Source organism: Metabacillus malikii (genome assembly GCF_030813355.1).
Taxonomy (GTDB): Bacteria; Bacillota; Bacilli; order Bacillales; family Bacillaceae; genus Metabacillus; species Metabacillus malikii.
Genome location: NZ_JAUSUD010000002.1, coordinates 57,672 through 173,014 on the forward strand (window position 1 = coordinate 57,672; position 115,343 = coordinate 173,014).

General features: G+C 35.2%; 102 protein-coding genes, 2 pseudogenes and 1 riboswitch (2 of these 105 cut by a window edge). Of the genes and pseudogenes, 74 read left to right on the forward strand and 30 right to left on the reverse strand.

The annotated features are described in order from the left end of the window. The 6 genes from J2S19_RS02545 to J2S19_RS02570 form a co-directional block, all read left to right on the forward strand. Positions 1-304: the 3' portion of a zinc ribbon domain-containing protein gene (locus tag J2S19_RS02545; protein ID WP_307336759.1), read on the forward strand. Its footprint begins 1,637 nt before the window's first position; 304 of the gene's 1,941 nt are visible here — the last part of the coding sequence; the start codon falls outside the window, past its left edge; the stop codon is at positions 302-304. Between the two features lie 129 nt (positions 305-433). After that, entirely contained in the window at positions 434-1,660 is a 1,227-nt protein-coding gene (locus J2S19_RS02550) for an ABC transporter permease (RefSeq protein ID WP_307336762.1), read from the forward strand. Then, positions 1,660-2,820 (forward strand): ABC transporter permease, encoded by a 1,161-nt coding sequence (locus J2S19_RS02555; protein WP_307336765.1) that lies wholly within the window; start codon positions 1,660-1,662, stop codon positions 2,818-2,820. Before J2S19_RS02550 ends, J2S19_RS02555 begins: the two co-directional genes overlap by 1 nt. Next, entirely contained in the window at positions 2,807-3,535 is a 729-nt protein-coding gene (locus J2S19_RS02560) for an ABC transporter ATP-binding protein (protein ID WP_307336768.1), read from the forward strand. Before J2S19_RS02555 ends, J2S19_RS02560 begins: the two co-directional genes overlap by 14 nt. A 44-nt stretch (positions 3,536-3,579) precedes the next feature. Next, a complete protein-coding gene (locus J2S19_RS02565; RefSeq protein WP_307336771.1) occupies positions 3,580-5,442 on the forward strand; it encodes a zinc ribbon domain-containing protein YvbJ in 1,863 nt (620 codons plus the stop codon). Between the two features lie 191 nt (positions 5,443-5,633). Beyond that, positions 5,634-6,206 carry a DUF6434 domain-containing protein gene (locus tag J2S19_RS02570; protein ID WP_307336773.1) on the forward strand — a complete coding sequence of 191 codons (573 nt, stop codon included), beginning with the start codon at positions 5,634-5,636 and terminating at the stop codon, positions 6,204-6,206. A 61-nt stretch (positions 6,207-6,267) separates the two neighbouring features. Here J2S19_RS02570 and J2S19_RS02575 read toward each other — a convergent pair whose 3' ends face one another. The 3 genes from J2S19_RS02575 to gvpU form a co-directional block, all read right to left on the reverse strand. Continuing rightward, the gene (locus J2S19_RS02575) at positions 6,268-6,570 is read right to left on the reverse strand and encodes a YnaG family membrane protein (RefSeq protein ID WP_307337491.1); all 303 of its coding nucleotides are present in this window, start codon (positions 6,568-6,570) and stop codon (positions 6,268-6,270) included. A gap of 291 nt (positions 6,571-6,861) precedes the next feature. Further along, complete coding sequence (locus J2S19_RS02580) at positions 6,862-8,253, reverse strand: amino acid permease (RefSeq protein WP_307336776.1); 1,392 nt, start codon at positions 8,251-8,253, stop codon at positions 6,862-6,864. 419 nt (positions 8,254-8,672) lie between these two features. Beyond that, entirely contained in the window at positions 8,673-9,092 is a 420-nt protein-coding gene (gene gvpU, locus J2S19_RS02585; RefSeq protein ID WP_307336779.1) for a gas vesicle accessory protein GvpU, read from the reverse strand. A 213-nt stretch (positions 9,093-9,305) separates the two neighbouring features. Between gvpU and J2S19_RS02590 the strand changes: the two genes are divergently transcribed. Beyond that, positions 9,306-9,944, forward strand: coding sequence for a LysE family transporter (locus tag J2S19_RS02590; RefSeq protein WP_307336781.1), 639 nt, complete (start codon positions 9,306-9,308; stop codon positions 9,942-9,944). On the opposite strand, the gene J2S19_RS02595 is transcribed toward J2S19_RS02590, so the two are convergent. Beyond that, the gene (locus J2S19_RS02595) at positions 9,939-10,223 is read right to left on the reverse strand and encodes a hypothetical protein (RefSeq protein WP_307336784.1); all 285 of its coding nucleotides are present in this window, start codon (positions 10,221-10,223) and stop codon (positions 9,939-9,941) included. The two genes, J2S19_RS02590 and J2S19_RS02595, sit on opposite strands and share 6 nt — an antisense overlap. A 130-nt stretch (positions 10,224-10,353) precedes the next feature. On the opposite strand from J2S19_RS02595, the gene J2S19_RS02600 reads away from it, so the two are divergent. The 9 genes from J2S19_RS02600 to J2S19_RS02640 all read left to right on the forward strand — a co-directional run bounded on the left by J2S19_RS02600 (position 10,354) and on the right by J2S19_RS02640 (position 20,067). Next, on the forward strand, positions 10,354-11,136 hold the full coding sequence (locus J2S19_RS02600) for an ABC transporter ATP-binding protein (protein WP_307336788.1): 783 nt from the start codon (positions 10,354-10,356) through the stop codon (positions 11,134-11,136). 273 nt (positions 11,137-11,409) lie between these two features. Beyond that, a complete protein-coding gene (locus tag J2S19_RS02605) occupies positions 11,410-12,276 on the forward strand; it encodes a cation diffusion facilitator family transporter (protein WP_307336790.1) in 867 nt (288 codons plus the stop codon). A 76-nt stretch (positions 12,277-12,352) separates the two neighbouring features. Further along, the gene (locus J2S19_RS02610; protein ID WP_307336791.1) at positions 12,353-12,598 is read left to right on the forward strand and encodes a hypothetical protein; all 246 of its coding nucleotides are present in this window, start codon (positions 12,353-12,355) and stop codon (positions 12,596-12,598) included. An 879-nt stretch (positions 12,599-13,477) separates the two neighbouring features. Next, entirely contained in the window at positions 13,478-13,750 is a 273-nt protein-coding gene (locus J2S19_RS02615) for a YhdT family protein (protein WP_307336795.1), read from the forward strand. Further along, positions 13,747-15,171 carry a sodium/pantothenate symporter gene (gene panF / locus J2S19_RS02620; protein WP_307336799.1) on the forward strand — a complete coding sequence of 475 codons (1,425 nt, stop codon included), beginning with the start codon at positions 13,747-13,749 and terminating at the stop codon, positions 15,169-15,171. Before J2S19_RS02615 ends, panF begins: the two co-directional genes overlap by 4 nt. Before the next feature lie 241 nt (positions 15,172-15,412). Further along, positions 15,413-16,453, forward strand: a complete 1,041-nt coding sequence (locus tag J2S19_RS02625; RefSeq protein WP_307336802.1) for a flavin-containing monooxygenase — start codon at positions 15,413-15,415, stop codon at positions 16,451-16,453. A gap of 266 nt (positions 16,454-16,719) precedes the next feature. Continuing rightward, positions 16,720-17,025 (forward strand): heme exporter protein CcmD, encoded by a 306-nt coding sequence (locus J2S19_RS02630; protein ID WP_307336805.1) that lies wholly within the window; start codon positions 16,720-16,722, stop codon positions 17,023-17,025. Between the two features lie 113 nt (positions 17,026-17,138). Further along, the gene (locus tag J2S19_RS02635; protein WP_307336809.1) at positions 17,139-17,579 is read left to right on the forward strand and encodes a cell wall hydrolase; all 441 of its coding nucleotides are present in this window, start codon (positions 17,139-17,141) and stop codon (positions 17,577-17,579) included. A 376-nt stretch (positions 17,580-17,955) separates the two neighbouring features. Beyond that, positions 17,956-20,067 (forward strand): penicillin-binding protein, encoded by a 2,112-nt coding sequence (locus J2S19_RS02640; RefSeq protein ID WP_307336811.1) that lies wholly within the window; start codon positions 17,956-17,958, stop codon positions 20,065-20,067. Between the two features lie 94 nt (positions 20,068-20,161). Here the strand turns inward: J2S19_RS02640 and J2S19_RS02645 are convergent, their stop codons facing one another. Both J2S19_RS02645 and J2S19_RS02650 read right to left on the reverse strand, forming a co-directional pair. Continuing rightward, positions 20,162-20,344, reverse strand: a complete 183-nt coding sequence (locus J2S19_RS02645; RefSeq protein WP_307336814.1) for a hypothetical protein — start codon at positions 20,342-20,344, stop codon at positions 20,162-20,164. 166 nt (positions 20,345-20,510) lie between these two features. Continuing rightward, positions 20,511-21,107: a YczE/YyaS/YitT family protein gene (locus J2S19_RS02650; protein ID WP_307336817.1), complete on the reverse strand. Its 597-nt coding sequence runs from the start codon at positions 21,105-21,107 to the stop codon at positions 20,511-20,513. Positions 21,108-21,282: 175 nt separating this feature from the next. Between J2S19_RS02650 and J2S19_RS02655 the strand changes: the two genes are divergently transcribed. Continuing rightward, positions 21,283-21,768: a GNAT family N-acetyltransferase gene (locus tag J2S19_RS02655; protein WP_307336821.1), complete on the forward strand. Its 486-nt coding sequence runs from the start codon at positions 21,283-21,285 to the stop codon at positions 21,766-21,768. Positions 21,769-21,819: 51 nt separating this feature from the next. Here the strand turns inward: J2S19_RS02655 and J2S19_RS02660 are convergent, their stop codons facing one another. Next, positions 21,820-22,230: a GNAT family N-acetyltransferase gene (locus tag J2S19_RS02660; RefSeq protein ID WP_307336825.1), complete on the reverse strand. Its 411-nt coding sequence runs from the start codon at positions 22,228-22,230 to the stop codon at positions 21,820-21,822. 209 nt (positions 22,231-22,439) lie between these two features. Here J2S19_RS02660 and J2S19_RS02665 point away from each other — a divergent pair, with 209 nt between their 5' ends. Then, positions 22,440-22,601 (forward strand): hypothetical protein, encoded by a 162-nt coding sequence (locus J2S19_RS02665; protein ID WP_307336828.1) that lies wholly within the window; start codon positions 22,440-22,442, stop codon positions 22,599-22,601. Between the two features lie 908 nt (positions 22,602-23,509). Here J2S19_RS02665 and J2S19_RS02670 read toward each other — a convergent pair. The 3 genes from J2S19_RS02670 to J2S19_RS02680 all read right to left on the reverse strand — a co-directional run bounded on the left by J2S19_RS02670 (position 23,510) and on the right by J2S19_RS02680 (position 26,108). Then, positions 23,510-24,136 carry an FMN-dependent NADH-azoreductase gene (locus J2S19_RS02670; RefSeq protein ID WP_307336831.1) on the reverse strand — a complete coding sequence of 209 codons (627 nt, stop codon included), beginning with the start codon at positions 24,134-24,136 and terminating at the stop codon, positions 23,510-23,512. A gap of 97 nt (positions 24,137-24,233) precedes the next feature. Beyond that, positions 24,234-24,668: a MarR family winged helix-turn-helix transcriptional regulator gene (locus J2S19_RS02675; RefSeq protein WP_307336834.1), complete on the reverse strand. Its 435-nt coding sequence runs from the start codon at positions 24,666-24,668 to the stop codon at positions 24,234-24,236. A 285-nt stretch (positions 24,669-24,953) separates the two neighbouring features. Next, positions 24,954-26,108, reverse strand: a complete 1,155-nt coding sequence (locus J2S19_RS02680; RefSeq protein WP_307336836.1) for a S8 family peptidase — start codon at positions 26,106-26,108, stop codon at positions 24,954-24,956. A 322-nt stretch (positions 26,109-26,430) separates the two neighbouring features. On the opposite strand from J2S19_RS02680, the gene J2S19_RS02685 reads away from it, so the two are divergent. From J2S19_RS02685 to J2S19_RS02705, 6 genes are all read left to right on the forward strand, one after another. Beyond that, positions 26,431-26,952: a DinB family protein gene (locus J2S19_RS02685; protein ID WP_307336839.1), complete on the forward strand. Its 522-nt coding sequence runs from the start codon at positions 26,431-26,433 to the stop codon at positions 26,950-26,952. An 80-nt stretch (positions 26,953-27,032) separates the two neighbouring features. Further along, on the forward strand, positions 27,033-27,827 hold the full coding sequence (locus J2S19_RS02690) for a sporulation protein (protein WP_307336841.1): 795 nt from the start codon (positions 27,033-27,035) through the stop codon (positions 27,825-27,827). Between the two features lie 175 nt (positions 27,828-28,002). Next, a complete protein-coding gene (locus J2S19_RS23655) occupies positions 28,003-28,161 on the forward strand; it encodes an HAD hydrolase-like protein (RefSeq protein ID WP_370875039.1) in 159 nt (52 codons plus the stop codon). A gap of 185 nt (positions 28,162-28,346) precedes the next feature. Further along, a complete protein-coding gene (locus J2S19_RS02695) occupies positions 28,347-28,973 on the forward strand; it encodes a DUF421 domain-containing protein (RefSeq protein ID WP_307336846.1) in 627 nt (208 codons plus the stop codon). Between the two features lie 85 nt (positions 28,974-29,058). Beyond that, the gene (locus J2S19_RS02700; RefSeq protein ID WP_307336849.1) at positions 29,059-29,880 is read left to right on the forward strand and encodes a manganese catalase; all 822 of its coding nucleotides are present in this window, start codon (positions 29,059-29,061) and stop codon (positions 29,878-29,880) included. A 120-nt stretch (positions 29,881-30,000) separates the two neighbouring features. Next, on the forward strand, positions 30,001-30,363 hold the full coding sequence (locus J2S19_RS02705) for a VOC family protein (RefSeq protein WP_307336851.1): 363 nt from the start codon (positions 30,001-30,003) through the stop codon (positions 30,361-30,363). Positions 30,364-30,582: 219 nt separating this feature from the next. Here the strand turns inward: J2S19_RS02705 and J2S19_RS02710 are convergent, their stop codons facing one another. Further along, positions 30,583-31,563, reverse strand: coding sequence for a UCP032817 domain-containing protein (locus J2S19_RS02710; protein ID WP_307336853.1), 981 nt, complete (start codon positions 31,561-31,563; stop codon positions 30,583-30,585). A 246-nt stretch (positions 31,564-31,809) separates the two neighbouring features. Here J2S19_RS02710 and J2S19_RS02715 point away from each other — a divergent pair, with 246 nt between their 5' ends. After that, positions 31,810-32,496 carry a DNA alkylation repair protein gene (locus J2S19_RS02715; RefSeq protein WP_307336857.1) on the forward strand — a complete coding sequence of 229 codons (687 nt, stop codon included), beginning with the start codon at positions 31,810-31,812 and terminating at the stop codon, positions 32,494-32,496. A gap of 149 nt (positions 32,497-32,645) precedes the next feature. Here the strand turns inward: J2S19_RS02715 and J2S19_RS23660 are convergent, their stop codons facing one another. The 4 genes and pseudogenes from J2S19_RS23660 to ilvD form a co-directional block, all read right to left on the reverse strand. Then, on the reverse strand, positions 32,646-32,978 hold the full coding sequence (locus tag J2S19_RS23660) for an H-type small acid-soluble spore protein (protein WP_370875027.1): 333 nt from the start codon (positions 32,976-32,978) through the stop codon (positions 32,646-32,648). After that, on the reverse strand, positions 32,975-34,237 hold the full coding sequence (locus J2S19_RS02725) for an erythromycin esterase family protein (protein ID WP_307336860.1): 1,263 nt from the start codon (positions 34,235-34,237) through the stop codon (positions 32,975-32,977). Before J2S19_RS02725 ends, J2S19_RS23660 begins: the two co-directional genes overlap by 4 nt. Before the next feature lie 136 nt (positions 34,238-34,373). Beyond that, positions 34,374-34,683: pseudogene (locus J2S19_RS02730) on the reverse strand (hypothetical protein). A 498-nt stretch (positions 34,684-35,181) separates the two neighbouring features. Next, the gene (gene ilvD, locus J2S19_RS02735; protein ID WP_307336864.1) at positions 35,182-36,861 is read right to left on the reverse strand and encodes a dihydroxy-acid dehydratase; all 1,680 of its coding nucleotides are present in this window, start codon (positions 36,859-36,861) and stop codon (positions 35,182-35,184) included. 506 nt (positions 36,862-37,367) lie between these two features. Between ilvD and J2S19_RS02740 the strand changes: the two genes are divergently transcribed. Then, positions 37,368-38,435: a CapA family protein gene (locus J2S19_RS02740; protein ID WP_442405476.1), complete on the forward strand. Its 1,068-nt coding sequence runs from the start codon at positions 37,368-37,370 to the stop codon at positions 38,433-38,435. 190 nt (positions 38,436-38,625) lie between these two features. On the opposite strand, the gene J2S19_RS02745 is transcribed toward J2S19_RS02740, so the two are convergent. Then, a complete protein-coding gene (locus J2S19_RS02745; protein ID WP_307336874.1) occupies positions 38,626-38,766 on the reverse strand; it encodes a hypothetical protein in 141 nt (46 codons plus the stop codon). Positions 38,767-39,063: 297 nt separating this feature from the next. Between J2S19_RS02745 and J2S19_RS02750 the strand changes: the two genes are divergently transcribed. Beyond that, complete coding sequence (locus J2S19_RS02750; RefSeq protein ID WP_307336876.1) at positions 39,064-39,585, forward strand: DoxX family protein; 522 nt, start codon at positions 39,064-39,066, stop codon at positions 39,583-39,585. A gap of 45 nt (positions 39,586-39,630) precedes the next feature. Here J2S19_RS02750 and J2S19_RS02755 read toward each other — a convergent pair whose 3' ends face one another. Next, on the reverse strand, positions 39,631-40,476 hold the full coding sequence (locus tag J2S19_RS02755) for a DUF4097 family beta strand repeat-containing protein (protein WP_307336878.1): 846 nt from the start codon (positions 40,474-40,476) through the stop codon (positions 39,631-39,633). Positions 40,477-40,695: 219 nt separating this feature from the next. Here J2S19_RS02755 and J2S19_RS02760 point away from each other — a divergent pair, with 219 nt between their 5' ends. Both J2S19_RS02760 and J2S19_RS02765 read left to right on the forward strand, forming a co-directional pair. Further along, a complete protein-coding gene (locus J2S19_RS02760; RefSeq protein WP_307336881.1) occupies positions 40,696-41,247 on the forward strand; it encodes an N-acetylmuramoyl-L-alanine amidase family protein in 552 nt (183 codons plus the stop codon). A 23-nt stretch (positions 41,248-41,270) separates the two neighbouring features. Next, a complete protein-coding gene (locus tag J2S19_RS02765) occupies positions 41,271-41,486 on the forward strand; it encodes an SPOR domain-containing protein (RefSeq protein WP_307337497.1) in 216 nt (71 codons plus the stop codon). 125 nt (positions 41,487-41,611) lie between these two features. Here J2S19_RS02765 and J2S19_RS02770 read toward each other — a convergent pair whose 3' ends face one another. After that, on the reverse strand, positions 41,612-42,778 hold the full coding sequence (locus J2S19_RS02770; RefSeq protein WP_307336884.1) for a TraB/GumN family protein: 1,167 nt from the start codon (positions 42,776-42,778) through the stop codon (positions 41,612-41,614). 556 nt (positions 42,779-43,334) lie between these two features. Between J2S19_RS02770 and cyoE the strand changes: the two genes are divergently transcribed. The 5 genes from cyoE to J2S19_RS02795 all read left to right on the forward strand — a co-directional run bounded on the left by cyoE (position 43,335) and on the right by J2S19_RS02795 (position 50,039). Further along, entirely contained in the window at positions 43,335-44,252 is a 918-nt protein-coding gene (cyoE, locus tag J2S19_RS02775) for a heme o synthase (RefSeq protein WP_307337500.1), read from the forward strand. Positions 44,253-44,459: 207 nt separating this feature from the next. Continuing rightward, positions 44,460-45,176 carry a PadR family transcriptional regulator gene (locus J2S19_RS02780; protein WP_307336886.1) on the forward strand — a complete coding sequence of 239 codons (717 nt, stop codon included), beginning with the start codon at positions 44,460-44,462 and terminating at the stop codon, positions 45,174-45,176. Then, positions 45,173-46,915 (forward strand): ABC transporter ATP-binding protein, encoded by a 1,743-nt coding sequence (locus J2S19_RS02785; protein ID WP_307336889.1) that lies wholly within the window; start codon positions 45,173-45,175, stop codon positions 46,913-46,915. The genes J2S19_RS02780 and J2S19_RS02785 overlap by 4 nt, the downstream gene beginning before the upstream one ends. Positions 46,916-46,928: 13 nt before the next feature. Beyond that, complete coding sequence (locus J2S19_RS02790; RefSeq protein ID WP_370875040.1) at positions 46,929-48,725, forward strand: ABC transporter ATP-binding protein; 1,797 nt, start codon at positions 46,929-46,931, stop codon at positions 48,723-48,725. Positions 48,726-48,785: 60 nt separating this feature from the next. Beyond that, complete coding sequence (locus J2S19_RS02795) at positions 48,786-50,039, forward strand: MFS transporter (protein WP_307336890.1); 1,254 nt, start codon at positions 48,786-48,788, stop codon at positions 50,037-50,039. A gap of 415 nt (positions 50,040-50,454) precedes the next feature. Here J2S19_RS02795 and J2S19_RS02800 read toward each other — a convergent pair whose 3' ends face one another. Next, the gene (locus J2S19_RS02800; RefSeq protein WP_307336893.1) at positions 50,455-51,228 is read right to left on the reverse strand and encodes a class I SAM-dependent methyltransferase; all 774 of its coding nucleotides are present in this window, start codon (positions 51,226-51,228) and stop codon (positions 50,455-50,457) included. Positions 51,229-51,349: 121 nt separating this feature from the next. Here J2S19_RS02800 and J2S19_RS02805 point away from each other — a divergent pair, with 121 nt between their 5' ends. After that, positions 51,350-52,216, forward strand: a complete 867-nt coding sequence (locus tag J2S19_RS02805; RefSeq protein WP_307336897.1) for a LysR family transcriptional regulator — start codon at positions 51,350-51,352, stop codon at positions 52,214-52,216. 644 nt (positions 52,217-52,860) lie between these two features. Next, entirely contained in the window at positions 52,861-53,580 is a 720-nt protein-coding gene (locus J2S19_RS02810) for a YebC/PmpR family DNA-binding transcriptional regulator (protein WP_307336900.1), read from the forward strand. 97 nt (positions 53,581-53,677) lie between these two features. Here J2S19_RS02810 and J2S19_RS02815 read toward each other — a convergent pair whose 3' ends face one another. Then, complete coding sequence (locus J2S19_RS02815; RefSeq protein WP_307336903.1) at positions 53,678-54,151, reverse strand: YndM family protein; 474 nt, start codon at positions 54,149-54,151, stop codon at positions 53,678-53,680. A 189-nt stretch (positions 54,152-54,340) separates the two neighbouring features. On the opposite strand from J2S19_RS02815, the gene J2S19_RS02820 reads away from it, so the two are divergent. The 10 genes from J2S19_RS02820 to J2S19_RS02865 all read left to right on the forward strand — a co-directional run bounded on the left by J2S19_RS02820 (position 54,341) and on the right by J2S19_RS02865 (position 67,073). Continuing rightward, positions 54,341-54,733 (forward strand): VOC family protein, encoded by a 393-nt coding sequence (locus tag J2S19_RS02820; protein WP_307336906.1) that lies wholly within the window; start codon positions 54,341-54,343, stop codon positions 54,731-54,733. A 367-nt stretch (positions 54,734-55,100) separates the two neighbouring features. Then, positions 55,101-56,849: a cache domain-containing sensor histidine kinase gene (locus J2S19_RS02825; protein WP_307336909.1), complete on the forward strand. Its 1,749-nt coding sequence runs from the start codon at positions 55,101-55,103 to the stop codon at positions 56,847-56,849. A 30-nt stretch (positions 56,850-56,879) separates the two neighbouring features. After that, entirely contained in the window at positions 56,880-57,680 is an 801-nt protein-coding gene (locus J2S19_RS02830) for a response regulator transcription factor (protein WP_307336911.1), read from the forward strand. A 398-nt stretch (positions 57,681-58,078) separates the two neighbouring features. Continuing rightward, positions 58,079-60,160, forward strand: a complete 2,082-nt coding sequence (locus J2S19_RS02835; protein WP_307336914.1) for an alpha-glucuronidase family glycosyl hydrolase — start codon at positions 58,079-58,081, stop codon at positions 60,158-60,160. Between the two features lie 56 nt (positions 60,161-60,216). Continuing rightward, positions 60,217-61,326, forward strand: coding sequence for a mannonate dehydratase (gene uxuA / locus J2S19_RS02840; RefSeq protein WP_307336918.1), 1,110 nt, complete (start codon positions 60,217-60,219; stop codon positions 61,324-61,326). 134 nt (positions 61,327-61,460) lie between these two features. Beyond that, positions 61,461-62,144 (forward strand): GntR family transcriptional regulator, encoded by a 684-nt coding sequence (locus tag J2S19_RS02845; RefSeq protein WP_307336921.1) that lies wholly within the window; start codon positions 61,461-61,463, stop codon positions 62,142-62,144. A gap of 225 nt (positions 62,145-62,369) precedes the next feature. After that, positions 62,370-63,212 carry an SDR family oxidoreductase gene (locus J2S19_RS02850; RefSeq protein WP_307336924.1) on the forward strand — a complete coding sequence of 281 codons (843 nt, stop codon included), beginning with the start codon at positions 62,370-62,372 and terminating at the stop codon, positions 63,210-63,212. Positions 63,213-63,900: 688 nt separating this feature from the next. Further along, a complete protein-coding gene (locus tag J2S19_RS02855) occupies positions 63,901-65,217 on the forward strand; it encodes an extracellular solute-binding protein (RefSeq protein ID WP_307336928.1) in 1,317 nt (438 codons plus the stop codon). A gap of 71 nt (positions 65,218-65,288) precedes the next feature. Further along, on the forward strand, positions 65,289-66,167 hold the full coding sequence (locus J2S19_RS02860; RefSeq protein ID WP_307336931.1) for a carbohydrate ABC transporter permease: 879 nt from the start codon (positions 65,289-65,291) through the stop codon (positions 66,165-66,167). A 15-nt stretch (positions 66,168-66,182) separates the two neighbouring features. Then, entirely contained in the window at positions 66,183-67,073 is an 891-nt protein-coding gene (locus J2S19_RS02865; protein WP_307336934.1) for a carbohydrate ABC transporter permease, read from the forward strand. Between the two features lie 275 nt (positions 67,074-67,348). Here the strand turns inward: J2S19_RS02865 and J2S19_RS02870 are convergent, their stop codons facing one another. The 3 genes from J2S19_RS02870 to J2S19_RS02880 form a co-directional block, all read right to left on the reverse strand. Further along, positions 67,349-68,053: a polysaccharide deacetylase family protein gene (locus J2S19_RS02870; RefSeq protein WP_307336937.1), complete on the reverse strand. Its 705-nt coding sequence runs from the start codon at positions 68,051-68,053 to the stop codon at positions 67,349-67,351. 491 nt (positions 68,054-68,544) lie between these two features. Then, positions 68,545-69,183, reverse strand: coding sequence for a polysaccharide deacetylase family protein (locus J2S19_RS02875; RefSeq protein WP_307336939.1), 639 nt, complete (start codon positions 69,181-69,183; stop codon positions 68,545-68,547). A 50-nt stretch (positions 69,184-69,233) separates the two neighbouring features. Further along, positions 69,234-70,100 carry a GGDEF domain-containing protein gene (locus J2S19_RS02880; RefSeq protein ID WP_307336941.1) on the reverse strand — a complete coding sequence of 289 codons (867 nt, stop codon included), beginning with the start codon at positions 70,098-70,100 and terminating at the stop codon, positions 69,234-69,236. Between the two features lie 719 nt (positions 70,101-70,819). On the opposite strand from J2S19_RS02880, the gene wrbA reads away from it, so the two are divergent. Further along, a complete protein-coding gene (gene wrbA / locus J2S19_RS02885; RefSeq protein WP_307336944.1) occupies positions 70,820-71,425 on the forward strand; it encodes an NAD(P)H:quinone oxidoreductase in 606 nt (201 codons plus the stop codon). Positions 71,426-71,470: 45 nt separating this feature from the next. Here the strand turns inward: wrbA and J2S19_RS02890 are convergent, their stop codons facing one another. Then, a complete protein-coding gene (locus tag J2S19_RS02890; protein ID WP_307336947.1) occupies positions 71,471-72,517 on the reverse strand; it encodes a lactonase family protein in 1,047 nt (348 codons plus the stop codon). A 310-nt stretch (positions 72,518-72,827) separates the two neighbouring features. Here J2S19_RS02890 and J2S19_RS02895 point away from each other — a divergent pair. From J2S19_RS02895 to J2S19_RS02905, 3 genes and pseudogenes are all read left to right on the forward strand, one after another. Next, positions 72,828-74,544, forward strand: a pseudogene (locus J2S19_RS02895) (ABC transporter ATP-binding protein). A 985-nt stretch (positions 74,545-75,529) separates the two neighbouring features. Further along, on the forward strand, positions 75,530-76,285 hold the full coding sequence (locus J2S19_RS02900) for a DUF2087 domain-containing protein (protein ID WP_307336950.1): 756 nt from the start codon (positions 75,530-75,532) through the stop codon (positions 76,283-76,285). Between the two features lie 19 nt (positions 76,286-76,304). Next, complete coding sequence (locus J2S19_RS02905; protein WP_307336953.1) at positions 76,305-76,661, forward strand: GIY-YIG nuclease family protein; 357 nt, start codon at positions 76,305-76,307, stop codon at positions 76,659-76,661. An 80-nt stretch (positions 76,662-76,741) separates the two neighbouring features. Here the strand turns inward: J2S19_RS02905 and J2S19_RS02910 are convergent, their stop codons facing one another. Next, positions 76,742-77,524: a formate/nitrite transporter family protein gene (locus J2S19_RS02910; RefSeq protein ID WP_307336957.1), complete on the reverse strand. Its 783-nt coding sequence runs from the start codon at positions 77,522-77,524 to the stop codon at positions 76,742-76,744. A gap of 117 nt (positions 77,525-77,641) precedes the next feature. Continuing rightward, entirely contained in the window at positions 77,642-78,388 is a 747-nt protein-coding gene (locus J2S19_RS02915) for a MurR/RpiR family transcriptional regulator (RefSeq protein WP_307336959.1), read from the reverse strand. Positions 78,389-78,603: 215 nt separating this feature from the next. Here J2S19_RS02915 and J2S19_RS02920 point away from each other — a divergent pair, with 215 nt between their 5' ends. Beyond that, entirely contained in the window at positions 78,604-80,037 is a 1,434-nt protein-coding gene (locus J2S19_RS02920) for a glycoside hydrolase family 1 protein (protein ID WP_307336962.1), read from the forward strand. Positions 80,038-80,111: 74 nt separating this feature from the next. Here the strand turns inward: J2S19_RS02920 and J2S19_RS02925 are convergent, their stop codons facing one another. Both J2S19_RS02925 and J2S19_RS02930 read right to left on the reverse strand, forming a co-directional pair. Continuing rightward, entirely contained in the window at positions 80,112-81,026 is a 915-nt protein-coding gene (locus J2S19_RS02925) for a class I SAM-dependent methyltransferase (protein WP_307336965.1), read from the reverse strand. Positions 81,027-81,145: 119 nt separating this feature from the next. Next, on the reverse strand, positions 81,146-82,492 hold the full coding sequence (locus J2S19_RS02930; RefSeq protein WP_307337508.1) for a YjiH family protein: 1,347 nt from the start codon (positions 82,490-82,492) through the stop codon (positions 81,146-81,148). A gap of 437 nt (positions 82,493-82,929) precedes the next feature. Between J2S19_RS02930 and J2S19_RS02935 the strand changes: the two genes are divergently transcribed. Continuing rightward, positions 82,930-84,720 (forward strand): ABC transporter ATP-binding protein, encoded by a 1,791-nt coding sequence (locus tag J2S19_RS02935; protein WP_307336968.1) that lies wholly within the window; start codon positions 82,930-82,932, stop codon positions 84,718-84,720. A gap of 188 nt (positions 84,721-84,908) precedes the next feature. Further along, complete coding sequence (locus J2S19_RS02940; protein ID WP_307337511.1) at positions 84,909-85,502, forward strand: histidine phosphatase family protein; 594 nt, start codon at positions 84,909-84,911, stop codon at positions 85,500-85,502. 132 nt (positions 85,503-85,634) lie between these two features. Here J2S19_RS02940 and J2S19_RS02945 read toward each other — a convergent pair whose 3' ends face one another. Then, entirely contained in the window at positions 85,635-86,819 is a 1,185-nt protein-coding gene (locus tag J2S19_RS02945; RefSeq protein WP_307336971.1) for an MFS transporter, read from the reverse strand. Positions 86,820-87,023: 204 nt separating this feature from the next. After that, positions 87,024-87,123: riboswitch (purine riboswitch) on the reverse strand. Between the two features lie 276 nt (positions 87,124-87,399). Here J2S19_RS02945 and J2S19_RS02950 point away from each other — a divergent pair. From J2S19_RS02950 to J2S19_RS03020, 15 genes are all read left to right on the forward strand, one after another. Then, the gene (locus J2S19_RS02950; RefSeq protein WP_307336974.1) at positions 87,400-88,401 is read left to right on the forward strand and encodes a substrate-binding domain-containing protein; all 1,002 of its coding nucleotides are present in this window, start codon (positions 87,400-87,402) and stop codon (positions 88,399-88,401) included. A 27-nt stretch (positions 88,402-88,428) separates the two neighbouring features. Further along, positions 88,429-90,219 carry a cache domain-containing sensor histidine kinase gene (locus J2S19_RS02955; protein ID WP_307336977.1) on the forward strand — a complete coding sequence of 597 codons (1,791 nt, stop codon included), beginning with the start codon at positions 88,429-88,431 and terminating at the stop codon, positions 90,217-90,219. A gap of 12 nt (positions 90,220-90,231) precedes the next feature. Further along, positions 90,232-91,443, forward strand: a complete 1,212-nt coding sequence (locus tag J2S19_RS02960; protein WP_307336980.1) for a response regulator transcription factor — start codon at positions 90,232-90,234, stop codon at positions 91,441-91,443. A gap of 335 nt (positions 91,444-91,778) precedes the next feature. After that, entirely contained in the window at positions 91,779-92,825 is a 1,047-nt protein-coding gene (gene chvE, locus J2S19_RS02965; protein WP_370875041.1) for a multiple monosaccharide ABC transporter substrate-binding protein, read from the forward strand. Between the two features lie 29 nt (positions 92,826-92,854). Next, the gene (gene mmsA, locus J2S19_RS02970; protein WP_307336984.1) at positions 92,855-94,390 is read left to right on the forward strand and encodes a multiple monosaccharide ABC transporter ATP-binding protein; all 1,536 of its coding nucleotides are present in this window, start codon (positions 92,855-92,857) and stop codon (positions 94,388-94,390) included. 93 nt (positions 94,391-94,483) lie between these two features. Further along, the gene (gene mmsB, locus J2S19_RS02975) at positions 94,484-95,596 is read left to right on the forward strand and encodes a multiple monosaccharide ABC transporter permease (RefSeq protein WP_370875042.1); all 1,113 of its coding nucleotides are present in this window, start codon (positions 94,484-94,486) and stop codon (positions 95,594-95,596) included. 615 nt (positions 95,597-96,211) lie between these two features. Further along, positions 96,212-97,339 (forward strand): GntR family transcriptional regulator, encoded by a 1,128-nt coding sequence (locus J2S19_RS02980; RefSeq protein ID WP_307336988.1) that lies wholly within the window; start codon positions 96,212-96,214, stop codon positions 97,337-97,339. A 24-nt stretch (positions 97,340-97,363) separates the two neighbouring features. Next, a complete protein-coding gene (locus tag J2S19_RS02985) occupies positions 97,364-98,590 on the forward strand; it encodes a sn-glycerol-1-phosphate dehydrogenase (protein WP_307336991.1) in 1,227 nt (408 codons plus the stop codon). After that, positions 98,583-99,287 (forward strand): HAD family hydrolase, encoded by a 705-nt coding sequence (locus J2S19_RS02990; protein WP_307336994.1) that lies wholly within the window; start codon positions 98,583-98,585, stop codon positions 99,285-99,287. Before J2S19_RS02985 ends, J2S19_RS02990 begins: the two co-directional genes overlap by 8 nt. 19 nt (positions 99,288-99,306) lie before the next feature. Continuing rightward, positions 99,307-100,008, forward strand: a complete 702-nt coding sequence (locus J2S19_RS02995) for a YesL family protein (protein ID WP_307336997.1) — start codon at positions 99,307-99,309, stop codon at positions 100,006-100,008. Between the two features lie 453 nt (positions 100,009-100,461). Next, entirely contained in the window at positions 100,462-101,820 is a 1,359-nt protein-coding gene (locus J2S19_RS03000; RefSeq protein ID WP_370875029.1) for an ABC transporter substrate-binding protein, read from the forward strand. A gap of 116 nt (positions 101,821-101,936) precedes the next feature. Beyond that, positions 101,937-102,827: a carbohydrate ABC transporter permease gene (locus J2S19_RS03005; protein WP_307337000.1), complete on the forward strand. Its 891-nt coding sequence runs from the start codon at positions 101,937-101,939 to the stop codon at positions 102,825-102,827. A gap of 33 nt (positions 102,828-102,860) precedes the next feature. After that, the gene (locus J2S19_RS03010; protein WP_307337003.1) at positions 102,861-103,748 is read left to right on the forward strand and encodes a carbohydrate ABC transporter permease; all 888 of its coding nucleotides are present in this window, start codon (positions 102,861-102,863) and stop codon (positions 103,746-103,748) included. 160 nt (positions 103,749-103,908) lie between these two features. Beyond that, positions 103,909-104,868: a glycoside hydrolase family 43 protein gene (locus J2S19_RS03015; protein WP_307337006.1), complete on the forward strand. Its 960-nt coding sequence runs from the start codon at positions 103,909-103,911 to the stop codon at positions 104,866-104,868. A 190-nt stretch (positions 104,869-105,058) separates the two neighbouring features. Beyond that, positions 105,059-106,534: an arabinan endo-1,5-alpha-L-arabinosidase gene (locus tag J2S19_RS03020; RefSeq protein ID WP_307337010.1), complete on the forward strand. Its 1,476-nt coding sequence runs from the start codon at positions 105,059-105,061 to the stop codon at positions 106,532-106,534. A 641-nt stretch (positions 106,535-107,175) separates the two neighbouring features. Here the strand turns inward: J2S19_RS03020 and J2S19_RS03025 are convergent. Further along, entirely contained in the window at positions 107,176-108,078 is a 903-nt protein-coding gene (locus J2S19_RS03025; RefSeq protein WP_307337012.1) for an ArsR/SmtB family transcription factor, read from the reverse strand. Positions 108,079-108,396: 318 nt separating this feature from the next. On the opposite strand from J2S19_RS03025, the gene J2S19_RS03030 reads away from it, so the two are divergent. From J2S19_RS03030 to araB, 6 genes are all read left to right on the forward strand, one after another. Next, a complete protein-coding gene (locus J2S19_RS03030) occupies positions 108,397-109,623 on the forward strand; it encodes an extracellular solute-binding protein (RefSeq protein ID WP_307337016.1) in 1,227 nt (408 codons plus the stop codon). Between the two features lie 167 nt (positions 109,624-109,790). After that, positions 109,791-110,666 carry a carbohydrate ABC transporter permease gene (locus J2S19_RS03035; protein ID WP_307337018.1) on the forward strand — a complete coding sequence of 292 codons (876 nt, stop codon included), beginning with the start codon at positions 109,791-109,793 and terminating at the stop codon, positions 110,664-110,666. Positions 110,667-110,722: 56 nt separating this feature from the next. Further along, positions 110,723-111,565: a carbohydrate ABC transporter permease gene (locus J2S19_RS03040; protein ID WP_307337021.1), complete on the forward strand. Its 843-nt coding sequence runs from the start codon at positions 110,723-110,725 to the stop codon at positions 111,563-111,565. 45 nt (positions 111,566-111,610) lie between these two features. Then, positions 111,611-112,021, forward strand: coding sequence for a hypothetical protein (locus J2S19_RS03045; protein WP_307337026.1), 411 nt, complete (start codon positions 111,611-111,613; stop codon positions 112,019-112,021). Positions 112,022-112,379: 358 nt separating this feature from the next. After that, positions 112,380-113,339: a glycoside hydrolase family 43 protein gene (locus J2S19_RS03050; protein ID WP_307337029.1), complete on the forward strand. Its 960-nt coding sequence runs from the start codon at positions 112,380-112,382 to the stop codon at positions 113,337-113,339. Between the two features lie 429 nt (positions 113,340-113,768). After that, positions 113,769-115,343: the 5' portion of a ribulokinase gene (gene araB, locus J2S19_RS03055; protein ID WP_307337032.1), read on the forward strand. The gene runs 96 nt beyond the window's last position; 1,575 of the gene's 1,671 nt are visible here — the first part of the coding sequence; its start codon is at positions 113,769-113,771; the stop codon falls past the right edge of the window.

Sequence of the window (115,343 nt, forward strand, 5' to 3'; positions counted from 1 at the left end):
TGATTCTGGTTCAGTTATGTTAACAGTTGATACCAAAACACAGTTAAAGAAAAAGGCTGAGTTACCTGAATTAAGTAATGATTCTTCAGAAGGAATTAATGTTGCGAAAATTACTGAAGATGATATATATGAAATTCAAGAAAGTGTTTATACCAATATGATGGACCTTGCAGAAAAATTCGGTCTAAGCTATGAGGATATTTGGGGTTCTTCATACGAGGATGATTATTATTATGAAGAAGACTTCTTCGGAGAAGACTACGAGGATGCTTACTTTGATGAGGAATCGCTAGAAAGCTATTAAAAGAGAGCGGAAAAAATAAGAATAACTAACGAAATGTCTGACTCCTCAAGTGCGTTTATTTAATCGTATTAATAAGAGGAGCCAGACTTTATGTAAGTTATTATGATACATTTAAATTGGAGTCATGCTATGAAAAATGTCATTGTTTTTACAGGCTTTCAATTGAATATTTTATGGAAAAATAGGAAGTCAGCTATATTACTATGGCTAAGTCCTATTTTCTTTTTTTGCTTGCTTTTATTTATCGGGATGTCAGTGATAAATGATGAGCGTCGTGTCGATACGTTTCAAATTGCCATCGTGAATGATGACCCTACACTTGAAACAAAACTTGTAATCCAACAACTTACCGAGAATGAAGATTTTAATCAGATTATTCATACACTACAAATCGATGAAAAACAGGCATATGAATTACTAGAAAAAAATGAGATTGCAGCAATCATTTACATTCCTAAAGGGTTTAGTATGGATGTAACACAAGGCATTAACACACCTGTTCAAGTAGTAGGAAATAAACATCAGCCGTTACAAGCGCAAATGATCCGATACGTGATGGAAAGTGCTGCTAAATACACATCTGCCGCACAAAGTGGGATTAATACTGTTAATGACTTTATGAAGGAAGTTGATCGTGCAGAGGAAGACCGTTCTGATATCGTGAAACGGGCAATTATTTCTTACTCGTTACACGTTCTTGGAAGAAATGATGTTTTTTCGGAAACAGAGCAACAAAATCTCTATCAGGAAAGCATGGTTGAATATTATCTTGTTTCATTTACAGTCTTATTAGTGATGATATGGTCATTTATCGGTATTTTGCTGATGAATAAACAAATGAACCATTCCGTAAAACAACGATTACTTAGTCTCGGTGTTTCAAGCTTTCAAAGGTTGGTGTCAACATTTTTAGCAACATCTTTTATTGTGGTTGTCAGTATGATTTTAATCATTATTCCTTTAAATATGTTGGGTGAAGAGCAGTTAGTTTTCAACGCTTCTCTACTTTGCGCTATGATAAGCATTCCATTGTTGTTTACTGCAATATTTAGCTTGCTGCAATCGATTTTCGATCAAGAGCGCACGTTTCAATTATTCGGTATTGGCGTCATTTTATTTGGTGCACTGACAGGGGGACATTTCATTCCCATCATCTTTTATCCTGAATGGCTCCAGCACATTAGTCAATGGGTTATAAATACATGGGTGTTAAAACATATAATCACGATGTTTGAAGGGGATCCTTTGTTTGATCCCTCTTCCTATTTGTTATGCCTAGCTATCACAATTATTTTGCTCTTAGTATCGAAGATTATTTTGTACATACGATCAAAAGTGAAGGTTGGTGAAGGCTAATGAAATTGATGCTAATGAAGTTGTTGCAGTTAGTGAAAAAGCCAGCAATGCTCATTTTGTTAGTTGGACCGGTGCTATTAACACTACTATTCGGAACTGTTATTGAGTCACAGCAAGAGGAGTATGTCATTCCGATTGCAATCATTGATCATGACAAGTCAAGCATGAGCAAAACAATCACTAACAGAATAAAGGAACAAAAAAGATTAGTTATTCATGAAGTGACAAAGGAAGAGGCTGAGGAGCTCCTGGCTAAAAAGGAAATTGACAGTGCGTTTCACTTTAAGGAAGGCTTTCAACAAATGCTTCTCCAAGAAAAACGCGAAGGTCTAATTGAAATAAAAATAGTACCAGCCTCGATTGCTTATCCAATTGTACGGGAAGTTATTGCAAGTGAAGTGACAAGAATGACGAGTGCTGTAAAAGCAGCTAACCAAGTCGTGAATCTATATAATCAATATGAAACGGAAGTAAGCAATCCTAAAGTCATTTGGAATGAGGCATTTGCTTATACGGAAAGTCAATGGGATCCTGTGCCATTGATGACGATCGATTACCGAGAAGCAACCAAAATGGCTACAAACGACGTAACAATGTCAACAAGCTTTTCACCTTTTCTCGGGTTATGGGGATTTTTTACGATGATTACGAGTTTTCTCCTATCTGATTGGATAATCAAAGAACGGAGAAATGTTTTTTCACGTATTCGCACGAGCTATTATGGTATACCGAATTATCTACTGCAAACTGCAAGTGCAATGTTTATTTTCCAGATGATACAGTCAACGATAAGCTTCTTAATGATGACGCAATACAACTATATTGATTTTGACCCATCAATTATCTTATTGATGTTTATTTATTGCTTTATTAGCATTGGAATGGCAGTTTTTGCTGCAACATTTTTTCAACAAGTCGGTAGCTATTATGTTTCTTCCATTCTTATCAGTTTAGCAACATCTATCTTTAGCGGAAGCCTTTTTCCGATAGGAGAGTTTTTAGGGAAGGTTGAAATTATCACGACTTATTTCCCACAGGCTTTACTTATCGTATCGGAGGGTACCACAAGGCATGTTAGCGAAATCATCATACTAATTATCACAGGGGTATTCCTCTGGGGATGGTCAATTTGGAGGTTGCAGATAAATGATAAGCATTGAAAATGTTCACCGTCATTATGGTAAAAAGAGCATACTTAACGGAGTGACGCTACAAATTCAGGATGGGGAAATATTTGGCCTCTTAGGTCCTAACGGTGCTGGGAAGTCCACCTTATTGTCAATCCTAACAACAGTAATGAAACCTTCTGAGGGACAAGTATACATGAATGGATTTGATGTGACGAAGCAGCATAAGCAAATTAGACAAATGATTGGCTATGTTCCGCAAGACATCGCTTTATGGGAAGAACTAACCGTAAAAGAAAATATTAGGCTTTGGAGCAAATTTATCAAAACAAAGATTCCAAAAGAGAGAATGATTCAAGTCTGTGAGGAAGTTAATTTGCACAATAAGTGGCACGAGAAGGTTTCACAGTTATCAGGCGGAATGAAAAGGAAATTAAATATCGCGGTTGCCTTGCTACATGACCCAGACATCCTCTTAATGGATGAACCAACTGTTGGTATTGATATACAGTCAAAACTAGAAATAAATGAGTATATGAAAGTATTAGCAAAGCAAGGAAAGACAATCGTATATACAACACATGATATGAGTGAAATAAAAGGGCTATGTAGTCGTATCGGTGTATTGAAAAAAGGGAAATTGACGTTTATTGGGACAATTGAAACAGCTAAAGCATCTATTAATAATCAGCTAAATAAACCGATAATAAATGAGGAAGAGATTATTTTTCATTTATTGAAGGATTAAAAAAAGAGAGAAAAGTAGATTTATTCGTTTAGGGGGCAATATATATGTTATTTTGTAAGGAATGTGGTGCACAACTAAAGGAAGGGGCAGCCTTTTGTCCATCCTGTGGGACTAACGTTAAGACTCATGAAAGTGAAAGAATCGATCAAACTCGCCAACAAATCGCACCAGCTAAGAAGATGTCAAAAAAGAAAAAGCTTGTAATAGCAGGAATTAGTGCAGCTGTTGTTATACTATTTGGCGCATATAAAGTTGGCGAACATTTCACAGATAAAAATCGAAAAATAGAAAACTTTGAAATGGCCTTAATAGAGGGAAACACTGAAAATGTAGCAAAACTACTCAATACAAATGATCCACAATTAAAAATTTCAGAAACAACGGTTAAAGGATTTGTAGACTACTACAAAAAACATCCTAATGAAGTCAATGAATTAATCAATAATTTACAAGACCAATCGACGTATATCGATAATAATACGAATAAAAAGAGTACATCTTCATTTTTCAGTGAGGATGATTTGAAAAATGGTGTTGTTAATTTGAAGAAAGATGGGAAGACGTGGCTGTTCTACGACAACTATACTCTAGAAGTAGAAGAAGTATATGTTTCTATTTCTACGAATTATAAAAACACACAACTTTCCATTGCCGGAAAAGAAATTGGCAAAGCGGATAAAAAGAATTTTGAACAAACATATGGGCCATTCTTACCTGGTATTTATAAAGTCGAAGCTAAACTAAAAACTGATTTTGTTGATTTGAAGAAAAAGAGGGAAGTAACATTAATTGATGTTGGTTCAAAAGTGAACATTGATATGTATTTGGAAGGTGAAGAAGTAACGGTAGATATGGAGTCATTTGACCCAACAATTAAGGCAGAATTGTTCATTGACGGTAAAGATGTGAAGATAAATCCAAACGAAAATCCGACGTTTGGTCCTGTTTTAACAGATGGGTCAATGAAACTCAATGTTGAAGCAACATTACCATGGGGAAAAGTGAAAACAAATGAAATACCTATATCAAGCAGTGAAGTGGAAATTAATCTTGGACAAAGCAAAGACCTTCAAGAAACAATTTTTAATCAAGTAGTAAGCTATTCTAAGGAAGCACTAGAGGCGTATACTTCAGGAAGTGCGGATAAGGTAACAACGGCTACCAATCGCAACAAGGAAGATATTCTCGAAAGAATTGAATACCTCCAATACAGAGAAGAGTATTATAAAGGGCAATATTTAGGGACAACCTTTGCAATTGATTCACTTAATGTAGAGTATAACGGTGAACAATGGGAGGCTGAGGTAGAAGTTTTACAGACGTATAATGAAGCTGAGTATTATGAAGGTGAAACTCCTCAGCTAGAGAAAAATGAAGTAAATCGTGTTTATACACTAGTTTATAACGAAGAAAACAAGAAATGGCTTATCGAGACAATGGATTATTCTTATGGATATGGAACTGACAACGTCAAGGAAATAAACGAAAAAGAACCAAAAACATACCAAACGAGCTGGGGAAATAGCAAGATTACCGATGACAAATCACAACAGATTGCTTCCTTTGTTGAAGAGTATATGTATGCAAGCGTAGATGCGATAAATGCAGAAAATTTCTCAATTGTTGAGCCATATCTCGACTCCTCGGGCAAGAAATATAATGAACAAAAAGAATATACAGCTTATTTAAATGAAAAAGGAATCACAGAGGAATTACTAAATATAGAAATTAAAGAAGTGAAAAAGCTTGATGACACTACTTATCAAGTAACTTCTCTAGATGAGTACAAGCTTATGTACAGTGACGGAACAGATAAAACAACTAGCTTTAAAACAGTCCAAAAGGTGAAAATTCAATCTGATGGTTCATTTGCGATGAATGAGTTAATCAGCACAGATGAACAATAATTGGATGTGTAAGTTTAAGGCAAAATATTAGCAGACGTAAAGGTGGTATCAATTGGATACCACCTTTTTTATGCATTGACAAAGAAGGAGGGGATTGAAAACAAAAATAGTCTTGTTAAGAATTGGAATTGTTTTGAAAAATAGAAACAAATGTTCTATAATGTAATTAAAACAATGAAGGGGAGAATTAGTTGAGACCTATTCTATCGAAAGATATTCATGTCGATACATTTAAAGATTATTACTGGTTAAAAGAAGAATTACAAACCTTTTGCAGGGAAAATGGAATAAGTGCCTCAGGTTCTAAAAATGAGATATCGACTAGAGTGGAGATGTTTTTGCAGACAGGCAAAATAATTAAACCGAAAAGAATTACTAGAGATAAGCAAAAGGTAGCTGAAACTGATACGACTTTAAGCCTTGATACAGTCATTACAGAAGGACATCGTTGCAGTCAAAATGTAAGAGCCTTTTTTAAGTCAGTCATTCCGAAATTCCACTTTTCCACCTATATTCAAAATTACTTTAAAGACAATATCGGAAAAACTTATCAAGACGTAGTGAATGCTTGGTATATGGAAGAAGAACGCAAGAAAGATTCTGCATACAAAACAAATATTGGACCTCAATTTGAATACAATCAATTCATCCGTGACTTTTTTGCGGACCCAAATAATAAGGGGAAAAGTCGTGAACAAGCGATCAATGCATGGAATGAAATAAAAAAACGACCTGGAAGCAATAAATATACGGTTTCCAATTAGGTAACATAACGAAGTTGACTTTAATAGGAATAGCTAAAAAGACTAGAAATGATTGTGTTCATTAGACACCGAAATAAAATGTTCCTAAAACATGATAGATTATTGGAAACATGAACAGTAATATATTTATGATAATTCCAATCAATGATAGTTTACCTTTGTATAACCTATAGGAGATAAAGCCCAACATTGCTCCGATTGGACATAAAAAGATTGGCATAATCACTGGTAGACCTTGGAGCTTTTCTAACAGAATGAATGCTGAGAAGAAGTTAATAATCAGAATTGTTACAACTACAGGTATTAAAATTGAAATGATTCCTAGCACAAAATTATGATTACTTTTGTTACCTAACACATTCATGTTCACAATTAATGGATCCTTTTCAGTTGGTTGTTAAATGTTATAGTTTGTGACGAATTATTTATGAACCAACTAATTATACCATAAAGTTCCAAATGAATTATGAGAAAACATAATGATACTAAATTGAAATAGTCAATACATATTAATCTTAGATATAAAGCTAGAAAAGCATTCTTGTTGTGAATAAAACAGCTATAGGTTGATGAGAAATAAAAAACGCTTGTGCAAAATCTCAAGCGCTTTACTTGTTATATGAAAAATAGGAAACCATCAGGCAACTGTAATCATCTAATAATACTTAATAGGCTTGCTTGATTTCGTATCGTCACTATTTTTCCACTTCTTTCTCATAAATAAGCAAAAGATAAAAATAATCGAAACGAACAATATACTAACGAAGAAGCCTGGACGTATTGCTTTTTCTAGCAATGTCCCTGTAATTGCAGCGAAAATAAGTGTAATTCCTATATAGGCAAGTATTTTCCCCCAGCCTTTGCTTTTCAATATTCGCAAAGATGAAATGATGATAAAAAACCAGTTATACAAAATTAAAATCCCTGCAGCAGTTGTAATGTATTCGTAGATTTTACCTGGAAGTAATAATGCTGTAATAATTGAGGCAAGAAGCCCAATTGCTGCTAGTGTTAAGGATGGGAGGGGCAGGTTTTTAAATTTAAGCTTTTTTGAAAACATTTTAGGTGCATCACCATCCTTAGCCAGTGTAACAAGTAAGTTAGTCACTCCGAAAAGTGAAGCGGTCATTGTTGAGAAACCAGCAATAATAATAGCAGCATTAAAAACATGCGGGAAGAAAGATAAATTGTAATTTGTTAAAGCAGTAACAAAAGGGCTTTCTTTCTCATGAAATAGGTCAACTGATACTAACGAGACTGCTAAAATAAGTGAAAGTACATATACAGTTGCTAAGCCTATTAGCATAACTTTACCTGACTTCGGTGCATCAGACTTGTCCTTAAGTTGCATGGCCATTAATCCAATTACTTCAATCCCACCATACGCATAAAATGCATAAATTAATGATGCCCAGAAGCCTCTAAAACCATTATGGAATAATTCCTTCGGTGCTAATGAAAACCCATTTGGTTTAGCATCGCTTGGTATCCAACCGAAGAGGGCAACAATAGCAATGATGATGAACATAATAATCGCTGAAAATTTAATAATTGCTAGTAAATTCTCAATTCTATCAAATCCGCTTGTCCCTGTCAGGACGACAATGATTGCTAATATTGCATAAATAGAGGCAAATACCCATAAAGGTACATGTGGAAACCAAAAGCGTGAAAGGATTGATAGTGCGGTTAATTGGCTTCCCATAATAAGAATGTTTGAGCACCAATAATTCCAACCACAGCTAAAACCGGCCCATTTGCCGTAAGCTATTCTGGCATAGTAGCAAAATGAACCCTCTTGTGGGTCATCTGCTGTCATTTTAGCTAAAACATTGAAGACTGTATAAGTACCCAAGGCAGCAAGCAGGAAGGAAAACACTATCGATGGACCTGTAATACCAATCCCTATTGCTGAACCGAGAAAATATCCTGTCCCAATCGTGCACCCAACCCCAACAATGGACAATTGCCACCATTTTAATTTCCCTTCATCAGAAGCTTTTTTTGGTTTCTGATTTGAGCCAGGACTACAGCTTACCTTACTCATACAAACCCTCCTAGGTCAAATAATTCCAGTAACTTGTCTTAAAATGAACAGATAAAGACGAACCGTTTCAAAAGTCCATCACTCGAGAAGAACTATTGATTCAGTCGGTATATTATGTTAATAATAGTTTTTTAAAAAAAGTTGTTGTATTACAAAAGGATTATGATTGGTTCGTTAAAGTTGAAAGTAAAAACTAGTGTATACATAGGTTGTTCTGTCTTATGTAGTTGTTTACCGCGTGAAATTCACACTAAAAGAGCGGTGGTGGCTTGCATATCGGCGTACAAACTAGACGCAACTAGAAATTTACTTATTGTGACGCTGAAGCAAGGAAGCTCACCACCCCATCGCTACCGTGAATACTCTTGCAGTATTCATTTAAATCCAACTAAGTTAAGAGCAGCATCAATGTTAACAACCTATGTTAACGAATCAAATGAAAATCCATCAACTGAAGAAACTTTACCTCGCCACCATGTACCTTTAGATAAGTCATCGTTTGTTCCATTAAAATATCTTGCATCCTTCAAATGGATATATGAGGGAGAGAATTCTTCTGATTCTTCTTTCGAATCTTCATCTTTCTGCTTGGCATATGCTTCTTTTAAATCATTAAACTTTTTCGAAATGATTTTAGACATTGTATTATCGTATAATGATTTAGCGGATTCGGTAATGCCATCATAATAAGCAGTTGCACCAATAAGAGTACCTGATATGATTGCACCACTTACACTAACTGTCATTTTTACTTCTACTCCATCTTCCTCAACTAAACGTAAGAACATTAGAAGAACCGCATCATCAGTACTTAATTCTACAGGCTCTTTATCTGCCACAATCAATCACCTCTTTTAACTAGATATGGTTATCATGCCCGTTATTTCTATGGTCAAACAAAGAAAAATTACCAATTCACTTTAAAATTTTCACTCGTAACTGTCATAGCTCATAGCCCTTTTCATATAATGTACAAGTTGTCATTTTCTAATCAAAGATAATTTCTTGTAACATAGCTTCATTTCAAAACTAGATGAAAAGAGTGGTCCTCATTGAGCATAAGTATTATCATAAGCTACATTTTTTTAGGTATTTCGTTAGCCGCTCCTATTGGTCCAGTTAATTCAGTACGGTTAGATAAAGGGATAAAAAATGGATTTTGGCATGCATGGATTGTTGGAGCTGGGTCAATGATCGCTGATGGTCTCTTTATGCTATTTGTTTATTTAGGTATGGTCCAATTCATGGACATCCCTGTCGTACAAATTTTTCTATGGTTATTTGGTGGATTCATTCTCATTTATTCTGGATTTGAGAGTATTATTGGTGTAAACAAAGTAGCCTTGACCTACAGCAGAAAGAAAGAGTCATTAACGAAATGTTTTTTTACAGGGTTTATCATGTCAATTACAAGTCCATTATCAATTTTATTTTGGTTAGGGATTTATGGTTCTGTATTAGCAAAAACTGCACAAATGAATGGTACAGGCCAGTTGTTATTATATAGCTGCATGATATTTGTAGGACTGACGATCTGGGACGTATTCGTCGCTTCTTTAACTACCTTTTTTAGAAAGTATTTAAATGATACAAGCTTGAAAATCATTTCGATTATTTCGGGAGTATCATTGCTTGGTTTCGGTTTTTATTTTGGTTACCAAGGTATTATTGCGTTGATTAACGGTTTATGAGTCCTCATACCGTTTATCTGTTTTTTTACTTTTGTCATCGTGTGTTGGATGGGAATGAGGAAATTGTCTTTGTAAATCTTCATGTAATGTTCGATTTTCATATGCAAAATTACTATAGTACTGTTGCCCTTCTTGCCAAGGAGTACTTTTATTTTCTACTTTTTCATTTTTGCGAATCGGCGACCCGAACGGACCGTCTGGAAACTCTTCAGCAGTAAGAAAATCCCTACCAGTCTCTACATTTGAAAAATCACGATATTCTTCATCATTATTTAGCATCTTATACCTCCTAAGTCTCTAGCATTACAAGGTAGTGTTACCTGTTTTTCACAGAATATGATTTGATTGCTAGAGATTATGTAGATGATCTTGTAAGATGGAATAATAAACGTATTAGGGAGAGTATGGTATGGATACTGTCATAAAATTAACAGATGTATCACTAAAAAGGGATGGACACTGGCTATTACGAGATATTAATTGGCATATTAAAAAACATGAAAATTGGGTTTTATATGGATTAAATGGAGCAGGAAAAACAGCATTATTAAATATGCTTTGTGCTTACTATTTTCCTACTATAGGTAATGTCACAGTGCTAGGAAGTGTTTTTGGACGAGACTATTTAGCAGAGGAGCTACGAAAGAAAATTGGTATAGTATCAGCTAGATTGCAGCAAAAGCTTTATCCGGCAGATACAGCCTATGAAATTGTGCTAAGTGGTGCTTTTGCATCGATAGGTTTATATGATAAACCTACTGAAGCTATGAGGCAAAAAGCAATTGATTTATTAAAAGACTTACACTGTTTAGAATACGCAGATAGAGCTTATGAAACATTATCACAAGGTGAGAGGCAGAGAATATTAATTGCAAGAGCTTTAATGGCAAATCCGGAGCTGTTAATTCTCGATGAGCCGACGACAGGCCTTGATTTTCTTGCAAGAGAACGATTATTAGAAGCTCTAACTAGTATAAATAGGTGGGAAAACGCTCCAACTTTATTATATGTAACACATCATGTTGAAGAAATACTACCGATATTTACACATACGCTGCTATTGAAAAAAGGAAACGTGTTTGCGACAGGAAAAACAGAGGATGTCATACAAACTAAAAATCTTTCTGAACTTTTTGATTGTGAAGTAATTGTAAAATGGGAGAATGGAAGAGCAACTTTAAGGAAAAAATAAATAAGCTGGCAAAAGTGGGCGACAAGAAGGTCAGACCTAACCAACAAATCTGATATAGAAGTAATCTATCTTTTATTTCTATATATCAGGTTTGTGGGGTCTGACTTTTTAGTTTGAATAAACCTCTTTTCCTATGAGCGATGATGTTGCATATATGAAAATGTTTTTGCCATCTATTACTAGTATAGCGGAGTGAAACAAGATTGCTGTAGACCCACTCGCTTTTTGCTTGTTATGATGTTCAAGTAATTGGAAATGTGGAGGCTTAGTGATATGGAACAGAAAGTAAACGAATTAAAAATGGGTGAGCGTGGAGTTATCGTAAGCATTATTGCTTATATCGTCTTATCTGCTTTAAAGCTAATCGTCGGGTATATTGGACATTCTGAAGCATTAAAGGCTGATGGGTTAAATAATGCAACAGATATTATTGCATCAATTGCGGTATTAATTGGACTTAAAGTATCGCAAAAACCAGCTGATAAAGACCATCCATATGGACATTGGAAGGCAGAGACCGTTGCTTCAATGGTTGCCTCGTTTATTATGGCAGTTGTCGGGATACAAGTGTTATTTGATGCATTACGTTCAGTTTTTACTAAACATGACCAAGTGCCTGATATGATTTCAGCGTGGACAGGGCTTTTCTGCGCAATTGTTATGTTTCTAGTCTATCGGTATAATTCGAAATTAGGTCGGAAAATCAATAGCCAAGGCTTATTAGCAGCTGCAAAAGATAATTTATCAGATGCTTTAGTAAGCATAGGAACTGTGATTGGAATCATTGGTTCACAATTCGGCTTACCATGGCTCGACCCAATTACAGCAGTACTCGTCGGAATCATAATTTGTAAAACTGCCTGGGAAATATTCCGAGATGCCTCACATCATTTAACGGACGGCTATGATACAGAGAAAATGCATGCATACAAACAAACAGTATTAACAATTTACGGTGTAAAAGGTGTAAAGGATATAAGAGCAAGAAATTATGGAAACAATTCTGTCGTCGATATTGTCATCCTCGTTAATTCAACGCTAGGAATTAAGGATGCACATGATATCTCTACCGAGGTAGAAAATGAATTGAAGAAAAAGCATGGTGTATATGATGTAATTGTTCATGTTGAACCAAATTAACCATGAATAGATTCGAATTAAACGTACAAGATAAACATTGATAACGAGAGATTTCTGACTAATTGGAGGGTTGAAGATGGAAAAAGACCAACAAAAAACATTACAACAGGCTCAAGATGAGGTTCGTTCTGCCCATCAACAATTACAAACAGAAAATCAACAACTATTGCAAGCTAGTCAACAGGTTCAAACAGAAATCCATGAGCTAAAAGTAGCACAACAGCGTGTGAAGGATGAACAATTAGATGTATTAAATGCACAGCAAAATCTCCAAAGAGCACAGCAAACTGCAATGGAGCTTCAAAATAACCTAGAAAACTGAAAAAGCGAAGAGGCTGGGACAGCTGGGACATAACAAAAACCCTAGTAAAATTATACAAATAATCATAGTGTGAAAAAACATTATGAAAACAGTATATTTACTAAGGGTTTTATTGTATATGTCACATTAATCAGAAGGTTGAGTTGTTGTTTCTAGACTACTTTTGGATACGTGGGAGAGGTAGACGACACAGGTGTATACCCCGAGGGGCGTTCTTCGTAAGTCTAATAAAGACCAAAATAAGTAGAGGATATTTACTAAACCGTCTTTATAAGTTCAATGAAGGAGAAAATGAAACGAAGTCAGTTGCAAAATCGTCTTCATAAATTCGATGAAGGAGAAAATGAAACGAAGTTAGTAGCAAAATCGTCTTCATAAGCTCGATGAAGGAGAAAATGAAACGAAGTTAGTAGCAAAATCGTCTTCATAAGCTTGATGAAGGAGAAAATGAAACGAAGTTAGTAACAAAATCGTCTTCATAAGCTTGATGAAGGAGAAAATGAAACGAAGTTAGTAGCAAAATCGTCTTCATAAGCTTGATGAAGGAGAAAATAACTCGAAGTCAGTAGCAAAACCGTCTTCATAAACCCTAGAGCATAGTTAGCACCAAAAATGCTTACGTAAACTGATGAAGGCGAAAATTAACACTCCCCGCGGTAAGTGAGTACTGGAAGAGGAGACCAACCCAAAACGCCAGCCATGCATAAAGCAACATTGTCTACGAAAACAGCCTTGTAAAATGTTACATACAAGCAAACTCTACTAAAATCCATGCTTACAATCAATAGAGAGTTATGTTCATTTCTTTCCAAAATAATTAACTTCTGGTATTGTATGAGAAGAAAAAAATGAATAGATTGAACAGTAGGTGAATGTCTGATGAAAGATAATCGATTTAAAATTGCTCATAAGGAAGCGAAAATTGGCATCATACTCGTATTAATAAATTTTATTTGGTGGTTTAGTTTCGCTTATGGGTTTGGCTCAGGTGATCCCTTGGAATACCGGTACATACTTGGTTTTCCTGAATGGTTTTTTTATAGTTGTGTAATTGGCTTTCTATTAATGGTATTACTAGTATACATAGTTGTTACGTTTCTGTTTAAAGAGGTACCTTTTGAGCAGGATGAGGATGGGAGAGAAAACTCATGAATTGGTTTGTCATTCTCCCGTTACTCTTTTTTTTAGTTGTTATTTTTTATGTAGGCTTTTGGGCCAATAAATATGTGAAATCATCTAATTCATTTATACAAGAGTATTTTTTAGGTGGCCGACAGTTAGGCGGCTTTGTTTTAGCGATGACGATGATGGCCACGTATGGAAGTGCTAGCAGCTTTATAGGTGGACCCGGTGTTGCCTATGCAAGGGGCTTAGGCTGGGTACTATTATCAATGGCTCAATTAGCAACTGGCTATTTCGTCTTAATGGTATTAGGGAAAAAATTTGCGATTATGGCAAGGGAATACGAAGCGGTGACATTAACTGATTTTTTAAGGGCTCGTTATCAAAGTAAAACAGTAGTTATTTTATCCGCGTTAAGTATCATTGTATTTTTATTTTCTGCGATGGCTGCACAATGGGTTGGTGGTGCTAGACTTATCGAGTCGTTAACAGGGTTGCCCTATACAACTGCTTTGTTTATTTTTGCAATTTCTGTGCTCATTTATGTCATTATTGGTGGTTTCCGTGCGGTTGCTTTAACAGATGCTGTACAAGGAGTCATTATGTTTGCTGGAACAGCCATTTTATTAATTGCAACGATTATAGCTGGCGGTGGTATCCCGAACATTATGGCAGACCTCGTAGGTGAAAATCCGAACTTAGTTTCACCCTTTGGGGCAGAGCAGGATTTAACACCACTATACGTATCAAGCTTTTGGATACTTGTAGGTGTGGGGGTAATTGGACTTCCACAAATAACGGTGCGTGCAATGTCTTATAAAGACTCAAAATCAATGCATCGTGCCATTATTATTGGAACGATTGTCATCGGCTTTATTATGCTGGGCATGCATTTAATAGGAGTTTTTGCTAGACCAGTAATCCCGGGAATTGAAGTAGGAGATAGCGTAATGCCTACTTTAACACTTACCGTTTTACCACCTCTGATTGCAGGGGTTGTACTAGCTGCTCCAATGGCAGCAATAATGTCGACAGTCGATTCTCTTCTCATATTAGTTAGTTCAGCAATTACAAAAGATATTTATTTAAATTACCTTAATCCTAACGCGACACAATCTCAAATTAAAAAAGTAAGTCTATCGGTCACTTCAATTATTGGAATCTTAGTCATTTTGTTTGCGCTTAGTCCACCAGATTTTTTAATTTGGTTAAATCTCTTCTCATTTGGAGGACTCGAATCTGTTTTTATATGGCCGGTTGTGTTTGGTCTTTATTGGAGTAAAGGTAATAAATATGGTGCAATTACATCAATGCTCGTTGGGATGAGCTCGTATATCCTTTTTGATAGGCTTGCGCCAAATGCTTTAGGTATGCACACAGTTGTTTTACCTATTTTGTTATCACTTATCAGTTATGTTCTCGTTAGTTTTATGACGCAACAAAAAAGCTAAATAAATTGTTCGAGCATCTCTGCTGTTTGTTTTATAGCGACAGAGATGTTTTTTATGTGCTTCACACAAAAAATGAGAAGTCTTTAGAACTAATAAAAGGGATGATACTGCAAAATTTAAAAAGCTCGATCCTCATTTAGTTCGAGTCTAGTCACAATATTTAAAAAGTTTATTGAAATGTATTTCAATACCGTCTAAAATTCATTATATGAACACATATTCATATTAGGTGGTGTTAATTTTGTACGATGTAATGATTATCGGTGCAGGTCAAGCGGGGCTTACAATTGGATACTATTTAAAACAGTCTAAGAAATCATTTATTATCATAGATAAAGCTAATGAAATCGGAGAAAGCTGGAAAAACAGATATGATTCATTAGTATTATTTACACCAAGAATGTATAGCTCCTTACCTGGAATGAAACTTGAGGGGGATGCACATCAATTTCCTTCAAAAGATGAAATCGCACAGTATTTAAAAAAATATGTAAAAAGGTTTGAATTACCTGTGCAGCTACAAACAGAAGTGAGAAATGTGTCTAAGCGAGATGGCTGTTTTCACATACATACAAGTCAAGGATATTTCCAATCTCGCAATCTGATAGTAGCCATAGGTCCATTTCAAACAGCAAATATACCTTCATTCGTTAAAAATCTATCACATTCAGTATATCAAATTCATACGTCCGATTATAAAAATCCCTCGCAGTTGAAAGAAGGGAATGTTCTTGTAGTTGGTGGAGGGAATAGTGGTGCTCAAATTGCTGTCGAGTTATCTGAAGAAAAAAATACATATTTAGCACATCGTAAAAAGCTTAAATTTTTACCTGTAACGATTCGCAAGAAAAGTATTTTTTGGTGGTTTGATAAACTTGGAATTTTGAAAGCAACGAATTCATCAATGCTAGGAAGGGTCATTCAAAAGAAAGAAGATATCATTTTTGGATATGAATTAAAACAGGCAATAAAAAATAATAAAGTAAATGTAAAGAATATGGTAATAGATGCAAAAAGGAACCGTGTTTTTTTCTCAGATGGCTCGCATCTTGATGTAGAAAATATTATATGGGCAACAGGATATAAATCTAGTATACCTTGGTTGGAAATAGATGGAGTTTTTGATGATTTAGGTAGAATAGTTCACCATCGAGGCGTCACAAATATTGAGGGCTTATTTTTTATTGGTTTGCCTTGGCAATACCGTCGTGGCTCCGCACTACTCCAAGGGGTTGGTGCTGATGCAAAATATATAGCTGATAGGGTTATGGTAGATAGATAGTTGTTGTGGAGTGTATTTTCAAATATGATAGGTGTCGATTTTTCATCTTTGGAAATTCTTCTCCACTTATTCCTTTAGTTTTTTTATATATAAATAGATACATAAAGTATAATGAAAGTATAGTGTGAACTACCAGTTCCTCTCTTTCTGTTAGGTAAGGAATAAATTTAAAATTGTAGATTGAAAGAAACAAACGATTATTTTTTTGGTAACAACGAACAAAAATATTACGGTATAATGAAAACGTTTTAAAAAGGGGAGGGAAAATGGGTGCAATACTTATAATTGTCGGTATCATCGTTTTTATTATTAGTGTAGCTACAGGTCTAACAACTGGCTCATTTTACGGATTTTTTATTTGGACATCCGTTGGTGCAACAATAACTACCTTATTATTTTCGATGTTTCAAATCATGAGAAACCAAGAAAAGATATTACATTCTTTTGCTCAAAGCGGTGAAATTTTAAGGAACAATCATATCATAAATAAACAATGCCAGAATTGTAAATATGAATATGGACTTTTGTTAAACTTCTGTCCGAATTGTGGCTATAGGGATGGAAGGAAGTAACTTAGATTATTTACTTATTTTTAATAATCTCTTACTAAGAAACATAAATTCTAATTGTCCAATATCATTAATAAGGGCTTCACCTCATACTATAGGTTGGAGAGGTGAGAAAATTGGCAAGAGTGAAATATAGGGATTCTGATATTGACTTAATGGCAAGGATGATGAGAGCAGAGGCAGAAGGAGAAGGCAAGCAAGGAATGCTTTATGTTGGAAATGTCATTGTGAATCGGCTCGTGGCAAATTGTTTAGATTTTAAAGATTTACGAACTGTATCACAAGTGATTTATCAAGTACAAGGTGGAAATTATTCGTTTGAAGCTGTTCAAAAAGGTAATGTCTTTTATCAACGGGCTAGATCAGTTGAAAAGCGATTAGCAAAGCAAAATTTAGATTATTGGCGGCAGCATCCGGGAAAGTTTGCGCTTTGGTACTTTAACCCATATGCACCATGTCCTCCAACATGGTATGGGCAACCTTTTGCAGGACAATTTAAAAATCATTGTTATTATGAGCCAAAAGCTGGAACATGTGAGGGAGTATATAGTGGTTGATGGTCATTCGTTAAATGATAAAGACAACGGTAGTTGATTCAAACCAGATAATGTGAAAATTATTTCAAAGGCAACTTTATAAGTCGCCTTTTTTTATTGTAGCTGCTTACCACAAGCAATAGAAATTTTTAATATAACATTTGTTGAAGATTGCAATTTCAGTGAATAGCGGCTTTATGTTTCTCTACCATGTTGAAAAATATTAATCAACATGGTAGATGCTTTATGGTAAAATTTAGATAGTTGTTATTTGGTTTTAATTGGAGCTAAGAACCGAATGTAGATATAGTTACTTAATAACTTAATAACTAGTATATAAAAGTGAAAAAATACTAAGATTCCCTAATAATATGAAAAATAATTAGTGAGGTTTTCTATGAAACTTAAAAAATCACCATTTATGAACCGAGGAGCAGGTATCCTTTCTCTTCTTTTTCTCGGGTTTTTTATCGTTATTTTAGCAAGGTTTTTTTATATCATGGTAACTGGTAACATTCATGGTGTGAATCTAGTAGATACTCGAGAAAAACTAATCACAAACCAAGAATTACTTGAGGGGAAAAATGGAGATATTTTAACACGAGACGGCAGCGTAATCGCAACAGATTCACATGTGTATACAATTGCTGCAATTATTAACCAAAATAGTGATAATCATGTGAAAGATATTCCTAAAACGTCTGAAAAGTTAGCATCAGTTTTAGACGTTGACAAGGAGAAAATTGAGCAAATGTTAACTGAAAATAAAAATAAATACCAAGTAGAGTTAGGGAATATCGGTAGAAATGTGAGTTTTTCACAGATGAAAGAGATAAGTGAGATGGAGTTACCGGGAATAGTCTTTACACCTGATTTGAAACGGATTTACCCCTTTGGTGATTTCGCTTCACATGTTGTCGGAATTACAAACTTCGATGGTGAAGGAATTTCCGGAATCGAGAAACAGTTTTCGAAAGATTTGGCTGGCAAAGACGGATACATAAAGGTTAAAAATGATAAACAAGGTCTAAGATTACCTACAGAAGAAATCGAATCAAAGCCACCGGTAAATGGGCATAACATTGTCACTACATTGGATACAAATATTCAAACGTTATTAGATGATTCGATGAACCAGGTTATAGAGGAATATGCACCCGAGAAAATAATTGGAATCGTAATGAATGCAGAAACTGGTGAAATTGTCGCAATGAGTAATCGGCCTTCTATTTATCCTAATGAAAATGGCGAGGTCAATTACTTGAACTATGGCATTTCTTATCCGTTTGAACCAGGTTCAACAATGAAAATATTTACGCTTGCTGCGGCAATAAATGATGGTGTTTATAATGGGAAGGAAAAGTATAAATCTGGAGCTATCGAGATTTCTGGAGAGACGATACATGACCATAATGATGAAGGTTGGGGAACGATTACTTTTAACAAGGGAGTAGAACTCTCCTCGAATGTCGCCTTTACGATTATAGCAAAGGATAAATTAGGGTATGAACGGTTTTATGAATATTTACATGAATTTGGCTTTGATAGCAAAACGGGAATTGATTTAAGTAGTGAGGAAAACGGTAAGCTGTTAAACAATTATCCAATTGAAAAGGCAACTACTTCATTTGGACAAGGCTCAATCGTGACACCGATCCAATTAGTAACGGCAGCCTCTGCAATTGCCAATGATGGGAAAATGATGAAGCCTTATATTATCAAGGGCATAACCGATGAGAAAGGGAAAACGGTTAAGGAGTTTACACCGTCTGTAATTAATGCTCCGATTACTGCAGAAACAGCATTAGCTACTAGAAAGCTGCTAACCTCAGTTGTCAATGATGGTACGGGAACACTATTCCAGCTTAATGATTATCAGGTCGCTGGAAAAACCGGTACTGCGCAAATCCCTGATGGTAAAGGGAAATACCAAACTGGCCGGAATAATTATATCTTTTCCTTTTTAGGGATGGCGCCTGTCGATGACCCGAAGCTAGTGGTGTACGTCGCTGTCGAAAAGCCAAACTTAAAACCGGATCAAATCGGGGCACAGCCTGTTTCAGAAATATTTAATTCTGTAATGGATTATGGATTAAAAAAGATGGATGCAACAGCTGATAAAGGTAAAGTAATAGGTGAGAAACAAAAATCGGCTACGATAAAACTACCTAATTACGAAAGTCACCAAGTTTCAGAAACTACAAAAGCAATTAAAGAAAATGGCTTGACACCAATTATTATCGGTAGAGGTACAGAAGTTGTAGAAACATTTCCTGGAAAAGATACAGAATTAATGGAAGGCTCAAAAGTATTAATAAAAACAACTGGAGAACCAACAATGCCAAATCTTAATGGCTGGAGTTTAGCTGATGTTATGAAGCTTGGAAAAATAGCGAATTTAAAGGTTACTCATAAAGGTGAAGGGTTTGTTAACATGCAAAGTATTGCACCTGATGAAGTTATAAAAGACAAGACGTTGTCGATTTCACTAACCAAGTCAGTTAATTAAAATTAACAGACTTCAAAGAGCTGGTCCCTCCATCCAAAAGATATAAAGGAATGTTTGTTCCATGTCTGGTGAAGGGCTGAACTCTAATCAATAGTTAAGAGGCATTATTTTTCCATTTATGTCGTATGCCGGCCCACTTTGTAAATAGAACAATGAAGTAAATGAAGCCACATACGATAATATTGCGAAACCAATCAACATTGCCATGAAAAATGAACTGATAAACAACCGAGACAACAAAATAGATTAAAGGGAAATGGAAGGTTTTCTTAAACATATGCAGCTCCTTTTTTGGATTATTGCAACTGAGTTGTTAGTTTCCCATAATTTAACTATACAGTATAATGAAAATATATCCAATTGCAACTATAAAAAAGAGTACTAATCATGATGTAATAGTACTCTTTTTATTTAGTAATAATATTTAATTAAAAACTGTTTATCTAGATTAACACCTTTTTGGCATAAGTATGACAAGCCTGAATAAACATCCCCAGTAGTAGGACAAATATTAAACTGCCCAATCCTACTGGTCCTCCAACTAAATACGCAATGACAAGTCCAATACCCTCTAATATCGTTCTCGCTATATTCATATTAATACCAAACCGTTCAACAAGTGCTAGCATTGTCCCATCATAAGGCATAGCTGGAAAGCTTGAAACGAGATAGACTCCTATCCCAACACCGATTAAAATGACAGCAAATAGAAAAAAGGCCCAGCGCGATAATAAAGAATAATTAACTAGGTCAACATTTCTTAAAAAGATTTCATAACAAATATCAAGGATAATCCCCCATAAGACAAACGTAATAACGGATTCAAAAGCTGGCCGTTTTTTTAATAAAAGGCTATTAATAAATAATAATATGATTTGTCCAATAATCATGCATGTTCCGATGGAGAGATGGAGTTTATCAGCTGAACCTGCGTAAAAAGCATCCCATGGTCCTGCACCAACATCTGTTTTAATGACTAAGCCTACCCCAGTACATGCAATAAACATTCCAACAATATAAAAGATGCTTTTTTTCAGCATAAATATCCTCCAGTTTGCATTAGTAAAACGCTTAAATTTCATTATAGAAATAAAATGAGGTAAGGTAAATAGCTTTTTCAGTGTACTAATTTTTGTACCAGACTAAAAGTATAGTATTATGAACTATATAAAAATATGAAACGAGCAACAAATTTATACATCAGGAGTGTGTAACATGCCAAATATCGAAACAGAAAACCTACGAATGATTACATTTACAAAAGAAATGATGAAGGCAATACTAGATGGAAAGATTGAAAGACTTCCTTATCATGCAGCGGAAGAATGGCCATTACCTGTATATTTACATATGTTCCAATATAAAATTGACCGCTTTACTACTTATCCATATGAAGAAAAGTGGGAGGGGATTATTATTCATAAGAATAATAAGCGAATTATTGGTGATATGGGATTTAAGGGCGGACCAAACAATGAAGGAGACCTTGAAATTGGATATAGTATCGTTCCGAGCTATCAAGGCAACGGATATGCAACAGAGATGGGAAGGGCGATGATAGAATGGGGGATGAGACAAGAGGGGGTTAAACGTATTACTGCTACGTGTGATTCAGATAATCTAGCATCTAAAAGAGTACTTGAAAAGCTAGGCCTTCATCATATTAAGGAAGACAAGGACACAATTTATTGGTCCTTGTAATCTATCGCTATATAATTTTACATAACGCTAAGGGATTGACACATATAACCCTTAGCGTTTTCGTGAGATTTTAAACCCGTTATCTATTTTATCAAAACCGATTTTAGGATAGTACTCCATGGCAGTAGGTGATGACAGAAGTAAAAGTGCTACCTCTTCTCCTATTTCTTCCTGGAGAAGACGAACGAGCTGCTTGCCAATTCCTTTATACTGATAAGTCTTGTCAACAGCTAAATCTGACAGATAGCAGCAGTAACTATAATCAGTTATCGCTCTGGCGATCCCGATTAATTTATGCTCATCCCATGCCGTAAATGTTATATCAGCATGCTCAATCATACGCTGTATCCTTGGGAGGTCATCTATAGGCCGTTTAATACCTGAGGACTTATATACACGTGCCACATCCTCAGCTGTTAGTGGAGCATTTAGTTTATAAGTGATACTTTCAATGATTTTCATTTGAATCCCTCCAGCAATTGTTGAAACCTATTTTAACTCATTTGAGATGCTGAGTGAACATTTTTTTTGTTACTCTTCGGGGATGCAAACGAATAAACTGTCCCACAAGAAGAAACGTGTAGAATTTGCCGGAAAAGCCATTTTATTGCCATTTCGTCTTCAATGTTGAGTATTAATGCTATCTTATTTTTAGGAGTGGAGAAGTCTTCATGGTGCAGATGAAGGTAATAGCAGAGGCTGGTCTTGAGAGAGAAAAAATCTCCACAAGTCAGATGAAGATCAAAACAATAACTGGCTTGAAGAAAAAAATCCTTACAACGTGGATGAAGACCAAAATAATAATGGAGCTTGAGAGAAAAGGTCTTCATTAAATAGATGAAGCCCAAAATGTTAATGGAGCTCAAGAAAAAGGTCTTCATAGGATGGATGAAGACCAAAACAATACCTGGCTTGAAGAAAAAAGGTCTTCATAAGGTGGATGAAGACCAAAATAATAATGAAGCTAGAGAGAAAAGGTCTTCATGAAATAGATGAAGCCCAAAATGTTAATGGAGCTAGAGAGAAAAGGTCTTCATAAGATGGATGAAGCCCAAAATGTTAATGGAGCTCAAGAAAAAAGGTCTTCATAGGATGGATGAAGACCAAAATAATCCCTGGCTTGAAGAAAAAAGGTCTTCATAAGGTGGATGAAGACCAAAATAATAATGAAGCTAGAGAGAAAAGGTCTTCATAAAATTGATGAAGCCCAAAATGTTAATGGAGCTTAAGAGAAAAGGTCTTCATAAGGTGGATGAAGCCCAAAACAATAATGGAGCTAGAGAGAAAAGGTCTTCATAGGACGGATGAAGACCAAAACAATAACTGCCTTGAAGAAAAAGGGTCTTCATAAGTCAAATGAACATCAATACATCAACGCTTTAAAGAAAAGGTCATCATCGTTTTTATGAAGGTCAATTCCAAGGGACTCTTTTTACAATTAGGCCTTCATGAATCGGGTTTATTTAGATATTACTTGGAAATATCTCATTTCATCGTTCCAATGTACCATGCTCCAAATAATACGACAGTTACTTGGGTTGAGGGATATATCCATTATAAGCTCATGGTGCAAAAAAGAGGGAATTCTGATGATTGCTCATTCAAAATTCCCTATCAGACCGAGTCAAATAAAGAAGGTAACTCTAGGTTCAGGACCCTCAGACAATAAATGCGAACGAATAAAAGTCATCCTACTTTATATTAACGTTTTTCGGAAATGGTCAAACTCTTTCCAAATTTATTAAAATTGTTTTGCTTCTGTCGCAGCTTTATCTAGGCCTTTCGCAATGATTGATTCAGCCTCTGCTGGATATTGATTGTGTCCTTCAATAATTACGGAAGTTATATTTTTTACACCCCAGAATGATAACATAGTATTTACATAATTAACGGCCATTTCAGTTGCTTGAGCTGGACCTTCAGAATAAACGCCACCTCTAGCATTAAGTAATGCCACTTTTTTATCTGGTAGTAAACCGATAGGACCTTCCGGAGTGTAACGGAATGTTTTCCCAGCCTGTGCTAAATAATCTAAATATGTGTGTAATACTGCGGGTACAGTGAAATTCCATAGTGGGAATGCAATGACAATTTTGTCAGCAGCAAGAAATTGGTTTAGATATTTATTAACTAAGTCAGTACCTTCCTGTTCAGCAGCTGTTAACTCATAGCCATTAGCAATTTTATACATACCATTAATTTTATCAACATCATAGTATGGTAGATTTTCAGCAAATAAATCTAATTCAGTTATAGTATCATTCGGATTTGCTTCCTTATAGTTTTCTAGAAATGTATGATATAGTTTCACACTTACTGCTTGTTCGATAGGACGAGAATTTGCTTTAATAAATAGTACGTTAGTCATGTTAAAACCTCCAGAAATTTGTTTTGAAAAAGGTTGTTGTAGCAACATTTTGAGATGTGTAAGTTGGTATAGCAACTAAAAGAGTGCACGTCCAAAATTATTGTGACTTTTGGACATTTTGACTAATCTTAGTTAGTAATCTTTCAAGCTCAATTAGCTCTTCTTTAGATAAACCATTGCTAATCTGCTCGTTAAATTCTTCCGAAATGGGGAGTATGATATCGCCGAGCGCTTTTCCAGTTTCGGTAAGGTGTAACGTAACAGACCGTCTATCGTTCTGACTTTCACTACGTCTAATGAATCCTTTTTTTTCAAGGCTTGCTGCCATTCTCGCGATGTTCGTTTTATCTTTATTTAGCTTTATCACAAGTTGCTGCTGTGTTAGCCCGTCATTTTCCAAAAGTAACATTAAAATAAGATTTTGTTCAGGGGCTATATTATAAGATTCCAATTTTGTTTTAATAAAATTGGTCAGCAATAAGTCTGTCTTATGTATCTTAATACTAATATAATCTTGAAATGAATATCTCATTGGAATCCCTCATTATATAGTTGCTATACATACTAAATTCAAATGCTAGTATATCTAGTCTTTGATTATATGTCAATGTAATTATATCTATTTTCACTTATCATTTATAAAACATGTAGTATTTCTTTTCGTCACATTTTGGGGTGATACTAGTTTACGTATTTAGCTGGAGTAGGGAGTTACCATCGTCAATAATTTCAATGGACTCCCGCCCCTTTCATTTCCAACAGGGTGCAAATTCACCCTTGTTGTAAATATTACCCCTTTTACAGGGAGGTAGTTAAATTAGTATCGAACTGCTCTGTTTGCATTAACTCTACCATAGAGCCAATATGTTCCAGTACCTTGTACTGGGTCTGAACTGTTTTGAATGACAGTACGGATTTGCGCGTTTCCGCGACCTTGACTAGCTAGGAGTGCAGCAACTCCAGCAACTTGAGGAGATGCCATTGATGTTCCGCTTAAATAAGCGTAGCGACCACCGATATACGTTGATAAGATGTTAGAACCTGGTGCACTAACATCAACCCAACGTCCATAATTAGAGAAGTTTGATTTTCGGTCAGATTCGTCAGTTGAGCCTACAGCGATAACATTCGAATAGTTTGCAGGATAAGTTGGAGTAGGAACACCGTCGTTTCCAGCTGCAGCAACTATCACAGCTCCTCGATTCCACGCATAGTTAACAGCACTTTGTAATGTAGAAGCACCTTGTGGGCCACCTAAACTTAAGTTAATAACTTGAGCACCTTGATTCGCAGCATAAATAATTCCGGCAGCAATATCACTCATTAATCCGTTCCCGCTATTGTCCAATACTCGTACCGGGATAATAGAAGCTAGTGGTGCAATTCCTGCGATGCCTCGAAGATTATTCGTAACAGAAGCAGCAATTCCTGCAACATGTGTGCCATGACCATTGCCATCATCAGGGTTATTATCGCGGTCTACAAAATCGTAGCCAGATAATAATTTGCTTTGAAGGTCAGGATGATTTAGCTGAACACCTGTATCAATTATTGCAATTTTTATAGATTGGTTACTTTGAGTAACATCCCAAGCGGCTGGAGTATTCATTTTTTGTGGGGCATATTGATAGGAGAAATAGGGGTCGTTCGGTACTACTGAAGCCTTATAAATATAATTAGGCTCTACGAAATCTATTTCTGATAATTTACTATACTTCTTTAACATTCTTTTAACATTTCTTTTTGATTCAATAACGTGAATACCTAATTCCTTATTCTCTTCAATCATCTTACACTTCATTCTTTTGTGAATTTCATCTATTTTTTCAAGCGGTGTATCGTCTAAAAATTTTACGATTAACTGCTTCTCTTTATATTCCTCAGCAGTATCTTCAGTTGAATTTCTCGAGATTAAGAAGCTAGTTAATAAGATTACAACAATTGCGACTGAAATACTAAGCCAAACCAACATTGAAAACCCTCCTATTTTTATAAGATTAATAACAATATATGTGGAGGGTTATAGGATGGTTGTACGTTCAAACTAGTAAATAACGATTTGTGCATTTGTTTAAATAATAGAGGAGAGTGTAATATTACCGGGGAAATACGACAAGAAGACAATTTGTTACGACAATTATTTCAAATAGGAAGGAAAATACTAACAATTTATCGAAAGGTTATTTTAGTATTATCACTTGCTGCTGTGTTGGGAGGATAGTTGCACCCTTTGCCAGACAGTCAATGTAAAGCAAAGCCTTGCAAAATCTATTAAAGAGCCGAGGAGGATGACAATGGAAAGACCTAGCGTGAATGAATATGATGACTATTTTAAGAGATATGTAGAATTAGTTCCTGACGGTAATATTTTTTCTCTCTTAAAGGAACAAATCAATGAAACGAAAAGGCTATTATCTAGTCTTTCAGAAGAACAGCTGCATTATCGCTATATGGATAATAAATGGAGTATTAAAGAAATTATTGGACATTTAACAGATGGAGAACGAATGTTATCACATTTATTACTATGTATTGCAAGAGGAGAAAACAGTTCATATGCGGGCTTTGATAAGGACAAATATATAATGAATGGCTCTTTTGATAATCTATCAATCGAATTATTGCTTGCACACTATCAAGCTGTTCGAACATCGACAATTGCTTTGTTAAATACACTAGGTAGTAACGTCTGGTTAAATCAAGGAATTGCTTTACATTCTCCAATAACTGTTCGTGCACTTGCTTGGATAATTGTTGGACATGAAATTCATCATCGAAACATCATTATAGAAAAATATATAAATAAGGAAATTTAATATTATCTGAAAATATGAAACCTTTCTCGATATTCACCGTACATAAATAGTAACAAATATGAAAAGGTGGTATTAGTGATATGTCCTTCTTTAAAAAAGTAATAACAAGTATCGGGATTGGTTCAGCAAGAGTAGATACTAAATTGTTCAGTCAGACAGTTACTCAAGGTGGGCAAGCTGAAGGGATTGTTGAAATTAGAGGAGGAGAAGTAGACCAGGAGATTGCTGCTATTAAGCTAAATCTCATGACATTGTATGGCCACGAGGATAGTGAACATTTAACAAATACATTAGTATATTCCTATAAAGTGAACGACCCATTTCTTATTAAAAAAGGTGAGCTTATGGAAATTCCGTTCACCTTCAAGGTACCGTTATACACTCCAATGACTATGAGGGATAATCGAACAGGGAGAAATGTGCCTCCTGTTTGGATTGAGACAGAATTAGATATTCGGAATGCGGTTGATCCAAAGGACCAGGATCATATATCTGTTGAGCCTTCTAAAGTATATGAAACGATATTAGATGCGATTAAAATAGTTGGTTTTAGGTTTAGACAAATGGAAAACCAAGCACCCCCACGATTTGTTAAAACAAGATTACCATATGTACAACAATTTGAGTTTCTCCCTACACATGGAAAGTATAAACGTAAACTAGATGAACTTGAAGTATATATCTTACAAGATGATGAAGAAACAACGATTTATTTTGAAATCGATAAAAAAACAAGGGGTGCAGTCGGTTCTCTATTAGAAAAATTGAATCTGGATGAGCATCATCGTAAATTGTCATTCTATAATCATGAAATTTTGTCAAATCGCAGCTACATAAGTGACAAAATTGAAGAAATGATTGATGAACTAGTATAATAATTTAGGAGTTAGCTAAATGAAACGAAAAGGCTATATATCATTGATTTAGTTGGAACACTTTACTTTAATGGCTACGAGATAGAAGGGGAATTTGATTTTATTATGGGTTAAAAAAGCAGGAAATCCCTTTCCTTCTTGCGACCCAAAATGACTAGCCTAACGACTTATTGCAATAGGTGATGACCTTGAAACAGATGTCTTAGAGGTGAACCAAAACGGACTTTTTTCAGTATTAGTTCAAACAGGTAATTATAAAGATAAACAGGAACTACGTGTGGATATTAAGCCTAATCTTAGTATTGATAGTATATCGACTTTATCAAAACGCTAAACACCTTTAAATGGTGTTTTTTTCTTTTCAGCGGTTTGTTCTTGTAAGTATAGTAAGTGTAATTATAATTTGGTTAATTCTACTAGAAAAGAGAAATTCAACTACATAACGATTATAAATCACCAAGTTCAGGGAATAGTATCCAATGAAGATTTAGTAATCTACATACAAGGTGTGTGAAGGGTATGGATTGGAATTGGATATGGAAGGCGATATTAATCGTCATTGCAGGTACATTTCTATTACGAGTTGCTGGGAGAAAGTCAATATCACAAATGACTTTGGCACAGACAGTCATTATGGTTGGGATTGGTTCGTTACTAATCCAGCCCGTTGCGGGTAAAAATTTAATGACTACATTTGTCGTAGGAGCTACTTTGGTGAGTACTTTAGTTATTATCGAATTTTTACAATTGAAAAATGATAAAATTGAAAAGTTTATTACCGGTAAATCAAAAGTTATTATCGAAAACGGCAAAATAAATGAAAGCAATATGAAGAAAATGCGCTTTACTGTTGACCAACTTGAAATGAACTTACGGCAAAAAAGTGTAAGTAAGATTAGTGATGTACACTGGGCTACTTTAGAACCGAACGGACAACTTGGAATTATTTTAAAAGAAGATGCACAACCCGTTACAAAAAAAGAACTAAAGAAGCTCGAAGAAAAGCTAGATTTTATTATAAATACGTATACGATGGTAAACGTTGTTCAGTCAACTACTATAGATACCCCGCAACATAAAGGAACACTATTTACAGAAGTGAAAAATAAAAAGCACGATAAAGAACCTCCAACACATTTACAATAATTGCTTAAATCCAGCATGTGCTTTTTCACATAAAGATTATTCATGGGGTTATCCTAATGATGTAAATGACCTGGAGGTGGCAAGTATGTTTTTCCATGTGAAAGAATTACAATATAGAGCGAAACCGAATAAACCTGACCCTGTCTATGCAAAAAAGCTGCAAGAGGTGTTAGGAGGACAATTTGGCGAAATATCTGTCATGATGCAGTATCTTTTTCAAGGCTGGAATTGCCGGGCAGAGCAAAAATATCGTGACATGCTATTAGATATTGGAACTGAGGAAATTGCCCATGTTGAAATGCTGGCAACGATGATTGCTCAATTGCTAGATAAGGCACCTGTAGAAGAGCAAGAAGAGGCGGCAAAGGACCCAATAATCGCAAGTGCAATGGGTGGAATGAATCCCCAGCATGCGATTGTGAATGGTTTAGGAGCGAGTCCAAACGATTCAACTGGCTACCCATGGAATGCCAGATATACTATTGCTAGTGGGAACCTTCTAGCAGATTTTCGGGCAAATTTAAATGCTGAATCGCAAGGGAGATTACAAGTGGTTCGCCTATATGAAATGACAGATGATTATGGTGTGCGGGATATGCTATCATTTCTTATCGCTCGTGATACGATGCATCAAAACCAATGGCAAGCAGCTATCGCAGAGCTTGAAGAGAAGGAAGGAATCGTTGTTCCAAGTACGTTTAACCGTGAATATGAAAAGTCTGACGTTTCACATACATTTATGAACTGTTCGGAAGGTAAAGAAAGTGAAGCAGGACGTTGGGCGTCAGGACCTTCAATGGACGGAAAGGGTCAATTTACGTATGAAGAGCATCCTGTTGCAACAGGTCAAGCACCAGAGTTAAACCCAGCTCCGGGATATATTCATGGTACACCACCTGTAAAATAAAGACTTTCAAATTTAGAGACTTTCATCACCTTGATGGAGGTCTTTTTTATGTATATCAAATATATTTAGAGGAATTAGCAATTTATTGGCGAAATTGGTAGTAAATAGGGGGTGATAATTTTGAGTATCGTTACAAGCAAGGTTGGTGGAATATTTATACCTGTAAAGGATATAGTTGCAGCCCGTGACTGGTATTGTTCGATTTTGGAAGTTGAACCAACGTTTGAAATTATTGTTGGGCATTTATGTTGTATACCGATGGATAACAATGGTCTTAATATCATATTAGATAGTAAGATTTATACCGAAGATGCATATGCTAGAACACCGATGTTTCACTTTAATACGGATGATATCTATGAGGCATACCGTTTTATGAAGGAAAGAGGTGTCGAGCTGGTGACGGATATTGAACACGGTCATTCATTCAATTTTAAAGATCCTGATGGCAATATGTTAATGATTTGTCAGCTTAACACTTAATTAGAAAAAGCCGATTTCAACCTAAAGGATGAAAACGGCTTTCGAACTTGTTTAGGAAACTATAAAATTCTTCTACTGTGGATAAGCGCTTCGACATCTAGCTCCAGCGCCTAGCCCCTCGAGGTCATAAGCCACAAATGAATCGAAGACAAAGAATGTCTTCTATTCATTTGCGTCTTATGCTTGTCGGGGCTGATCAAGGCGCTTGCGCTTTTGTTCTTATGAGGAGCAACCGCCACCACAGCTTGAACAGCTTGAACCACCGCCATCACTGCCACCGCCATCACTACCATTATCGTTGCTACCGCCATGGTCATGGCTATCTGAGCCAACACCACAGAAGACAGCAGAGGTACAGCCACTTGTATTGTAAGCTGCATTTCCATATGCATATTCCTTTGCATAACTCCAATACTCATCAAAGTGATAATAGGAATAAAATACCATCACTAAAGATAGAGTACTCATATCACCAAAGGTTTGCTGCTTGGCAAATTTACCTTTAGGCTTCACACTATATGTTTGCTCCGCACTAGCTAGTTGCTCCTTCATTTTGTCAATTAAATAATAAATTGCCTCAGGACAATCAGGACAATCCTTAAAATACTTAGTTGCTAATTCTTGTCTACCTAACGTTTTAAAGTCTTTTAACGTGTCTTTATTGAGGGGGTCACTAAAAAAGTCGCCCCATGCATTCCAGGTAAACTCTGTAATGGAAAAGAACTGTGAGAAAACCCAATCAAAGAATGCACGTTCCTGTGGTGCTGGTACAGGGTCTGTATTAGGGTAATGGTGAAGCATTTTACCATAATAATTTTGAGAGAACTTTTCATAGTCATTTGTGAATAAAATCATTTCGTGCCAGATTTCATCAACATCCCCACTAAACATAGGTGTTGATTTCAATACTTTTGTTAAGATAAAGTAACGTTTTAGTTCAAAAAGCAGCCATTCAAATTCATCTTCTGTTCGGTTACTATCTTCTTGTAAGAACCGTTTTTTAACCTGTTGTATGTATTGTTCATCTAAGGCACTATTTAATTGATTTATTAGCGGAGTAATCGGGGCATTGTCAAGTTTTCCAAGCTGTGACGGTATATTCTCCATCGAAAGTTTTGGTCGCTTTTTTCCACGCTTGTTGATGACGAATATAAGTAAACCAATAAATAGAATAATTAACATAAAAATACCTGCATCCAAGTCAGTCACCACCTAATTTTAAAATATTAGTACATTCAATAATACGTTTTTTATTCCAAAAAGTTTCAAATTTTCTGTAATAAATAGTAAATGAAAATAGGGACTTACTTCTTTATCTAATTATAAAAATTGTAATCCTAACACATCGTTCAAAAATGCATAGATATAACGTGGTTTGCCAATAATGAAACGAAGTATTTAATCGTCTTCAGTGTTAAGAGAATATTAATGAGAGGGAGTATATCAGTGGGGACAGATTGGAAACTTTCATATTTACAGCCATTAATTCAATCGTATTACGAGCATCATGATGAACAATATGCTGAGTGGTCGAAACAATATTTGCGAAATCAATTTGAATTTATTGGGATACGCACACCAAAACGTCGACAGTTAACTAAAAATTTTTTAGAAAATAATGGACTACCTCCAAAAGAGAAGTTAAAGGAAGTTATTCAGGCACTTTGGAATATGGATGAAAGAGAGTTTCAAAAGGCAGCATTAGATATTCTTGAAAAGTGTAAAAGACAGCTAAAGGGCGAGGATATACGCTGGATTAGTCAATTAATTGTTGAAAAGTCATGGTGGGACACGGTTGACGTATTAGCCCCACATATAATAGCTAATTTATTTTTAACCTATCCTCAATATACGTCACAGTATGTCGAGTCTTGGATAGAGGACGATAATATTTGGCTTCAACGTTCGGCGATTATTTCTCAACTTTTTTATAAAGAAAAAACAGACGAAAAACTCCTCTCACACTGTGTATTGAGACGAGCAAATAGTGACGAGTTTTTTGTACAAAAAGCAATTGGATGGGCTTTGAGGCAATATGCTAAAACAAATCCTGATTATGTGCGTTCGTTTGTAGCTGATAATGATTTAAAACCTCTTAGTAAAAGAGAAGCCCTAAAGAACTTGTCCATTTGAATGAATGCTAAAAAAATTTACCATAATTAACATATTTGAGAGTTTAGTTAGTTCCACAACACTACCCGAGTAAGGCTTATATATATCAAATAAATTAAAAACAATGTCACATCATTTAACTTGATGAAGTGACATTGTTCGTATTGTCATTATTCATTACTAAGTTCAACTAAATTTGTCACCGAAACGCTTTGTTTTTTGCTTGGATTTTCAAGTGGATGAATTGTTGCAAGTTCTTTATCTTGATCAACATGTTCAATATAAACTTGATTACCTTTATACATGACACTTGCCATCTCCGGTGAGCTTGATATTTCTTGAGCACGTTTCGCATCCATGATTAATGTCTCCTTTTTTAATAAAAGATATAATGAAACCTGTGTTAAGCTGATAAGTTGGTACCCTAGAGAAGTGTAATAACCATAGCTACCATTTACAGTATTTGCGAAACGAACTGAACTATTCATTATTGTTAGGGTCATAAGTAAACTTCTTCAACTTTAAGTGGTGTAAGTGCAGTCGTCTGGTCAATAAAGATGAACGCATTATAACGTTTAGACATGCTTGAGGGGACATAATTTCCAAAATGTTCTCTTTGTGGGTGGTACACAACACCAATTGCACGATGACCAACTGTTTGTTCAAAGATGTGCTGATTTTCTTTATTGAAAATAATGATTTTATCCTCATCACTTGCTTGGTGCATTAGGTCTTCCCAGCTATTTGACTTTGCTTTAGGAACAACCATGCGTTCTAAATTTATACCCCATTGATCTGCTGCAATAACGGTTCCGCGATGAGTACCGAAACCAACAATAAAAATCTCTTCTTCGCTAAATTGTTCTCTTAATAGCTGACCAACGTTTATTACACCTTCATCCGCCATATCTGTTGCTCTGGCATCGCCAACATGTGTATTATGCTCCCAAATAATACCCTTTGAATCTTTTCCGTAATAGTGAGCAATCGTTATAATAAGTTGAACCATATGCCGGTCACGGATGTTCCATGATTCATTATCATTGATAATCATTGTCCGATAGTAATGCTCGGCATTAGCCGTTAGTAAAGCATTAGCCTCAATGTTGAGATGACTCTCCTCAAGGTCTTTTAAGTGATGCTTTTGTTTCATAATATCTAGTAATAATTGGATCACTTCATCATGACAATTTTCTTGATAGAAAGCAGCAGATAAACCGTATTTTTCGGGTTGTCGATTAAAAGGTTCAAAGCATTCAAAAGCTCTTTTAATTGATTCTACGTTTGTGGAATCTACTTTTTTAAAATAGTGTATGATTTCATCCATTGATTCCCACAATGAATATATATCAATTCCGTAAAAGCCCACTTGTTTATCGGAAGTCTTGTCTTGGTTATATTTTTTTAACCAATCAATTAATTCAATCATTTCTTCATTAGCCCACATCCATGTTGGCCAACGGTTAAACTTTTTTAATGCATCCTTAGCACTTTTGATTTCATGGTCATAGCCTTTTATGTATCGATTTACTTCCATACAAGCAGGCCAATCACCTTCAACAGCAATAAAAGTAAATCCCTTCTCAGTAATAAGCTGCTTCGTTAAATCACTGCGGATTTTATAAAATTCAGATGTTCCATGTGAAGATTCCCCGAGTAAAACAAACTTTTGCTCATCTATTTCGTTTAGAATTACCTGATTATCATGGGGAATGTAAGGTTTTGCATAATGTTTAATAGCTTGGATGATTTGTTTATTCATGGATGACCTACCCTTTTATAATTTAGCTCTGTTAGTCCTTATATTAATTTTTGTGCTTTTGACTTTCGGTATTAATGGGTGATGCTCTAGTATATCGAGCATTCGAACACTCAATATCTGTAGATTTAATTCTTTCTTATTTTTTATATTCAGCATTGTAAGAATTCTCACCACTATGTACCGACAGCAATGTATTTGCATAGCCGACGAGGCGATTTACTAGTTCATCTGCTAATGCATAAACAAGATGATATGTCTCGTTTCTATGTGATTTTGGGTCACCCGAAAATGATGGTTGTGTTGATGAAAATATATTTTGTATCATAAAGGTTATAGTGAATAATTGCTTTGCCAGCTGCTCCACATGTTAATGGATCTTGGTAATTAGGGTGAAAAATATACGATTCTTCTGCAGTAGGTGAGCGGAAGTTTTTTGTGAAAGTCATACCTTATTGATTTGTAGTTGCAAATGTTCATCTTTGACGTCAACGACTTTTTTATTTATTCCGTACCAACCATCATGAAAGATACAATATACATTATGGAGAAATAGCCTCAAGGAGAGACCGATAAGTTACATACTTAATATTTCTATATTTAAAAGAAAGTATGTATTAAAGAAATAGGCGCTTTTCTAAAAGAATGTTGCTTTTTAGTAATAGTTTTTTCAAGAGTTGGTTGGAGCGTAAGTGTGAGGCTCCTGAAGTTTACTTGTGTCCCGAACCGGAGCTATGAGCTCACTCACCACTCACCCCGTTGCCTCTGTTTAATGCAAGAGGAGACCAACCCTAAACGACTACTTGGTAAAAAACAATTTCTACGACAACAGCCAAGGAATATTATTAAATGTAAGTTATAACTTAAATTAAGTGCTTATGATAGTAAATAATCTCAAGACAAAAAAATAGCAACTGAATTCAGTTGCTATTTACGAGTACATTAAATTAAATTTTCATGACTCCACCAGTACTAGCTGATGTTACAAGTTTAGAATAACGAGCTAAGTAACCTTTTTTCACTTTAGGTTCAAAGCCTTTCCAATTTGCTCGACGTTTTTCAAATTCTTCATCAGAGATTTCAAGTTGAATCGTCCGTTTCTTTAAATCAAGTTCGATGATGTCACCATCTTCAACAAATGCAATTGGTCCGCCTTCAGCTGCTTCAGGAGAAATATGGCCAATTGAAATACCACGAGAAGCACCTGAGAAACGACCGTCTGTAATTAAACCTACTTTTGCACCAAGTCCACGTCCAACAATTTGTGAAGTTGGGGCAAGCATTTCAGGCATACCAGGTCCACCTTTAGGGCCTTCGTAGCGAATAACAACAACATGTCCTTCTTTCACTTTTCCTGTAATAATACCTGAAAGTGCATCCTCTTGAGAATCGAAGCAAATTGCTGGGCCTCTATGATATCCACCTACCTCTGGGTCTACTGCTCCAACTTTAATAATTGAACCATGAGGAGCTAAGTTACCAAATAATACAGAAAGTCCGCCCTCTTCAGAATGTGGATTGCTTAACGGACGAATAACATTTTCGTCTAATATCTCAGCGCCTGCAACATTTTCACGTAATGTTTTACCAGAAACTGTTAAGCAGTCACCATTAATTGTACCAGGCTTTTTGAGAAGCTCATTGATAATAGCGCTCACACCGCCAGCATTATGCACATCTTCTATATGGTAATCAGAAGCTGGTGCGATTTTTGCTAGATGTGGTGTACGTTTTGCTACTTCGTTAATTCTTTCAAGAGAGTACTCGATTTCAGCTTCTTGTGCTAGTGCTAACGTATGAAGGACTGTATTTGTTGAACCACCCATAGCCATATCTAATGCGAATGCATTATCAATCGTATCAATTGTAACGATATCACGTGGTTTAATATCTTTTTCAATTAACTCCATTAATTGTGTCGCAGAGCGTTTAACAAATTCCTTTCGTTCTGGAGCTACTGCAAGAATGGTTCCATTACCAGGAAGAGCTAGTCCAAGTCCTTCTGCTAAACAGTTCATTGAATTTGCTGTGAACATACCTGAGCATGAACCACATGTTGGGCATGCAAATTGTTCAATTTCTGTTAATTTCGCTTCATCGATTAACCCAGATTGATAGGCGCCGACACCTTCAAAAACTGATGTTAAATCAAGTGGGTTCCCATCTTTATCAACTCCAGCCTTCATCGGTCCACCGCTTACAAAAATCGTAGGGATATTGACGCGAAGAGCAGCCATCATCATTCCAGGTGTAATTTTATCACAGTTCGGAATACAGACCATTCCATCAAACCAGTGTGCAGAAACAACTGTTTCAACTGAGTCAGCGATAATTTCACGACTCGGTAGAGAATATCTCATCCCGATGTGTCCCATTGCAATTCCGTCATCAACACCAATTGTGTTCATTTCGAATGGAACACCACCAGCTTCACGAATCGCATCTTTTACAATTTTCCCAAACTCCTGTAAGTGTACATGACCAGGAACAATATCAATATATGAATTCACAACCGCGATAAACGGTTTTCCAAAATCCTCTTCTTTTACACCTGCGGCACGGAGTAAGCTTCGATGCGGTGCACGGTCAAATCCTTGCTTAATCATATTACTACGTAATTCTGTCATGCTTTAATCACTCCAAGTTATAAAATTTCATCAATTCAAATAATTTAAATTATTAATATCTTAACATTATTTTAACTATTATCATAGTTTATCAGTTAAAACTTTTTTTAGAAAAATATCCTAATCATAAGTTCCGATTTTTGGATACAATCCTCGTTTCTTATAGCTTGGATTAATATTGAGAGGAGGATTGTGAAGGTAAATAGGGCTCTAAAGGGAATAATTACTAGTACTTTTGGTCGGTTTTTTCACAAATAATGCTACATTTCTAGTACTTTTTTATCTATAAAAGTATTAAACTAATATAGGCATTATAAATAAAGGTGGGAAATATCGTGAATCAAGAAAATGAATTGAGAAGGTCAAGAGTGACCAAAAAGAAACGAAGGAAGAGAAATACAATCATACAAGTGATAATTGTTTGTACAATTCTGTCTATAGGAGTTGTTCTATATACTCAATTAAAAACAGAAGATGCTATAGCAGAACCTACTGCAGAAACGAATATTGTGAAAAATGTTACTGAGGAGACACAAGAGACAGAAGAAAAGGTAGAAGATATAGATGATAAAAAAGAGGAACCTAAGAAAGTTGTTCCAGAACCAAAAGAAGAAATAGAACCAATCGTTGAAACCCAAATAAAAATTAGTGCTGCAGGGGATTTTACACTCGGAAGAGATGAAGCATATGCATATTCAGGTTCCTTTGTTGATGAAGCGACAAAACATGGGTTACCGCACTTTATAGAAGGACTTAATAATATATTTATAGAAGATGATTTGACGACAGTCAACTTGGAAACAACATTGACAAATGCGACAAATAAAGCAAATAAGAAGTTCCGCTTTAAAGGAGACCCTTCATATGCAGAGATTTTAAAACTAGGTGGGATTGAGGCTGTTAATCTAGCAAATAATCATATTTTTGACTATCTAGAACAAGGGTACAAAGATACGATGACAACACTAGAAAAGAAAGAAATTAGATACTTTGGTTATGATAATATTTTTATAGAAGAAATAAAAGGAATTAAAATTGGTGCTTTAGGTTATGAAGGCTGGGACGATACGCCAGAAATTCGTAATCAAGTAATAAAAGATATAAAATTATTAAGAGAAAAAGGGGCACAAATTGTATTAGTGCACTATCATTGGGGAACAGAAAGACAGTATGTACCAAATGAAGAGCAAAAAACGTTAGCACGCTATACTATCGACAGTGGTGCTGATTTAATTTTAGGTCATCATCCTCACGTCATTCAAGGGATTGAAGAATATAATGGGAAGTTTATTGTCTACAGTCTCGGGAACTTTATGTTTGGCGGCAATCGCAACCCTAGCGATAAGGATACGTATGTTTTTCAACAAACCTTTCACTTATCGAACGGGAAATTGACAGATAAGAAAGACATAAATGTAGTGCCATTTTCAATTTCATCTGTCACTCATCGTAATGATTATCAACCGACGATGTTAACAGGGTCTGAAGCTGAGCGAGTAAAACAAAAAATAGTTCAGTCTTCTAACCAAATCAATGGTACAGACTGGCTTGTATATGACCAAAATAGTAATTAAGGTGTACGTTTATAAATTTTAAGTCTCTTTTCTTTTGGCTGTTTTCGTAAACATTGTTGCTTTTAACGGAGTTGTCGTTTAGGATTTGTCTCCTCTTGCAGTACTCGCCTTCCGCGGGGTGGGTGGTGAGCCTCATAGCTCCTTGCGGCACGAACAAGCAAACTTCAGGTCACCTCCCTACGATAAGTCATCATCGATTCGCCATTCGGCTCATCGTGATTCCTTTGGTCTTAGTCGATACCCCTCCAGTTTGTACGTCGATGGGCAAGCCGCCTACGCTTTTCGTATTCCTCAGCGTTAACGTTTGCGGGGTCTCACCTCTCCCACGCATCCCGCAGGAGTCTCGCACTTTAAGCTCCAACAAACCCTTAAAAAGGTTAGTGCAAAAAGCCACAATCTTTTAAAAGCCTAACTCTTGTAGTTGGGCCTTTTTTGAACACTTTGTGAATAGATAAAAAGTCTATTGCATTACATGCGAAAAGGTAGTAAAGTAAAGGTGTAAAGAAAATGTGAAACACTTCACAAACACAATTAATAGGAATCCTAAAGTATAATGCTCTAATTAAATATTTTTTTAACTAAACTTGTGAAATGTTTCACAAATAAAAAATTAAGGGGTTGAATCATTATGAAATGGTTTGAAAATGAGAAAGTAAGTGTTATTTGGACAGTACTAAGAATATGGTTAGGTATCCAATGGATAGAAGCTGGTTGGCATAAAGTTGTTGATGGCTTTGCAGCAGAAGGGTTTCTCCAAGGAGCGATTGTGAAAGCAACAGGTGACCATCCAGCAGTACAAGCTTGGTATGCTAATTTCCTTGAAAACTTTGCATTGCCAAACGTGAAACTATTTAATTTCCTGATTCCGTGGGGCGAAGTATTAGTAGGTGTTGGCTTAATTGTTGGTATTGCTACAATTCCAGCTTTACTAGCAGCAGCATTTATGAATTTAAATTTCCTATTAGCAGGAACAGTAAGTACAAACCCAGTATTGTTTACAGTAGCGATAATTCTCTTATTCGTTGGAAAGGGTGCCTACATCTGGGGTGGAGATCGCTTCATACTCCCTTATGTTAAAGAAAAATTTTTCAACAAAAAAGATAACGGGAAAAATCATCCACATACAAATAAAAAGGCAATGGCTTTATAATAAACAATTAGGGTGACTCTATTACGAGTCACCCTAAAATTACCATTAATTTAAACCGATGCGACCGCTACTCACATCTAAAGAAATAGAATGTTTTCCAGTTCCGCTAGTTCCTTCAATCGAATGTTCATTTTCCTTTAAGTTAGACATATTTAGACCATTAGTTGTAATAACTCCACTACCTATTTTCCCTTTTAAATGATAGTCAGCATTTTCAGGTAAATCTACTGTCGCGTCTCCTGAATGAACTTTAATATCGATGTCACTGATTAATTCTGCCAGTTGTAATTGTAGGCGGCCCGAAGTGATATCTGACTTTAATTGTCCACTATAATTATTCACTTCAACATTCCCTGATTTTACATCAATTGACCCCGACTTTGTGGTTAAGGTATCAATCTTAAAATTACCTGATTTACTGTTACTTACAAATTCATTCGTCGTCATTTGTTCTAGGCTAAGATTTCCTGAGCCAATTTCTATTGATACTCTATCAAAATTAATTTTCGAATTTCCAGCAAACTCGATATTCCCGGAGTTGCTATTCATAATAAGTTGATTTTGATAGTGCTCTGGTATATATATTTTTAATTTTTTCTCATTAAATGATAAAAAATGAAACCAATTTTTCGATTTATATTCAATTTTTATAGTATCGCCGGTCTTTTTTAATTCAACTTTACCTTTTCCGTTATACTCAACATCAACTGTATCACGGTTTTCAGGAATAACTTGCGTATTTCCACTAGAGGCATGAATCTCAATCTTGTTTATAGCGTCAGTTACTTCAATTTTTTCATTATTCTGACCAAATGAAAGCCAAGATGTATTAGTGACAATTAAGATGAGTAATCCAACGATAAAGAATAAAAAAAGTATAAATTTCTTCATTTTTAAAACCCCTTTGAATCTTATATTTTGATGTTATACAAGTGTCATCAAGTTGTAATTTTATTTTAGATGATTTTGGAAAAAGTGACAACGCACTCCAGATGGAGAATCATCTAAGACTTGAGGTGTAGAAAAAAATAGCAATATGTCCAAACAATAGAGTAGAACTCTCATAGACTATCAATATACGATTAATAGATTAAAGGAAGGTGTGAAGATATGAAACTTTATTTAGATCCGGGTCATGGTGGCGCAGATTCGGGAGCAGTAGGTAATGGTATAAAGGAAAAAGATATTGCATTAGATATTGCTCTAAACATTCGAACGATTCTAACGAATGAATATGAAAATATCGAAGTGAAGATGAGTCGTGCGAATGATGCGACGAAAAGTCTTTCTGCTAGAACAAGTGAAGCAAATTCATGGGGAGCAGATTTCTTCTTATCTATTCATTGTAATGCAGCAAATGGTAGCGCTAGAGGATATGAAGATTTTATTTATACTAGTTTATCAGATTCATCGACTACTGCAAAATATCGAGACCTGATTCATGAGGAGATAGTAAAGGTTAATTCACTCCAAAATCGTGGTAAGAAGAAAGCTGACTTTCATGTGTTAAGAGCGTCAAACATGCCAGCAATTCTGACAGAAAACGGTTTTATTGACAATAGCCAAGATGCAGCGTTAATGAAGGATGCGAACTGGCGCAAAAAAGTCGCACAAGGGCATGTGAATGGATTAGCTAGAGCTTTTAACTTAAAAAAAAAGTAAATAACGGTAATGTCTATAAAGTAATAGCAGGGTCATTCACGAATGAAGAAAATGCAGATGCAAGAGTATCATTTTTAGAGAGCAAACGAATCGATGCTTTTGTCATACCAATGACGATTAATGGGACAAAGTGGTATCGTGTGCAAGCAGGAGCATTCACGAATAGTGAAAATGCAGAACAACGTCTTAAACAAGTGCAAGATTTAGGTATTGCTGATGCTTTTGTATTAACTGAATAGGCTATGCATTTGATTCAAAGCTATAGGGTCAGCCCCTACGATTAATGATAGAAAAGTATACTTTACTATCAGTGGTTGTAGAAGGAGCTGCCCCTCACTTTTTTTGCTTATCGTATTACTAGTAATTAAAGGTTTTCAAAAAATACACGTAAAATATCAGCTCCACTAATGAATGTCCCGAGTGAGCTTCCGATATTTGCTAAGACCACTATAAGTAAAATTCTGCTAACCTTGTTACGCCAAAAGCCTTTTATACTATAAACATCTTCAGATAATGATTCAAAATCTTTTACATTAGGTCGTCTTACATATGCTTGGGTAAGACCTGCAAACCAGCCAGCTGCTAACAGCGGGTTTAATGATGTTATCGGAGCGGCAATAAATGCAGTAAGGATTGTTAGAGGATGTCCAAATGCAATAGCTGCGCCTATAGCAGATAACGAACCATTCCAGATAATCCAACTAATTGTTTGTGCAAGCCCAGCCGACGGGTTAGACAAAAATGTATAAGCGATAATTGCTAAAATGAGTACAGGAATACTCCATCCGATTATTTTTGGCAATTTAGATTTAGGTGGTACAGTGTTTAACTTTTTTAAATCATGCTCCTTATGGAGTTCATTTTGAATTCCAGGTACATGGGCTGCCCCTAAAACGGCTACTACTTTATTTCCTGGAGCATCCTTTATCTTTTGAGATAAATATTGATCACGTTCATCAATTAAAGGAACTTTCAAACGGGGAAATCCTTCAGTAAATTCATTCAAAATCGCATTTATTGTGTCTTGATTTTTCATTTTTTCAAGCTCTTCTTCGGTTATTTCTTCCTTGCTAAAGATGCTAGCTATGATTTGGCTAAGTAAAACAGTTTTCCCTTTGAAACCGAGGTTCCCCCAAATACGTGCAAATGTAATTTGGATATTTCGGTCAGCAAGGACGAGCTCTGCACCTGTTTCCTTAGCAGATTCGATACCTTGAATCATTTCCTGTCCTGCCTTAATCCCCAACTGTTGCGCAAGACGGTTTTGGAATGAGGAGATAGCGAGGTTAATTAATAGCAATGATGCCTTCTTTTCTTTGATTACTTGTATAATGTCCATATCTTTCCACTTGTTGCCTTCGGTTATGGATTGATAGCGCTGTTCATCCAGTTCGACACAAACCGAATCAGGCCTTTCTCTTTCGATGACTTCCTTTACTTGCTCGGCGCTATGTTTCGAAACATGTGCAGTGCCAATTAATATGTATTCTTTTCCATCTAAATGAATCCTTGTTATATTTTCCTCAACCATAGATACCTTCCTTTAAATAAGCCTGTTATTGCCAATATTGAAACAATCATATAGTATTGTGATGAATATCCAAATGTTGTTATGTCAATGTCATTATAGCATGAACAAGGTGTACATTGACTACTGTAAATTATTCATATTTATTTTTGTATACATTGGAGTTTCTCTTAAATGCCATTTGGGTTGAGTTTTATGTAAAACTTATAATCTTAATATATTATACCGAATGCTTGTATGCTTAAGTTGCCAACAGAGCAATCTGCAGGTTATTTTCAAACAATCGACCAACCATCATCGGATCAAAGATTCGTGCCATCTTATCCTCTAGCTAAATTGGTCAAGCTCCCGCTTCTTAATACTAAGAGACGGATTCTAAACATCTTACTTGCTTAAGTACAACAGCAGTCCCGCAATCAATTCAGTATAATAATAAGCAGTAATCATTAAAAGCGTCGCATTACTGACACAAATTAGATAAGACTTCACTCTGTTATTAAGAGTGTGATAAATGGTACAATAGATATAAAATATATTGAAAAGGAACATAATGAAGTATATGAAAAAAGGTAAACAAACAGAAATGGCAAATCAGTCAACGATTAGTATATTATCCGAAACAGTCAAAACAGGGATTATTAAGTCCAATATTATTACGATGCTTGCTGGACTTACTCTATCTTTATACACATATGAATATAGTATAGGAGATAAATTACTAGAAATTGTGCTAGCTACTATCGGTTCTATTCTCGTTATAGGTGCTGCAGGATCTTTTAATAATCTATATGATAGAGACATCGATTCAATTATGAATCGAACGAAAAATAGACCAACCGTAACAGGTAATATTTCGTTCCAAACGACATTATGGCTCGGTATTATCATGTCTTTATTAGGCATTACTGCACTTTATTTTACAACTCCTTTAGCAGCATTATTAGGGTTTTTAGGCCTGTTTTTTTATGTCGTACCCTATACAATGTGGACAAAACGAACAACTGTATATAATACGGAAATAGGTAGCATCTCCGGTGCGATGCCGCCATTAATTGGGTGGGCAGCGATTTATCCGGATATTACTCACCCAGCGATTATTGGATTATTTGTCATATCAGTTATTTGGCAAATGCCACATTTCTATGCAATTGCGATTAGAAGACATGATGAGTACAAGGCAGCAAACGTACCAATGTTGCCTGTTGTAAAGGGAATTAAGCGAACGTATATTCAGACGAATGTCTACTTAATTATTTTAATACTATTTAGTTTTCCGTTCATTACATTAAGTCTCGGACTCATGTTAGTTGCACTTATATTAGGCGTTGCCTGGCTCGTGTTAAGTATTTATGGTTACAATAAAATGGACCCGGAGAAATGGGCGAAATCAATGTTCCTTTTTTCTTTACTACACATGACAGTACTCTTCTCAACAGTTATTATTTATTCGTTAATGGGAATATTCTTCAACTTATAAGGCCTCCTTTTATAGGAGGTTTTCTTTATGTAAAAGAACTGAATCTATAAGCGAAAATTAAGAGTCGTTCCTCATACATGGAAAGACTCTTTTTCGTTTTGGAGTTTGGTTATTGTTTTTCATTATTATGAAGAAAAAAATAGATTGTACTAAAAGACTATATCGATTAAAATTTATCGTAATAGTATTAGATATTGGAGGAATTACATGTCATTAACACAAAAATCTGAGATGATGCTCAATCTTTTTATGAAGCTACAAAGGAATAATGTTTATGTGAAGGAAGTTCCAAGTAAGTTTCATCAGATATTAGATGATGCGGTCTCGAATCATTGGATAGAAGTTAGTAGTGAAGGCCTTTGTCAATTAACAAGTGCAGGATATGATAAGCTAAATCAACTTTTACATAGACGGCCTGGTCATACTCAAGCTAGTTTTAAGAAGAAACCCTATAAGCGTAGGGGGTTAATCCAAATGGCAATTTTACATCTGTTAAAAGAGACTCCGATGCATGGTTATCAGGTTATGAAATTATTGGAGGAACGGAGCAAAGGAAACTATTCACCAAGTGCTGGAACTGTATATCCTGCTTTACAAGATTTAGTTGATAAAAACCTTGTCGCTGTAAATGAGGAAGATGATAAAAAAATGTACACACTTCTGCAAGAGGGCATCGATTTTATGAATGATTTTGGTGACGGAGATGGATTTTGGGAAGAATGGAAACTCCGACTGCAGATGAGGAAATCAAAAGAGATAGGTCTGTTGTGTGAAGAATTTGAACAATATCATTTAGAGTATCACTATGCAACTAGATTACTAGTGAATGATCCGGAAAAAATGAATGAACTCCTTTCTGTCTTACAAACAAACCGAATGCACTTAGTCCGATGGTTAACTGAACAAACGGAGGAAGATGAATGAGAGCAGTTAGAAATTTATTTTCATATACGAAACCATATCGGATATTTGTTTTATTAGCACCATTGTTAATGGCATTGGAGGTAACGATGGATCTTTTGCAGCCGATGTTTATGCAAACAATAATTGACGATGGGATTGCAAATGGTGAGCTGTCTTATGTCATTGAAATGGGGATATATATGTTGTTGGCTGCAATTGTTGGTTTAGTCGGAGGCATTGGATGTACGGTTTATAGTACGAAAGCAGCTGTAAATGTTGCGTCGGATATACGAAATGATTTATTTAATAAAGCGTTACATTTTTCAAGTGAGAATCGTGACGCTATTGGAATCGGCAAAATGATTACGATTATTACTAGTGATGTAGCTTTAATCCAACATGCATTAATGATGACATTACGTGTATTTGTGAGAGGTCCACTTTTATTTATCGGTAGTATTATTATCGTTTTCTTTCAAGCTAGAGAGTTATTTCCAATTATTATTGTTACAATACCAATTTTACTTCTTTGTATAACTTATTTTTCAAAGAAGGCCGGCAAATGGTTTAAAAAGGTTCAAGAAGGACTTGATATGCTCAATACAAAGTTACAGCAAAGTATAGCTGGTATTCGAGTAATTAAAGCTTTCGTCCGAAAAGACTATGAAATTCAAACTTTTAAAAAAATCAATGATCATCTAACTAATCGTACAATTGCAGCAGATAAACTTATGACATTTTTAATGCCTATCTTACTTTTTATTATAAATATAGGGATTATTGTTGCACTTTTATTAGGAGTAATTCCAATCGGACAAAATGAGGTTCAAATTGGAGTTATATTAGCCTTTATAAATTACTTAAATATTATTTTAATGGCGTTAATGTCAAGTAGTACGGTTTTGATGCAATTAATGAGAGCTTTTCCTTCTGCGGAACGTGTCCAAAATTTATTAGAGACGAAACCGAGGATTCGTAAGGAGTTGCAAAATGAATCAATAAAATTAATAGAAGGTGACCTTGAATTCCGTGATGTATGTTTTGCCTATGAGGAAAATGGTGAAAATGTTTTAGAACATTTATCTTTCACAGTTAATAAAGGTGAAAAGGTTGGAATAATTGGTCCTACTGGCAGTGGAAAGACAACATTAATTAAACTTTTTCCAAGGCTTTATGACCCGACTCATGGTGAAATTCTGCTGAATGGTCGAAACATTAAGGAATATCATCTGGACGAATATCGTTCACTTTTTGGGTACATCTCCCAAAAGGCGAGTTTGTTTTCAGGTAGTATTGCGAGTAATTTGAAATTTGGGCGTACTAATACTACAAACGAGCAGCTTCATCTTGCAACAGTACATGCGTGTGCGTCCGAGTTTATCGAAAAATTTGATGACAAGCTTGAACATCCATTAACACAAGGTGCAACGAACCTATCTGGCGGTCAGAAACAACGTCTATCCATCGCAAGAGCTTTAGTTAGAAACCCGTCGATTTTAATATTGGATGATGTAACATCAGCTGTTGATGCTCATTCTGAATCATCTATCTTGAACACATTACAGACGGTTTATAAAGAAAAAACTCAAATTATTGTCGCATCGAAAATTTCTTCAATTAAGCATGCAGATAAAATATTAGTCATAGATGATGGAATGATTGTTGGGGAAGGTACACATGAGCAGCTTCTCGATATTTGTCCTTTATATCAAGAAATTTATGCAACACAAACGGATAAAGGAGGAGTTGCCGTTGAGTAATCAACCGAACCGAATCGAAAAAATCCAACAGGCATCAGGAAGGCCTAAAGGAAAAGTTCAGATGAAGGCAGAAAAAACGAAAAATCCAAAAGGTACTCTTTTACGCGTTTGGAGATATATGGAACGACAAAAGGCTGGTCTTGTCATTGCATCACTTTTAGTTATCATTACATCACTATTAAGTCTGTTAGGGCCATATTTAATTGGGGTTATCATTGACGAATATATTATTCCAAAGGATGTAAATGGTACTTTAAAAATGTTAGCGACCCTTTTAGCCATTTATTTTGCAACATCAGTATTTACTTGGTTACAAGCATATATAATGGTTAATATCTCTTTGAAAACGATAGGTATTCTTCGTTATGATTTATTTACTAAGCTTCAATCATTAACATTGAGATTTTTTGACCGTAATAAAGATGGAGATTTAATGAGTCGTTTTACTAATGACATTGAAAATCTTAACCAGGCTTTAAGTCAAAGTGTCATTCAAATTATTTCTACGGTTTTAACGGTTACAGGTGTTTCAATTGCAATGTTTTCATTAAACTGGGTGCTGGCAATTGTTTCATTTGTCACAATTCCATTTATGCTATTTTTGACTAAAAAAATAGTGAGCTTAAGTAGGAAAAACTTCTCAAAAAGGCAAAAAGACGTTGGGGATTTAAATGGTGTTGTAGAGGAATCGATTAGTGGCGGTGAGGTTATTACATTGTTTGGAAAGGAAGCAGATACATTAGGACAATTTCGTGAAGTGAATGAAAGACTGCGACAATCAGCAATGCGTGCCGATATGTTCTCTGGATTCCTTGGACCTGTGAATAACTTTATAAGTAATCTTGGGCTTGGTCTTGTAATCGGAGTTGGGGCGTTAATGGCATTAAAAGGGTATACGACGATTGGGGTCATTGCTTCTTTTGTCACTTATTCAAGACAGTTTTCGCGACCGATAAACCAGCTATCTACATTATTAAATTCAATACAAGCTGCACTAGCTGGGGCGGAGCGGGTTTTTGAAACAATGGATGAAGTTCCTGATATAAAAGATAAACAGAATGCTAGAGAGGCTTACCGATTTAATGGTGATATCCATTTCAAACATGTTCATTTTAGCTATGATAGTCGTAAAAGGATTTTACATGACATAAGCTTCCAAGTAGAAGCAGGGGAGTTAATTGCGCTTGTTGGACCAACAGGATCAGGTAAAACAACTATTATGAATTTATTACTTCGCTTTTACGATATTGAATCAGGAAATTTATTAATAGATGGAACTGATATAAGAGATTATAAAATTCAGAGTTTACGCAAACGGATAGGGATCGTTTTACAAGACCCATATTTATTCGCAGGAACAGTTATGGAGAATATTCGTTACGGCAGACTAGATGCTACAGATGAAGAAGTGATTCAAGCTGCAAAGACTGCTTCTGCACACACATTTATTAAATATTTACCAAAACAGTATGAAACAGAAATTACCGCCGGTGGAGGTAATTTAAGCCAAGGGCAAAAGCAATTAGTATCGATAGCCAGATCAATACTAGCAGATGCAGATATACTTATTTTAGATGAAGCGACAGCAAATATTGATACACGAACAGAAATTGAAATACAAAAGGGACTCGCTAATTTAACAAAAGGTAAAACAAGCTTCGTCATCGCTCATCGCTTAAAGACGATTGAAAAAGCTAATAAAATTTTCGTCATCAAAGATGGGACCCTAATAGAACAAGGAACACACCACCAATTACTACAAGCTGGCGGCTTCTACCACTCACTTTATCGGGGGACTGTCCCTCAATAGTTTACCGCGTTAAAGTGGCGGGGGACAGTCCCCGGTGATATTAATGAGGAGTTTACAAACATGCAAACAAATGTAGAGGTTCAGACACAAAGGAAAGTAATCTTTTTACCGTTTATTGTTATTTTTGTTGGGTATTTAGTTTTTGGATTCTCGGAAAATATTAAAGGTCCTGCAATTCCGCGCATACAAAGTGAGTTTGGAATTGATGAGCTGCAAATAGGAACGCTCTTAGCCTTGAATTCACTCGGATTTTTGCTAGCCTGTAGTTTTACAGGTTTATTAACTTCTAAATACGGGATTAAACTTTCTAGTTTACTTGCCTTCGGTTCAATGACCGTATCAGGAGTACTAATCTATTTTTCTAACAATTTTACATTTTTCTCAGCTTCCTATTTTTTAATGTATATTGGCAATGGTATGCTTGAAATTGCCTTAGCGATTCTTGCTGCAAGAGTGTTTACAAAAAATACTGGATTTATGATGAATTTATCGCACTTTTTCTATGGTTTAAGTTCAACAGCTGCACCGCTTATGGCGTCTAGTTTAATGGGAATGCATTTACTTGGTGGAGGAGAATTGGGCTGGAGAGGGATGTACCTCGTGATGCTTTCATTATGTATCATTCCATTCATACCAACGATGTTCAGTAAGTTCCCTAACGATACAGCGACAACTGAAAATAAATTACCACTTAAGGTATATTTGAAAGACCCTGCAGCATGGTTCATTATTATCATCTTATCATTAGGGGTAATAGCAGAATTATCTATCGCTGGGTGGCTTGTGAATTTCTTAGAAAAGGCATATCAATGGACAGCAACTTCTTCATCAGCAATGCTATCACTTTTTTTCTTATGTTTCATGCTTGGACGGCTACTACTCGGCTTTATTACAGATAAAATTGGGTTCATGACATCATTAATCATTTTCTCGGGAGTTGCAGGAATTGCAACAATTTTGGCAACTGTTATAGGTCACTCAGCTATTTGGTTATTTTCACTTGCTGGCTTTGGGATTGCTCCAATATACCCGACTGTCATGGCTCTATTAGCGAAACGTTATCCAACTGGCATTGATGCGGCAATATCAGTCACAGTAACGATAATGGGTGTAGCAGTTGTCATTGGTAACTTTGCTATCGGAGCAATTATTGACTTTTTTAAAGCGTGGTTTACGAATCTACATGGTGCTGAAATCGGTGTTACGAGAGGATTTCAAATGGGGTTCGTTTTTATTGGTGTTTGTAGTCTTCTATGCACAGTGATGAGTCTATACTTGTATAAATATTTACGTAAGCGGAATGAATTAATGTAAAGCCTAACATAATTTGTAACATAATGAAGAAAATTTAGTAGGTATCAATGGAATTTCAACGTGTCCCATCTACGGGAATGCCGAAACTCCCGAAGCGATAGCGGGAGTCCCAAAAATAATTCATCAAAAATTATGAATCCCTACACATACTAACTTTAGTAGTACAGACCAAGGTCATGGTTTGTGCTACTATTTTTTTCGGATTGAAGTAATGTCATTCATCTCTGTGACACAAAGCATGAGTGTAAGTGCTTTTAAGCTCTCAAACATTTTATTTACTAGTATTCGCTTGTTAGAGCATTCACTCACACTATCACTTACTTGTGAAATTCTATCTGTAAACTAACATTATTAGCCATGTGCTAAATCTTTACGACTTAGTGCTGAGGGTGGTTTTTCAAGCCAACCGTTGTACTTACATCTTTATCCCAACCACTCTTAACCTTTTATAATCTGCAATCCACACACCATCTTTACATAACACTGGTGAAAGGTCTTCGACTACTTTCGTTATGATTTCTTGTTTTAATGAGTCGTTAATACCTTTGAAAAAGCAGTTAGCAAACATCATAAGCCAGCTGGTCATTCCTTCATCATTAACTAAAGGTGTAGGTCGATCAAAGTGTTGAGCAAAGACAACACGAAAACCGTAAAGTTCCATCATTGATGTATACTCGCCAAGACTAGGGAAAAACCATGGATTGTCATGAAGATTATCAGCGAATCCATGTTCCGTTAATTGTTTTTCGATACTGGCAATGATAAGTTGTACATTCCCTTTCCCGCCAAATTCAGCTACAAACCGGCCACCAGTTTTTAAACTACTATGAATACAAGTTAATGCTTTGTGAGGAGGTTTGATCCAATGAAGTGCTGCATTTGAAAAAACAGCATCAAACTCATCTGAAAAATTCATGTTCGTTGCATCACAGACTTGAAAAGGGATGTTTGGGTATTTTTGTTTAGCTTGTGTAATCATTCTTTCAGAAAAATCGATACCTAACGTATATGCTGTTTGTGTCGCAATCCTATTTGTTAAATCACCAGTTCCGCAACCAATATCGAGTATCCTTTCATCTTTACTAGGTTTTAATAATTCAATAATGGACTGACCGAACTTTGATACAAATGAATGTTTAGCATCATAAAGTGATGGATTCCAACTGTCAACTTTACTTTTCTCTACCATGTAATCACTCCTCGTATATATGTTGGTTATATCTGTAAATTGAATTATACTGATAGTGAGTGATAAAGAACAGTAACGATTTTGATAGAAATTGATAACAAATTGTTATAAGGGGAACGATATGGAAATAAAGTGGGTTAGAACATTTATAATTGCAGCTACATATGAAAATTTTCGTAAAACTTCTGAAGAGTTATATCTTACACAGCCGGCAATTACTAAGCATATAAAAAACTTGGAGGATTCACTAATGGTCAAACTGTTTGAACGTAATGGAAAAACAGTCACGTTAACTTCGGCAGGACATCATTTCCTCCCATATGCTAAAGAAATTGTATCTGCTTACGAAAATGGATTGGGAAATTTTGAAGCATGGAAACAAGGTTATCAACGAAAGTTAGTAATTGCATCCGCTCCACAAATTGCATCATCATTATTACCGGTAATTTTAAGTCGTTTTATTCGAGAGCATCCAAACATTGAGGTAATTATAAATATAGTAAAATCATATGAAATTGCTGAATGCATTCGTTCAGGTTTAGCGGATCTAGGACTATCAAGAATAAAGCCAAGTCATGAAAATGTCTTTTGTCGAAAAATACATGAGGATCGTGTTGTCCTTGTTGCACCACCTGACTCGAGTGGAGATGAGGAACAAACCCTCACCAAATATAGAGTGATGACCAATAACCACCCAGAATATTGGGATAATCTTATTAAAGAAATAAAAAGTCATTATCCCTTTGTTCGAACCATGAATGTCGGTCAATTAGAAATTACGAAACGTTTTATTGAAAGTGGGTTAGGTGTATCATATTTACCGTATACAATGGTAAAAACCGAATTACAAACAAAAAGGCTAAGGGAAGTAATATCTGAAAAAATAGTCGAACCTACTTCGTCTACATATACAATAAAGAAAGTTGATACGCAGGAAGCTAACGCCTTTTTGCAAGTATTATATGAAGAAATACACACCATTGATTAATAGCGGATTACAGTGAGAAGTTGGGGAGAATGTTTTGATATAAGACTAATCCGAACTAAAAATTAGGAGCTGAGTTTAACCTTCGTTTAAATTTTTAATAATTTTAGTTATAAATCATTATATTATTGGTTTTCGAGGTAGACGATTTGATTGATTGCAGAGCAAGTAATCGCTTTATGTGGGGTGGGAGATGATCCTTATAAATCCGCTGGCACGAACGGGCAAACCTCAGGTCATCTTACTACGATAAGTCATCACTGATTAGCCATACAGTTAATCGTAATACTCTTAGTCGATGCCGGTCTGAAGTTGTGGTCGATAAACAAGCCACCTACGCTTAAATTGATCCTCCTCCGCAAACGCCTGTGTGGTTTTATCCCTCCCACGCTTCCTGCAGTCGTCTTGCGATCAGCTCCAATCAATCTTTATAAAAAGTACACATCCCCTACTAAAAAATAAGGTTCGTGTTTAACTATGTGTCTTTTGTTATGTCCCAGCCTCTTTCCTTAAAATAGATTTTTTTCTCGCTAAACTCGAAAGTAGACATTCATTGTTGTATAATAGACGTGACAAAAATGGTTAACAAGGGAAACAATAGTATATTCCCTTTTTACTAACAGATAATGTGGAAAGAGAGTGTTAATATGGGTCGTAAATGGAATAACATAAAAGAAAAAAAGGCTTCAAAAGATGCAAATACTAGTCGTATTTATGCTAAATTTGGACGCGAAATATATGTAGCAGCAAAACAAGGGGAGCCAGACCCGGAATCTAACCAAGCGTTAAAAATTGTCCTAGAACGAGCAAAGACATACAGTGTTCCGAAAGCAATTATTGACCGTGCAATTGAAAAAGCAAAGGGCGGAGCAGAAGAAAATTTTGATGAGCTTCGTTATGAAGGATTTGGACCTAATGGATCAATGGTCATCGTTGATGCTTTAACAAATAATGTTAACCGTACTGCCTCTGATGTTCGAGCAGCATTTGGGAAAAATGGCGGCAATATGGGTGTAAGTGGTTCTGTTGCCTATATGTTTGACGCGACAGCGGTTTTCGGCATTGAAGGTAAAACAGAAGATGAAGTATTAGAATTATTAATGGAAGCAGATGTGGAAGTTCGCGACATAATGGCGGAAGAAGAAACGGTTATTGTATATGCAGAACCTGACCAATTCCATGCTGTCCAAGAAGCTTTTAAAACAGCTGGGATAACCGAGTTTAATGTAGCTGAACTGACAATGTTAGCACAAAATGAACTAACTTTACCAGAAGATGCAAAGGCCCAATTCGAAAAGATGATTGATGCACTAGAAGACTTGGAAGATGTTCAGCAAGTCTACCATAACGTTGATTTAAGTGAATAAAAAATAGGGTGAACCAAATCGGTCAGACTTTTTAAATAAATCACAATTATATCGTGAATTAGAGAAGTCTGACTATTTGCGTTCACCTGATTACGATCTATTCTCTGTTTTCGGTAAATTCTTCGGCAGCTTTTTGTAATTTTTTAATATCTTCTTCCTCTGCAAATTCAGTACTAAATGCCAATGTCGGACTCATCCTTCTTTTTTGGCTTTCTGCTTTTGGAGCAGCAGGTAATCGTTCCTCTAAAAAAAGGTGAACGAGAATTTCTGAAGCTGTCACAATTGTAGCAGCGATAATACTACCCCAACCGATTTGTAAGTAATTATCTAAAAGGATACTTCCAAAAATCCACACACTTAAATAAGTTAGAAGAAAATCTGAAACAGCAGCAGCACGTCTCCCCAATTGTGGCAGGATAATTCTGTCTCCGAGAACATAGGATGCAATCGTTAAAAATAAACTGAATGAAAGAATATCCGCAAATGTAGCGTCGAAAAATAAGTCTAGCCCGACCCCAAACGCAATAAGACATGTAATAAATTTTAATAAAAGGATTGTAAGATGCTTCATTATTTTCATAACCTCCTACACCTAGTGTTACTAAAAGAACGAAACTTCATACGTGAATTCAATTGAAAAAATCCCAAAAAATTCATAATCATGCTAAAATAATGATAGAAAATATTCAGGGATTATGATAAAAGACATTACACTTTGTCAATTACATAAATAAGTTAGTAAAGAAGGGTGAGGGAAAAGATGATTAAAATAGATAGCATACATCATGTCAGTTTAGCCGTGAAAGACTTGAGTAAGGCAAAACAATTTTATGGAACAATTCTGGGGTTACAAGAAATAGCGAGACCAGATTTTGATTTTCCAGGAGCATGGTATCAAGTTGGTAATCAACAGCTCCATCTAATTGTTGAACCAATGGCAACGACATTTCGAAATAACCCAAAAATTGATTCGAAGGATGGACATTTCGCAATCCGTATTCAGAACTATGAGGAAACACTAACATATTTAAAATCCAAAGGTGTAAAATTTGAAGAATACCGATATAGCGTAAGTGGCTTTGCGCAAATTTTTTGTGCGGATCCAGACGATAATTTAATCGAGCTGAATGTCGACCAAAATACATTAGTTTAAATCAATTTACTACATCGGTTGAAATTAAAAAGGCAATTGTGTTTTTATGTGGACAGGTCGGCGGGGCACTATTTTATCTATGCGTTGGTTGCCGACACTCGACCTTGCTTCCGCTAAAAAAGCGAAAACTTCTAGTCGTTGCCCATCCGTGGAAATTGAGTCCTGAGCTTGAACCTTTAAAACGTTTAGTTCTATTAAGAGAAATGATTTCATCATATTCTTCAATATATTGTTAAAAATATTATTTGTATCTACTTTTATATAATCACTTCGTTTACTTAATAAACTATGTTAATTTATACAGTGTTATGGTACATTAATGTATAGATATCTCTGACAAATTGAATATGTTGAAAGGCATGGGACTATGAGATTTAATCTGGCAAGACATAATACGTTACGTAATCAAATTTTACTAGTATTCTTAAGTGTTATGGTTCTTGTTCTCTGTTTAGTAGGTATTATGACTTACAACTTAGTATCTAGCTTACTTCAAACAAATGCTGAAAAACAAATCCAGCAAACTGCCATTGAAGCAACAGGAAGAATGGAATCACTATATGAGCAAATAGATATGCTAACAAAGCAAATTGCAGCAGACTCATATGTTCAATCAATATTATTAAAAGAGAAACAAGGTACACTTGCCACGTTTACTGAGAGGCAAAAAATTATGCAAAGAGGAAGTGAATTACAAGCTGTTTATTCTTACGGAATTACTTCTTTTGAAGTATATTCGCTCAATAAAAGGCGTTTAATTCCACTTCGTGAGGGTGGATTGTATGACCGAATTGGGCATAAATGGATTGATGCTGCTAATAAGGCTAAGGGGAAAATGGTGTGGGCTGGTAAGGACCCAAAGGAGCTAGGGCATTATTTAGTCATAAAACAAGTAAGACTGATTACTCAATCTTATGAGCATGGAGGCTATTTAATAGTCAATATCGATCCGAATTATTTTGACATGACCGAAACAAATGATAATCAAGAATTTGTTGTGTTAGTTGATCAAGATAATCACGCAATTTCATCAAATTATGAAGGTAACATACAGGAACTTGTGAAGGAAAAAGACGATACAATCGAGATAGATGGAAGCGATTACATGATTGTGAAGCAAACCTCGAAAGTTACAGGATGGACAATGTATTATTTAACACCATTAAGCAACGTAACAGAGGGAATGACGGTTCTTCGTTCAGCTATCATTTTATCAGGAGCTTTTGGATTTTTGATTTATGTCGTGTCATCTATCTTACTGTCAACAATGATTACTCGACCAATATTAAAATTAACGAAAACAATGAAGCGGGGTCGAGATAAGGGGAAATTAACAATTAACCCTGATATATCCTCGACGATTGAAATACAGGAATTAAATACAACATACAATCAGCTAGTTGAAAATACAAACCATTTAATTCAAGTTGTCTATGAAAAGGAAATATTAAAAAGTCAAGCAGAGTTAAAAGCATTACAATCACAGATAAATCCTCATTTTTTATTTAATACACTTGATGCTCTATATTGGTCATTAGATGAAAAGGGAGAAGATGAACTAGCGAATTCTGTCATTGCTATGTCTGAGTTATTTCGTTACACAATTAGTAGTCAAAAGCAAGATGAGTGGGTAACGCTTAAGCAGGAAATTGAGCATATTGAGATGTATATGCAATTAATGAAAATGAGGTTTGGTGATCGTTTTACTTGGAGTGTATCAATTCCAGAGATATTTGAAACAATTAACATTCCAAAGCTGCTTATTCAGCCAATCGTAGAAAATGCTATCTTACATGGGGTAGGAAACAAAGTAGGGGAAGGCTTTGTACATATTATTGTGACACCTTCTTCAAAACAAGGTTATTTGCTTATCTCAATTCAAGATAATGGTCCAGGCATGAAAAAGGAAGCAATTAATGATATTTACAACTTATTGGAGACAGGGAAAGTTTATTCAATGAGGGGAAACGGAATGGCCATTGCAAATGTAAATAAGCGTTTAATACTATATTATAATCAGGAAGCTGAGAAACTCATAACAATTACGAGTGAAGAAAAAAAGGGAACTTGTTTTACATTTGAAATCCCGATACGACATGATGTACTGAAGGGTTAAGTTGTTAATCGGATTAAAGGGGGCTTACTAATGCTAAAAAAATCCATTTTAATAGTTGATGATGAGCCAAGAACACGGGAAGGCCTGAAAAAGACACTAGATAACTGGAGTGACGGGAAATATGAAATCATTAGTGCTGATAGTGCAAAAGCAGCAATCCCGATCCTTCGGCAAAAGAACGTAACCATTTTATTAACTGATATTTCAATGCCAGAGATTAGCGGACTAGAAATGTTAAAGTTGTTAAAAGAGGAAGGAAAAAATTTAGTTGTTATTGTTATCTCTGCATATTCAGAATTTGATTATGCAAGAGAAGCATTACAGCTAGGTGTTTTAAACTATTTATTAAAGCCTCTAACAAAAGATAAACTAATCGAAGCTGTCGAACAAGCATTAACGGAACAAGCAAAGAGAGAAAGAGAAGAAAAATTGCAAAAGGTTGTTGATGCTAGATTAGCTGATATACAAGATGATGAATTAGAAGAAAAGACCCCGATAACAACTGCAATAAAATATATTGATGAACATCTTGAAAAGCCGTTTACAATGAAGGATGTAGCACAGCATGTACATTTGAATTCAAGTTATTTTAGTGCACTATTTAAAGAGCAAGTCAATATGACTTTTAGTGAGTATGTAACGAGAAGAAGGCTAGAAAAGGCGAAGAAACTGCTACTCTTTACAAAACAATCAGTAACTGGGATCGCTGAGCAAGTAGGGTATAATACATCAAAGTATTTTATTAAGCTTTTTAAAGAAAATACCGGACAAACACCTAGTCAATATCGTAAAAACTCGGATATAAATGAAATTGAAAAGCTGAAAAATTAATTAAGTTAAAACAATATCTAGAGAGAAAGTATTTAGAAAGTTGTTTTTAAATATGAATGGTTACATACTTATAAATTTTTTGTAAGCGAACGTGACAATCATGTTGATTATTATTTATTGAGGGCATTATTTTTTTATAAGATATTGCTCTTTTTTATATGGAAAACGAATATTTAAATAAACAATTGGTTGAAAAGTGTTGAAGTGTAAACTATAATGAAGATATATATCTACCATACTAGTATAACTAGTTTAGTTTTGTAACTAGAAGTAAGCGGTAGTTCTTGTTAGGCTAAATGGACAGGAATATTGTTTTCATGCTTACGTAATTGAGGTAAATGGTTAATAATTCGGATATGCAGAACACGTTTTTACTGATAAGTAGAAAGGGGATTAACATGAATAACTTGAATTATTTAACAGGTGCAACAGAGGTTAGTTATCATTGTTGGCTTCAATATACAAAAATTGAAGATGAAGCATTGGTTGAGCATTACCAAAGATATTGTCAGAGTTTATTAGTTTTAGGGAAATCTACAATTATTGAATCAGCTGTATCAGAATTACAAAAAGGGCTACATTCATACTTAGGCTCTAAACCATCAATAGCGACACAAGAAATCAATTCTGCAGCAATTATTTTAGGTACGGCTGATAAAGTAAATAATCCGATTGTCAATAATGAACTAATTGACAAATTAAATGATGACGGTTACATAATAAAATCTGTTAATGAAAATGACAGGAATATCCTTTATCTGGTAGGGAAATCGGATATAGGAGTTTTGTATGCTGCATTTCATTTATTAAGGTTGATGGCCTCACGAAAAATGGTTGATAATCTTTCGATCATAGAAAATCCTAGAAATCAATTTCGGATGATTAACCAATGGGATAATATGGATGGGAGTATCGAGAGAGGATATTCGGGTCAATCAATTTTCTATACTGATAATCAATTTAGTGGTGATTGGGAGCGGATAAAAGATTATGCTCGGTTATTATCATCGGTTGGTATTAATGCTATCTCGATTAATAACGTCAATGTCTTTAAAGTTGAAACAAATTTAATAACAGAACAATTTCTTCCAGATGTAGCAAAGACTGCTGATATTTTTCGGGCTTATGGGATAAAAACGTTTCTTTCAATTAATTATGCGAGCCCTATTGAAGTTGGCAAACTCGAAACAGCAGACCCGTTAAATCCTGAGGTGGAAAAATGGTGGCAACAAAAAACAAAAGAAATATATTCATATATTCCTGACTTTGGTGGTTTTGTTGTCAAGGCAGATTCGGAACATCGTCCAGGGCCTTTTTCATATAATCGTAATCATGCAGATGGAGCAAATGTACTTGCAAAAGCTCTACAACCATTTGGAGGAGTCGTCATCTGGCGTTGCTTTGTCTATAATTGCTTGCAAGATTGGCGTGACAGGTCAATTGATCGTGCGAAGGCAGCATATGACAATTTTAAGCCATTAGATGGTAAGTTTCTAGATAATGTCATCCTGCAAATAAAAAATGGACCGATGGATTTCCAGGTTAGAGAACCAGTATCACCGCTATTTGGTGCAATGAGTGAAACAAACCAATTGATTGAATTTCAAGTTGCACAAGAATACACAGGACAACAAATCGATTTGTGTTATTTAGTACCACAGTGGAAAGAAGTATTGGATTTTGATACGTATGCAAAAGGAAAACAATCAGAAGTGAAAAATATTGTTGATGGTTCATTATTTAACTTTAAATACAGTGGTATCGCTGCAGTTTCTAATATTGGAAATGATACAAATTGGACTGGAAATACGTTAGCACAGGCAAATTTATACGGTTATGGCAGGCTAATATGGAATCCGGAATTATCTGCAGAAGAAATTGCTGAAGAGTGGGTCGAGGCTACATTTGGTCATAAGCAACATGTGAAAGAGATCATATTGAATATGTTGATGCAATCATGGCCAATTTACGAAAACTATACTGCTCCACTTGGAGTTGGTTGGATGATTAACCCGGGACATCATTATGGACCGAATATAGATGGCTACGAATACTCTGTATGGGGAACATATCATTTTGCTGACCATGATGGTATCGGAGTAGACAGAACGATAGCAACGGGAACTGGTTATACTGGACAATATTTTAGGGAAAATGCAGATTACTATGAATCTCTTGAAACATGTCCTGATGAACTGCTGTTATTTTTCCACCATGTACCTTATACGTATAGGCTACACTCTGGAAAAACCGTTATTCAGCATATATATGATACACACTTCGAGGGAGTGGAACAGGTTAAGCAACTACGAGAAATGTTCACTCGACTTGAGAAGGACCTTGATAAGGCGATTTATGCCAATGTGTTAGATAGACTTGAACGACAATTAGCAAATGCTAAGGAATGGCGGGATAAAATCAATACGTATTTTTATCGAAAATCAGGTATCAATGACGAAAAAAATAGGATGATTTATTAAGAGGTTAAACTTAGTGTACCTGATTTTTGTCTAATGGCAGATGGGAGAGAAAAAATATGAAGATGGTATTTAGGTGGTTTGGCAAGGGGAATGATTCTGTATCATTAAAACATGTAAAGCAAATACCAGGGGTAGAAGGCATTGTCTGGTCATTGCATGATGTACCTGCAGGTGAAGAGTGGCCACTTGATAAAATAGTAGATGTTAAAAATGAAGCCTCAAAATATGGTTTTCACATTGATGTTGTGGAAAGTGTGAATATACATGATGATATAAAACTAGGATTACCGACAAGAGATAAATATATCGAAAATTATAAAAAGACTGTTGAAAAGCTTGCTAGTGTTGGTGTTAAAGTTATTTGCTATAATTTCATGCCTGTTTTTGATTGGACACGAACGGATTTATTTAAAGAAATGTCAGATGGTTCAACAGCACTTTTTTATGAGAAGGCAAAAGTAGAGAAAATGGACCCAAAAGAACTTGTCGAGAAGATTTCGAATAACCCGGATTTCACTATGCCAGGTTGGGAGCCAGAACGGCTTAGCCAACTTAAGTATTTGTTCGAAGCATATAAGGAAGTAACAAATGAAGATTTATGGAATAACCTTCAATATTTTTTAAAAGAAATTATTCCTGTTGCGGAAAGACATGATGTGAAAATGGCAATCCATCCGGATGATCCGCCATGGCCAATATTTGGATTACCGCGTATCATCACTTCTGCTGCAAGTATTCGAAGATTATTAAGTTTGATTGAGAGTCCTTCTAACTGTGTTACATTATGCAGCGGTTCGTTAGGCGCTACTGAAGATAATAATCTTATAGAAATGATAAAAGAATTTAAGGAGAAAATTCCATTTGCTCATATTCGTAATCTTAAACGATATGAAAATGGAGATTTTATTGAAACATCTCACAGAACAGAAGATGGTTCAGTTGATATTACTGGCATTGTTAAAGCGTATCACGATATCAACTATACCGGTTATGCCCGACCAGACCACGGTAGACATATTTTTGATGAAGAATGTCGTCCTGGATACGGCCTATATGACAGGGCTCTAGGCATTATGTATATATGGGGGATCTGGGATTTTCTAAAACGAGAAGAGCAAAATACACTTTTGCTAAACGAAAACTCTCTTCAAAATCAGTCTATCTAAAAAAACACTATTACTTATGAACTATTTAATAGTGAATTACCATTGTTGGACGAACAAATATTCACTATAATAGACTGATAGGTACCATACTAGTATATGGGTATTACTATTGAAGTGAAGTGAGGTGAGTATGATTGGAGTTTACAGCAAGCGGAAACCGTAATAATGGTTCAACAAAACAATTTATTTATCAGACATTAAGAGAAAAAATTTTCAAGTTAGAATTAGAGCCTGGAGTTAAAATGTCTGAAAAAGAAATTGCTGAGCAATTAAAGGTGAGTCGTACACCTGTTCGGGAATCGTTTTTACAATTATCACAAGAGGGACTGCTCGAAATTTATCCACAAAAAGGAACAGTAGTCTCAAGGATCGATTTAGCACATGTGGAAGAGTCAAGATTTGTCCGTGAAAATATTGAAAAAGCAATTGTTCGATTAGCATGTGAGTTATTATCTGAAGAAGATATTTTTCAGTTGGAAACAAACCTTGTTCTCCAAGAAAAACTCGTTGAAAGAGGCAATTACTTAAAACAATTTGAATTAGATGATGAATTTCATCGAATTATTTTCTTTGGATGTGACAAAAAACGTACTTGGGAAATGGTTCGACAAATGAATACGCACTTTAATCGATTACGTATGCTACGCTTAACATCACCATTAGATTGGTCGGTTATCTTATCACAACATAAAAGTATATTAGAATTAATCAAACAAAAAGAAGCTAATAAAGCAGAAGAAGTCATGTCTGAGCATTTACAATTAGTTGTCATCGAGCAGGACTATCTTAAAGAGTGTTATCCAACTTATTTCAAATAAGGCTTTATGAAAGGGAGAGACTTGAACGCGTAATCTTTCCCTTTTTTATACGGCATATGTAAGAGTCATCCATTTCTGTCCGATAGGGTGATTCTATGTCATTAACATGATAGTAAAATACGGCATTTCATGAGATAAGTATCAAACTAATAACCTAAAATGTAAGCGTTGTAATAATGTGATACAAAATCTTACGTTAAGTAGGAATAAAGTGGGGGTTGAATGATGGTACCAATACATAAAGCGTTAGAAGGTAAAGTAGCAGTCGTAACAGGTGGCGGTGGTGTATTATGCGGTTGTATGGCAAAAGAACTTGCAAGACAGGGAATGAAAGTAGCTGTCTTAAATCGAACTTACGAAAAGGCAGAGGCAGTCGCTAATGAGATAAAGGAAAATGGTGGAGATGCATTAGCTGTTGAATGTAATGTCCTTGATAAGGAAAGTGTTGCAAAAGCCGATGAACTAGTATTTGGAAAGTATGGCCCATGTGACTTGTTAATCAATGGTGCAGGTGGGAATCATCCGAAAGGAATCACGACAAATGAAACCTTTTCATTAAATGATTTAGAAGGGGACATGTCGACTTTTTTTGATTTAACAACAGAGGGATTCCAGTTTGTTTTTAACTTAAACATTATTGGTACTCTTATTCCAACACAAATTTTTATGAAAAGAATGGTCGGTAAGACTGGAACTGTTATTAACATCTCCTCAATGAGCGCTCCTAGTCCTATGACAAAGGTACCTGCGTACAGTGCAGCTAAGGCGGGAATTGAAAATTTTACAAAATGGCTTGCAGTGCACATGGCTGAAACAGGTATTCGTGTTAACGCAATAGCACCTGGCTTCTTTTTAACAAAGCAAAATGAACAGCTCCTTAAAAATGGAGATGGTACGAATACGGAAAGAACAGAGAAGATATTAGCACACACACCAATGAGAAGATTAGGCAAACCTGATGATTTATTAGGGACGTTACTTTGGTTGGCAGATGACACAACAAGTAGTTTCGTAACAGGTATAAGCGTTCCTGTCGATGGTGGTTTTATGGCATACTCCGGTGTCTAAAAGAGAATCATGATGAGATAATTCTGAACTTAAGCTAATTGGTTATTATTTTTCGAAATTAGAAGAATTTGGGGGAATGCTTCTAATAATGTTACATACGTTTTCATTCATGAAATGAACGATACATTCATTCATTCGGTTTATAGGGTTTTATCATAAAGGAAATGGGAGAATAGAAATCTTTACAAAGGGTTTATAGAATATAGAATTGGGTAATATAATTTCATATTACAAGGGATATGTTAAATATCTTGTTTTTATTCATGCACTAGTTGATTGAAGCACCTGCTCTGAATCCTGCTTAGAGAGTCGTATAGTAAAATACATATACTGAAACAATCATAATAATGGGTGCTTCAAAACAACTTGACCAACCGCTGTATTTAAAAGACATGATTAACTTTTCATATAATTGTGTTGTATTTGATGAATCTGTCTACGTTTTTGAGGCACCCTCTTACTGAAATTCTGCACTGAACATTTGCAAGTACCTCTGAAAGAATCACCTCAAATAGACTACATACTTTTCTATATATAGGATGAATAACCTAATAATAAACAAATGTAAGTGCTTTCTAAAAAAAGTGGTATTTTTCCCAATCATAGATGCCTATTTTGGTTGCGCTTCCAGTGATATACTTTATCTCGTAAGGAAGTTATATAAAAACAAATTAGGGGGTTTTACAAGATGAAAAAGAAAACGTTTTCCGCTTTAATGTCTTTTGCATTAGTTGGCGGACTAGTTTTAGGGGGATGTTCATCATCTGATGAAACTAAAGGCTCAGATTCGGGTTCTGGTAAGTCAAGTGGAGATAAAACAGTAGTTAATATGATGCATTTATGGCCAGAAGGTAGTTCAAATGCACAATTCTCTATCGTTGATGACATCATTACTTCTTATGAAAAAGAAAATCCAGATGTTGATATTCAAACAGAAATTCTTGGTAATGAGCAATATAAAGAGAAAGTTAAAGTATTATCTGCTTCTAATGAATTACCAGATGTAGGGATTACTTGGGCAGCTGGTTATATGCAACCATTCGTTGAAGGAAACATGTTTGCACCTTTAAATGACATCATTAAAGAAGACCAATTCGTTGCTGGAACTCTTGATGCATTCTCAGTTGAGGATCAAACATATGCGTTACCTTTAGAATTAAACATTACACCTGTTTATTACAATAAAGAAATTTTTGAAAAGAACAATCTAGAAGTACCAAAAACATATGATGAATTCTTAAATGTTGTAGAAACATTAGCTAAAAATGGTGTTACTCCAATCACATTAGGTAACAAAGACCGTTGGACAGGTTCAATGTGGTACATGTACCTTGCAGACCGCATCGGTGGTCCTGAAGCATTAAATAATGCGATTAATCGTACTGGTAGCTTTGAAGACCCATCATTAGTAAAAGCTGCTGAGGAAATCGAAAAACTTGTTGAAATGGATGCGTTTGTAAAAGGATTTAACGGCTTATCTAACGATGAAGCAAAAGGTTACTTTATGAATGAACAAGCTGCTATGTACTTAATGGCAACTTGGGAATTACCAAACTACACAACTAGTCCTGACGTTGAACAAGAATTTAAAGACAAAGTCGGTTACTTCAAGTTCCCTACTTACGAGGGTGGAAAAGGTAACATTGACAGTTTTGTAGGTGGACCTGGCGTTGGTTTATTCGTTTCTGAAAACTCTAAAGTTAAAGAAGAAGCAAAAGACTTTGTTGCTTACTTAGTTGAAGAGTGGGGCAAGCGTTCTGTTGTTGATGCTGGTGTAATTCCTGCAACTGTTGTAGATACATCAAAAGGCGACCTTGACCAAATGTATATTGATATTCTTAACGACTTAGGAAATGCAACTAACTTAACACTTTATGCAGACGTTCAAATGTCAGCTGGTGTAGCGGATGTTCACTTAAACCAAATTCAAGCACTATTTGGTGGACAAACAAATGCAAAAGACTTTACAAAAACGCAAGAAGAAGCTCTTGCTGCAGAGAAATAATCATTGCTTAGGAAGAGGGCATAGCATATAATATGCCCTCTTCTATATAGAAAGGAAGGGACTAAACCACTATGAAAAATGTGATGTCCAACAAATCAGTTATTGCCCTTTATACACTTCCTGCTTTACTTCTCATTCTAGTAATTATCTATATCCCAATTGTATTATCAGGTTACTATGGTCTAATGGACTGGGACGGCATTGGTCAAATGACGTTTATTGGGTTAGAAAACTACGCAACATTAATTAAGGACTCTTACTTCTGGACAAGTACATGGCATTCATTCCTTTTAGCAATATTCTCAACTGCCAGCTTATTGTTATACCTAGCTATTTCACTTGTATTAGTAAGTAATATTAAGGGTGCAGATTTATTACGAAAGATTTATCTCATTCCAATGCTTTTATCTTCTGTTGCCATTGCACAGCTTTGGATGAAGATTTTTGACCCGACAAATGGTATGGCTAATAAAGTTCTTGAATTTTTTGGAGCAGAAAATTTACCTGTTTGGTTAGCAGATCCTGAAATTGCATTATTTGCAATTTTCATTCCGATTATTTGGCAATACGCAGGTTTTTATATTCTAATTTATTATGCAGCATTAAAAAATGTACCAAATGAAGTAATTGAAGCAGCAAAAATTGATGGGGCAAATCCCGTACAAATCGCGTTCAAAATAAAATTACCACTTATTTCAGGAGTTTTTAAAGTAACAATTATGCTTGCAGTTGTTGGATCATTGAAATATTTTGATTTGATTTATGTAATGACTGGTGGAGGACCTAACGGAGCTAGTGAAGTTATTGCCTCTTATATGTATAAAGAAGCGTTTAAATTAAACAACTTTGGTTATGGTAGTGCGATTGGTTTTGGTTTATTAGTTATCTGTTTAGTGATGACTTGGTTAACTACGAAATTAACGAAATCTAAAGAAGATGTTCAATATTAAGGGGGAGTGAACAAGATGAGTAAGGTTAAAACACAAGAGACAAACAAACATTCCGTACCCGAAAGAGAGAAGAAGTCTTCCTTGAACAGAATCGGATTTGGATTTCTTTATCTTATATTAGGGGGATTTGCAGTTATTCAAATCTACCCATTAGTTTGGCTGTTATTCTTCTCTTTAAAAACAAATAAAGAAGTGTTTGGCTTGTCTCCATTTGCCCTACCGCAAGATCCGCAATGGGGGAACTATACAAAAGCCTGGACTTCAGGTAATATTGGGGTTTACTTTTTTAACAGTGTTTGGATTACAGTAATCTCAGTTGTATTAACAATCATTCTTGCAAGCTTTGTTACATTCGCAGTAACAAGAATGCATTGGAAATTTAGTGGGGTAGTTCTTGGATTATTCTTAGTTGCTTACATGATTCCATTACATTCAACAATTATTCCGCTATTTAAAATGTATAATAGTACAAATTTAATCGACAGCCCAATTTCTATTGTATTATCATATACAGCATTTAATTTACCGTTAACAATTATGATTCTATTAGGGTTCTATCAAACGTTCCCACGAGAAATTGAAGAAGCAGCTGTTATGGATGGATGTTCAGTACACCGTATATTCTTCCAAATCACGCTTCCAATGACTGTGCCGGTTATTTCAACAACAGCGATTATTAACATGATTTATAACTGGAACGAATTTGTATTTGTAAATACATTTATTAGTTCTGATAAATGGAAAACACTAACTGTTGGGATTAACAATTTCGTAGGACAGTATTTAACAGACTGGGGTGCTATCGGAGCAACTCTAGTAATCAGTATTGTACCGATTTTACTTATCTTCTTATTCTTAAGTGATAAGATTGTTGAAGGTATGGCTGCTGGTTCAGTTAAAGGTTAATAACAACATATATGGAGACAGATAGACTTAATTCACCTTTTGTAAGAGATGATACCTATCTGTCTTATTTTTTCACTCCTCAGGTCGAAAAAAATTAAGTCCTCTTGAAAAAAACTACGTATAATTTTTCACCTTAATTACATGAAGAATACTCTAAATTAGTAGTAAAAACCAATTAGAATAAGAAGGTTCGGGAAAGTAGAAGTACCCTAACCTTCTTATTTGATTTAATTACATATGAATGCCTAATACGCTTTTGAATAATAGATATGAGATTAGTCATTCAATTTTTGTAGTGCATCGACAGTCGTAAATGTATATCCTTTATCTAGTAATGTCTGAATAATTCCCTCAATTACTTTTATTTCCTCGCCAGTTTTATCGTACATAGGGTGTAATAAAATAATTGAACCAGGAGTAACTTTCTCTATTACATAATTTATCTTTCCTTCTGTAGTATTGGAATGATTATCTGGTTCGAGATTCCATGTGATTGTTTCTTTGTTAACCTTAGATAAGTAATATGGTAATCCCACTAGCTTTTTTCCATTAGGGGGTCGAAAATCGATTTCCTTTTTATAGCCTAACTTCCGAATTAGTTCGTCTGTTTTGATTATTTCGTCCTGGATAAATGAAGGTGATTTAAAAACCATACGTTTATGTGAATAAGTATGATTTCCTACTTGATGACCTGCATTTACTATTTTCTGTGCTTCTTTAGAATGTTCTTCAATCTCATTGCCAATAAGAAAAAAAGTCGCTTGTATATTGTACTTTTTTAAAAGAGGGAGAATTTGATTTGTGTTTTCAGTCGGGCCATCATCGAATGTTAAAGCAACAATCTTTTGATTTGTTTCCACTTTATCGGTTATGCCGTCAAAAAATTGAAAAGTCCTCGAATTCATTACCTTATATGTACTAAACAAAAGAAGTAAAATAATCAAAAATGACGTACTAATAATTAATAATCTTCTCTTCATGATTAGTTCTCCCTAGTCTATAGCATAACCTTAATAGACTTTATCAACTTATAAATATCTATTTTCTTAAAGGGCTGTTTTCGTAAAAAATATTTTTGCTTTTAACTGAGTTGTAGTTTAGGGTTTGTCTCCGCTACAGTACTCACGGGTAGCGGGGTGGGTGGTGAGCCTCATAGCTCCTTGCGGCACGAACAAGCAAACTTCAGGTCATCTCCCTACGATAAGTCATCATCGATTCTCCATTCGTGATTCCTTTGGTCTTAGTCGATGCCCCTCCAGTTTGTACGTCGATGGGCAAGCCGCCTACGCTTTTCGTTCTCCTCAGCGTAAGGCCTGCTCACGTCTCACCCTCCCACGCATCCCGCAGAAGTCTCGCACTTACGCTACAACAAACCCTTAAATAGGTTAGTGCAAAAAGCTACAATTTTTTAGAAAAAGCCTTCTTAAAGGATGAGTGCAACAGGATTTTTATGCTTTTGTCCCAGCCGTCACTAAACAGTGATTGTTTTCGTTTGCATTTTCAATAACTCGCTAATTGTTACAAGTTGATAGCCTTCATTTAACAATTCGTGAACAAGAATACGAACGGCTTTGACCGTTTGTGACCGATCGCCAAAACCATCGTGGAAAATAATGATACTCCCGCTCTGAATATGATTTCTAGTTTTTTGAACAATATGCTCGACACCGGGTTGTTCCCAATCCATAGCGTCCATATTAAGAGCACCGATCGTTTCGTATCCAAATTGTTGGACAATTGCGTGAGTATGCTCATTATAGTCTAAATAGGGTGGACGGAATGTGTTGGGCTTGTTTCCGGTAATTTGTTCAATAATGCCTTCTGTTGCAGCTATTTCCTCAAAACATTCTTCATCATTGAGTTGCGTTAACATCGGATGTGTAAACGTATGATTGCCGATTTCATGACCTCCATTAACTACCTCTTTAACGGTATCTGGATGTTTCTTCATTTGCTCGCCTATCATAAAAAAGGTTGCCCTGCTTGAATATTCATGAAATATATCTAAAATCTGCTTAGTATACAGTGGGTTTGGTCCATCATCAAAAGTGAATGCTACGATTTTTTTATCTGTATTAATTTTAGTGATTACATGTACTTGTTTATTCATTTTTATCCCCTTTTTCTATTATGTTGTGCTTGTTTAGAGAACATGATTGTTTATGGCAGTGATTTTGCAACACAATTTCTCCCCATATCCTTTGCTTTATACAAGGCTGAATCAGCCCGTTTTAATAATGTATCCTTTGTATCTCCAGCTACATAGCTCGCAACACCAACACTTGTTGTTACTTGTTTTACAATAGGGAAGTCATTTTTTACAATTATTTCCCGTAGAAGATCAGCTAAATTAACTGCTTCAGCTAATGAACGTGTAGTTAAAACTATAAACTCTTCACCGCCCCACCTCCCAATAAATTCATGTTTATTGAGACTAGATGATAGGGTAAAAGCGAATTCCTTCAATACCAAATCACCACAATCATGCCCATATTGGTCATTTATTTGCTTGAAATAATCAATATCAAAAAATAATACAGATAGAGCTTTTTCTTTGTTTGCAGCTTTGTTAATGTATTGGTCAAATACGATGCTGACTTTTCTCCGATTTGCTATGTTAGTCAATGGGTCAATATACGCCATTTCTCTTACTGTTTGGTACTCAGTATGCACAGCTGTTATGTATTGAAACGTATATACAACAACAATGTAGATAAGGCATGCAATGTAATATCGTATGATTGAATCCACTTGCATACGTGTTAAGTCATTATAAAAATAAACCCCAATTAAAAAGTGGAGAGACAAAACCACTAAAGAAGTGGACAAGCCAGCTTTTTTTCCAAGGGTGAGAAAGAGATAAATGATAAATAGAGGCATCCAAATGATGAAATCTCCTAACGAGTCATCCAATTGTACTAAAAATTCCACTTTAATTGTTGTGAAGAATTTCCAAAATAGATAAACAGATATTAATAAAATATTTATATATTCATGGATGCGGATGAACGGAGCTTTCTTTAACAAGAAGATACTTATCAAAAAATAAGTGCTTAATGAAGTTAATATCATCTCATATATGAAATTGTTAATATCTAATAACAAATTTATTGAAAAATATAGTATGGCGATAATACTAGAAAAGAGGTAAATGATTCTCTTTATACTATACTATCTAACGAGTTAGCTGTTTCATTCAAATGTATTGTCCCTTTCAATGATGTAAGTTAAATTCGTCATACTTTATTATTATAACCTTTCTCCTTATGAATATTAACCTCGTAATTCCTACGATTCTTATAAAAAGGCTGTATTCGTAAACATTGTTGCTTTGAACTGAGTGGTCGTTAGGGTTTGTCTTCTTTACAGTACTCAGCAATAGTGGGGAGGGTGCTGAGCCCGATAGCTCCTTGCTGCACGAACAAGCAAACTTCAGGTCATCTCCCTACGAAAAGTCATCATCGATTCGCCATACGGCTCATCGTGTTTCCTTTAACTCAGTAGATGCCCCTCCAGTTTTTACGTCGATGGGCAAGCCGCCTGCGGTTTTCGATTTCCTCGGCGCTAACGCCTGTGGGGTCTCACACTTCCGCTCCTACCAACCCATGATAAATTTTGTGCTAAAAGCAACAATCTTTTAGAAATGAGCCTATAAAAATGAATTATGAAATAGATGACTAAATGTTCTAATCAGTGAAATACTAACGATGCTTAAATATTTTATACATACGAAGGAGTTGTTCATTATGTCAAATGTTAAGTTAGCGGTAATCTACTATAGTTCAACAGGAACAAACTATCAATTAGCAAAGTGGGCAGAAGCTGGTGCGAAGGAATCAGGTGCAGAAGTAAAAATACTAAAAGTACCAGAAACAGCACCTGATGCTGCGATTGATTCAAATCCTGCATGGAGAGCACATGTGGATGAAACAAAAGATATTCCAGAGGTTACGTTAAATGATTTAGAAGAGGCAGATGCAATAATTTTTAGTGTGCCAACACGATTTGGAAATATGCCATCACAAATGAAAGCATTTTTAGATACAACCGGTGGACTTTGGTTTAACGGGAAGCTTGTTAATAAAGTGGTTAGTGCAATGACTTCAGCCCAAAACCCACACGGAGGACAAGAGGCAACTATTTTATCGTTATATACAACAATGTATCATTGGGGTGCAATCGTTGCTGCACCAGGTTACACAGACCAAGTATTATTTAATGCTGGTGGCAATCCATACGGTACAAGTGTAACCGTAAATCAAGACGGTAAAATGGTTGAGGACGTTGAAGCAGCAGTTAAGCATCAAGCAAAGCGGACTATACAAATTGCAGAAGCTATCAAAAAAGCGTAAAGAAAAAGGGGTGACTCATACTAATTTGAGTCACCTCCATTTCTTCTAATGATGTAAAAATTTCACACAAACAGGAAATGGTACTTCAATATCGGATTGAATGACCGATAATTTACCCGTCACTTCATCACGAGCAAATAAAACTAAGTTACCGCTCTGTTCATTTGAAGCGACGACATATTTTTCAGACGGATCAAGTGAAAAGTCTCTAGGCCAATCTCCTTCTGTTGATACATATTCAACTAGAGAAAGTTCCCCATTTTCCACATTTACACTAAATACTGCGATACTGTTGTGACCACGATTTCCTGCATAGACAAATCTTCCATCAGAGGAAATATGAATGGCACTACCTTGACTGTTGTCTGTAAAGTCTTGCGGAATTGTTGAAATATATTGTAATTCAGTGAAAACACCTGTTTCAGCATTATAGCTTAGTGTAACAACTTCATTACTTAGCTCTGTCATCACATAAGCAAACTTACCATTGGGATGGAATGTAATATGTCTTGGTCCACTTCCAGCCTTCAATAATAACGTGTGAGCCTCTGTTAAAGTACCGTTATCATTATGATATGTTATCACTTTATCAATTCCTAAATCAACAGCAACAACAAAGCGCTCATCAGGTGTAAAGCCTGCATAATGCGTGTGAGGCTTTTCTTGTCTCTCATGTGGTCCTTGACCATTATGCTGCATAATTGAGGATGCAGGTTCTACCGTTCCATCTTCATTCGTAAGAAATGCTTCAACTGTACCGCGATGGTAATTTGCCGTAACTACTTGACGACCATTTCTATCAATACTTACATGGCAAGGAGAAGCCCCCTCTGAAACTTGACGGTTTAATTCTGTCAGTGAACCAGTTTGATCATTAATCGCATAGGATGCAACACCACCGTTACTTCCATCCTTAACGACTGCATAAAGATATTTATTATCACTGCTTATATTTACGTATGTAGGGTTATCTAATTGTGCTTCAAGTTTTACAGGAGATAACGAACCTGCTTTAGTATCTAGTGAGAAGCTATAAATTCCTTTACTATCACCTTTTGTATATGTACCAATGTAACCTTGTAATATTGTCACATTATTCGCTCCTTTCAAAATCGTAGATTAATTCTTCTTATTATATCGTTTGTTCTTTCATGGAGACAACTTTTTCATACCATCTTTTCGAATTTATTGGTAATATAGTAATTATTTAAACGAGGCTATTAACTTACATATTGTTGCTTAGTATATGTATTGGATTATTTTGTAGTCGTACGCAGTTTAGCGGGTGAGTAGTAGTCCTAATCTGTATATAAAATCTCGTAATTTTACCAATCATCCATTACTATAATGAAAGTACAACAATAGAGGATGTGCCTTAAACGAATGGAAGGAGAAAAGGTAAATGTTAAAGCGCTTTTTTAGCTTTTTATGTACCACATAAAAAGCTATTTATTATTGATTTTAGTAGTGCGATTATTGTCGCTTTATTTGAGTTAGCTTTTCCGATAGCTGTACAATGGTTTATTGATTCACTCTTGCCGACTGAAAATTGGTCGATGATTGTCACGGTTAGTGTTGCTCTGCTAATTGTGTATATTCTAAGTACACTTTTACAATATATCGTCAATTATTGGGGCCATATGCTCGGTATCAATATTGAAACAGATATGAGAAAACAGCTATTTCAGCATGTTCAAAAGCAATCATTTAAGTTTTTTGATAATACGAAAACGGGAAATATTATGAGTCGGATTACCAATGATTTAATGGACATTGGAGAGTTGGCTCATCACGGACCAGAAGATTTATTTATTTCTATTATGACATTTGTCGGGGCATTTTGGATAATGTTTACCATCAATGTAAAGCTTGCACTCGTAGCATTAATTATCCTACCATTTTTAGGCTGGTTAATGATTTATAGTAACATTCGCATGAATCGTGCATGGAAAAAGATGTATGGTGAAATTGCTGATGTAAATGCACGTGTTGAAGATAGCGTTTCAGGCGTACGTGTTGTTCAATCATTTACGAATGAAAAGTTCGAAAATCAACGCTTTCAAGCAAATAATAAGAAGTTTCGGAAAGCAAAGCTTGGCGGCTATAAAGTCATGTCATTTAGCTTATCTGGAATTTATATGATGACACGTTTTGTTACACTTGCTGTCCTAGTAGTTGGAGCATGGTTAAGTTACACAAACCAACTTTCTTATGGTGAATTGGTGGGGTTTGTTCTATATGTAAATGTCCTATTCAAGCCTATTGAAAAAATCAGTGCTTTAATGGAGCTTTATCCTAAGGGAATGGCAGGATTTAAACGATTTACCGAGCTAATGGACGAGGATCCAGATATTGTTGACAGAAAAGATGCTGTTGAAGTAAAAGCCCTTCGTGGAGATATACGCTTTGAAGGTGTAACGTTTGGTTACGATAATCATAAATCGGTCTTGCAAAATATTGACTTATCGATTAATGCAGGTGAAACTGTAGCATTTGTCGGCCCATCTGGAGCAGGAAAAACAACGATCTGTTCATTGATACCACGTTTTTATGATGTAAGTGAAGGTGCAATTACAATTGATGGTATTGACATACGGAATATGAAGAAAGAGTCCCTACGCTCACAAATTGGGATCGTCCAGCAAGATGTCTTCTTATTCACAGGTACATTACGCGAAAATATTGCTTACGGAAACTTAAATGCAACACAAGAAGAAATTGAATTAGCAGCGAAAAGAGCACATTTAGAAAGTGTCATTGCCTCATTACCAAATGGCTATGATACACAAATCGGAGAAAGAGGCTTAAAGCTTTCAGGTGGTCAAAAGCAACGGATTGCAATCGCAAGGATGTTTTTAAAAAATCCGCCAATCTTAATTTTAGATGAAGCGACATCAGCTCTTGATACTGAAACAGAAATGATCATTCAACAGGCATTAACAGAGCTCTCAAAAAATCGAACAACCTTAGTCATCGCCCATCGTTTAGCAACAATACGTAATGCAGACCGTATTGTTGTCGTAACAGATGAAGGGATTGCTGAGGAGGGAAGTCATGATGAATTACTCGAGAGAAATGGTATCTTTGCAAAGTTGCACGAAGTTCAATTTCAAAAATAGAAACAATTGAGGTGGAACAAAAGGTTATCGGCAAGGGAAAATCAGTACTTACTATTTTCTAACTTCAATTTAATATCGACTATACGCTGGTAAGTCTCAAAACAGGTTCTCCCCCTTTGGTGGGGGGAGTTTGTCTTCTTCAAATGGCTATCAAGATTTCTTGGGAAATGGCCATTGCTAATTTCTTGTATACGCTGCTTGTGGTAGACGTTTTTCATCAGGTTTATGAAGATGATTTTCGATCAGTCCCCGTAAAAAATGGTCTTCATCAGATGTATGAAGACGATTTTCGAACAGACCTCGTAAAAAAATGGTCTTCATGAGGTGTATGAAGACGATTTTCGAACAGATCTCGTAAAAAAATGTTCTTCATCAGGTGTATGAAGGCGATTTTCGAACAGACCTCGTAAAAAAATGGTCTTCATCAGATGTATGAAGACGATTTTCGAACAGACCTCGTAAAAAAATGGTCTTCATCAGATGTATGAAGACGATTTTCGAACAGACCTCGTAAAAAAATGTTCTTCATGAGGAATATGAAGACCATTTTCGTTCAGATCTTGCGTTCAGACTTTGCTTAAAAAACACCTTCATCCGCCTAATGAATAGGCCACGACAAAAACGAAGCCTTTTGAATCTAATAACCTCTCCCAAGCATTCCGAAAGAATGACTCTCGTATTTAACTCCAGTTAAACTCTTTGAAATTATATACATGATAAAAACCTTAGTAATATACCGTTTTCGTAATGTTATTTACATTATGGATTAATTTACTAGAGTTTTTTTCCTTTGACTCTTACTATTACAATTATTCAATTTATGGATGTAAAAGATTGAATCTAAACCAATTCAAGGACAAGAGGAGAAGAGTTTTAATGCGTAAAGGAACACAATAATGAATACATTGCATAAATACAAACATTAATATATAATGTTTATTAAATAGCAAACGAATATAAAATATGTTTAGAAAAGGTGTGAACTATGTTAGGACAAAGTGATAATATTTGGGATGCAGACATTAATGACCTGAAACAAGGATACAAAGAAAATGCAAATGCATATACTTGTCTGCTTTGTGGGCAAAGACTTGAAAAAGGGCTTGTGTTTCATCATGAAGATGTTTTTTATGAAGCAGAGAGATTCATGAAGGTGCATATTGAAACAACACATCAATCGGTTTTTGACTATTTAATCGACATGGATAAAAAGGTCACAGGGTTAACGGATCACCAGAATAAGCTTCTTCGTTTATTCTATCAAGGGAAGAACGATACAGAAATTCAAAAGGAACTAGAGGTAGGGAGCACATCGACGATTAGACATCATCGTTTTGCACTAAAGGAAAAAGAACGGCAGGCGAAAACGTTTCTAGTCTTAATGGAGTTATTGAAAGAAAAAGATGAACATGCACCAGCGTTTGTGCCACCCCATCATACAGCAACAATGTTAGATGACCGATATAATGTCACATTCGAAGAGCAAAATTCAATCATAGCGAAATATTTTTCCACCAATAAAGAGAAGTTAACGAAATTCCCTACAAGAGAGAAACAAAAAATTGTCATTCTAAGAGAAATCGCTAATCGTCTAGAGGACAATAAGACTTATACAGAAAAAGAATTAAACGAAAGGTTAAAACGACTCTATGATGATTACGTGTTAATTCGAAGGTATCTAATTGAATATGGATTTGTAGACCGTAAGCAGGATGGTAGTCAATATTGGTTACGAAAATAGACAGGAAGCAGGGAAGATAATGGAACAAAGGAAGGAAATAAAACGACTCTATAAAGAAACACCTGTTGTTGCAGGGGTTTATCAAATACACAACAAAATAAATGGGAAGAGATTTATTGCAAGTACAAGAAATATCAAAACATTAAATGGCGTAAAATTTTCATTGGAAACAGGTGTATATGTTGTAAAAGAGCTACAAAATGATTGGAAAACATATGGTTCAGATAGTTTTGAGATAACAGTGCTAGAGAAGCTTAAAAAGAAGGAAGATAGTTTGTACGATGAAAAAAAGGAACTTGAAAAGCTAGAAACGAAGTGGTTGGAACATTTTCAGCCATATGATCTCAAAGGATATAATAAAAGAAAAATGAAATAAAAAAATAAAAAGTCAGACCCCTCTAATGCATCATAGCTATTTTCATGCTGCAGGAGGGGTCAGACACTTAGCATCATATTTTAATTGTCATCGAAGTTAGGCTTATTAACATAATAGTACATCCACCCCATTAAAATTCCTCCACCAATTAAATTACCAAGTGTAACAGGAATTAAATTATGAATGATACCAGCTACTGTGAATGTATCTGGTGGGTTTGACACAAGGGCAATTGCGAAAGTACACATATTAGCGATACTATGCTCGTATCCAGAGATAAAGAAACAAAACACAAAAAGAATCATTGTAAACAATTTAGCACCGTCCCCTTGGAGTCTCATTGGAACGAAAAATGCTAAACAAACAAGCCAGTTACATAAAATCCCTCTGAAAAACAATTCAGATGTTGACAAATGGACTTTGGCATCTGCCACTTTTAAAAGGAATGTGTTTGCAGATGGGTCTGAGAATAGCCCAGTTGAATAGATAAAAAATGCGAAAAAGGCAGCGCCTAATATATTTCCAAAATAGCTGGTTAACCAAAGCTTTAATACTTCAAGCCAGCCCATTTTTTTTCGGAATGCTGTATAAGAAAAATAAAAAGTATTCCCTGTAAATAAATCACCACCGCCATATACAATAAGGATAATTGCAGCCCCAAATGTAACAGCTGCGATTGGATATGCAAATGGAGATTGTTCTAAGTAAAAGAAGTTACCTGCTTTAAATGCTACGATAACCCCAAACCCGATAAACATACTTGCAAGCATAGCACGTAGTAAATAGCGAAAAGGGCTTTGTCTAAAAGTTTTTTGTTTTTTAAATGCAAGTTCCTCAACTAAAACTAGGGCATCTTTTTCCATATTATGATCACTCCGATGTATGTTTCAATAAGTACACATTCATTATACATGAATCATTATGTCTAAGTTTGTGATTTATATCACAAACTTAAATTTTCCGATTATAAAGCAATAATTCTATTTATTTTTATATATGATTTCTTGTTGTAGCTTGTAAAGTTCTCGTGCGATTGATTCTAAAATATAGACCACAGGTACTTGTGTTGTTATATTAGCTTTTTCATAAAATTCTTCGGTTACATAATAAGGAATGTTAACGTCTGAGATTTTTGCAATAGTGGAAAGCCCTTGATTTGTTATGCTGATAATTTGGCTGCCTTCCTTCTTCAATTGATGAAGATGTGTGACTGTAAAAGGATTCTCTCCAGAAACAGATAAAGCAATTGTTACACTATTAATCATTAAATGAGAATGGATTGGAAAGTGCGGATCTTTAATATACATTGAAAATTTACCTAGGCTTGAAAAGTATCTGGCTCCATACTCAGCTAGAATACCAGAACTGCCGATGCCGATGAAGATGACACTTTCAGCCGAAAAAATAGTCGTTGCAGCGTGCTTGATTTTGCCTTCAATATCTCCACTTAATGTCCTCTCAAAAAATTCTACAACGGAATGATTTGTACTTTTTATGCTTGTCTTATTTTTTTCATGGAGCTGCATTTTTAACATCACTTTAAATTCTGTGAATCCCGCGCAATTTATCTTGCGACAGAATCGTAGAATTGTTGCTGTAGATACATGTGTTTCGTCTGCTAACTCACGAATTCTCATATAAGGCACTTTTTCGATATTATGGATGATGTAATTATATAATGATGTTTCTAGCTCGTTAAATGAGGAAATAATTTCAGGTGTAAACATAGTAAGTGATTGTCTCCTTTTTTAGCCGAACGAATGATTATATGATACATGATGTTACATTGATGAAACAAGTAACCACCTCTGTTAATAGCTACTAGATTCTTCTTGAGCATTTACGTTCTGATTATTTACCTCTATGATTTTAATAACGCCGATTATAATCAATGTTTGTATGCACATAATAGAAAAATGTATGATTAATTGGAGGTTTACACATGAAGACATATCAATTTCCTAAAGGATTCTTATGGGGTGGAGCAACAGCTGCGAATCAAATGGAAGGTGGTTTTAAAGAAGGGAATAAAGGCTTGAACATTGCTGATGTCCTTCCAGGTGGGAAAGAAAGATTAAATATTTTACAAACTCCTGGCTTTAAATTTGAAATTGAAGATGGGAAATTTTATCCGAATCACGAGGGTATTGACTTTTATCACAAATATAAAGAGGATATCGCCTTATTTGCAGAATTGGGCTTTAAAGTTTTTCGCATGTCAATTGCTTGGACGAGGATATTCCCTGAAGGTACAGAACTGGAACCGAATGAAGAAGGGTTAGCATTTTATGACCGTGTCTTTGACGAACTTCATCGATATGGAATTGAACCAGTAGTAACGATTTCGCACTATGAAATGCCTGTCAATCTTGTAAGAGAATTTGGTGGGTGGAGAAGTCGTGAAGTTGTTCACTTTTTTGAACGTTACGTGCAAGCAATCTTGCATCGTTATAAGACGAAAGTGAAGTATTGGATGACATTTAATGAAATTAATAGCGGCTTAGAATTCCCGATTATGGGCCTCGGGTTTGCGATTCATGAAGAGGCTGATAAGTATCAGCCAACATTTCAAGCATATCACCATCAATTTTTAGCAAGCAGTATGGCGGTCAAGCTTTGTCGCGAACTTATCCCTGAAGCGAAGATAGGCTGCATGATTTTATATGCACCTGTGTATTCATATGATTCAAATCCTGACAATGTTTTATACGCTTTAAAAGAAGCACAGCTTTTTAACTACTTTTGTAGTGATGTACAAGTTCGTGGAGAATATCCTAGTTATATTAAACGCTACTTTAAAGAACATAATATCCAGTTAGACATTCATGAAGGTGATTTACAATTAATTAAAGAAAATACTGTCGATTATATCGGATTTAGCTACTACATGTCACGAACTGAAAAAATTGAAAAGAAACCAGAAGAGATGGGTCAGGGCAATATATTAGGTGGTGTAGTCAATCCTTTCCTACAAGCAAGTGATTGGGGTTGGTCAATTGACCCAGTAGGTTTACGGATTTCATTAAATGAGCTGTATGACAGATACAGAGTGCCACTCTTTATCGTTGAAAATGGCCTAGGTGCAAAGGATAAAGTCGAAGAAGATGGAACGATAAACGACGAATATCGGATTGACTATTTACGAAATCATATTACAGCAATGGGAGAAGCGATTGAAGATGGCGTTGAATTAATGGGATACACTCCTTGGGGATGTATCGATTTAGTAAGTATGTCTACTGGTGAGATGTCAAAACGATATGGTTTTATTTATGTAGATCGTCATGATGATGGAAGCGGTACATTGCAACGTAAAAAGAAAAAATCGTTCGTATGGTATAAAGAGGTTATTGAATCGAACGGAAGGAATTTATAACTTGTTTAAAACATATATAGGCGAATAACAAATGGCAGAGCTTTTCAAAAGAAAAGCTCTGCACATAATTGTATTTATTTTTTTACAGCATGAATATAATGAATCGTTTCAAACGCACTTAAATAATCATTGCGGTGATGAAAATAGAGATCCTGTATCATAGCCGGCGTTAAATGTTCATAAATAAGTAAACCACAACTTTGTAGTAGACGCTCAAGTTCATGATACGTATAGCACGCTTTCATGGGCTCACCACTAGCAGCAGCCATTTTCACCATATTTTCAACACGATTAAATCTTCCTTTTACCTCAAAAAGTCCTTCATCAGCGTAATCTAACACGATCGAGCTCCCTGTTGGCAGCTTGGCGAATAATGTACGAAGTAGACTAGCTAAATCTTCCTTCGATAAATAGTATGAAACCCCTAATAAGCTAATAAATGTTTTGTTCATTTTAAAACCTTTTGCTACTAAAGGCTTCATAGCAATTGGACTGGTAAAATCCATTTCTACAAAATGTAAATAGTCAGGAATTTCTATATTTGCACGTTTTAGTTTTTGCTTTTTAATGTGCTGTGTAGCAGGATGATCGATCTCAAAAATTTGTAGATTACTTGCTGCCTCTGGATGTCTAAAACAGAACGTATCGAAACCTGCCCCAAGGATGAGATATTGTTGAATACCTAATTTTTGTTCATTTAACAGTACTTTTTCACAATAAGCTGAGCGTGATAGTGTCGTAGGTGCAAGTTGTATTTGGATAATTGACTTTAATAACTCGTTAGGATTGTCTTGAAACGTTTTAACAAGTTCACTCTCTAAATATTGAAATCCTTTTATTAAAAGATTTCGAATCTCATTATACTCCTCGTTTGAGAAAAATTCTTTTGCAATATTGTCATCAAAAACGATTTCTTTGTCAAACTGACTATGGTAGGCTCTTCCGAAAGTAGTCATTAAAGAAGTAACACTAGGTTTATTGTTATTCATCTCATCATCCCCACGAAAAAAAGATTCCCCTGGCCAGGAGAATCTTATTATACACAGAAAAATGAATTTGGTAAATTATAGCACAAAAAACTTTTTTTGTCAAGATGTATAAACCCTTCTTAAAAAATAAAATGGGCCATGACAACGATTACTGGTAACGAAATAATTGTTCGTAGAATGAAAATTATCACTAAGTCAAGGAAGGAAACAGGTAATTTTGACCCAAGTAACAATCCACCAACCTCAGACATATAAATTAACTGCGTAATTGAAATACACCCTACAACAAATCGAGTCATTTCACTTTCGATGCCACTACCGATAATCGCAGGTAGGAACATATCAGCAAATCCGACAACCATTGTTTCAGAAGCTGCAGCTGCTTCAGGTATTTGCATCCATTCTAAAAGAGGGATGAATGGGTATCCAATAATCGTAAACAGAGGTGTATATTCAGCGATTATGAGTGCTAGGGTACCAATCGCCATTACAATAGGCAGTACCCCAAGCCACATATCGAAAACATTTTGTAAGCCACCTTTTATAATGGTGCTGTAACCTTGATTTTGTTTTGCTTTGCGAACAGCTTGCTGAAGCCCCCATTGAAATTGTGACTGATGCTGCGGAGTCGACTCTTCTTGTTGCTGCTCACCGTTAATATACGTATTTGCTTTCCTCGAAAGCGGCGGAATCCTTGGTATTAGCAATGCGCAAACTAAGCCAGCTAATACGATTGTTAAATAAAATGGAGCAAAGTATTGATCGAGTTTCAAATAATTAACAATTACAATTGTAAATGTAATAGACACTACAGAGAATGTTGTTCCGATAATTGCTGCTTCCTTCTTCGTGTAGAAGCCGTCCTCATACTGTTTATTCGTTAACAATACACCAATCGTACCATCACCTAACCATGATGCTAAGCAATCAATCGAGGAACGTCCAGGGAGTTTAAATAACGGTCTCATGACCTTCGTAAATAATGCGCCACACAATTCTAAAAGACCAAAGTCTAGTAATAGTGGTAAAAATAATCCCGCAAATAAAAAGACAGCAAATAATAAAGGAATTAAGTCATATAGTAATAATCCTCCGGTGTTTTCTGACCATATTGCTGCTCCGCCAACTTTAAATAATGCAGACAAAGAAAAAAGCGCTCCTAGAAGTCTAGAAATTTGCCACATCCATGAGACGTTAAACAATTTTTCGAGAAATAGAGAATCCATAATAAAACCTGGTTTAAAAAGCTTCGCAATCAATGATAAAAGTGCAGATACTGTTATCAGGAATGTACCAATATAGGGCAGAGAACCACCTAATAAACCTTCAACAAATCCAGCTAATGATGCAACAGGTATTGTGAAATTTCCGTTTATAGAAAAAGGTACAATAAACAATAGAACACCTATTACAGATGGGATAATAAATTGCAAATAATCAAGCGTTTTAAAGGATTCCTTATCCATTAATCCTGTTTGTTTTTCCAAAAAACACACCTCTTTTCAATTCATATAATCACACTTCAAGATTAATGAAGTTTTTGTTTCTCAGTTAATCGTGCCAATTTGAAATGATACCATAATTTACAGATGAATAAGTAATGTTTTTGATTAAAATATGAATATTTTTTCAAGGAATGCTAAGTACAAACAATTTCATAGCACAATAATGTTAAATGAATATATATGTAAGTTTCTTATTAATATACCCATGAAATAAAATCTAAGTAACAAAAATAAAGTATGTCCGTGTTGTTATAGGGGATATTTGTAAAAATGAGGATATTGAGTGGGCTACATTTTTATACATTGACTTGCTATTTTAAGCATAATAAAATAGACAGATACTAATCGATAACTTTATAAAAAGTTAATATGTATTTGATGATGGGGAGGGCAACAAGATGAAAGCAAATCAAAAGCCGCAATCATTTGATTTTGAACAACGTTTCAGAAATGGACCTGGAAAAGTAGAAGGTGCGTTTAAGACGCTATATATGTTATATAAAGGTCAATTTCATAATATTGCACTTTCTTTCTTTTTCTTTTTAATTAAACATTCACCGGTATGGATTATTCCAATTATTACTGCAAATATGATTGATATTGCAAGTAATCCAAAGGAACATAGTACTACTGAGCTTTGGATAAACTTAGCGATCGTAGCATTTATTATTATTCAAAACATTCCTTCACAGCTACTCCATATTAGTTTCTTGAGTAAGGCATCCCGTCATGTAGAAGCGGGTTTAAGAAGTACTTTAGTTAGAAAGTTGCAGCATCTATCGATTTCTTATCATAGCGAGCTCAGGTCAGGGAAGTTACAATCGAAAGTTTTAAGGGATGTAGAAAGTATTGAGTTTTTATCGAAGCAGATTATGTATTCTTTCTCGGCTGCATTAACTAGTGTTGTCGTTGCGATTGGAGTTACAGCAAGTAAAAATTTGCTTGTCGCACTTTTTTTCGTGTTAGTTATACCTGTCGCAATTCTATTAGTCTACTCTTTTAAACGGAATTTACAAAAGAAAAACAATGAATTTCGAAAACAAATTGAAACGATGTCAGGGCAGGTTGCTGAAACATTGACAATGATACCTGTAACACGTGCACATGGACTTGAAGATCTAGAAATTAAGAAAACAGACCATACATTATCAAACTTAAAAGGGAAAGGCTATAAGCTTGATATTTCAGAAGCATATTTCGGTGCTACTGGATGGGTCGTCTTTCAGCTCTTTCAAATGTTCTGTTTAATGTTTACTGCATTTCTTGCATATCAAGGTCAAATAACAGTTGGCGATGTTGTTATGTATCAAGGCTTTTTTACAACTATTTTAATGTCAATTAATCAAATTATTAATGTATATCCACAATTAGCGAAAGGTTATGAATCAATTATTTCTGTTTCAGAGGTATTATTTTCTACACAAACTGTTGAATATCAAGGGAAAAAGAAACTAGCTGAAGTAAATGGAAAAATCACATTTGAACATGTAAATTTCCATTATACAGATTCAACGAAACATGTGTTAAATGATTTGAACCTTGAAGTTGCTGCAGGCGAATGTGTAGCACTTGTTGGTGCTTCAGGGGCGGGGAAATCAACTGTGTTAAGCATGGTGTTAGGCTTTTATCGTCCGAATGAAGGTCGGCTGCTTATTGATGGTGTTCCTTTTGATGATGTTCATATGCAATCGTACCGTCGCAAACTTGCTGTAGTCCCTCAAAATACAATTTTATTTTCAGGGTCAATTAAAGATAATATTACATATGGAATGCAAGATGTATCAGAGGAACGACTTCAAGAGGTCATTGAAATGGCTAACCTTCAAGATGTGATTGACGATATGCCAGAAGGTCTAGACACGATGATAGGTGAACATGGTGGCAAGTTATCAGGTGGTCAAAGACAACGTATTGCAATTGCTAGAGCGATTATTCGTGATCCGCAAATCATTTTACTAGATGAAGCAACATCAGCACTAGATAACGTATCCGAGTACCGTGTTCAACAGGCAATTCAAAAGCTGATTAAAGGGAGAACAACGTTTATTGTCGCACACCGCCTTTCAACAATTCGAGATGCTGACCGTATCATTGTCATGCAAAATGGTACATGTGTTGAGCAAGGCAGCTTTGAGGAACTGATGAATAATAAAGGTGAATTTTATAAGCTTAAGCAATTACAAGCTTAATAGATTGCAAGCTACACTAAAAAAGGGTTAGACATCACTTAAACACTAGAGTACAGAATGGAAATGCTTGTGATGTGATGTCTAACATTTTACATTCTCGTCATCATGCTATCTAAAAACAACATAGACCAACGCACGTTCTGAATGGTACTCTAGAAAAAAGAACATGTCTATCTGGAGTGATTAACATTAGTACGATTAGTATTGTGAGACACGGTGAAACAGACTGGAATATAATCGGTAAATTACAAGGTCAAACAGATATCCCTCTAAATCAACATGGAATGGAACAGGCTATGTATTGTGGAAATTTCTTGAAAACTGAAAAATGGGATGTCATCATTACAAGTCCGTTAAAACGGGCAAAACAAACTGCCGAAATAATTAATAAATGCTTGAACCTTCCGATTGTTGAAATGGAGGAGTTTGTTGAAAGAGGTTTCGGTATCGCGGAAGGTATGGAACAAGAGGAACGGCTTGAAAGGTTTCCAACAGGTATTATTCCTGATCAGGAAGAAATGAATTCTTTTGAAAATCGCGTCGTGACAGGTATTGAGAAAGTTAGACAAAGGTATTTCCAACAGAAAATTGTATTAATTGCTCATGGTGCTGTGATAAATGCATTGTTAGCTAATCTTTCTAATGGGGAAATTGGGACTGGCAAAACCGAAATTGTTAATGCTAGCATTAGCAATATCCAATACAATGAAACAGGCTGGAAAATTAAAGAATACAATATTATATCTCATCTTCCATTAGATGAAGATTTTCAGTTTGCTTAAAACGTTATTTAGTAAATGCGGATGGAAATCAGCCAACTCGGATTACTACTTATCCGAGTTTTTTGCATTCTTCTAATTTTTTATACGATACAAAAAAGCGATCCATAAGAATCGCTAGGTGATATATCTGAATTAAGAATGTGATTTAACATTTACAACTATTTCTTCGTTAAGCTCCTTCTTTCTAGTTAGAGAAAAGACCGCACATAGTAAAGAAATCAAAACGATAATCGCTCCAAACCAAGCAGTTGTTGAGACTGTACCTGTTTGACTCAACACGATGCCACCAATTGCTGAGCCGAGTGAAATCCCAACTTGTAGCGCTGAATTATTGAAGCTTTGTTGGATATCTGATGTGAGTGGGTCGGTTTCAATTAAATAACTTTGTTGTGCAGGGGCTAAGCTCCAGCTTAATGCTGCCCAAATCATCATGATTGGGATAAATACAATCAGTGAAAAAGTACTAAATGGTAAGATAAATAAAATAATAGCAAAGGCACTAATGACTGTCAGTATGCTTTTGCGTGCTCCTAATGAATCAGAAAGAATACCCCCGAACGCTCCACCGCTCACAGCTGCAATTCCGAATAATAAATAACAAATGCTAATCCATGTAGAATTAAGATGGAGTTCCGTTTCAAGGAATGGTGTAAAATAAGCATAAACAGTATAATGGCCCGCAAGCATAAATAGTGTTGCAAGATGTGCGCTGCCGATTTTTGCACTTGCAACAGCTTTTAATTGTTGTGAAAGTGGGATTGATGTTTCACCTGGGATTTTTTCTAAGAAAATAACGATTAAGATAAATGAACCTATCGATAAAAGAGCGATTCCTAAGAAAATTACACGCCAACCAAATAAATTAGAAATTAAAATTCCAAGCGGCACACCCATTACGAGCGATGAGCTAATCCCCATATAGATGAGTCCTAATGCCTTTGCACGGTGTGTTGGAGCAACGATTTTAGCAGCAATCGTTAACGACAAAACAACGATAAGTGCCGTGCTCATTGAAGTGAATATTCGTGCAACCATCATTAATGTAAAGCTTTGACTAAAATACGTCATCATATTTCCGATAAAGAAAACAAATAAAGATACTAAGTAAATCTTTTTCCGCTCAAATTTGCTAGTTAGAACAAGCAATACTGGACCTGCAATTGCATAGATAAGAGCAAACACCGTGATAAGCTGTCCAGCACTACTTAAAGAAATACTAAAATCGTCAGCAATCATCGGTAAAATGCCACCGACAATTAATTCAACTAGACCAACTGCAATCGTTGATAAAGCGAGGATAAAAACACGTATGTTCATAACTTAACTTCATCCTTTCTATATTTTAAATAGTTAATTGCTAGCTCCTGTAAAATTAATTTTTGATTGTAGCATTAAGTACGTACGACAGTAGGCTTCTATCAGCACGTTTTTCTCGCAGTAGTATATTAACCATTCCGCTTCAATCGTAAAGTAATAGTGTTATAAGCAGCTAAAAATAATAAAAAACCCCAATTACAAAAAACGAATCATTTCATTTTCTGTAATCAGGATTTTAAGGTTCCTGGTAGAGACCCTTAAGCCATATCCTTAAGGTTATACAGGTATAAAAATATAAAATTTGAAGTACGAAGATGAGTTTACTAAAAAATTGAGATAAATTCAAGTATTTAAAATGGAAAAGAGATTAACATGATAATACAGTTATAATAGATTAAAATTGTTTGAGGAATATGTAATTTAAATTTGAAAAAGATAATTTTTAATTGAGGAAGACAAGCAGGGGTTCATTGGTATTTCCAAGGGAAAGTGGTATCTACTAGTATAATAGAGATTATCAAGTTAAATGAGGTGGTATAGCTAATACGTACTTCATTTATGGAATAGAGGTGTAAATGTAATGAAGAAACTCTTATATGTATATGTACTTCTTTTTATACTTTTTTTTATGTTTATTTTTCATATCTATTTAAGGCACCCCTTGACGAATCCGTTTAGTAAATATGATGAACAATTGATTAATGACGATGGTGATGAATATGTAATGGTCACGTTTCAAGCGGGTATTGATTACTGGAAAAATGCAATAAAAGGGTTTGAGGACGCAGCAACTGAATTAGATGTCTATACTGAATACCGTGGCGCGACTCAATATGATGTATATGAACAAATTACTGTACTTGAACAAGTTATAGCAAAGAAGCCTGCCGGAATTGCGATTTCTGCAATAAATCCAGATGAGCTGAACACAACGATTAATAAGGCAGTGGAGGCGGGGATTCCTGTTGTATTGTTTGATTCGGATGCCCCAGAGAGTGCTGCGCACACGTTCCTAGGTACGAATAATTATGCTGCGGGTGAAGCTGGTGCCAACAAAATGGCTGATTTATTAGATGGAAAAGGAAAGGTAGCGGTTGTTACCTTACCAAAACAGTTAAATCATCAGGAAAGAACAAATGGGTTTATTGATACAATTCGCGATAAACACCCAAATATTGAAATCGTTGCAATCAAAGATGGCAAAGGAGACCAGCTTAAATCTGAACAAGCAGCACGAGATATTTTACAACACTATCCAGATGTAAATGGTATCTTTGCGACGGAGGCAAATGGTGGGGTAGGAATCGCAAATGCACTTGAAGCTTACAACAATAACGAATTGAAAATCATTAGTTTTGATACCGACAAACAAACACTTGATAAAATTAGAGATGGTCATATTTCGGCTACACTAGCACAAGGAACTTGGAATATGGGGTATTGGTCGTTGCAATTTCTAGTTCAGCAAAATGAAGAGTATGATCATGGTCTATATACAGGCACAACGAAACTACCTAACTATGTGGATACGGGAATTTCTATCGTGACAAATGATAATGTCGAGGAATATTATGCAGATTGAACTAATAGAAACGAGAGTTGACGATTCATGAAGCTAGCTGCATTTAAATTAAACAATTTGCCGATTAGGCATAAAATTATCGCACTATTACTCATTATTAGTATTTTACCAGCTATTGGACTTGGCTTATTAACAGCTTTTACCGTAGAGAAAATAATTGATAAGCGGGAAACAGAACATACGCTTCAATTAATCGATCAGGTGAATAAAAAGTTGGAAGTGTATGTAAGCAATATGCAAAACGTTAGTTATCTTTTATCGATGGATCCTGAGATTAAAAAATTTCTAACCGAACATCAAAAAATGCGAACAGAGGATGAGGAATATTCAATTAGACAATTTATCCAAGGACTGTCAACATTATATCCAGAAGTTGCAAGTATCCTAATCGTTAATCATCAAGGACACTACATAAGTAATGATTTGTATACACGAACATCGATAAACCTTACTAAAGAGCAGTGGTATGGGGAAGCTGTTGAGAATAAAGGAATATTCAATATCATAGGTCATCCGAAAAATCGTAACTTGGCAAGTCATGTAAATTATAAAGATAATGAAGTCGTTACAGTTGTTCGAGCCATTTTAGAACCAGAAACCCAAAAAGTTCAAGGTGTTGTACTAATCGATTTAAAATTACGCGTAATCGCTGAAGCTACTAAAACTGTTAAACTAGGAAAAACTGGATATTTAATGGTCGTTGATGACAAAGGGGAGGAAATCTATTCTCCGAGAAAAAGGTTAATTGATGATTTACCAATCAAGCAAATTTTAAAAGAAGATTCAGGTTTTTTCTCTGAAGAAAGCAATGGAAATAAGCTACAATTTATATATAAAAAACAACCTTTCACAAATTGGACAACAGTTGGTGTGTTTTCCGCTAAAGAATTAGTTGTTGAAGTTAGAACCATTCACTTTTTCGTAATATGCTTCGTCTTTTTAATCATTATCTTTGGTATTGCTGCATCATTTTATTTATCAGATTCAATGTCAAAGCCGATTATCCAATTAATGTCTGTGATGAAAAAGGTAGAAACAGGTAATTTAGGAATGCGATATAAAGGTAACAGAGAAGATGAAATTGGAAAGCTTGGTCAAAGTTTTAATGCGATGATAAGTAAAATAAATGATTTACTTATTGTTACAGAGCAACAAGAACGGAAAAAAAGAGAAGCTGAACTTAGAAGTTTACAGGCTCATATTCAGCCGCATTTTCTTTATAATACTTTAGATACAATTAGTTGGATGGCTAGAAAACAAGGTGCAAGTGATGTCGCACAAGTTGTTAATTCCTTATCACGATTATTTCGAATTGGTCTCAATAACGGAAAGGATATGGTCACTCTAGCAGAAGAAATAGCACATATTCATAGTTATTTAAGCATTCAAAAAGCAAGGTATCGTGATAAACTGAATTACTCGATTGAATTTGACGAAGAATTAGGTAATTTGCAAGTTGTTAAATTAATCTTGCAGCCTATTGTAGAGAATGCGATTTATCACGGGATAAAGGAAAGAAAGGGTCCAGGACTTATAGTTATTTCCGCCAAAACGCAAGAAGATAAGATTTTTATTACTGTACAAGATGATGGAAAAGGGATTGAAAGTGATAAATTAGCTATACTTCAAAGTAAATTAAATACATTTTCCGTTATGAATGAAGATAGGGAAAATAGTTTACTAGGCTATGGAATGATGAACGTCCAATCACGAATTAAATTAACATACGGAGAAGAGTATGGATTGAGCATCCAGAGTGAACCCCAAAAAGGCACAATCGTAATAATTAGTTTGCCAATGATAGAAGGAAAGAGATAAGGAGGAGCTCACATGGAGGATACTATTTGGAAAGTATTAATAGCAGATGATGAGCCGATTATCCGTGAAGGAATTCGTGACAATGTTGATTGGAAATCACTTAATATGGAAGTCGCAGCCGAAGCGGAGGATGGAGAGGAAGCATTAGCCTTAGCGTTAGAACTCGAAATTGAAATATTGCTTGTCGACCTTAACATGCCAATCATGAATGGACTCTCTCTTATAAAAAAACTTAAAGAGCAACAACAAAATTGCAAAATAGTTATCATTTCAGGGTATGATGATTTCTCTTATGCGCAAGAGGCAATTCGTTTACAAGTAACTGATTATATTTTAAAGCCTGTTGAGCCTGACCAATTATTCAAAGTACTTTCAACAGTAAAGGAAGAATTAGAGGAAAGTATAAAACGAAAAAAATATTTTCTCGTTGCAAGCAATCATATTGAAAAAAATAAAAATGTTATGCTAGAGAAATTCGGAAGAGATTGGATTGAAGGTGTTTTAGAAGATGAGGAAATTACTAAACAATTAACCTTTTTTGACTTACCGAATGAACAGCCGCAACAAGTAGCCCTATTGCAATGTCCTGAGTTTTTGGTAAAAAAACCAATTATGAATGAGAAGGAAGAAAAGGAAATACTATCTATCATCCGGTCACGCTTAGAAATGAAACTCGAACAGTATAGGCATATGATTTTTCAAGATGAAGAAGAACAATTTATCCTACTCCTTTGGCATCAGCTTAATGAAAAGGAGTGGGTACAGATTGAAAATGACCTAAATGGATATTTAAGCGCTGTCGTTCAAATTACAGTGGAATCATTAAATGCTGAGACAGACACCGTTGCAAGAGCATACAAAGTTTGTAAAGATTTATATAATCGTGAAACGTCAATTTCACCTATAGTACGAAGAGCGCAGCAATATATTCAAGCTCATTATACTGAATCGAAAATGACGTTAGAGCGTGTAGCTAACACGTTAAATGTCTCACCAGTATATTTAAGCAGAGTCATAAAACAAGAATTAGGAGTTTCTTTTGTGCATCTCGTTACAAACTTACGAATCAAAAAGTCGGTCGAACTCCTCCAAAATACAGAATTGGCGATCGTTGAAATAGCTGAAAAGGTTGGTTATGAAACACAGCATTACTTTAGTACTTCTTTCAAAAAAGTAATTGGAGTTTCTCCGAATAAATATCGTAAAAAATTACAATTCTATTAATGGATTTGTCGATGAAAGCACTATGAAACATTATTATTGTTTGAGCATGACCACATTAGCTATTGTAGCAAAGAGGTCATGCTTTTTTACTTACTTTTAAATGCAATGCTCCATGCTCATTTTTATAAAAACTTATGTAAGCGTTTTAATGTAAGTTAAAAATTTATAAAAATAGTAGTTTTATTAAAAAGACTGCCTGCTTGTTAAGTGGTATATTTTTAGTGATTTCAAAGGTAGTAAGCGCTTTAATGTTAGGGGTTATTGGCGGTTACTGTACATGTGGAAAGGGGGAAACTCTATTGAAGGGGAAACTATTTACAGCTTTTATATTATGTATTTTGCTTATCGGATTATCAGGGTGTGGAATTGAAAAGGCAAATGGGGGAAGCAAAGGCTTTATCGGTATATCGATGCCTACTAAATCTTCCGAAAGATGGGTAAATGATGGGGAAAATATGAAAAAGCAATTTGAAGCTCTTGGTTATAAAACAGATTTACAATATGCAGAGGATATTATTGAAAATCAAACGGCACAAATAGAAAACATGATTACAAAAGGTGTCGATATACTTGTCATCGCACCAATTGATGACAGGTCTGGTTTAACGAGTGTTCTTGAAAGAGCGAATAAACGAGGGATTAAAGTTATTTCCTATGATCGATTAATCCAGCACAGTGAATATGTAGACTATTATGCAACATTTGATAATTTTCAAGTTGGTGTGCTTCAAGGAACATATATTGAAGAAAAACTGGGATTAAAAAACAACGAAGGTCCGTATCATATCGAAATTTTTGCTGGTTCGCCGGATGATAATAACGCATATTTCTTCTTCGATGGTGCGATGTCAATCTTAGAACCATATATTAAATCTGGAAAGCTGGTTGTAAGAAGTAATCAAACAAAATTTAACCAAGGTGCAACGTTAAGGTGGGATGGCGCACTTGCCCAGTCAAGAATGGATAACCTTTTAAGTGCTTATTACTCTGAAGAACGAATCGATGCTGTTTTGTCTCCGTATGATGGCATTAGTATAGGCGTGATTTCATCTTTGAAAGGCGTTGGATATGGTAGTGAAGATAAACCAATGCCAGTTATTACAGGACAAGATGCTGAATTAGCTTCGATAAAATCAATCATTAATAATCAGCAGACACAAACAGTTTTTAAAGACACACGAGAATTAGCAAAAAAGGCAGTAGATATGGCAGATTCACTCATTAATGGGAAAGCTGCTGAAGTGAACGATGTTGAAACATATGACAATGGGAAAAAGGTTGTACCTGCGTATCTTCTGAATCCAATCTCAGTTGACAAGACAAATTACGAGTCTGTGTTAGTTGAAAGTGAATACTATACAAAGCAGCAATTAGGTAATTAACCAAAACCGAAAGTAGGTGAAGAAAAACGATGGCGAACCTTATTTTAGAAATGAAGGATATTACGAAGGAGTTTCCAGGAGTAAAAGCTTTAGACAAGGTGAATTTACAGGTGAAGGAAGGAGAAATTCATGCCTTGTGCGGAGAAAATGGTGCTGGAAAGTCTACTTTAATGAAAGTATTAAGCGGTGTATACCCTTTTGGAACATATAGTGGTGACATCTTATTTCAAAATGAAATTTGTAACTTTAAGACAATTAAAGATAGTGAAGAACTGGGGATTGTTATTATCCATCAGGAACTTGCATTAATCCCTGAACTATCAATTTCAGAAAATATCTTTCTAGGGAATGAAATTGCGAATAAAGGTGTTATTAATTGGCATGCGACAACGTTAAAAACGAAAGAACTATTAAAAAAGGTCGGGCTTAATGAATCACCAAATACTAAGGTTGATTCAATTGGTGTCGGAAAGCAGCAGCTAGTTGAGATTGCGAAGGCATTATCTAAAGAAGTTAAACTCTTAATTCTTGATGAACCAACAGCTTCTTTAAATGAAGATGATAGTGAGAATTTATTAAACTTATTAATTGAATTTAAAAAACAAGGGATGTCAGCAATCATTATTTCACACAAATTAAATGAGATTGAGAAGGTTGCAGATTCAATTACAATTATACGGGACGGTCAAACAATTGAAACACTTAATATGAAACAGGACAAAGTGGACGAGGACCGGATTATTAAAGGAATGGTCGGAAGAGACTTGACAAATCGATATCCGACGAGAACACCAAAGATTGGTCAAACATTTTTTGAAGTGAAAAATTGGAATGTATACCACCCTCTACACACTGACAGGAAAGTCATTGATGATGTTAATCTCCATATTCGTAAAGGTGAAATTGTTGGGATTGCAGGCTTAATGGGTGCAGGACGTACCGAGCTGGCAATGAGTATTTTTGGGAAGTCATATGGCAAAAAAATATCCGGACAAATGCTGAAGGATGGTCAGGAAGTCCATTTTAACGACGTGAGTTCAGCAATTGAGCAAGGAATAGCGTATGTATCGGAAGACCGAAAAGGGAACGGCTTAATATTAATGGAGGATATTAAGCAAAATATTACATTAGCTAGTTTAAGTAAAATAACAAAAAATGCGATTTTAGATAAAAATAAAGAGATATTAGTAGCAGAAGAATACAGGGAAAAATTAAGAATAAAAACACCTAGCATTTTTCAAAAAGCAGGTAACCTGAGTGGTGGGAATCAACAAAAAATTGTATTAAGTAAATGGATTTTTTCAGAACCTGATATTTTAATATTGGATGAGCCGACACGTGGGATAGATGTTGGAGCTAAGTATGAAATATATACAATTATTAATGAGCTTGCAATGGACGGTAAAGGTATCCTCATTATTTCATCTGAACTCCCAGAATTATTAGGTATGTGCGACCGAATCTACACCTTAAATGAAGGTAGGATTACAGGTGAACTGAATAAGGATGAGGCCAATCAAGAAAAATTAATGACCTACATGACAAGAAGTAAGATAAGGGGGTAACAAAACATGAAAACTGACTTAAGCAATCAGCCGCAATTAGTGAAAGAATCACCATTTAAATCATTGATTCAAAACAATATCCGTAATTCCAGTATGATCATTGCGTTACTATTCATAATGGTCCTATTTCAAATCTTAACTGATGGACTATTATTACGACCATTAAATATTACGAATTTAATCTTGCAAAATAGTTATATATTAGTTTTAGCCATTGGAATGGTACTCGTCATTATAACCGGTCATATTGATTTATCAGTTGGATCTGTTGCTGCATTTGTTGGTGCAATTTCAGCAATTCTAATGGTCAATTATGAAGTGCCGATGTTCTTAGCAGTCATTATTTCATTAGTTGTCGGTGCAATTATCGGTGCTTGGCAAGGTTTCTGGGTTGCATATGTGAAAATCCCAGCCTTTATTGTGACTTTAGCAGGAATGCTTCTGTTTAGAGGCTTAACAATGATTGTTTTAGAAGGAAAATCGATCGCACCATTCCCTGAATCCTTTCAAAAAATAAGCTCTGGGTTTATCCCTGACATTGGTGGTGGTTCAATCCATCTATTAACAATTATTATTGGGGCAGTCCTTTCACTTATACTAATTTTTACACAAATTAAAGGGCGAAGAACAGAGGTTAACTATCAATTCGAAGTTCAACCGCTTGGTATTTTTATAGCTAAGCTTATCGGTATGGTAGCGCTACTGAATGTGTTCACATATATTTTAGCAACCTATGAGGGTATTCCGAACATATTAATCATTTTAGCTATTCTAATTGTGTTATATACGTTTGTAACGAACAAAACGAAGGCAGGACGCCATGTTTATGCGATTGGTGGAAATGAAAAAGCAGCCCAATTATCAGGAATTAAAACGAAACGAATGACATTTTGGGTCTTTGTTAATATGGGTGTTTTATCTGCATTATCAGGCTTATTATTTGCAGCAAGATTAAATGCAGCAACACCAAAAGCAGGAAATCTTTTTGAACTTGATGCTATAGCAGCGTGTTTTATTGGAGGAGCATCAGCATATGGTGGAATTGGGACAGTTCCCGGTGCAATAATTGGTGGCCTCGTCATGGGGATTATGAATAACGGAATGTCTTTATTAGGCTTAGGTGTTGATTGGCAGCAAGGGATTAAAGGGTTAGTTCTTTTAGCTGCAGTTGCATTCGATATTTATAATAAAAATAAAGCTTCTTAATAATGAATTGTCACTAAGTTTCACTGTGAATAGACTAGTTGTCATGAACGTTGGACATGTCAAACGTATCCTGGACTACAAAAGAGGGGTATTCGAAGTAAATAAATTAAATAATTTGTTTTATTTAACAATATATATAATAAAATGAGTTGATGAAATAATGTCAACTCATTTTTATTATTTACTAGTAAAGGATGGTTTCGTAAACACTGTTGTTTTTTACGTAGTTGACGTAGTCCTCAAATCAGCTTCAACCAATCCTTATATATAGTAAGTACAAAAAACCACCATCTTTTCCGTAAAAAGCTAAAGTAAATATGACTATAGTTATTTTGATTTTCTTCACGAATCGAGTCCTTCCTTTGAAACTTGTTAGTATCAATACTAGAAGTGAAAGTACAACCTTGAATTAATTGGAACAAGTAAAAAATTAAAATTCTAACTAAAAACAACACAAATACCCGATGTATACAGGATTAACTGTATGAAAGTATTTTACTTTTAGTAAAAAAAAGTTAAGAATAATTTTAAATAATTAAGTTCATAGTGTATAATGTTTTTATAGTTGTACGAATAAGTTAACTTAGTAACATACAAGCTGAAAGTGGTGACATAATGGCACAACAAACAAAGGCAGGCATGGTAAAACAAAAAATAAAAGAATGGATTGAGGATGGAAAGGTCTCTCCGGGGGAGAAAATTCATTCTGAAAATGAATTAGTGAAAATGTTTGAAGTGAGCCGTCATACCGTTCGACAAGCGGTTGGAGACTTAGTTCATGAAGGTTGGCTCTACCGGGAACAAGGGGCAGGTACATTTGTTTCAAATCGCAAAGAAAAATTGCATATACAGCCTGTGAGTTCAACAGGAAAGAATATCGGGGTTATCACCACGTATATTTCTGATTATATTTTTCCTTCGATTATTAAAGGAATTGAATCTTATTTATCCTCACAAGGATATTCATTGACATTTGCTTGTACTGATAATGATCCAGAGAAGGAAAAGCAATGCCTAGAAGCGATGTTGAGCAGAAATATTGATGGACTTATTGTAGAACCTACGAGAAGTAGCAGCTACAATCCGAATTTACATTATTATTTAGAAATGGAACAAAACAATATTCCATATTTAATGATAAATCAATACTACCCACAACTAGACCCACCAAATTTGATTTTAAATGATGAACAAGGCGGTTACATTGCAACCAATCACTTAATACAATTAGGACATAGAAAAATCATTGGGATTTTTAAGAGTGATGATATCCAAGGATTAAACAGAATGCAGGGGTTCATTCGAGCTTTTAGAGAGAATAATATTCCGTTTTTCCCTGAAATGATCGTAACATATACAACCGAGGAGAAAGAAGGGTCTTATTTAAGTAAAGTAAAAGAAATACTTGAATCAGAAGAAAGACCTACCGGAATTATTTGTTACAATGATGAAATAGCGATTAATTCATTAAATGTATTACGTGAATTAGAGATAAAAGTACCAGAAGAACTCTCGATTGTCGGTTATGATGATTCTTACTTAGCTGAAGCATCAGAAATAAAGTTAACATCCATTACCCATCCGAAAATGGATATGGGAATTGATGCGGCAAAATGGATTGTCTCTGCCGTAGAAAATGGTTTGCAGGAGAGAGAAGAAAATCGCCAAAAGATTTATGAGCCGGAAATTATTATTAGAAATTCAACAAGCTCAATTCAAAATGAACAATTGGTTAATACGTAATAAATGAAGTGAGAAGGTGGATTCATGCTATCAGTACAAGAGCTGAATGAGCTTGCGAAAACATGTACATGCGGCAATGCTCATTATGATTGTTCGATTGAGGAAATCGTCGTCCGTCATAATGCATTGCAGGAAGCTCCTAGATTTATTAAGTCAAAAGGGTTTAATAAAGTATCAATTGTTGCAGATGAAACGACGTTTAATGTTGCAGGAGAGAGGCTAGTTGCTGAATTAGAAACTGCAAACATCCCTTTTGAAACCGTTATTATTCAAGCGAATGAACAAGGAGATGTCATTGCGAATGAAGTCTCGTTAATTGAAGCGATGTTAGGAATTTCTCAGGATACGAATGCAGTAATTGCTGTAGGTGCTGGTACAATACATGATATTTCAAGGTTCTCTAGCTATAAAATGGGGAAACCGTTTATTTCCATCCCAACAGCTCCTTCGGTTGATGGTTTTAATTCAATGGGAGCGCCAGTTGTTATAAAAGGGGTAAAGACGACTTTTCAAATGCAAACACCAATCGCTTTATTTGCCGATATAGGAATTTTAGTAAAGGCTCCTAAGAAAATGATTGCTGCAGGTTTTGGGGATATGATTGGAAAGTTTACATCATTAGCAGATTGGAATTTTTCACATCTCATTGCAAATGAGGCCTATTGCGCATTAGCAGCTGATATTACGAGGAAAGCACTTCAAAGCTGTGTAGAGTCGAGTAATCAAATTGCGAAAGCAGATGATGAGGGAATACAACGATTAATTGAAGCGTTAATTGATTCTGGCTTAGCAATGCTATTAGTAGGGCATTCTTCACCAGCATCAGGTGGAGAACATCATTTGTCACATTATTGGGAAATGGACTTTTTAAGTAAGGGTAAGAAACAAGTCTTACATGGAGCAAAGGTAGGCATTTCTACGCAAGTAATTCTGAATTTCTATAAGAATCAATTTCTATCCTTAGTTTCAAACAAAGAAAGATTACTAGCCTTAAAAGCAAATAATCGTGTTGCTATCACTAAAATTTTAGATGTTCAAGAACAAATAATAGAAATAATTGATTCTTTACCCTCAGCTGATGATATTGGACAATTGCTTACAGTATTAGAAGGTCCAACTAGGCCAGCAGACATCGGAATAGATGATGAACTTGTCCGAAACAGTTTAGCTGAAGCTCATCAATTAAGAAAAAATCGCTATACAATGTTGAAATTTTGGAATGACCATGTAGGAGTCCATCAAGATGAATAAATTAATAAATGCTGAAGCAATATTTTTTGATTTAGATGATACTATTTATGACCAACAAATACCATTTCAATCAGCAATTGATTACGGTAATATTGATATAAATAATACCGATTATCAGTTACTATATAAACGGGTACGTTTCCATAGTGATAAATTATGGAAAGATTATACTGCTGGGACCATCGACCTTGATACAGTTAGAATTAGGCGATTAATAGATGCATTTCAAGAGTTTGGGGCAACATTAACTGTTGCTAAAGCGATAGAAATACAAGAACGTTATGAATATGAGCAGAAAACGATAAAGCCATTTTCAAAAGTAATCTCGATTATTAACGAGCTACAACAACAAAATAAAATTGTCGGTCTTATTACAAACGGACCTGTTGAACATCAAACGAGCAAAATAAAGGCGCTACAACTTGACCGTATCATTCCTAGTGAGCTTATCTTTATTTCTGATGGAATTGGTATTACGAAGCCTGACCCGCGAATATTTCATTATGTTCAAGACCAAGTTAAGAAGAATCCAGAGAATTGTTATTACATCGGTGATACTTGGGAGAACGATATAGAGGCAGCATTAAATGCAGGGTGGAACGCAATTTGGTATAATTTTCGTAATCGCCAACCACAGTCAAGTCATAAACCGAACAAAATTATTACGAGTTATAATGAGTGGAGTAGCTTAATATAGGTAGTGAGAAGGGACATATATGCAATCGACATCAATCTTTGAAGGTATATTTAAGCTTCTAGAATGGTTAACAAGAATTGTATTAACAAACTTCATATGGTTAATATTTAATTTGCCTATTAGCTTTTTGCTATTAACCATTGCAATAACAGATGATATTCCATTTATTGTGATGAATTTGATTATTATTGCAATATTATCTCCATTCTTCCTTTTCCCAGCAACAAGTGCTGTATTTGGAATTGTTAGAAAATGGGTAATGGGTGAAGGTGATATTAAAATTATCAAACATTTTTGGACAGTATATCGTCAAAATTATCTCAAAAGCCTAATCGGTGGCTTTATTTTAGTGCCATTATGGTTTATTGGTATTCTTGATGTGTACTTCTTATATCATCATAATTTATTTATGACAATCCTTTTAATTATAATTTTATTTCTATTATTTATCTTTACATGTTATTATTTTGCTGTAATTGCTCACCACGAGCTGAAGATATTTCAAGCATTTAAACAAGCGCTAGTGTTTATGATTATTAATCCACTTAGAAGCTTACTGATGGGAATCATAAACATCATCATATTATACGTATCACTTACACAAGTTACTGTATTAATTCCATTACTACTTGGTGTGGCGCTTGCATATTTTGCCTTCTTTAGTTATTACAATAAGTTATTGCGTGTAAAAGAATTGCAGGAGAATAATAATGAAGAGTAGATTTTGACAAAATCTGCTCTTTTTTTTGTGTAAATCTTTAGTGACACGATGAAATGAATACAATTATTTAAGGGGTCAGGAACTGATGAAAAGATATTTGTGTGATTTATAACACATCTGGTACACATAAAAACATGTATATTTAAGGGGCTCACGTCTCATCTAGCTGATAATAGAAGTAGTTTTTGCAGCTAACTTTTATTTAGTCTACTTAGTCTAGAAAGGAGCGATAACAGCCTTAAAATCTAATCCAACTCTCATATGTCCGTACATATCCATCGACATTTTTTTCACATGTATTTATTTTATTAAAAAAGTTGTTGACATGTACGAACAGGTATAATAATATTAAATTAAAGAAGCGCTTACATGGGATTTTCAAAAAATAAAGAAAAAACAAAACGTTTTGAACGCTTCTTTAAATAAAAAATGAAAAGCTTTGGGGGGATTAACTTGTTTAAGAAAAAACTAAGCAAAATGGTATTATTAGCAGTCGTAACAATGTTAGTTGCTGGCATGCTAAGTGCTTGTAGTGGCGGAGATAAGTCAGGTGGAGAAAGTAAAGATGGAAAAGTAAATCTTACTTTCATGTTTAGTGGACAACCTCATGAACAAACAGCTTATAAAAATGTAGTAAAGAAATTTGAAGAAGCAAACCCTAATGTAAAAGTTAAAGTAGTGGTTACAGCTGGTGACCAATATGACACTAAATTACAAGCGGCCATTGCTGGTAAAAGTGTTCCAGATGTATTCTTCTATAACCCTGGTAACTTAAAAGCATATGTTAACTCAGGTGTATTAAAAGACATTACAGAATATGTTGAAGGTGCAGAGGAAGTTAAAGACCTTTGGGAAGCAGGTATTAACAAATACCGTTATGATGGTGAAAATGCTGGACAAGGTTCAATTTATGGATTACCAAAAGATTTAGGACCATTCGGATTCGGTTATAACAAAACAATGTTTGAAGAAGCGGGTATCCCACTTCCAGATCCGGACAAGCCTTATACATTTGATGAGTTCTTAGAAGTTAACAAACAGTTAACAAAAGATAAAGATGGCGATGGAAAACTTGACCAATGGGGAACAGGACTTAATGTTAACTGGTCATTACAACCATTCGTTTGGAGTAATGGTGGAGATTGGTTAGATGAAACACATACAAAAGTAACAGTAGATGACCCAGCGTTTATTGAAGCATTCCAATATTTTGCTGATTTACAAAATGTTTATAAAGTAACACCTTCAATTGCTGAAGGACAAACTCTTGATACGTACCAACGTTTCATGCAAGGTCAAATCGGGTTCTTCCCAATCGCTCCATGGGATCTAGCAGCATTCAAAGATTTAAAATTTGAATATGATATCATTCCTTGGCCTGTAGGTTCTACTGGACAACCTGCTGCATGGGTAGGTTCATTAGGTATTGGTGTTTCTGAGAAAACAAAACATGCTGAATTAGCTACACAATTAGCTATGTATCTTTCTGCAGAAGAAGAAGGACAACAAGCGTTAGTTGATCAACAAGTACAAGTACCAAATAACAAAACTGTTGCTGAAGCGTGGGCTGCAGATACATCAATTAAGCCTGCGAACAAAAAAGAATATTTACAAATCATCAATGAATATGGTCGTGATTTACCAGGTAACTTCACATACACAGCTGAATGGTATGATGAATTCTTCAAAAATATTCAACCTGTAATCGATGGTGATAAAACAGCTGAAGAATATGTAAAAGAAGCACAACCAAAAATGCAAGAGTTATTAGATAAGTCTATTAAACAAGAAGAAACAGCTAAAAAGAAATAATAGCAAGTTAATGAATTGTGGTGCTAGAGTACTTAGCTAGCACCCTCTTAACTTATTAACTCTCTACTAATAGATTAAGGTTGAACATAGCCTTTAAGGAGAAATGGGGAGAAGGAATGAAAACAACATCAAAGCTCTATAGAGAAGAGCGTCGCAATGCTTATATTTTTGTAGCTGCGCCAGTAATCGGATTTTTAATCTTTACGTTAGCTCCAGCACTTTATTCTATCTATGGTTCATTTACGAACTGGGACGGTTTAGGTCAAATGACATTTATCGGTCTGGAAAACTATATCGTACTTCTAACGGATGAATCCTTCCATAAAGCATTATACAATACAGTCTTTATGATGCTCGGTATCCCAATTGGCTTAGTTTTAGCGTTACTACTTGCGATTGGCTTAAATCGTGGAATCGTCGGTACTCAAATTTTCAGAACAATTTATTATGTGCCGGTTATTTCTTCAATTGCAGCTGTTGCGATTTTATGGCAATTTGCTTATAACGGAGACTTCGGTCTAGTTAACCAATTTTTAGCTATTTTCGGTATTGATGGACCAAGTTGGTTAATGGATAAAGACACAGTAAAACCTGCCTTAATTTTAATGACCGTGTGGAAAGGTTTAGGTTACAGCATGCTCTTATATTTAGCAGCATTACAAAGTGTTCCGAAAACTTATTATGAAGCTGCGAAACTAGATGGAGCAAATGCATTCCAAGTCTTTAAGAATATTACTCTACCAATGGTTAAACCAGTAACATTCTTCATTGTTGTAACAAACATCATTGGTGGTGCGCAACTCTTTACAGAAATCAATGTTATGACACCAACTGGTGGTCCTGAGTATTCATCAGCAACTGCAGTATTCTATGTATGGCAGAAGGCTTTTGGAAACTTTGAAATGGGATATGGTTCTGCAATGGCAATCGTATTAGGTATCTTCATTTTTATCGTAACGTTAATTCAGTTTAGAGTGAATGAAAAGCAATCATACGATTTAGATTAATAGATGCTTTTGCAGTAGAAAGGAGTTGTAGTAATGGAAGCAGTAGTTGAAAAGAAAACTGAACCTCAGGTAAAGTATAAATCCTTGAAACAAACTGAAAGAATTACAAACATTATTATTTTCATCGTTTTATTAATAGGTGCAGTGTTCATGATTGCTCCTTTAGTGTGGATGGTAGGTACATCATTCAAAAGTATTGAAGAGGTATATGCATTGCCTCCAGTATGGATTCCGGAATCCTTTGACCCGATAAAATATATCGAAATATGGGAAAAGGGTCCATTACTAAGTGGTATTACTAACAGCTTAATTGTTGCACTTTCTGTAACGATCATTGGGACTTTCACATCAGCATTAGCTGCATTTGCGTTTGGGAAGTTAAATTTCCCATTCAAGAATCAATTATTCTTATTATTGTTAACGGCAATGATGATTCCGTACCCTGTTGTCATGATTCCGCAATTTATGATATTTACACAAATGGGTTGGGTTGATACGTTATTACCACTAATCGTTCCAGGATTATTCGGTAATATTATGATGATTTTCTTCTTAAGACAATATTTAACAAGTATTCCGAACTCAGTAATTGAGGCGGCAAAAATCGATGGTTGTTCATATTTCAAAATATTCTATCGTATTATATTCCCATTAGTGAGACCTGCGGTAGCTGCACAGTTAATCTTATGGTTCATGACAATTTGGAATGATTATCTAGCACCGATTTTATACCTCAACTCACCAGAGAAACAAACATTACAACTTGTTATTGCAAACTTTAATGCAACATATGCAATTCAAAGTGACTTTCCATTAATTATGGCTGCATCTGTTGTATCGTTATTACCGATGTTAATCGTGTTTATTATCTTCCAGAAACAAATTATTGAATCTGTTGCAATTTCTGGTGTAAAAGGTTAGTTAAAGACGAGTTATACAACAAAAGACTGTGGCGGTTTAAGGTAAACTAGCTAGCCTAATCTACTTCTATTACTAGAATGGGCTAGCTAGTTTACCGGATTCTTGCCACTTTTTGTTTACAATTATATATAAATTTAAAGCTAATAGGAGTGTATTTGAAATGACTGAATATAACGTACAAAACCCATTAATCGAGCAACGTGCTGATCCGTTCATGTACAAACATACAGACGGCTACTATTATTTTACTGGCTCGGTGCCGGAATACGACCGCATCGCAATCCGTCGTGCAACAACGATTGCAGGTTTAGCTGAAGCAGAGGAAAAAACAATTTGGGTTAAGCATGAATCAGGAATGATGAGCGCAAACATTTGGGCTCCAGAACTTCATTTTATTGATGGAAAATGGTACGTCTATTTTGCCGCAGCACGTACATCTGAAACAAAAGATGGCTTGTTCGACCACCGCATGTTCGTCCTTGAAAATGACTCGGCGAATCCGCTTGAAGGTGAATGGGTAGAAAGAGGCCAAGTGAAAACGAAATGGGAATCATTTGCATTAGATGCGACATCATTTGAGCATAAAGGTGTCCGCTACTATGTATGGGCCCAAAAAGACCCTGAAATTGAAGGGAATTCAAACCTATACATTTCAGAGATGGAAAACCCATGGACATTAAAAGGTGAACAAGTATGTATCACAACACCAGAATACGATTGGGAAAAAATCGGATTTTTAGTAAATGAAGGTGCAGCAATTCTTAAGAAGAATGGTCGTATTTTTATGACCTATTCAGCCAGTGCTACAGATTATAACTATTGCATGGGCTTATTAACAGCAGATGAGGACAGTGATTTACTAGACCCGAAATCATGGGTAAAAACAACAGAACCGGTCTTCACAACAAATGAAGAAAACAGCCAATACGGTCCAGGACATAATAGCTTCACAGTATCTGAGGATGGAACAATAGACCTCCTCGTTTACCACGCACGAAGCTATAAAGAAATTGAAGGCGATCCACTATACGATCCGAACCGTCATGCACGTGTGCAAGCCATTACGTGGAACGAAGACGGCACACCAAATTTCGGTACACCAAGACCAGATACGAAGTAAACTTTTAAACGAAGATGGTGACTCAGGCAGGGTCAGACCCTCTACAAAACACCTATATAGAATGCAAGACTTTCCTTCTTCTATATAATTGTTTGAGGGTCTGACCTTAGTTTTGGGTCACCTTTTTTTTAGGTTTTTCAACTTACTATCAGACCAAACAATATAACAGTTAAGAAAGAAGAGATTTAAAATGAAAAAGAAAATAGTGTTATTATCTGTAATAGTAATCGTATTGATTTTAACAATTGCTGTTATTTACTTTTTTACAAACAGTAACAAATCGGAACGATTACCTGTTACTCAGTTCCCATCAGCTCCAGCTGACACACCATTCGAAAAAATTAATAGCGACATCATTCATAGCGAGTCACAATGGACAACAAATAATACACATGATGCTGAAATAATAAAAGTAGATGATTGGTATTATACATTTTCTACAGATTATAAGGTTGCAGGTGCGCCTTTACCTGGAATTCAAATAAGAAAATCAAAAGATATGATTCACTGGGAGTTTGTAGGACGAGTGTTTGAAGAATTATCAGAAGAGGCGGTAGCATGGACGAATGGTAAGACATCAACATATTGGGCTCCTGACGTCATCGAATTAGAAGGAACTTTTTACTTATATTATTCGGTCTCTGAGTTTGGAACGAGAAACTCGTTTATCGGGTTAGCGACTAGCTCTTCAATTGAAGGACCATGGAAAGACCAAGGTCCTGTTATTACGACGAAGAATGATGATGATAAAACAGTAAATGCGATTGACCCTGGTTTAATATTAGATAGGGATGATAATCTTTGGATGGTATATGGTTCATATTTTGGAGGTATTTTCATTACTGAATTAGATAAATCATCCGGAAAACAAAAAAATGAAGGTGAAGAGGGTACACTTATCGCTCAACGTCAAAGTAATGACTATGAAATAGAAGGTCCAGCGATCATGTATAACAAAAAAACAGATATGTTCTATTTAACAGTGTCTTACGGCTATTTAGAGGATACGTACAATGTTCGTGTTGCCAGGTCAGAAGATATTCAAGGACCCTACGTTGATTATAATGGTAAAAACATGGTAGATATATCTGATGAATCCTTTGATACAGGAACGAAAGTATTAAACTCTTACACATTTAATGATGATACCGGTTGGCTAGGAACGGGGCATAACGGTTTACTTCAGGATGGAGAAGACTATTACCTAACTCATAATGCTAGAGCTGGTGAAGACTTATATTGGTCACATCTACATGTTAGAGAGATTGTCTGGACAAATGATGGTTGGCCGGTCCTATCGCCAGAAAGATATGCAGGGAAACCAAAAGAAAAGAGTACAGTAACTACTGAAAACTTAATTGGTGATTGGGAAAAGATTGAGTTTATAAGGTTCGATGATAGTATGCAAACGTCAACAAGCTTGTCACTTTTAAAGAATGGCAAAATAAATGAATCTGACAGTAAAGACTACTGGGAATTTGAAGATGACACATTAAAATTGTATTGGTATGCACCAGATGAAGCTCAAGGAGATTACTGGATTGATGAGGTGAAAGTTATACCTCAGTGGGATTTTGAAAAATGGCAACCAACATTAGTATTTACGGGATTAAAGCAGGATGGAACAGCAATATGGGGTAAGCAAATGATAAATGAAAAGGAATAAACAGGGGGAACAAGAGAATATTCCTACAAAATCATCAAATGGTCATATACCTTAACGAAAATGGTAACATTTCTAATATTGGAATAGGAGTGTACGACCAATTAACCTTTTTACGGAAAATATAAAGGGTAGTTGATAATTCGATATTGACTTTCTTCACGTTATCAGAATATGATTGAAATTCTTTTTATCACTGTAAGAGAAGAAAAGAGGTCATGTCACATTGAAAAATAGTGAGAACCTAATGTTAAATGATAAGTTGTATGTATCAATTTTTTCACCATCTCATAAGGGGTAGGTACAAATAGTGCACAAACTAAAATTTCGGTAAAAAAGTTATTGAAAAAAATAAGATAAATGATAGAATAAAAATGTAGGTTATACGTATAAGTTAATTATAGGTAGAAAATAACCATATACTAGAACTGTTGAAAACTAAAAGTAACTATTAATTTTTTAGGAAGGAATTGAGTTACCTTAATCCTAATCCTAATGCTGACAAATAGAACATGTTTTTAAGAAGTTGTACGTATATTAATGTAATAAAAGAGGTTGGGACATAACGAATAGATTTCTATTTGCTTAAAACCTTTTCCCAACCTCTTTCTAACAAATTTCACATAATGATAACCTAGCTTAGTTTACAAATAAAAAAGCTTAAACAGTATATCTTGGTCGTGATTACCGAATTTCTTACCGAAAAGTGTAACACCACCAACATGTTGTGCATCTTCTTTTACTTCTATTTTAAATGTCCAACGATCACTATTCGTATCAAAGTCTTGGACCTTTATGTCAGATAACGGGTCACCATCGATATATGTACCATGGTTTGTAATTCTAATTGTTTTTAACAATCCATATTGATTAATATTATTTGGCCACCAATCAGGAGTAAATTTCCCTCTAGTATCAGCAAAATCTCCAGGGCTTATCCAAGTTCCTAACTCAACACCATTCAGGGAAAATGTAATATCAGATGGCCATACATCATTTGAGAAAGGGAACTCTGAGCAAATTTCAAAACTTATTTCAAATTGCTGCAGTTTTTCATTCTCTGATAAAAAATTGGCAATGTTATATTCAATAAATCCTTGAGTAAACCATAAAATCTCAGCATCAACCCTTTTTGGGTCCATAAAGTATTTTGGTTCATCAACCCTACCAATGAATTCTTTATCTGTCGCAAGACCACATGTTGGTTTTAAATCATAATCTGTATAATGGCCGATTGGAACAGATGTTTCATAGGACTCAAATGAATGATAAATTTTTTTAGGGAAGTTTATTTCTATATGGTCTACTTTTAAGATCGAGATTTTTTGTCTACCAGACTTTCCAGGTATTTTTTCCGTTTTAATAATCCCTGCTTTTTCTAACTTACTAATATGTTTAGTCACAATGGGACTGCTTATTTTAAGTTCTTCAGCTAGCTCCTTAATGTTCATTTTGTTTTTGGATAATAATTGAATAATTTTAATCCGAACATCACTAGCTAATGCTTCATAAACAATGAGTGAAGATTCGTCAATACTTAATTGCATTCTAAAATCCCCTTCTTTCTATTAAATTCAACTATTAATTAAAATGTATGCGAATACAAAAATCTAATTATACAATACCATAAAGATAATTAACTTGTATATAAAATAACAAAAAAGTTAATTATAGGATTTTAATAGACTTAAATAATTAAAATATTAACAAAAAAGTTAATTATAAGGAAATAAAATGGATAATATTTATAAAAATGTTATTGACAGCGTTTGCAAATTTTATTTATAATATCAATAGGTTAATTGTTTACTAATTATTTAGATTGTAAATAATTTTCTGAATACATAAAATAGGGGGAAATACAATTGAAAAAGAAGTTGGGCTTAACGTTAATGTTAATGTTTTTAGTAACTGTTATCTTAGCTGGTTGTAGTGGAGAAGATAAAAACACGATTACATTCTGGACACCGCTAACAGGTGATGATGGCGCAAACATGGATGCGATTGTAAAAGCTTACAATGAAACAGACCCAGAATTTAAAGTAAAACATGTTATTACCTCAGATATGTATACAAAAATGTCAACAGTGCTGAACTCTAAAAAAGGAGTACCAGATTTATCAATCATACATGCAGACCGTGTACCAGGTTTTGTAAAACAAGATGTCCTTGAACCGATGACATCGATTATGGAAGCACAACCTGAGTTAAAAGAGGAAAACTTCCTACCACAAGCATGGACAGTTGGTAACATTGACGGAACTCAATATAGTATTCCATTAGATATTCATAGTAACGCAATGTATTACAACAAAGATTTATTAAAGAAGTATAATGCTGAGCAATTTTTAGATGATGATGTTGTGACAATCGATGAAATATTATCTTTACAAGGTAAGTTAGATGAAGGAGACTTTGTTGTTAACGATGCATTAATTAGCTGGGTAGTCTTCGCACAAATTCAAAACTTAGGTGGAGATATTCAAGAAGGCGGTAAACCTGCTGTCAATACAGAAACAATGAAACAAGCAATTGAAGCAATTAAGAAAATCGATGAAGCTGGTCTAATGACTCCGTTTGGAGAAGATGGTTATTTAATGTTCCAATCTGGTAATGTTCTCTTCTCGACTGATGGAACATGGAGCTCAAATGCCCATGCAGGTGTAGAAGGATTAAACTTTGGTGTGACAAATATTTATTCAACAACAGCTGATAAATTTACAAACAGAGCATCTTCTCATTTATTTGCAATGTTGAAAAATGAAGATAGAACTGATGAAAAAGAAAAAGGAATTGCTGATTTCTTAGAGTTTGTACGTAAAAATTCGATGGAATGGGCAAAGGCAGGACAAATTGTTGCAAGTAAAGAGGTTATCGAAAGCCCTGACTACGAACAATATGTTCAATCATTCTTTACATCAAACGAAAAACAAATTGAATCACTTTATATCTACACATACGAATATTATCCATATGTTGCAGAAGCTTTAGACACATATGTTCCTGATATCATTCGCGGTGAAGTAGATATAGACGAAGGCCTGCAAACGATGCAAAAATTCGTAGAAGATAAAATTGCTGAAGGTAATTAACGGGGAAGCTAAACAGTATAGTTAGCAAGAAGAGTGTTACTCATAACAATAGGGACAGACCCCTCAACACGATATAAAGAATAAATTAATAGTTTTATTCTTTAGTGAGTTTCGTTGGAGGGGTCAGACCTATTTGAGTAAATCTCTTTTAAAAAGGAGAAATGACAATGAATAAAAAAATGAATTTGACACCTCTTTTCTTTGTAGGCCCCCATGTCATATTATTTTTAGTGTTTATTTTATTACCAACAATTTATGGGATTTACGCCTCTTTCACTCAGTGGAATTTAATCGGTGATCCAGTGTGGGTAGGATTAGAAAACTATAAAACAATTTTATTTGATAGTGAATCGACATTTAATTTTCAATTTTCAAATGGATTAAAAAATACACTGATATTTGTTTTGTTAAGTGTTCCGATACTAATAGTGATTCCGTTAATGGTTGCAGTTGCCTTAGAGCATAAAAAGGTCAAAATGAAAAGTTTTATTCAATCGATAATTTATATTCCTGGCCTAATTTCTATTTCTGCTGCTGCATTAATATGGTCTTTAATCTTTAATAAACAATTGGGTATCACTGGTAATTTACTAGGTTCAGATACTGTATGGGCTTCGAACCAACCTTACGCCTGGATTATTATTATTGTTATTACCGTATGGGGCGGTGTTGGGGGAAACATGATCATTTATCGTGCTTCTATTAATGGTGTTTCGAGAGATTTATATGAATCTGCTGATATTGATGGGGCAGGTCCAATACGAAAGTTTTTTAGCATTACATTACCATCTATTCGTTTTCCGTTAATCTATACTTTTGTCATGACGACTGCTGGTGCATTTAATGTCTTTGGACAGCCGTTAATGATGACAAAAGGTGGTCCTGAGCAAAGTACACATGTGTTAATGATGTATATTAGACAACTGGCATTTAGTCATGGCGAATCGATTGCTGGTATGGCTTCTGCAATGGCCGTCTTACTTGGTATTGTTATCTTAATTATTTCGGCTCTTCAATATTATGTCATGAATAGAAATGCATAATAGTATCAGTTTGTTAGATAAGCTTTTAAGGAATCGGAAAAGGTAGGTGTAATCGAATGAAAAAGGTAGATTTATCTAAGTATATCGCATATACGTTTTTAATCGCGGTTTGTTTAATATGGATTGTACCAGTTATATTTGGTATATCAACATCATTTCGTTCTCAAACTGAGGTTGTTTCCTCTGGCTTTAGGTTACTGCCCGTTAACTGGGTTGTCGAAAACTATGTTGCAATCCTAGAAAATTCATCAACTGCACCAATTTTACGTTGGTTAATGAACTCTTTATTTATTGCAACAATGCATACAATTTTAGTTATTGTCGTCATATCAATAACAGGCTATGGGTATTCACGTTTACAATTTAAAGGAAGAGATGCGTTATTTTTCACACTACTAGGTATCTCCTTCTTCCCAGCGGTAGTTAACTTAATTCCATCATATAAAATTATTGATGCACTAGGTTGGGTAAATACAGCATGGGCTATGATTATTCCAGGACTAGCTGGTATGGGGAATATTTTCTTAGTACGTCAGTTTATGAGAGGCATTCCGAAAGAACTAGATGAGTCCGCACGTGTAGATGGTGCAGGTGATTTTAGAATATACTATTCTGTTATTCTACCATTAATTAAACCTGTTTTAATCGTGTGTGGTTTGTTTTCATTTACAGGTTCTTGGAATGATTTCCTCTGGCCGGTAATTGTGTATACAGATGTAGATAAAATGCCGGTTACAGCAGGGTTACTTTTATTGCAGGATATTTATGGAAATTATCGAATGATTGGGCAATTAATGGGCTCAGCAATATTAGCGATAATTCCAACGCTATTATTGTTTATCTTTGCACAAAAATATTTTGTACAGTCAATCAATTTAAACTCTGGTATTAAGGGATAATTACTGTTTATGTAACAAAAAGAGGAAGTAAAGTGAGGAATGTGTATGACTAGGAAATTGGAAAGAAATTTGTTAATGGCAGGCTCGATTTGGAACGCAATTACTGCGTTATTGACTATATTTGCGTATTCACCATGGTTTCAAAAGGTTGGTGTAGATAAATTAAAACAAACAAACCCGGACACGATGCTAGTAGGTACGACGATGATTGATAGTGTGACAAAAGTTGTTGTAACGTTCGGTTTATTCATGTTTGTTGGCGCTATAGTAAATTTTGTTATTGCTAAAAATATGAAGGATCATGCGATTCAATATAAGATTGTTATCTGGATAGCGGCATGGGGTATCCTTCAATTAGTGACAATGGATGTAATCGGATTTGTCATCTTTTTAATTACATTTGTTATCTATTTAGCGAAAAACAAAGCAATAAAGCTTTCTGGAGTAGAAATTTAATAAGTTCTTTCTAGTTTATTTTCATATGATTCCTAAAAAACAATGCCCCATTAAATGGGGTGTTTTTTATTTTCTTGCTAATAGCATCGCTAATTTTAAGAGTTACAAGACCTTGGAGATAGCCATATTCAGTATTACTAAAGGCTTGTTCACTATGAAGGCCATTAAAATATACCTATATGTACGGACATTCCTCTAGGGTTCTTAGTATGAAAAAATGAATTAACGTGGTTATTAATTGACATGTATGAACAAGTTAGATATATTGAGTTTGTAAAATACATATTAATGGTATGTTATGAAACTATTATTCTACTATGGGACTAGTTTCAACATATATAGAATGGAGATGTAGAAAATGACTGAATATAACGTACAAAACCCATTAATCGAGCAACGTGCTGATCCGTTCATGTACAAACATACAGATGGCTACTATTATTTTACTGGCTCGGTGCCAGAATACGACCGCATCGCAATCCGTCGTGCAACAACGATTGCAGGTTTAGCTGAAGCAGAGGAAAAGACCATTTGGGTTAAGCATGAATCAGGAATGATGAGTGCAAACATTTGGGCTCCAGAACTTCATTTTATTGATGGAAAATGGTACGTCTATTTTGCCGCAGCACGTACATCGGAAACAAAAGATGGTTTATTTGACCACCGCATGTTCGTCCTAGAAAATGATTCAGCGAATCCGCTTGAAGGTGAATGGGTAGAAAAAGGCCAAGTGAAAACGAAATGGGAATCCTTTGCATTAGATGCGACATCATTTGAGCATAAAGGTGTACGCTACTATGTATGGGCCCAAAAAGATCCTGAAATTGAAGGGAATTCAAATCTATACATTTCAGAAATGGAAAACCCATGGACATTAAAAGGTGAACAAGTATGTATCACAACACCAGAATACGACTGGGAAAAAATCGGTTTTCTAGTGAATGAAGGTGCTGCTATTCTTAAGAAAAACGGCCGTATTTTTATGACCTATTCAGCAAGTGCTACAGATTATAACTATTGCATGGGCTTATTAACAGCAGATGAAGACAGTGATTTACTAGACCCGAAATCATGGGTGAAAACAACAGAGCCTGTCTTCACAACAAATGAAGAAAACAGCCAATACGGTCCAGGACATAATAGCTTCACAGTATCTGAGGACGGAACAATTGACCTCCTCGTTTACCATGCACGTAGCTACAAAGAAATTGAAGGCGATCCATTATACGATCCGAACCGTCATGCGCGTGTGCAAGCCATTACGTGGAACGAAGACGGCACACCAAATTTCGGTACACCAAGACCAGATACGAAGTAACTTTTAAACAAAGATGGTGACAACAGGGTCTGACCCCTCTATTCCAACTAACTTTATAAATATAAAGCTACATATCTCTTATATTAATTGATAACTTGTAGTTGAGGGGTCTGACTCGTTTTTAGAGTTGTTATTCGTTTTGAACATGATACATACATAATAGATAGCCAATTAATTTTGACATAAAACACAACTTGTAAGCATAAGTTTTGTTAGAAAGACTAGTTGTTGAAAAAACAGTAGATGTTTTTTAATTATTTAACAGATTTATATTGAAAAATATGAAATTGATGCTAAAATTAAATTAGGTTATACGTATAAGTTGTTAAAAAATTATTATTTGAGAAAATCATATTGATACAATTTATCTCCATAAAAACTTGTACGTATGATAAAGGGAAGTTGTTAGTGTGTATCTGGGGTGAACCTATGAAAAAATACTCAATCGGAGTAGATTATGGCACACAATCAGGTAGAGCTGTATTAGTAGAAGTCGGTACGGGTCGTGAAGTTGCTACGTCAGTTAAACCGTATACACATGGAGTTATAGTTGATTTTTTACCTGACGGTGTAACACAATTAGAGACTGATTGGGCTTTACAGCATCCTACTGATTATATGGAAGTACTTAAAATCACAATTCCTGATGTTCTTAGCAAAGCAAATGCTTCACCTGATGAAGTAATTGGAATCGGAATTGATTTCACAGCATCAACAGTTCTGCCAATTAAAGAAAACGGTACACCGTTATGTTTGTTGGAACGATATAAAAATAATCCACACGCTTACGTGAAGTTATGGAAACACCATGCTGCACAAAGTGAAACGAACATTCTTAATGAGGTAGCTCATCAGCGAGGGGAAAAATTCCTGCAAAGATATGGCGGGAAAATATCTTCTGAGTGGTTATTTCCGAAACTATGGCAAGTGTTAAATGAAGCACCTGAAATTTATCATGCAGCAGACAAATTCGTTGAGGCAACAGATTGGGTCATATTTCAATTGATTGGTGAGCTTAAAAGAAATAGTTGTACAACTGGCTATAAAGCAATGTGGCATAAACACGAAGGATATCCATCAAAGGATTTTTTTAAATCACTAGATAAGAAATTAGAACATGTTGTTGAAGAGAAGTTGGCTTCTGACGTTTATCCTATTGGGACTAAAGCAGGTGAACTAACAGAAAAGGCAGCAAAGCTAATTGGTTTAAATCCAAAAACAGCGGTTGCGATTGGTAATGTTGATGCACATGTTGCAGTACCTGCAGTTGGAATTACAGAGCCTGGTAAGCTTTTAATGATTATGGGGACTTCCACATGTCATATTGTTTTAGGTGAGGAAGAAAGAATAGTACCTGGTATGTGTGGAGTCGTTGAAGATGGTGTAATACCAGGATTGATGGGATATGAAGCAGGCCAGTCCTGCGTCGGTGACATGCTCGAATGGTTTACTGTAAATAACATCCCAGTAAATTATCACGAAGAAGCTAAAGATAAAAAAATCGATATCCATCAATTGCTCACTGAGAAAGCTTCAAAGCTTCGTGTTGGTGAAAGCGGTTTAATTGCGTTAGACTGGTGGAATGGTAATCGCTCTACACTAGTTGATGCAGACTTATCAGGATTACTTCTAGGGATGACGTTACAAACGAAGCCGGAAGAAATATACCGCACACTTATTGAAGCTACAGCATTTGGGACGCGAACGATTGTTGAAGCATTTAAAGGAAATGGTGTACCTATTAATGAAATATATGCATGTGGCGGTATTGCACATAAAAATTCATTCATGATGCAAATATATGCAGATGTTTTGAATATGGAAATTAGCATTTCTGCTTCAACACAAACACCTGCACTAGGGTCAGCAATGTTTGGTGCAGTTGCAGCTGGCAAAGAGTGTGGTGGATATGATGACATTAAACAAGCTGCTAAAGAAATGGCGCGCTTGAAAGATATTGTTTATCGACCAAATCGAGAAAATGTAGAAATTTATCAACAAATT

Excerpts from the sequence above, each read along its gene's own strand:
- J2S19_RS03050 (WP_307337029.1), top strand. The coding sequence starts at position 112,380 with ATGACTGAATATAACGTACAAAACCCATTAATCGAGCAACGTGCTGAT.
- J2S19_RS02750 (WP_307336876.1), top strand. The coding sequence starts at position 39,064 with ATGAAATGGTTTGAAAATGAGAAAGTAAGTGTTATTTGGACAGTACTA.
- J2S19_RS03015 (WP_307337006.1), top strand. The coding sequence starts at position 103,909 with ATGACTGAATATAACGTACAAAACCCATTAATCGAGCAACGTGCTGAT.
- ilvD (WP_307336864.1), bottom strand. The coding sequence starts at position 36,861 with ATGACAGAATTACGTAGTAATATGATTAAGCAAGGATTTGACCGTGCA.
- J2S19_RS02905 (WP_307336953.1), top strand. The coding sequence starts at position 76,305 with ATGGAACAAAGGAAGGAAATAAAACGACTCTATAAAGAAACACCTGTT.
- J2S19_RS02915 (WP_307336959.1), bottom strand. The coding sequence starts at position 78,388 with ATGTTTACACCTGAAATTATTTCCTCATTTAACGAGCTAGAAACATCA.
- J2S19_RS02670 (WP_307336831.1), bottom strand. The coding sequence starts at position 24,136 with ATGACTAACGTACTATTTATTAAAGCAAATTCTCGTCCTATCGAACAA.
- J2S19_RS02755 (WP_307336878.1), bottom strand. The coding sequence starts at position 40,476 with ATGAAGAAATTTATACTTTTTTTATTCTTTATCGTTGGATTACTCATC.
- J2S19_RS02650 (WP_307336817.1), bottom strand. The coding sequence starts at position 21,107 with ATGCTGAAAAAAAGCATCTTTTATATTGTTGGAATGTTTATTGCATGT.
- J2S19_RS02930 (WP_307337508.1), bottom strand. The coding sequence starts at position 82,492 with ATGGATAAGGAATCCTTTAAAACGCTTGATTATTTGCAATTTATTATC.
- J2S19_RS02595 (WP_307336784.1), bottom strand. The coding sequence starts at position 10,223 with ATGCTAAATAATGATGAAGAATATCGTGATTTTTCAAATGTAGAGACT.
- J2S19_RS02780 (WP_307336886.1), top strand. The coding sequence starts at position 44,460 with ATGTCATTAACACAAAAATCTGAGATGATGCTCAATCTTTTTATGAAG.
- J2S19_RS02680 (WP_307336836.1), bottom strand. The coding sequence starts at position 26,108 with ATGTTGGTTTGGCTTAGTATTTCAGTCGCAATTGTTGTAATCTTATTA.
- J2S19_RS02795 (WP_307336890.1), top strand. The coding sequence starts at position 48,786 with ATGCAAACAAATGTAGAGGTTCAGACACAAAGGAAAGTAATCTTTTTA.
- J2S19_RS02550 (WP_307336762.1), top strand. The coding sequence starts at position 434 with ATGAAAAATGTCATTGTTTTTACAGGCTTTCAATTGAATATTTTATGG.
- J2S19_RS02920 (WP_307336962.1), top strand. The coding sequence starts at position 78,604 with ATGAAGACATATCAATTTCCTAAAGGATTCTTATGGGGTGGAGCAACA.
- J2S19_RS02805 (WP_307336897.1), top strand. The coding sequence starts at position 51,350 with ATGGAAATAAAGTGGGTTAGAACATTTATAATTGCAGCTACATATGAA.
- J2S19_RS02980 (WP_307336988.1), top strand. The coding sequence starts at position 96,212 with ATGGCACAACAAACAAAGGCAGGCATGGTAAAACAAAAAATAAAAGAA.
- J2S19_RS02610 (WP_307336791.1), top strand. The coding sequence starts at position 12,353 with ATGGAAAAAGACCAACAAAAAACATTACAACAGGCTCAAGATGAGGTT.
- J2S19_RS02865 (WP_307336934.1), top strand. The coding sequence starts at position 66,183 with ATGAGTAAGGTTAAAACACAAGAGACAAACAAACATTCCGTACCCGAA.
- J2S19_RS02675 (WP_307336834.1), bottom strand. The coding sequence starts at position 24,668 with ATGAGATATTCATTTCAAGATTATATTAGTATTAAGATACATAAGACA.
- J2S19_RS03020 (WP_307337010.1), top strand. The coding sequence starts at position 105,059 with ATGAAAAAGAAAATAGTGTTATTATCTGTAATAGTAATCGTATTGATT.
- J2S19_RS02900 (WP_307336950.1), top strand. The coding sequence starts at position 75,530 with ATGTTAGGACAAAGTGATAATATTTGGGATGCAGACATTAATGACCTG.
- J2S19_RS02655 (WP_307336821.1), top strand. The coding sequence starts at position 21,283 with ATGCCAAATATCGAAACAGAAAACCTACGAATGATTACATTTACAAAA.
- J2S19_RS02560 (WP_307336768.1), top strand. The coding sequence starts at position 2,807 with ATGATAAGCATTGAAAATGTTCACCGTCATTATGGTAAAAAGAGCATA.
- J2S19_RS02725 (WP_307336860.1), bottom strand. The coding sequence starts at position 34,237 with ATGAATAAACAAATCATCCAAGCTATTAAACATTATGCAAAACCTTAC.
- J2S19_RS02760 (WP_307336881.1), top strand. The coding sequence starts at position 40,696 with ATGAAACTTTATTTAGATCCGGGTCATGGTGGCGCAGATTCGGGAGCA.
- J2S19_RS02810 (WP_307336900.1), top strand. The coding sequence starts at position 52,861 with ATGGGTCGTAAATGGAATAACATAAAAGAAAAAAAGGCTTCAAAAGAT.
- J2S19_RS02695 (WP_307336846.1), top strand. The coding sequence starts at position 28,347 with ATGGATTGGAATTGGATATGGAAGGCGATATTAATCGTCATTGCAGGT.
- J2S19_RS02910 (WP_307336957.1), bottom strand. The coding sequence starts at position 77,524 with ATGGAAAAAGATGCCCTAGTTTTAGTTGAGGAACTTGCATTTAAAAAA.
- J2S19_RS02745 (WP_307336874.1), bottom strand. The coding sequence starts at position 38,766 with ATGCGTGGGAGAGGTGAGACCCCGCAAACGTTAACGCTGAGGAATACG.
- J2S19_RS02860 (WP_307336931.1), top strand. The coding sequence starts at position 65,289 with ATGAAAAATGTGATGTCCAACAAATCAGTTATTGCCCTTTATACACTT.
- J2S19_RS03010 (WP_307337003.1), top strand. The coding sequence starts at position 102,861 with ATGGAAGCAGTAGTTGAAAAGAAAACTGAACCTCAGGTAAAGTATAAA.
- J2S19_RS02955 (WP_307336977.1), top strand. The coding sequence starts at position 88,429 with ATGAAGCTAGCTGCATTTAAATTAAACAATTTGCCGATTAGGCATAAA.
- J2S19_RS02630 (WP_307336805.1), top strand. The coding sequence starts at position 16,720 with ATGGGTGCAATACTTATAATTGTCGGTATCATCGTTTTTATTATTAGT.
- J2S19_RS02665 (WP_307336828.1), top strand. The coding sequence starts at position 22,440 with ATGGTGCAGATGAAGGTAATAGCAGAGGCTGGTCTTGAGAGAGAAAAA.
- J2S19_RS02835 (WP_307336914.1), top strand. The coding sequence starts at position 58,079 with ATGAATAACTTGAATTATTTAACAGGTGCAACAGAGGTTAGTTATCAT.
- J2S19_RS02770 (WP_307336884.1), bottom strand. The coding sequence starts at position 42,778 with ATGGTTGAGGAAAATATAACAAGGATTCATTTAGATGGAAAAGAATAC.
- J2S19_RS03035 (WP_307337018.1), top strand. The coding sequence starts at position 109,791 with ATGAATAAAAAAATGAATTTGACACCTCTTTTCTTTGTAGGCCCCCAT.
- J2S19_RS02690 (WP_307336841.1), top strand. The coding sequence starts at position 27,033 with ATGTCCTTCTTTAAAAAAGTAATAACAAGTATCGGGATTGGTTCAGCA.
- J2S19_RS02605 (WP_307336790.1), top strand. The coding sequence starts at position 11,410 with ATGGAACAGAAAGTAAACGAATTAAAAATGGGTGAGCGTGGAGTTATC.
- J2S19_RS02660 (WP_307336825.1), bottom strand. The coding sequence starts at position 22,230 with ATGAAAATCATTGAAAGTATCACTTATAAACTAAATGCTCCACTAACA.
- J2S19_RS03005 (WP_307337000.1), top strand. The coding sequence starts at position 101,937 with ATGAAAACAACATCAAAGCTCTATAGAGAAGAGCGTCGCAATGCTTAT.
- mmsA (WP_307336984.1), top strand. The coding sequence starts at position 92,855 with ATGGCGAACCTTATTTTAGAAATGAAGGATATTACGAAGGAGTTTCCA.
- J2S19_RS03040 (WP_307337021.1), top strand. The coding sequence starts at position 110,723 with ATGAAAAAGGTAGATTTATCTAAGTATATCGCATATACGTTTTTAATC.
- J2S19_RS02960 (WP_307336980.1), top strand. The coding sequence starts at position 90,232 with ATGGAGGATACTATTTGGAAAGTATTAATAGCAGATGATGAGCCGATT.
- J2S19_RS02785 (WP_307336889.1), top strand. The coding sequence starts at position 45,173 with ATGAGAGCAGTTAGAAATTTATTTTCATATACGAAACCATATCGGATA.
- J2S19_RS02685 (WP_307336839.1), top strand. The coding sequence starts at position 26,431 with ATGGAAAGACCTAGCGTGAATGAATATGATGACTATTTTAAGAGATAT.
- J2S19_RS02580 (WP_307336776.1), bottom strand. The coding sequence starts at position 8,253 with ATGAGTAAGGTAAGCTGTAGTCCTGGCTCAAATCAGAAACCAAAAAAA.
- mmsB (WP_370875042.1), top strand. The coding sequence starts at position 94,484 with ATGATCATTGCGTTACTATTCATAATGGTCCTATTTCAAATCTTAACT.
- J2S19_RS02875 (WP_307336939.1), bottom strand. The coding sequence starts at position 69,183 with ATGAATAAACAAGTACATGTAATCACTAAAATTAATACAGATAAAAAA.
- J2S19_RS02700 (WP_307336849.1), top strand. The coding sequence starts at position 29,059 with ATGTTTTTCCATGTGAAAGAATTACAATATAGAGCGAAACCGAATAAA.
- J2S19_RS02640 (WP_307336811.1), top strand. The coding sequence starts at position 17,956 with ATGAAACTTAAAAAATCACCATTTATGAACCGAGGAGCAGGTATCCTT.
- J2S19_RS02825 (WP_307336909.1), top strand. The coding sequence starts at position 55,101 with ATGAGATTTAATCTGGCAAGACATAATACGTTACGTAATCAAATTTTA.
- J2S19_RS02565 (WP_307336771.1), top strand. The coding sequence starts at position 3,580 with ATGTTATTTTGTAAGGAATGTGGTGCACAACTAAAGGAAGGGGCAGCC.
- J2S19_RS02990 (WP_307336994.1), top strand. The coding sequence starts at position 98,583 with ATGAATAAATTAATAAATGCTGAAGCAATATTTTTTGATTTAGATGAT.
- panF (WP_307336799.1), top strand. The coding sequence starts at position 13,747 with ATGAATTGGTTTGTCATTCTCCCGTTACTCTTTTTTTTAGTTGTTATT.
- cyoE (WP_307337500.1), top strand. The coding sequence starts at position 43,335 with ATGAAAAAAGGTAAACAAACAGAAATGGCAAATCAGTCAACGATTAGT.
- J2S19_RS02945 (WP_307336971.1), bottom strand. The coding sequence starts at position 86,819 with ATGAACATACGTGTTTTTATCCTCGCTTTATCAACGATTGCAGTTGGT.
- J2S19_RS03045 (WP_307337026.1), top strand. The coding sequence starts at position 111,611 with ATGACTAGGAAATTGGAAAGAAATTTGTTAATGGCAGGCTCGATTTGG.
- J2S19_RS02935 (WP_307336968.1), top strand. The coding sequence starts at position 82,930 with ATGAAAGCAAATCAAAAGCCGCAATCATTTGATTTTGAACAACGTTTC.
- uxuA (WP_307336918.1), top strand. The coding sequence starts at position 60,217 with ATGAAGATGGTATTTAGGTGGTTTGGCAAGGGGAATGATTCTGTATCA.
- J2S19_RS02995 (WP_307336997.1), top strand. The coding sequence starts at position 99,307 with ATGCAATCGACATCAATCTTTGAAGGTATATTTAAGCTTCTAGAATGG.
- J2S19_RS02925 (WP_307336965.1), bottom strand. The coding sequence starts at position 81,026 with ATGAATAACAATAAACCTAGTGTTACTTCTTTAATGACTACTTTCGGA.
- J2S19_RS02820 (WP_307336906.1), top strand. The coding sequence starts at position 54,341 with ATGATTAAAATAGATAGCATACATCATGTCAGTTTAGCCGTGAAAGAC.
- J2S19_RS02830 (WP_307336911.1), top strand. The coding sequence starts at position 56,880 with ATGCTAAAAAAATCCATTTTAATAGTTGATGATGAGCCAAGAACACGG.
- J2S19_RS02800 (WP_307336893.1), bottom strand. The coding sequence starts at position 51,228 with ATGGTAGAGAAAAGTAAAGTTGACAGTTGGAATCCATCACTTTATGAT.
- J2S19_RS02575 (WP_307337491.1), bottom strand. The coding sequence starts at position 6,570 with ATGAATGTGTTAGGTAACAAAAGTAATCATAATTTTGTGCTAGGAATC.
- J2S19_RS02850 (WP_307336924.1), top strand. The coding sequence starts at position 62,370 with ATGGTACCAATACATAAAGCGTTAGAAGGTAAAGTAGCAGTCGTAACA.
- J2S19_RS02615 (WP_307336795.1), top strand. The coding sequence starts at position 13,478 with ATGAAAGATAATCGATTTAAAATTGCTCATAAGGAAGCGAAAATTGGC.
- J2S19_RS02600 (WP_307336788.1), top strand. The coding sequence starts at position 10,354 with ATGGATACTGTCATAAAATTAACAGATGTATCACTAAAAAGGGATGGA.
- J2S19_RS02555 (WP_307336765.1), top strand. The coding sequence starts at position 1,660 with ATGAAATTGATGCTAATGAAGTTGTTGCAGTTAGTGAAAAAGCCAGCA.
- J2S19_RS02950 (WP_307336974.1), top strand. The coding sequence starts at position 87,400 with ATGAAGAAACTCTTATATGTATATGTACTTCTTTTTATACTTTTTTTT.
- J2S19_RS02870 (WP_307336937.1), bottom strand. The coding sequence starts at position 68,053 with ATGAAGAGAAGATTATTAATTATTAGTACGTCATTTTTGATTATTTTA.
- wrbA (WP_307336944.1), top strand. The coding sequence starts at position 70,820 with ATGTCAAATGTTAAGTTAGCGGTAATCTACTATAGTTCAACAGGAACA.
- J2S19_RS02985 (WP_307336991.1), top strand. The coding sequence starts at position 97,364 with ATGCTATCAGTACAAGAGCTGAATGAGCTTGCGAAAACATGTACATGC.
- J2S19_RS03025 (WP_307337012.1), bottom strand. The coding sequence starts at position 108,078 with ATGCAATTAAGTATTGACGAATCTTCACTCATTGTTTATGAAGCATTA.
- J2S19_RS02855 (WP_307336928.1), top strand. The coding sequence starts at position 63,901 with ATGAAAAAGAAAACGTTTTCCGCTTTAATGTCTTTTGCATTAGTTGGC.
- J2S19_RS02645 (WP_307336814.1), bottom strand. The coding sequence starts at position 20,344 with ATGTTTAAGAAAACCTTCCATTTCCCTTTAATCTATTTTGTTGTCTCG.
- J2S19_RS02815 (WP_307336903.1), bottom strand. The coding sequence starts at position 54,151 with ATGAAGCATCTTACAATCCTTTTATTAAAATTTATTACATGTCTTATT.
- J2S19_RS23660 (WP_370875027.1), bottom strand. The coding sequence starts at position 32,978 with ATGACCCTAACAATAATGAATAGTTCAGTTCGTTTCGCAAATACTGTA.